This is a genomic window from Pseudidiomarina insulisalsae (genome assembly GCF_003987065.1).
Taxonomy (GTDB): domain Bacteria; phylum Pseudomonadota; class Gammaproteobacteria; order Enterobacterales; family Alteromonadaceae; genus Pseudidiomarina; species Pseudidiomarina insulisalsae.
Genome location: NZ_PIPY01000001.1, coordinates 115,344 through 230,686, shown reverse-complemented (window position 1 = coordinate 230,686; position 115,343 = coordinate 115,344). Strand labels below are relative to the sequence as shown.

Sequence of the window (115,343 nt, the reverse complement as noted above, 5' to 3'; positions counted from 1 at the left end):
CCAAGAGCTTGCGCGGCCGCGCGGTTGGCGCTTTGGAACTTCTCTTTCCACTCAGCTTCAGTTAACTTGCCGCTTTTATGTTCCCAGAACGGCTGGAACACATACTGGTTTTTCAGAAGTATGTGGACGTTTGAAGCGTATTCGCTCCATAGCATCTGATACAAACTGTTGTCGCTATCTAACTCAACAAGTTTGTTAATGAATTGTGAGAAATGGGCGGCCTCAGTCATGCGAATCGACTCATCCATGTCCTGGGCATAAGCTGCGTTGAAGGCTATCCACAAGAAGATGTACTTGCTATCAAGGTCATCCTCGCACTGCTCTGCTTTATTCAGCCAGCTCAGCGCGCGGTGCACCCGCAAGCCAAGATTATCAGAGAAGCCTTCTCTGATTGCGCGTTGCTTGGTTTTTAGGGTCTCATAATTCATGGCAGTTCCTTTGCTGATTATTTGGTTAACTCTCGTTAACTTTTCATAAACACACAATTTTTTCTAGCCTTTAACAGCAGCGTCGCAATAAAAAATTAGAGCGCCGCATTCGTATAGAACTAACCCATATCAAATGGATTTTTTGGCGTTCCATCCTGAAGTAACTCAGACGCAATGCCATTCACCTCACTCTGAACGTACGCCCAGTATTCAGGGCTATCCAGGGTTCTCTCTTTAATTTGCTTAGGGATAAAGCGGCTCATTTCCATATTGAAGTCATTCCGTACTTCCTCTTCCGACATTAGCTTGGCTAACGCAGTAGACAGCGCCTGTCGAAAGTCATCTGTATGCTTGTGTCTGGCGGTGAGTTTCTTTTCAATCAATATCTTGGACAAATCAATCCCGCGCTGCTTAATCCAAACAATATCCCAGATATCACGAGGCTTGATACGTCTGGAGCGATACGCTAACGCGATAAGCTTATCGGCCAGTGTTTCTTGTAATGATTGCACCGGAACCAAGATCCCTTCAGTCGGCACAACAATGTCGTAATGATTAATTAACGGACGCTTTTCGATATCGAATGAGGGTATTGCACAGACGTCAATATGCATTTTTTGTCTTGGTAAATCAGGACGATTAGGCTCTTTTACTATGCTAATTTTCCACGAAACAGTATCCCCACGCTGCTCGTCAGAGGGCTTGTTTACCCAAACTTCGGTTTCATACTTATTTTGAATATAGTTCTGGATTTCGGACTCCAGCCCCTCAAACTCTGACGGTTTGAAGTCATGGCCGCCGTTGAAATCAAGATCCTCTGACAACCTACTGCTGTTGTAACACATGCGTAATGAAGTGCCACCAATAAAGGTTAATCGCTGCATAACGCCTTGTTTGATCAGCACGTCCATAATGTCATGATGCAAGATCTCTTTTTCTATGACGGGCGTTACTGCTGCATAGTCAGGGTTTGACTGTACGATTTGGCGAATTTGTTGCTTCAGCATACTTAGCTCTCCAGCATATGTAGATTGCGTCGGCAGTGTTTTAGATCTGCAATCGCTTGTTCTTTATATGCGCGATACATTTTAATGTCGGGGTCGTAGTACAAATTAGGAGCGATTTGTTCGACTGGCTTCTTGGTGTGGGTAAATTCGATCACACCATAAGGCGTATCAAAACGACCACTTCGACCTTTAGTAACCACCGTGACTCTGCCCATCACAATTTGCGAAATATCGCCGGTATGACTGAGCTGACTTTCTAAGCTGATGTAGTTCAATACGCCGCTGCGCAGCTTTTTTATGATTTTATAAATAGCCGTCGCAGGCTCAGGTGGTGTAATCACACTTTCATAAAAGCCTTTCACCACTCGCCTTAGCAAGCCCTTTTTTACGTTATCTGCGAGGAACTTTCTAAAAGCTGAGTCACAAGGCACACCCAACATAAAAGCAAGCTCTGTTGCACTGTGAATGCCACCGCCAGCGTTCACCGCTTTCGCTAATGCGTTTAGTAGCTCATCAGATTTAGTCATAGGTCTACACTAAGTTACCGAATAAGTAATTTAGTGTAGACTCGTTGGTAAGCTTGCGCAAGACAATGGTCTACAGTTTGTTACCGTATAGGTAATCTAATGTATACCTGTTAAGCCAGTGGCTTTTGACCTCTATTAAAACTCACCTAGACTAACTATAGAGACAAAAAAGGAGAGCGTTATGGCAGGTCTGGTGAACGGAGAATGGGTAAAAGGCGATATTGCTGACAGCGAGACGAAAAGCGGTTCGTTTGAGCGCGAAGAGACGCAGTTTCGCAATTGGATCATGCCGCCCGCCGAATCGGGACGCTATCAGCTTTTCGTGTCGTACACCTGCCCGTGGGCCTCGCGCACGCTGATTTTCCGCAAGCTCAAAGGTTTGGAAGATCACATTCCGCTCTCGATTGCCAAGCCAGCGATGGGCGACGAGGGCTGGGAATACGACAAGCCACAAGATGCCGGAAAGCATTTACGCGAAGTGCACCATCACCATCAGCTTTATACCGCGACAGACTCCGACTACACCGGCAAGGTGTCGGTGCCGATATTGTGGGATCGCAGGCAAGGGCGCATCGTTAATAACGAGTCGGCCGATATTATCCGCATTCTCAACAGCGCCTTTGACGATCTTACCGGCAATGACCTCGATTTCTATCCTGAGTCACTGCGCGACAAAATTGATGCCTGGAACGATCTTATCTATCCGAAGCTGAACAACGGCGTTTATCGTGCGGGGTTCGCCAAAGAGCAGGCAGCTTACGACGAGGCGGTAAGCGAGGTGTTCGAAGCGCTGGATCGCGTTGAGTCGCATCTGGCCACCCGTCGCTATCTTGCCGGCGTTTACCTGACCGAGGCCGACTGGCGACTTTTCGTTACCTTGGTGCGCTTTGATGCTGCCTACCATGGGGTCTTTAAGTGCAACATCCGCCGCATCGAGGACTACCCGCACCTGTCGAATTATCTGCGCGAGCTGTACCAGTGGCCGGGCGTTAGCGAGACGGTCAACCTTGAACATATAAAGCAAGGTTACTACTCCATCAAAGCCGTCAACCCGACGTGCATTGTGCCCATGGGGCCGGAGCTGGACTTCGAGCGCGCGCATGACCGAGAACGTCTACCTGGAAAAGGTATTTATCAGCGCACAGGTGCTGCGCAATAAAAAAAGGAGGGAATTCATGCAGATTGACCTAAGCGGAAAACGTGCGATTGTGACCGGCTCGACCGCCGGAATTGGCCTTGCCATTGTCGAGGGGCTGGCACGGGCTGGTGCCGAAGTCGTCATTAACGGACGCAAGCAGGACACCGTTGACGCGGCCATTAAAGCCGTTAAAGAGAAAGTATCTGATGCGCGCCTGTCAGGTGTTGCTGCCGATCTCTCCAGCGCCGAGGGCACGCAGAAGCTGATTGACGCCGTCCCCGAGGTCGATATCCTCGTCAACAACCTTGGCATTTACGAAGAGACGCCATTCTTTGACATCGAAGACGATGCCTGGGAGGAAATGTTTCAGGTGAATGTGATGAGCGGCGTACGCCTGTCACGGCACTATGCCAAAGGCATGAAAGAGCGTGGTTGGGGTCGCATTCAGTTTATCTCAAGTGAGTCGGCGCTCAATATTCCCACCGCGATGATGCACTACGGCGTCAGCAAAGCGGCGTTACAAGGTCTTTCGCGCGGTCTGGCCAAGGTGCTGGCGGAGACCGGCGTTACCGTCAACAGTATTTTGCCCGGCCCGACGCGCACCGAGGGGGTACAGGAAATGCTGGAAGAACACGCGAAAGAGCGTGACGTCTCGGTCGACGAGATGGAGACCTTATTCCTGGAAGAGAATCGCGCCTCGAGCCTTATTATGCGCCTGGCGACGCCCGAAGAGGTCGCCAACCTCTGCGTTTATACCGCTTCGCCACAGGCCAGCGCCACCACCGGCGCCGCGCTGCGCGTCGAAGGCGGCATCGTCGAGAGCATCACCTGATTGGTTTGTCTGTGGCAGCCTGCGGCTTAAGTACCGGTCATTCTCCGACTTTCGTCCAGAAAGCACGCTTCCGGCCATGACGGTTTTTAAGCTTTTCAAGGTAATCTGCGTGGATTAGCGCACCTCGGTAATCAGTGATTTTATCGTCCAGTTTGATCAACTGTTTAAAATAACGGGCGGCGTAGTGATAAGCTTTGTAGCGTGCTTCGCTCAGAATGTCGTCGATCAGGGCGCGATAGCACAGCGCCGCGGCAAGGGGCATGTGATGCATAGCAAAGGTTTTTGCGTAGTTTTCTAAGTTGCCGTAGAAAAGCTGCGAGAGCTGGTCGGAGTGTTGGAGTACTTTTTCTTGTGCCAGCTCGTATTGCTCAAGGTGCATTAAAAATTCGAGCGCAGATCCAAGATTGTTGATTTCCTGCGCAACTGCCGGGGCATTATGACGGAATTTACTAGCCTCGTCAGTGGTAGTCAGTTCGATTAATTTTTGCAGGTGCTCGTAAGAAGGTGTCGACCGATAACGCTGCTTGCGCAGTTCATAAAGCGCTTGTGAATTACCAGTCTGCTGGTAAATACGATCTAAAAGGTCGCTCCCGTCATTGGATTGAGCAGGCCAGTCGCCCTTTGCATGCCAATTCAGCGCCGCTTGCGGGTCGCCCACTCGCAGGCAGAATTCGACCAGATCGCGTAGTTGCAGCGTATTGGGCTGTGGACTTACCAAAGTGGTGGCGCGTGCGTACAACGATGCATTCTGTAATGCCTCGGCAACACCTTTAAGCCCCGTTGCTGCGGTCAGATAAGCAAAGCGCGATGTTGTGTTTTCACGTTCATCTAAACAATTAATTAAATCGCTTTCGAAGCGGACGGCCAACCGATTGAGCTCATCTTCTGTAAGTAATTCACGACTATTTGCCAGCAGCGAGTCCCAAACCGCATAATCGTTTTGCAAGTGACGCTGATAGACTTCTTCGGGCCAATTCTTATCCAGAAACCCACTTTGCCGCGCGGTCATAGCGATTTTAAGCCACATAGCGGTTGCCTGCCGGTAACTGAAGCCAATCATGCCGCTGGAATCATCAGCACGAGCATACACAGCGCTGTGCGTATTAATCAGGGCATCAATCAGATCAAATCCACCGATAACGTCCTGTTCAGCCAGTTGTTCAATGTCGTCGACCAGAACATCAATGTCTCGACTGAAGGCGTCGCTGGCCCTCCAGTCAATAAAAGACCGCCCTTGTTTCACGCGGCGAATTCGCTCGCGGATATGTTCATTAAGCGCCTTCGGTCGCTTTTGAAGGAGATGAGCTTCTATCAGCGTGTCGGTCGCTTCATGCACACCATACAGTTTTTCAATCAGTGAGCGCAGCTGCTCACCATCAGCATTTGCTAATAGCTGCGCCAATGTCAGTCGAGATGTCGTCATAAATAAAAAAACGCCTGAATTGAGGTAACTTTTTACCGCTAAACACGAAACACAAATGTTTCCGTCAACAAACTCTGTATCTGAACTTGCCGCGGTACCCGCGCCTGCTCGAAAAAACGTCTCGGGTCGATGGTGACAAACCCCCAACACTGTAAAAACCGTTCAATGAAGCGAATTTCGATTAGGGTGCCAAGAGACTCAATGGGTGTGTAGTATTCGTCTGGTTCCAATTCGCGTAGTAAATCTGGAAAGGCTGTGGCCGTTTCAGCAACCAGTCGATCAAAGCTGGCATGGCTTTGCAGGCGCCATAACATGAATAACCAGAAGGTTCTCAAGTCAACATCATGAGGCCAGAGATCCAAGTAGCCCCAGTTATACCGGGTAATAGACGCTTCCAGCATAGGCTTGAAAAACGCCTGAATGCCTTGGTTCAGATACTGCTTCTGCGCAGTTTTCTTGACATGGTAACGGCCGCTACGGCGATAAATAATACCTGCAATTTCCGCTAAAATACGGGTGTAATGCAGTGCATTGAATTTGTCTTCGTTACTGCCTGCAAAGTCACTAATGCTGATATGTCCTTCAAATTCAGCTACGGCGAACTCTGGCAATAAGTCACTGGCCTGCTTGACTAACTTTGTCGGCAAGTTGCCTTTGCTGGTGGCCCTAAACGAGCCATCATTCTCCATGGCTTCATCGAGGATCAGGCTCAAATAGCGCATGACAGGGCTGGATGAAAGATCCTCAGGCGTGCGAATTTCCACGCTCTGTAACTGGTCAAAAGGCGCATAGAGCCAGTTGGCCATCTGCGTAGGAGACAAGCCGCAAAAATCCGGATTAGGGCGATTATTTCGCTCATTCATTTTATGTTGTAGTACAATGTTGAGCTCATCGAGTGTTAAGCTCGGATTCATTGCCATGAATTGTTCAACGTCATCAAGCACTTCAGCACGCTGCTTCGAAGTAGAATCCATACAACAGCGCTTATACTTTTTTCCGCTGCCGCAGGGACACGGATCATTTCTTCCTGGTTTCCTCTTCGAATACCTCTGTTATTTCTCAAATACGCCATTCCCTCTGACGGAATGATATCCAGCCAGTCACGATGCACCTCTTCAAAATCGAGACTGTCGTCCGAATATCGCTCACTATAATGGCTTTTTTGTACAAAAGCCTAACCCTACAATCAATTACCGTTATTACGGACCGCTCACGGTAGCCTGCAGACACGGCCTGTACTAAAAGCTTGTATCACCGCTCAAGCTGCAATGCCTAAAGATATTCCCCTAACCGCTATGACTATAAGCATATTGCCTAAAATTTAAACAGCGCCTATACGTTATTCCTGCCCCCCAGATAAAAGGTAAATCAAAATGACTACTAAAAAAGTGTTACTGCTAATTGCAGCAGGACTGTTCAGCTCATCCCTTTATGCTCAGGAATTATCAGGCGAATTCATTGGTGATATTTATAGCGCTAACGGAACTATCGGTAATTCGTCGGCAACCTCGGTCAAGGTGAATTTTACTTATGATACCTCAATACCTTTAACCGGCTCACCCACGACTGGTTTTACCTATGGGGGAAACCTGATCCGTGTGACCTATGAGTTTTTTGACGCACAGGGCAATCCAGTCAACTTTGGGCTGCCTACGCCGTACGAGCTGCCGCCACTGGCGCAACCGGATAACTTGCATGGATCATTTGAAACAGATAATGAAACCTATTCTTTCAATACGTTGAGTTACACTTTGAATGGCGAATATTTTCGCGCGTATTTTAATATCCAGGCGAACGTCCGTAGCTCTATTTTTTCACAACTCACAGCATTTCCTCTATTTCAGGAAATCCTCAATGAACCAGATGCTTATGAAAGCACTCTGATCATCAATAACGGCGCCGGGTTTACCGAGTCATGGGTATATGTAGGTGTTCATACGCTACGCTACATTGATTTAATTCAGGATGCGGACGGCGACGGTGTGGCTGATACGCTTGATGCCTGTGCTGATTCACTGTTGGATCCGAATGTAATGTTTGGCCCTATCGACTCGGGTGTGTCGAATTATGTCGATGTCACTGGTTGCTCCATTATGGATCACTATGCTGCTTGCGAAGCTGAAGAAGCCGAAGAGCCAACCTCGCCATGGGGCTGGATCCAACCGGTTTATAGCGGACCAACCTATTGTGAGAAGCAAGTCAGTTATAACTTAGTGGCTGATGGTGTGATTGATCACACGGAATCACGCATGCTTCGCAGAGCGTTGTATCAATCGCATCAATAAGTCGAGCCGTGTAACGGTATTTTAAAAGCGTTAAGAAAAGGAGCTATGGCAACATAGCTTTTTTTTGTGCGACGGCATCTTCAGGTGGCGTGCTCAGCGTGCCGTAAACTCCCGCAACCACACATCAACAGTCACGCTCAGCTCTTGCAAGGCCTCGGCACGCGCACGGCCCTCGCTGCTGGCGCGATACAGGTGCGGGGTCATGGTCAGCAGTTCGCAAATGGCCTGGTTCGAAGGCAACTGAACGGAAAATGTTACGCGCTGCTCGGAAGCCAGCTCCCAGGCATCGGCCGGCACCGGTAACTGGTAGGGTTTGGCTTTCACCTCGGTGTAAATAATTTGCTTTAGTTCGCTCAGATGCTCTGACGCAGGGTCGACCATGATCAGCCGGGCGCCTGGCTTTAACACGCGCTGAAACTCGCTACTGGCAGGAAAGCCAAACACACATAACAGCGCATCAATGCTTTGCGCTGCAATTGGCATCTGGCTGTTGGAAGCGGCCATCCAGGTCGCACGTTTCTCTTGTTTCGCTGCCGCCAGTACTGCCCATTTCGAGATATCTAATGCAGCGACCTCAAGCTCCTGACCAGCGCGCTCGGCGGCAGCCATCAGATGGCGCAGGTAATAGCCCTCACCACAGCCTGCATCTAACAGCGTTCGTGGCTTGCCGCGCAAAACAAGCTCAGCCAGTTGCACCGCCAACGGCTGGTAAAACCCGCTTGCCAGAAAGTCGGCGCGCGCCTGAACCATGGCTTTGCTGTCGCCGGGGTCTTTTGAGCGCTTATTTTGTACCGGGAGCAGGTTCACATAACCTTGCTTGGCCACATCAAAGCTATGGCCATTGCTGCAGCGCCAGGTTTTATCGGCCAATGTCAGTGGCTGGCCATCGAGCGGACAGCAGAGCTGTGTGAACGGACGTAGCAATGGAGTCTCGGGTGTCGGTGTCGTCATGAGGGTATTGTAAGGCAGTTTCAGGCAAAGGTCACAGCGGCCTCAAAATTTAAAGCGGTGCCAGCAACAGCGCCACGCCACCTAAATACAGCAGAATAATCAGCAAGCTTTCCATACCAATGCGCGCGGGCCCCTGGCGCTCGCGACGAATCAGTCCCATCATCAATACGGCGGCCATCAGTAAGGTCAGGCTGACCCAAAACACCGTTTCCTCGCTCATGGCGTGGTAAATCGAGCCGTCACGGTAGGCAAGATCAGCGCCCGCAGTGAACAAGGTATCAAACGCATTGCCGCCTATAATTCCGCCGACCGCCAGCGTCAGTGCCCCGCGCCGTACTGCGGCAACCGAGGTCACCAGCTCAGGAATTGAGGTACTGATAGCCGTAAGCAACACACCAACCATGGTTTGCGTGACGCCGGTGCGCGCTGCAATGACCGTGGCGGCCGTTTCTAAAAAGTAGCCCGCCAGACCTAAAACAATAAACAGCAGCAAAAACGCCAGCCAAAGCCGGCTCATCGAGGGCATCAGATTGACGTCATCGGGTTCGTCTTTGCGGGTCTCGCTGGTGTCGGTGGGAGTCCACATGGGCGCGTAGTGCGCACGTTGCACCAGATGGATGCCAATAATATAAGAGACAAATAGGACCGGCGTGACGGGGTGCACACCCCACAGTGTGACATTAGGTAGTAGGGGGGCCATTAAGATAAGTGCCAACAACGTCATCAACAAAGCGTTTTGCATCATGTTGGCTTCAGAGGCCGCAGCATGCTCAAGATTGGCGCGTCGGTAGGTGATATCGGCCACTGCCAGGAAAAAGGTCTGCACCGCAATGCCACCCAGAGCATTACTCATGGCGAGTTCAGCATGGCCGTTAGCCGCCGCTGTCACTGACAACACCGAACCACCAATGGAGGTGGTAAAACCCAGCAGCACCGCACCTGCAGTGGCCTCGCCAATGCCGGTACGGTCGGCAAGCTGATCCACCACCCGCGTAATGCGTGTGCCGGCCACGGCAATAATAAGAGCGAGACCCGCAAAAACCACAATGCCATGCAGTAACGTCCAGTTCTCCGGGGTCAGTAACAACCCTGTTCTCCCTTATTCATTGATGATGACTTGAGTATAGCTACTCGAATTACGGCAGCAAAACCCTGCATCCCACCTGATCCAACTGCGCATCGGTCGCGTGGTCATTGAATTTTGTCGGCGTAACAGGTAAGAAAGGGAGAACTATCTATAGGAGTACCCCCAATGTTTGAATACAAACGTATTGCGCTGGCGGTGTCGCTGGTGCTTATGACCAGCGCATGTTCAGAAGCGCCAACCACCAGTAACACGGTTGAAACGCAGACTACGCAGGCTGAGGTTACGCAGCAAAGCGAGTCAGCAAAAGCGAACCAGCTGTTTGAAGACATTTTCATGGAAAATGTGATGCGCAGCCCAATGTTCCAGTCGTACCTGGGTATTAAGAAAGACCAGGACAAGTGGGATGACATTTCAGAAGAAAATGCGCAGGAAGAGCTGGCGCTGCATAAGAACCAGCTTGAGCGCGTGATGGCGATTGACGAATCACAGCTTGATCAACAAACCCGCATCAGCTGGATGTTGATGAAGCAGCAATTGGAACAAGACATTGCTGACTTCAAATGGCGTCATCATAACTACCCGGTCAACCAGATGTTCGGTATGCACTCAAGCGTCGCCGCACTTTTGATCAATCAGCACAATATCGGTGAAGTGGTTGACGCTGAAGCTTATATCGCCCGTTTAAACGGCCTGCCGGCACTGTTTGAGCAGCTCGGTGAGAATCTGCGTCTGCGTGCCGAAAAAGGCATTCTTGCGCCGAAGTTTGTCTATCCATATGTGATTGCTGACAGCCAGAATATTATCTCTGGCGCGCCATTTGACGATGGTGAGCCAAGCACGCTGCTTGCCGACTTTGAGAAAAAGGTCGCAGCGCTCGACCTTGAAGAGAGTCAGTACAACGAGCTGATGGCACAGGCCGAGCAGGCCTTGCTGCAGTCGGTGAAGCCAGCTTACGAGAACCTGATTAGCGTGGTGAAAGAAATCGAAACGCAGGCAACCACCAAAGACGGTGCCTGGAAATTCCCTGAGGGTGAAGCGTTTTACAATAATGCGCTACAGCGTACCACCACCACTGATCTGACCGCTGAAGAGATTCATCAGATTGGCCTGGATGAGGTCGCCCGTATTCATGACGAAATGCGCGGCATTATGGAAGAAGTCGGCTTTGAAGGTACGTTGTCAGAGTTCTTCGTGCACATGCGCAATAACGAAGACTTCATCTACCCTGACACCGCTGAAGGTCGTAAGCGTTACATGGACGAAGCCACCGCCATTATCGATAACATGCGTGGTCGTCTGGACGAGCTGTTCCTGACCAAGCCCAAAGCGGATCTTATCGTGAAAGCGGTTGAGCCGTTCCGTGAAAAATCAGCCGGTAAGGCCTTCTATCAGCAGCCATCCATGGACGGTACGCGTCCAGGTACTTACTACGCCAACTTGTACGACATGGCCTCTATGCCGAGCTATCAGATGGAAGCCCTGGCGTACCACGAAGGTATTCCGGGTCACCATATGCAAATTGCCATTCAGCAGGAACTGGAAGGTATTCCGAAGTTCCGTCGCTTTGGCCGTTACACCGCCTACTCAGAAGGTTGGGGGCTGTACAGCGAAATGGTGCCAAAAGAGATTGGCCTGTATCAGGACCCGTACTCGGACTTTGGTCGCTTAGCCATGGAGCTGTGGCGCGCCTGCCGTCTGGTGGTCGACACCGGTATTCACGATAAGAAGTGGACCCGTGAAGAGGGCATCGAATACTACGTCTCGAACACGCCAAACGCCCGTGCCGACGCGGTGAAAATGGTCGAGCGTCACATCGTAATGCCAAGCCAGGCAACGGCTTACAAAATCGGCATGATCAAAATTGTCGAGTTGCGTGAAAAAGCCCGCGCTGAGTTAGGTGATGCGTTCGATATTCGTGAGTTCCACGATGTGGTACTCGCCAGCGGTCCGGTACCGTTGAACGTGCTTGAGCAGTTCGTTAACGATTATATCGCCGCGAATAAAGCGTAATCGACGACAACTACCAACCTATGAAGCCGCAGCCGTAAAAACGCTGCGGCTTTTTTTGTACTAATTGTACAAAGTGCTGTACAATGTTTTTGTTTAGGGCAGCCGCATGTGAGCATGCATTGAGGAACTCATGACCGTTAAAGTGATTACCTACAGTGAGGCGCGCGCGTCGCTGAAAGGCTATATGGAATCAGTCGCCGAAGATCATATTCCTACCGTGATCACCAGTCAGCGTGGCCGGCCTGTGGTCATGTTGTCATTGGAAGACTACACCAGCATGGAAGAGACCATCCACTTGCTTAGCTCACCGGCGAATGCCTCGCGTTTGGCCGAGTCAATTGAGCAGTTTAAGCAAGGTAAGGCCACGCAGAGGGGCCTTATCGATGAGTCAAAAGACTAACTGTGTACTCAGTTGGACGCCTCATGCATGGGATGATTACCTTTCATGGGACAAACAGCCGAAACAGCGCAAGGCGATTAATAAGCTCATCAGAGAGTGCATGCGAACACCATTCAGTGGCTTGGGCAAGCCAGAGCCGCTAAAAGGTAGCTTGTCTGGTTTCTGGTCCCGCCGCATCGATCGCGAACACCGGCTGGTGTATCACTATGAAGACGGGCACCTGACGATTCTTCAATGCCGTTATCATTACGAGAAGTAATTTCATCTAAACCTTTGCCGGGTTGCTTGCGTCCTAACTTAGGAAAAAAAGGAGAACAACTAATGAAAACGAGTTTATTTGCGGTTCTGGCCGTCACCTCAGCCAGCCTGCTAAGTGGCTGCGTTGTCTATGCCAATGGTAGTCCAAAAGGCAGCTTCTGGAATGATGACGACCTGAATTACGAGCAGCGCACACTTAGTTTAAGTGGCGCAGGTATCACTGAGTTGGAAGCGGACACCAGTGCCGGTAGCCTGGAAATTATCGGTGAGGCTGGACGTACCGACATTGAGGTGATCGCTGATATTTATTATCACGACGCCGAAGATATTGAGCTTTCCCTTGAACAACATGGTGACGAGGCGATGCTGCGGGCTGACTTCGCAAACTGGAATTACTCAGACAGTAGCCCCTATATCAACCTGACGGTACGAATGCCACAGAGCATGATGCTTGACGTGCACGATGGCTCAGGGTCAATGACTATTCGTGATATTCATGCTGACGTGGAAATTGAAGACGGTTCAGGCTCAATGAACGTTTTTGATATTGTCGGCAACCTGCAGATTGACGACGGTTCCGGTAGCCTGAGTGTGCGCGATGTACAGGGTAACGTGAACGTCGATGACGGTTCGGGCTCACTGACCATTGAGCAAGTCAGTGGCATGGTTACTATTGATGATGGTTCCGGCAGCGTGACCGTCGACACCGTGGGTGGCCTGAACATTATCGACGATGGCTCGGGTGGGGTGAGTACGCGGAATGTGGGTGACGCCCATTAACTGCGCGATAACACCTTAATCAGGTGCCAGCCGAATTTGGTTTTAACCGGCCCATGCACTTCCAGCGTGCGCTTGCCAAATACGACTTTGTCGAAGGCCGGCACCATTTGTCCTCGTCTAAACTCACCTAAGTCACCACCCTTCTTGCCAGACGGGCATAGTGAGTGCTTACGTGCCAGGTCACCAAACTTCTTGCCAGCGGCCAGCTGCTTTTTTAAATCTGCTGCTTCAGCCTCAGTTTTTACCAGAATATGTAAAGCGTGTGCGCGCGCCATAAAGTAGTTCTTACCTGTAATAAATCGTTATGAATTAAAAGGACTTGTCGGTTCTTCGCTAATCGGGTAAATCACTTCCCAGCCGCTACCGCCACAAAAGTTACCGTATTCGGCGATGAGTTTCGCGTCCTTAAGTAATGTTTTTGAAATGATCACCGTGCCAACACTTCCATTTCTTTGGCCGTCGGCTGTCAAATTAACAGATACAAAAAACTCGGGGTCGCTGAGTTCTCCAACAACAAGTGAAGCTGAGGAAAATGACAGACCGCCGAACTCATTATCGATTTCAAGAAGGTACTGATAACCCTCTTGCTGGTACTTATATGAATATGGCACTTGAACTTTTTTTGAGGTGACGCGCTTATCTTGGTCACTGAGACAAATTCCTGCATCTGCCAAACAAACCTGCGACACGAGCAAGCAAACCAAGCCAAGGCTAACGGTAGAACATCGCATTTTTATTTCTCACTAAGTTTTGTTATTCGTGCGTCACTACTGACACTATAATCGTTTTCGAAACCAATATCATTTACAGTTAGTTGAGTTAGCCATGAGATTTAATGATGTCAGCAAATAACCTTAAACCTGGTATTTATCGCCATTACAAAGGCCCGGAGTACGAAGTTATCGATACGGTGTTGCATTCGGAAACCGAAGAGCTGCTGGTGTTGTATCGCCCGCTATATGGTGAGCGTAAACTTTGGGTGCGGCCCTATCCGATGTTTGTCGAAAGCGTCGAAGTCGAGGGCGAACATGTGCCGCGTTTTGCTTTTGTCAGGTCAAATTAATAAACGGCAGCAGACGCGCGATATTTAGCGCATCGTCAATGCCGCGGTGATAGCTGCCCTGAAATTCTAAATCATGATACTGCAGGGCACTCATCAGGCCGGATTTGCGTGAGCCTACCCGGTCTTTGCGCCACTGCTTTTTCAGGTTCACGTGCGGTAATGCACAAAACTCGGGCGCGAGCTTGTGACGTTCTTGCTCTGCTTTAATCTGCCGACGGTCGTAATCACCCCAGGAGCCCCAGAGCTGTAGCTCGAAATTCTTGAGCCAAGAGTTGAGTTCGGTCACAGCTTGTGGGTAACGCGGCGCCTTATCCACATCGCTCTGGCGGATACTGGTGAGCTCTTGGCAAAAGTCACTCAGTTGCGGATGTACTTGCGGCTGCACGAACAGTGATTTTTCCGCCACAGCGGTACCGTCGAACGTTGCCACCACACAGCCAAACTCAATAATTTCCATGTCATCAACGGTCTGCTTGCGATCCAGCCCTTCGACATTGCCCTCCCAGCAGGTCGCCTCAAGATCGACCACCAAGATGAGTTGTTGGTTCATCGTTGACCTCCTTTGCGATCGGCAAAGCGCCGTTTGAGCATACGCACCAGCCAGTCGCCTTTTTGTGCTTTATTCAGTTCGGCAAGTTCGTAGGTGGCGCGCTCCATACTGATTACGTTATCCAGCATGGCCTGATAAATTTGGTTCGATTTTTTACGGCGTTTCACCGCGTTTCCAGAGTCGAGCAGGGCTTCGACGAAGCTAATCACTTTATACCGCCAACCTGAGTTTAATGAGCCTTGCTCCATGGCCTTACCTGCTTCTTCTAACTGGCGTTTCAACTGTTGTTCAATAATGGTCAGGTCAGCTTGCACACTTTCTTGCTGACAAACCTGCCGTGAACGCGCCAACGTGACAGTCTCGCTGACCATCTCGACATCAAGTACACCATATTCCTGCCAGGTCGCCAGCACCCGGGCGGCGGTCTGAATGTCGTTCAGGTTGCGCGACTCACGTAAGGTCATGGCATGGCTGTAAACCTTGTCCCAGGCCTGCCAGCGGTAAACAAAATCGAGCCCGGTGCCTTTAATATTCTGCACGCCAATAATGCGGGTCATCAGTCCCGCAGGGGTAGTGTCCACCAGTGTCTGCACGGTCTCGTTACCGGTGGAGTAGTAGTTCTCAACCACTACCCAGCGCTGTTTAAAACACTCGAACACCCATGCCAGCAACTGCTCTGTATGGTCATGCAGGTCGCCTCGCGCGCGCTCGACATGTTCCTGCCAATAGCTGTATTCCTGCTGCATCTGCAGCGCCATGCGCTCGATCGAATTCACTTGCTCGCTCGCGTAGCTCGCACTTTCTGACGATTGTTTAAGTTCGGCCAGAGCTTCTGTTATCTGTGCTTCGTTGGTTGCCGTAATGACCTTTTCTACGATGGCGTCGACTTGCTCACCGGGCACGGCAACACCTTGCAAGGCAGCGCCCAGGCGCTGCTTGATATGCGCCGCTTGGGTGGTAATGCGAAAGCGTTTGCATAAGTTCTGCAGCTTATCTTTCAGGTCACCCTCTTGCTGGCCTTCTTTGAATTGTTCGGCGAAATTCTGCCAGGCATCGGTAATGTAGGTCTGTAAGCCGTCGAGGTTATTACCGATAAAGAAGTAGCGGTCGGCTTGAATATCGCTGACCAGCATTTCAGCGAATACCTGCGAGCGCGCCACCCGATCGGCACGGTTATTCACCACAATACCGGTAAAGACTTCCGGGCTGGCTTCAAGGTTATGTTGATCAAAGCCGGTGCGTTGCCAGTTTCCCAGTGCGCCTAAGCGCTCATTGGCCGACATGCCATTTACGAACTCAATATGGCGCCCCTGCACCTGCGCCACCGGATAGATCTTCAATACGCCCAAATCAGCAATCACATTGTCGGCCATGGCTTTTACCGCAACGTCATTACGCACGCCCAAACGCTCGGACATAGTACGTACCAGCGCGATATTGTTCGGGTGTTCCGCGTAAGGGAAACGCGCGAGAACGTCCTGGGTGATTAAACCGGACTGCAGCCAGTTGACCGCGGTCAGTGAAGCCTGCTTGCGATGCGCTTCGTCCTGCAGCACCGGTAACATTGACTCCTCAGTGGTGTAAACGTCGCCTTTTTTGGCAATAAAGTTTTGCATGACGATCGGGATCTCAATACCCGCAGGGCCCTGAATATCTTCATGGTCCGGATAGCAGTTGGTAATGGTCGAGATATCATCGCGCATCCACTGGCTTTGCAGAATTTCGATGTAGCGCGGGGTCAGGCCCATGCACTCCCACAGGAACACGTCGACACCGAGCTTGGCGCCAAATTTCGTTAAAAACACCTGCTCCCAGATGGTAGCCTTGTCATAAGGGCGAAACAAAAACAGCTCTTTCATCGGCCGGTTGGCATTGCCAAGCAGGAACATTGCCTCACAACCGGTGGTTTTTGACAGCACGCTTAAGCCAAGCTCATTAAAAACCGCGGCTTTTAAGCGCTCGGTGCCTGACTTGCCACGTGTGCCCCAGCCGCCGATGACCAGCGGAAGCTTTTTGCGGCTGCGGCGTAGTTCCACCAACTGGCGCACGTGGTTGGCGAAAAAGCCAACAAATACCACTGAGGTAAACGCCAGCAACTGAGTGATAGTGTTTTGGTACACCGAATAAAAATAGTTATAAACGTCATTCAGTGACGGTACGCTAAACGGCAGTGCCACGGACGGGAAAAAGCGCTGAACGCGAGGCTCGATGGGATACGGGCGGCCCTTGTTATCGGCATAACCGCGAATGGACACCTTAAAGCCCAGTTGGTTGACTTTTTTCAGGTAGGCGTTGGGCGCGAAGTTGTCGCCTTCCTGCCAGTTGCGCAGGCGCGAAAGTCGGGCAAACTGCCACTGAATCTGCCAGCGCGCTCGCATTCGCTTCAGTAATGAGCGCGGAGGTGTGACTTCAGTGATGCCCTCACTACTATAAATGCGCAGTGGCTGCGTCGGCCAGCCCTGATCAAGACAGGAGATCAACTGATCAACCAAGGGCAGATAGTTGCGCTCGCCGGCTTCCTCATTAATGTAAATGGGCTCACCAGGTACTTTGGTAATACTTTGCTCAGCAACAATACGACTGTTGAACTGATGCAGCCCATAATACACCCGCCCCTTGATGTGGTTATGGTTCTGCCGTTTATCGGTGGCGGGTTTGCGCCATTCGTGAATAATGCGCCACAGGCGCGGACGAAACCGGAACCCTGCCCAGACTTTGGCCTTGCTACCATTCAAGCGCACATTAAAGCCAAACCGGCTTGAGGCCAGATAAGCCATTTGTCGGTACCAGGCTTCGGTGCGCTGTTGTTCCGACACTTTCAGCGTCAGACTCTTTTCCATAGGTAGCAGCGTCAGTTTTTGCTGGGTGTCGCTGGCAATGCGATCGGGGCTGCTATAAAAGAAAATTGCTTCACGGCACTCGGCTGCCCAACGTCGCACACGCGTATCGCTGTGCTGCTGGTGTAGTTGCGTCAGCTGGCTATCAATTTGCTCGCGCTCGCTTTCATTGACCGTCAATTGCGGTGTGAAACGCTGTAATAGTTGAGGCAACAGGTGCATCACGGTGCGCAATAAGAATACGTCTGCATTGCTTCTGAGAAGTTTAATCAGCCGCTCAATAAGGGTGTTGAAGTCGTCCTGCGACCACTGATGTTTCAGCAATGTCATTAAGAACTGGGCTTTGACTTTACTGGAAGGTTCGGTTCGTAAAATACGAATGCCCAGCCGCAGTGCGACCTCGCTGTCGAGGTGCTGAGTGCCTTCGGCAAAGCGCTGGCGTACATATTCTGAAGACTCGGCACGATACGCCGTCAGCAGGTAACGTAGCGCGACGCTGTCCAGTGGCACAAAACGCAGCATTGACTCGACCATACGACCTTTTAAGAACATGTCAGCGTGGTCTTCGGTATCAAACACATGCTTGAATACAGTCAGGTATTGTGCCGGCTGGGTTACCGCAATCAGGTTCATCATTTCGGCGCGCATCCAGATATGCATGTCACTGTCCAGACAGATGCGGAACACATACTGAATCGTTGTGCTCGGCACCTGATCACGCAGCATCACGGGCATGTCCTGCAATACACGACGTAATCCGCGACAGGCAGCGACGCGAATATTGGCCTGCGCCTGATAGCTGATACTTTGCTCCAGGCTTTCCGGTAGCGCCATTTCCTGCCACTGGCGTAAAAGTTGCGCTTCGTCATTAATTTGCATCAGGCTCAGGTGCGCCACCTCGCAGAGCCGGCCGATCAGAAACATAATAAACTTTTCGTGTTCGGCGGTTTGTTTTTCGAAGTATTCGCTAATGGCAGCGTCGTCAAACCATTCCAGTTTGTTCTTCGCAATTTTGCGAATAATACGCGTCGGGTAGCGCAGGTATTTCGCTGCCGATACCAGATGTTCAATACGCTCAGACTCGGAAGCGGACTGATGATAGTTGTAGTTAAAGTCGACCTGCCGCGCGCGCAGTTGCTCTATGGTTTTGAAGCGCTCTGCCAACTGATGCTGTAAAAACAGATACAAGCGCAGGGAGGTGACGTTTGCCGCTTCTTTGCCCTCAAGTCTTGCGGCGCTTGCCGACCAGGACTGATAGCCGCGTTCACATTCGCGTAACTGTTTGGCGTAAATGTTCTGCCAGATCGCGTCCATGCCGGACCGTAACATAGCTTTTGGCGATGCTAAATCAGTCGTCACCGGCAGCCTCCCATGGGTCGTTGATGGTAATGTCGTTGGTATCAATTTCGGTTAACGAGTGGCGCTGGCGTAAGGGCGCGAACAACAGGTTATTTGGCGCAAAATCGTCATAGCCCTGACCGTCGGTGGCATTCCAGCTGATTCCCAGGTAGGCGCCGGTACTATTGCGGTTCATATCGTGGCGCAGGTCAAAGCTAAACTGCCAGAGACTGCCGCGCGTTTGCCAGAGTTCATAATCGACAGAAAAGCCTAACTGCATGGCCGACAGACCGCGCACGCGATGGTCATCTTGCAGATAGCGCCGGTAACGGACGTCAACACCGAAGCGCCAGGGCTGGTAATACTGACGCCAGCCGGTTTCCACCGACCACTGGTCGAGCAACTGGCCATCGTCAAATTCGTTGAAGCGCAACTGCGCGCTCAGATGCACCCGCGTGTCGAGCCAGGGGTGGTAACTAAATTGATCGCGCACGCTTAGCCCATACCGGTGGTTCAGTTTGTAGCGCGTGACAATGTCATCATCAATAGGTGTGGCTGGCGTGGCTTGTTCAGAACTATCGCGGCCATAGACACTTAGCTCAAGCTCGTTGCGAGTGCGATGGTTCCAGTAATATTTCCAGCGCCCGGACAGCGAGGCATAGGCTGCCCAGGCACCTTCCACGTCGCTGGTCGGTGCGTCGGCCTGGTAATACAGATCCAGATTCGCCTCGGCGTCAAAGTATTTGTTCGGCATCCAGTAAAGCTCGTTCTGGCTCACCAGGGTTTGCAGCTGCGTGCTGTTATGATCACGCCACTGCAGGGAACTGTGCCAGTAACTGTCCCAGTCCGGCAGATGGCGGCGGTAATTCCAGCGCGCGTCAATAAACTCCTCACGCGCCGAGCGAATGTCCTCGTCAAAGTTATTGCGGGCGCGGGCGCCAAGCTCGAAGCCCCAGCTACCGTCTTCTTGTTCGCCCAGCTCATAGAGAGTATCGGCGCTTACCGTACGTTGCGGGTCTACCGGCCAGATGGTGGGCGCGGCGGAAGGGGGCGCGGAACTGACGCCGGTGAATTCTGCCGGAAGTGCAGGGGTCATGGTGCGCTGCGGCTGTTGCTGCCAGATGAAGAATCGATAGTAGCTGAACTCTCCGGGTTCGTCTTGCTCATGTCTGACGTTAAAAAAAGTGTCCTCGGCAAACCACTGGTAACGGTGACTTGCTTCGCCGCCGCGCTGTTGGTATTGGTCAATACGCAGCAGATTATTGCCGGGCACGAATAATTCTATAGGCTGCTCAGCACTGGCGCGAAAGGTTTTCACTGAAGTTGGCGGCAGCACCGAAACACCATCTTCATCAAGCAGGCGATACAACACCATCGCCTCTGAGGGGGCGGCATAGCTTAAGCTGACTAACTGGCGCCCGGCCTCAAGATAAAGTGTCTGGCGATAGCCTTGCTCCGGCACACGCACCTGGTGTTCGCCTGCTGGTGTGGCAATGCGTACCGGCACCGGACTTGCCGGTGCTGTTAGTTCTGCCACTTTACGCAACTCCAGAGTAAGTTGCTTGGGCGTGCTTAACTCAACGGCAATCTCGGCTGTCTCGTCGTTTGCCAGGCGGCGCTCGCCCGCGGCCACTTCAGAGAGCATGAGGGCCTGGCGCAGTTGCCACCAGGGGGCGGTCGGCTGCCAGCGGTCAGACTCTAAAAAGGCAATGCCGTTGCTGGCGCTTACGGTGTCGAGCCGTTGCCAACTGTAATCGGCGAGCAGGCGATCAATCAGGTACTGCTGCTCGTCACTGATACGCTGAGGCTGGATATCGGCTTTTAGTTTTTTAAGTTGTGCGTCGTTAAGCGTTGCGTACTGCTGTTGTAACGCCATTTCATGCAGACGCAGTGTCAGTTGCGAGGTAGCAGGGGCGACGCTTGTCGCGTTGGCCTCGGTTACGGTCTCAACCACCACCGCAGCGTCAAAGCCTTCCGTCTGAAGCTGTAGCTGGTGCGCAGTTGCTGGTTCCAGAGTAAAGATAAACGATTGTGGTAGCCCTACCAGCGCATCATCATCCTGCGCCCAGCTCAGGCTTTCGCTGGCACGATCAAGCCGGATGGCCATTGGATACTGTTGCTCGTTAACCGTTATCGTTGCTTGCTGTAATAATTTCTGTGCCGCTGTGACTGATGTCGTAGATTCGGTATCAGGCAGCTTAGGGTAGAGTGTCACTTTCACCCTAACAGGCTGCGCCTGCGCTGATTCTTGCTGCGTAGTGTTTAGGGGTATCGCGCTCAGCGACATAGAAACCGGCTCGTTGCCCGGCAGGTAAAAAGCGCTCAGGTACTGCTGCAAGTCCTGATTGTAAATAAGTGCTTCACGACTATTGCCGCTTAATTGCGGCGGTTGCTTGACCCATCCGGTGACGGGCCGCGTGCGCCAGTCGGTGGCGAGGGTTTCAGAGCCAAGCAAGTAGGCAAGCTGCGCGGCTTCGCGCTCGCGCCCCTGGTATTGCCAGCTCGTGGCAATGTGCGACAAAGCTTCAGTATCCCCGCGATGATACAACCGCCACGCCCAGTAGCCCTCAACGTCAAACCAACGCTCGTGCCCGGTAAAAAGCGCGAGCAACAGCGCTTCGGCCTGTTGTTGCAAGTCACCTTTGGCGCTGACGGCAAAATCGACCAGTAACTGCCGCGCGGTGAAGTTGTAACCCAGCGCCATAATATGCTCGTAGACATCGGCCAACGTCGTTAATCGCACGTTAAATGTTGTCATCAGATCGTCGCGAATGCTTGCGAAGTCAGCGGCGCTAAGCTGCGTGTCATTACCGAAGTATGCGCTGGCGTAGCGCTCGGCAAATTGCGCGGCGCGGGCCTGCAGGCGTGGTCGCCACTGCTGCGTAACTTCGTACTGCAAGGCACTCTGCCCGGCCAGCGCAGGCGCTTTGACATAGCTGGTGCTGCTAAGTGCCTGGCGTAGCGCCAACGCTTCACTGGTATCGCTCAGGTACAGCCACTGGTACTCACTTGGTGCCACGACTTGTGCATTGCGATAAGACAAGCGCACCCAGGTGGGATGCGTGCCCTCATTGGTAACGGTCAGGCGCCGATACGGCTGATGAAAAGGCAGCTCAAATTCAGTTACGGTTCGTTGCACCTGACCGCTGCCAGAGCGTAGTGCCAGCACAGAGCCATTATCGAGCTGCCAGCTAGTATTAAAGCGTTCGTCAAGGTTGTCATTTAGGGCGTCGTCAGGTTGCAGCCGTACGTGCTGCGTCTCACCGCTGTCCGAGCGCACGACGACTGCGCCGGTGGCTTTGGGATGCTGTAAGGCCAGGCGTACCGGCGCATTCTCGGTCTGCTGTGGCAACACGAAGGTGGCGCTTTGCCCCGCGCTTAACTGGTAATAGTACTCTGGCTCGCGGGTCGGTTGTGACGGTGTCGGTAAAAATGTTTCGCGTGCATCGTCGTGTTTAAGCTCGCCGGTCAGTGGCACGAACGCGGTAATCGGCAACGGCGCCTGCGGTGGCAGGGCACGATAGAAGGTGGTGGTTACCGGCGCGGACGGCTCATGAGCGGCTTGTCGTAACTGTGCTTGCGCAGTTTCACGCGGCGCGTTATGCGCAAACAAAAATTGCTCGGTGGTATCCACCGCCAACCAGCGCAGATACGCATAGCGGTCAACTTGTACGCGGATCTCCTGCTCGGCTTCGCGCACATAAAATGGCACAAAGAGCGCACGTGACAGCAGTTCCGGGGTAGCATCACTACTACCCTTATAGGTGCTTTCGGTGTCAAGCTGAGCAGCATAACGCAGCTCGCGTCCGCTACCAGCGCTAGCGCCGGTTGCGCGTAGCGCCACGACCTCGCGTAACTGATAATGAGCGTACCAGGGAATGCGCAGCTCCAGATGATACAAGCCAGGTTCAGCGAACGCCTTTACATAGTCCTGGCCTGCCTCAAGCACCTGATAATCATGGGCCTCAAAGCCCTCGTTCCGGCGCAGGGTCACGCTGTCGTAGTCCTCGTTAAATACTATTTGCGCATCATCAGTGTGGCTCGGTATTGCTTCGGTGGCGGAGTGGAACACGCGTACGTGCGCGTTGCTGGTCGCATCGCTGGTTAACCACAAGCGGCGCGGCTGAAAGGTGTTGGGCTGATAAAAATAATCAGTGTAGTCAGGGGAATGATGGGCATCAACGGGCTGGTGCCCAATCAGCACACCCTCGCCCGCTGATGACCAAAGTTCAGGGGCTGTAGCGGGGTGTGAGTCGCGTTCTTTATGCTGTACGCGTAGCCGCCACCACCGACTGGCCGGCACGGAAAAGACAGTTGCCGTGTCGCTGTCGAGGTCCTGCCTGCTCTCGCTTGTTACCTCATACCAGAGCATGCGGGTAAATGGCTGCGCCAGGCTTGCTGGCGCAATCAGCGTAACGAGCAACATTAACACACAACTGACAACGCGCATCATTCGTGTGACGCCCCCACCATGCATTGCAGGGCATTAAGCGTGGTTTGTTGATCTCCGGCAAGCGCGTCGCGTACGCCGCGGCTCATTTCAACATGCACGAACTGTTCGGACTTACCCCAACTCGCCAGGGCCTGCGCAACATTATTCTGGGTGCCGCCAAGCTCACCCACTTCAGCGGGGTAGCGCAGTACGGTAACGTTAAGCAATGCGGTCAGGCAGGTCTGAATTTCGTGCAGGCGCGTTTCGTGCATAAATTGCTCAGTGGTGCCGTGACTAAGAATAATGTCCGAGTTACGGCCTTCCACCGTTGAGCGTTTGCTTTTCGAGTAACCATGCAACTGTACAATTACGCCTTCGGGATTCTCGGCGATCCAGGCCTCAGAAGCCGCCAGTAAGGGGCTGCGGCGTGCATTCGAAATGTCGCTGTTGACCTTAGGCTTTTGGTTTTGCCCGGCATAGCGATGAATCGAGTTGGACATATAGAGCTGCACTAAATCGTTGGTCCAGCCCGTTTCAGCAATGACGGCGGTATGCAGATCAAAGTAGCGATGTGGCGTTTGCAAAAACACCGAAACCGGATGCGTCGGGCGGTAGCCAAACGCGCCCCAGCCTAATTCGGGGTGACTGGCGGCAACCACAACTTCATGCTCCTGCCAGGGCAGACGCTCAATCGTGTAGAACTCGCTCAGGCCGTCATTGCCGCCACGAAACAGCGCGACGAAGGACGCTTCAAGGGCCGCCTGGTTTGAGGTAGAGACGCGTTCGTAATAATCACTGCGGGGCACAGTGTCGAACCAGGGCACAGGCTCTGTCTGTGCCTGAGCGGGTAAGGCCTGTAATAAAAATACGATGACACAAGATAGGTTAAAATAACGCATTGCCATCCTCCGTATAAATCTCGATTTGATAGGTGGGTGCTTCCGCCAGATAACCGGCCTGAATGTAGCCGCCCTGTGAAGCTGAACTGCTAACGGTGATCCGATAGCGACCTGGTGCCAGATCCCGACCCAATAAAAATGTCAGACGTGTTGGTGCCCATATTGGGGCATGAGCTTGATTGAGTAACACGGTGGTGGGTGCCGTCTCTGGCGCAGGCAAGTTAAAGGTGCGCTTTGCCACGGTATAATCGGCATACACACCTACCTGTTCCTGCTTCTCTAAGGTTAGAGTGACTTGCTGTGAAGCGCCAATCGCCGGGAAATAATGAAATGTCAGCCACTCTTCGTCTGCGCGTTTTTCAACACTGAAGGTCACCTGCCGTTCCAGCTTGTAAGCGTTACGCACCCGATATGTTGGCTGTGCTGACGCTGGCTGATAGTTGCTGTACCAGCGCACAACGGCGGGAGTTTCAATCTTGAGTTGATAGTCGCCTTGCGGCAGCGCCGGTAGCAACAGACGGCCAGTGTCGGCATTGAGCCAGTCGTGACTGAGTAACTCACCATTTAAATAGATAGTCGCCGGCACCGGTTCCTGTGTGCCCTTTTGATATACCAACTGCGGTCGTACCTGCTGCGGATGCTCTGGCGTGGTCAGCTGATAACTGCCATCGCTGCTGTCGATCGGTGCGTAGATAAGCTGCGCCGGACCTTGCTCTGCGGCATCTTCTGACGCTTCAGGCTGTTCTTCTGGCTGCTCTGGCATAAAGAGCTCAAAATAAGGCGCGTTGTTCACGCTTTCCATGCTGTACCAGTGCTCCTGCGTTGCAGTTGCGGTGACTGCGGTGCTGGGTGGCAGGGTATGTTGCCAGGACAGTAGGCGGCTTGCCGGTGGTACGCTACCTTGTTGTTGTATCGGATAGGATAAAAACCATTTCGGGATACTTTGTTGTTGCGGCTCGTTTTCATCGGAGGCCTGCACCTGGTAAGGCAAGTCGACCGGTCGGGTGTAGACATTGACTAAGACCTGCCCGGAGGTCGGCGTGGGCGGTGTCGCATAGTCGATCTGCAATTGCGCTGCATTCGCCGGTGCGACAATGTAGCGCGACGTCTTTTCATGCACGTGGGTTTCGAGACTGGCGTCGACGCTCACTTGCAGTGGGTTCACGCTGGCCTGCGGTGTGAGCATACCGCTAAGTAACTGTTTTCCGTCCGCATCGACAATCCGCCAGCGTAGTGTCGGAGCCTCTAACTGCTGCAGCGTAGCGTTGGTGACCAGGCGGGTATCGAGACGCAGTGGCTGTACTTGTTGCGCTTCATCGACCAACGCAAATTCCAGGGTCTGTACTGGCTGAACCACGCTGGCACGCAGGTAATTATAGTCCGCACTGACAATGTCGCCCTGTGCGTCATAAAAACTTAGTTCGCAACGCTTGTTCGCGGCGATTTGGTAAAGGTTTGGCGTTGTGGGCAGCGTATAGGTTTCGGTGTTGCTGTTAAGTAGCACTTGCTCGACGTGTAATTGCCCGTCGCTGGTGACGCTACTTAGGGTTAACTGACGGGTTAACTGACGGCTCAATTGAACTGGGTCGGTAGCGGTTAAACTTGCGCAACTGATCGCTGTTATTGTGCGCTGGACTCGCGTATCGACGGTGAACCAGCGCTGCGGCCCAATCACGGCAAGTTCATCGATAGCTGCTTCGGTCTCTTCCAGGGCTTCTGCGTCTTCGCTCACAAACAAGGTGCGCGAGACGATCCGACCGTCGGACGCTGATGCCGGACCAATGGGCTGCCAGCGCTGCTGAAGTCGCGCCCTTCGCTCAGCTACCGGGATCAGTTCGACCGGATAAATATGATCTTCAAAGATCGCGGTTTTTTGTTCCGCGCTCATGCGCTGCCAGATACGCGCCACTGCTTGCTCGTTATACCGCTCCAGTACCGCTACGCGAATGGCCAGTGGTTGCGCGGATTGGCGTAAGGTCAGGGAAAACTCATTTAAGCGTTGGCGCTCGGCGAAACTCACGACATGCAGTTGCGTCAGGCCTGCCAGCGTGTCGGTGGGCGCATCAAAAAAGCGTGGTGGCAACTCACCGGCCGGCGGCGCTTCCTCAGGTCGCAGTGCTACGTTGTAGGTTTCTGACAGGGTCTCGTCCGGGTGCGCGCTAAAGTGAAGCGTGGCCTCACCTTCTGCTGCAGGCAACCCTACTGGTGTATGTAAAATACGTAGTTGCGTGGCATCGTTCGGCACGTCAAAGTTCAGTGTTTCACCGGGTTGCAGCATATAAACCGTCGACTGCTCGTAACTCTCCTCCCACGGTGGTACGTCGCGCACGTTGAGGCCGCTGATGACTTGCATCAGGCCGTAACCGGCACCACCAAGAACGGCGAGCGTAAGGATGAATAGTAGCAGGCGGCCGAGCAGTCTCATGGGTGTGCCTCCCGGTGCAACCATTGCACACGACCGCGCACGAACTCGCGTACTGCGCTGGTAATATCTTGCTGACGCTCATCAACCTCAATGGTTGATGACGAAAGCGGTGTCAGATTTTTCACGGCGAGGACGTCGGTATTTGCGCCTCGAAGTACCAGATAACTTTGCAGCGACTCGTTGTCACGCCACAGCTCAAGCGTCACCTCCGGGTAGCGCTGCTGCAATGTCGCCAGCACCTGAATATTTTGCGATTGCTCAAACTGGTTGAGCAGTCGTTTGACGTTCACGAGCATGCTGGGCGTCATGCTGACGAGCGGTAACGGGCTTAATTGCATGGCGACGTCGTATTCTTTTGTCGCAATACCTAACGCCAACATCTGCTGGAACAGTACCGATTCGGTCGCCACCGTGCGGAAGCTCTCGCGCAGTCCCCGCGGTAACCAGATCTCGGCGTATTGCGCGGCAGGAATATACTTCGTAAAGCGCGCCTGTGCAGTGTAGCTCGCTGGTGTAAGTTCAATCACCTCATCGGGGGCGGCAACGCCAGCGCGGGTCAGCAACAGCTCGAGGTAGCGCCGTAACTCTTTGAATTCGGGCTGTTGCGCGGCAAAGGGCTTATTGAGTTCGTAGTAACTCAGCTCGACCTTTTCGATACCTTGTGTGCTGTCACCGGCAAAACCGCGCACCTGTACCGCCGTGATGTCACGTTCGGCTTCATGGCGTAAGGCCGCCTGATGCACCAGATTAAACAGGGTGAGTGGGTTTGAGCGGGCTACCACGCGTGCCGAACCATCACTGTTCGCCATCGGATGCGCACCACTGACGAGCAATGCGTCGGCTTCCATCTGCTGGAACAACGAGCCGGCGAATTCAAAGCTACCGCTTTCGAAAATAGGGGACGGTGCTTCTATCACGTATGGACGGGAGCTACCGAGTTTAAAAACATAAGTGCCCCAGTGTCGCAATGAGTTACGTTGTTCACCCAGTTGTTCGCGCAGGATAAAGTACTCGGCGCCACTTGAAATGTGCCGGTACAGAATAATCTGGTAATCAAGTTGCGCTGCAGCCTGGGCAATCTGGTTGATGAGGGGCTGCGAGCGGCTGAACCAGTCAGGTTCACCATAGCGATCCATGACCATGAATAACGGTTCCAGCACGGCGCGGTCGAAGTAAAGTAGCTCGGACTGCTGTGGCGCGACATATTTTTCGGTGTTTTTAGCGGCTAACAGACGTTTATTTTCTTGGAGAAAAGACAGCAAATAACCGGCAATCTGCTGTTCATTGGCTACGGTTTCTACCTGCTCGCGTAACGCGGCGTTGGCCAGAATCGAGAGCATGGCGGGTTGCGTCAGAAAAAGTTCGGCAAAGCCATAGCGGGCGACGTCTCGCTGACGGTTTTGAAAGCCGGGAATATCCCAGACCACGTCGACACCTGAGGTCAACTGTTCAAGGGTGGCTAGCGACAATGCTGCCGGAGGACTGTCTTTCACCCACATGCGGGTCGCATCGGCGCTTAGTCCCAGCATTTCATTAGCGCTGCGCTCACCCAGCAGCTGCCGGGCCAGACTTGGTGAGTACTCACGTACCTGTAAGGCGCTATTCGCAGATAGCGTCTGGTGAAATACCTGGAATAATGTTTGTGAGTTCAGCAGTAACTGGTCGCTACCATCCCGGGCACGCTGGGCACGGGCCGAAGCGACCGCAAGATAGCGGGCATTGAGCTGTTCAAACAGTGGCAACATGACCAACGCCGTGATGTTTTCATCCATCACCGTCGGGAATTGCAGCGCCAGTTCGTTGCGGTGCGCAAGGTCAAACACAAAAAAGCCCCAGCCGCGTTCGGCACGGGTGTCGCGGAGTACCACGTAACGCGATTCCACCCACAGCACTTCGTAACCAAAGTTATTGGCCAGTCCGGCGACTTGGCGTAATTGCCGCTGTGAGGGCGTCGGGCCTAAATCATCAATGGCCAGAATGGTGTCTCGGAACTGCTCCAGCGTGAAAGGTGAAATCGTAATACCGCGGGTAACTGCGTCGGACGCATAGCTGGCCTGACGGGTGGCTTCGATCACCCGGGCCAATGGTTGCTTGCTGACTACCACTTCACTGGTTGGGACCAACTCAGGGTCGTCGGCAAGTGGTGCCGGCTGATACAGCGTGAGCGCAAAACCAATCAGACTGGCGCCTAAGGCGGCAACAAACGAGGTCTGCACCGTAGTACGGGTCAGTTTAATCGCAATGTCTTTCTGGTACATCTTAATGGCGAGCAAGGTGGCAAGTAAGTAACCAAAACCGTACAGATCGGTAATCTTCTGCGCCGGGAACCAGATGATAATGATGTAACCGAGAATCAGCTTGTAAACGAAACTGATATTAAAGAACAGCAGTAGTTGCCGCGCGCCTTCAATATTTTGATTGCGCACAAACGGCAGTTTGAGCAGGCCGATGGCGCAAAAAAGAATGACGAAGGCTTCGGCAAAGGTGGTGACGATTTTAATCGGATTGTACCACTGCAACGCCAGCAGGCTGGGAATGAGAATGCCGTTAAAGTCCCAGCCGTAGCGCAGGTTCATGCGTGACGCTAAAAAGGCGGCGGTAATAAGAATAATATAGGCTTTCGGGCTGGCCAGGATGTTACTGGCGATATCTTCATACATGTAGCCCAGGGTGCTGATATTAAAGTTCGTCAGCGGTATGAGTACATAGCTGATAATAGCGTAGGTCAACGCGAGATGAACCAGTAGGGTACCGAGTCCGCGTTTAATTCCGCTGTTCCAGAACTGATTGGCACTCAGGGCGATAATGACCAGACCAAAACTGTGGAGGCTACTGCGCAATTCAAAATCGACGCCGCGCTGCATCAGATAATCATCAAGCGCAACCAGCAGGTAAGCATCAAAAACGACCCGAACCAGCACGCTGACCAAGATCAGGATAAAAAAACGATCGCGCCCAAAAAACTCACCTAGGCCGGCCTTGACTAAGAAGCGATCGGCGATGCCTCGTGTCAGCAGGTAAGTGACAATGCTCTCAACAATAATAACGATGGCTGAGCCGGGTTTGACTAACAGCAGCGGAACGATGTAGCCGGGAACCACAAGGCCGGATAAGGTCGTGCCAAAGCGCAGATTCAAAAAGGCGACAATAGTGACGCCTATCCAGACCGTCGTAACTACCGAACTTGCCAATCCTCCTGTCGGGAAGATTTCCAGAGGCAACCAGTCCATCATTGCGCCGGCCTTTCGCTTTCGTGGATATCTGCCTCAAAGGTAGGCAGTCTGAGGGTCAGCTGAAAGCCCTCGCCGAGGTGTGTCTCTACTGTTAGCTCGGCGCCCCAGTCGGTGATCTGACGGCTTAGGTAGAGCACGGTGAAAAGCTCGTTACGTTCACTGAATAATTCCACATTCGAGAGTTGATGCAGGCTGTCTAATCGCTCTTGCGGTACCCCATAGCCCTTATTGCTGAACTGAATTTCGACGCGGCGGCACTGATCGTCGTAAGAACAGCTGTTCATGCTGATCGCGATTTCTCCATCAGTGCTTTCACAATCTTTCACCAGCAGCATCAGCATAGCGTCGACCAATTGCTTCAGCTGTTCTACTGCGACCATCGCCAGTGCGGGAATTTCCGGCCAGTTGAGGTTGAGCTCAATCGCTTTTTGTTCAATCGCGTTACTTTGCTTACGCAATGAGGTGCTGATTAGATGTACCGGGTTCACCGGGAAAACTTCATTACTATGCTCGTGCAAGTCAAGCATGCGCTCAACGGTGCCGCTTAGTTTTGCGGTTTTATCCAAAATTGAGTGGATGGTATCAATATGCTCAAGCTTGTTTTGATCTGGCGCTTCGCTTAGTTGTTTGGTCGCTTTGCGAATAGCTTTAAAGTCGGCCTCGAGCATGTCGAAATAATAGCGGTGCAACTCGCGTTTGCCTTCCACGATTTGCTGCACTGAATGCACGTCGACAAACTCAAATAAAATTCCTGCCAGCAGGAATGGTGACGTTTTATCGCCACGCTCGTGTTGGCGCTCAATCGGCAGCACCCGCAGAATGTAGTCAGACTCGAGCTTCGGGCTGGAGATGCGCCATTCGACGGTGCGGTGGTGCAAGGTAATCTGCAACATGAGCTTTTTGATTTTTGCGGACTTCTCGCCAGTAAGGTGCACTAACAGGTCGTGCGCGCTCATCGTGAAGAACTTCAAATCAAGTTGATTAGCAATGGCGTCCATCTTGCGATTTGAGGTCAGCACCTGGCCGAACAAGTTGTAAAGCACCAGCGCCGAGCTGTTTCGGCTAAAGACATTTTGTAAGAGCCCGAGGCGACGCTCCAGCAGCTCAATCGCGGAATCGAGCTGACGGTGTTCGTTCACCGCGTAATTCAGGTTCACGACCTTGCGCAAAAAGCGATTTTCACGGGTGTTCCACTCGATAAATTTACTGCGATGATAGAGCAGCTCAGAAAGCTCGCGTGAAAAGCTGATTAGGTTCTGCTCAAACACCGCTTCGTTCCAACTTTCCTCAGGCTCAACTGTGAGCGCCCAAAAGCCCAGCACATCGCCCGCGAACATCAGCGGAACAATGTACTCAATTTCATCGGCCGTGGTGTCTTTGAAATAGTGCTTGTTTTCGATACGCAGCGGACGTTGTTTGCGAATGGCCTCGCTGTAAGGGGTACGCTGGTAGTCGCGCCGGCGCTCCTCGATGTCATCGACGGTGCAGTTCAGCGAATGGATAGCGACCAGACGATGATCATCAGCGACCCTGTCGAGCAGTATCGAGCGGCGCATATGCAGGTGCTGATCAATGAACACGTGCAGGTTCTTCCAGGGGTCTTCAGTCTGTAAAAACGAGCCTGGCAACATGCGTTGATTCAACCGTGACTGCAGTTTGGCGGTGCGCGAAGACAGAATTTTTGCCTCGCGGCGGCGTTCACTCATTAGAAATTGCAGCAGCGCGGCCAATTGGGTCAGGAAAAATTCGCCAAACGGAAAGACCAACTGAAAGCCGACAAATAGCAGGTAAGACAGCAGCAGGCTAACAACCAGCAAGGAGCCTTCAAACAACAAAATACCGTTGGTGTTAAACAGTTGCAGCAAAAAGAAGGCGGCGAAATAAGCACAGAGCAAACCCGCAGCGGTTAGCGGCAGCGGAATCGTTTTTAGATCAAGATCGTGGACGACTGTTTCCAGCGCGAGCGCCTGCATTTCGACATACGTCAGATAGTCCTGATCAAGCGAGTCGGCCACGTAAAAGCGCTCATAGCGCTTACTGGGACTGACCTGAATAAACACGATTTTATCAGCGACCAGACTACGGATAATATCGCCATCTAGTGCTTGCTGTGCGGTAATATTTGGCAGCAGGTTTGGGCGGATAGCAAAGTTGAAATAACGCTCGTAAGGTCCTTGGTTTTCGGCGTTGCCGACGTTTTTAGGGAGCAAAGAAAGTACCGTCTGATCGCGCTGCTCCAGGCTGAAAGAACGATAGTTGCCGTTGCTCGATTCCAGCTCAAACAACCTTAGTGAGTCAGGGTACTCGCTCAGAAAGTCCTGACCGCGCGATGAGGTAATATGCACGTTATCAGGCCAATCGTAGGCCCGGGTCGTGCCTTTGAAATAGCTATCCAGAATTAAAATTTCGCGTGTACCAGCGGCATTGAGTTGCCTTACCAGGGCGTTGATCTCGCTGTCGGTGAGATCGGCAGTGCCGGTATTTTTAATAGTGAAAGTTTGCGGAGTAAAATCCGGTGCTCTTGAAACGTACAAAAAAGTGTCGGTTAGTTTTGCATTGAAGATACCCAGGGGCATTGATGTTGAGAGCCCGAGTATAGCCGCAATGGCAATGACACCTATCAAGAGGTCAATCAAAAATCCCTTTATTCTCACGTAAGAACTCCAGAATCAGCAACTAAGAAAGTTATAAGAATCTATAACTTAGTCTATAAGCAATTTCCCTTTTTGTACAAAAACATAGCCAGCAGGGGCAGCCCCCCCTGATCTTTTCGGCAATTGCTGGCATATCTGCCCTTACACGCTAGTATTTGGGGCAGAGGTAGGAGGTTGACATGTCATTGACCCACGAAGCAGAGTTCAGTTGCCCGTATTGTATGGCGCCCAACAGTATTGAAATTGATCCCATCAACGACGTCGCGCAGCAACAAATCGTTGACTGCCAGATTTGTTGTCAGCCAATTGAGATTATTATTAGCGAAGGAATGGACGGCGACTTTGAGATTATCGCCCGCACCGATGATGAATAATGACCTCTACCCCGAATGGGGGCAGAGGTCAGCTCTCTTATGATTTATGGATTCTGACGGCGTAGCCGGTTTGTCAGACTGTAAAGTGCCGGAAGCACTAGGAGTGTAAGCAAGGTCGAAGAAACAATGCCACCAATTACAACAGTGGCAAGCGGACGTTGTACTTCAGCACCGGTGCCGACGTTAAAGGCCATGGGAACAAAGCCCAGACTGGCGACCAGCGCCGTCATCAATACCGGTCTGAGTCGCGTTCGAGCGCCATCAAAAATAGCCTTACCTACTGTTAAACCACGCTGACGTAACTGCTCAATGAAGGACAGCATGACGACCCCGTTCAGCACGGCGATACCTGATAACGCAATAAATCCTACCGCTGCCGATATGGATAAAGGCATATCGCGCAGAAGCAGAGCAAAGATACCACCCGTTAATGCCAGGGGTACGCCGGTAAAAATGATCAGCGCATTTCGCAGCGAGTTGAAGGCGGTGTAAAGTAAGCCCAAGATCAACAATAGCGCAAGCGGCACTACCAGCGCTAAACGCTGCGATGCCGATTCCAGCTGTTCGAATGTGCCACCATATTCAACCCAGTAGCCAGCGGGAAGCTCCAGCTGTTGCTGTAACTGTGTGCGAACGTCATTAACGAATGATCCCAGATCACGCTCGGCGACATTAGCACTGACAATAATATTGCGCTTACCTGACTCGCGATTGATTTGGTTGGGTCCCAAATCTAATGACAATATGGCAATTTCGCCTAATGGCACGTATCGTAAGTCGAGATTATCAGTCGCTGAAACCGCCACCGGTAACTGTTCCAGTGCGCTTATGTCTTCACGCCATGCGTCATCAAGGCGCAACATCAAACGAAATCGCTTGTCACCCTCGTAAATGACACCAGTTTGAACGCCTCCGATCGCCGCTTGAACAGCTTGTTGCACATCACTGACTGTCAGACCTAGCAAGGCTAAATGATCACGCTGTGGCTCTACCGAGAGGGTTGGTAAGCCGGTCATTTGTTCAGCTCGTACATCGCTTGCACCAGTGATTTGCCGAATCACACCAACAGCTTCATCGCCAAGTGCCTTCAATTGCGCCAGGTCATCACCATAAATACGAACGGCCAGATCTGCACGAACGCCAGCTATGAGTTCATTGAAACGCATTTCGATAGGCTGAGTAAACTCGTAATTGTTTCCGGGAACCCCGGTCACCCGGTCTCGTATCTCTGCAACCAAGTGAACCTTGGGTTTCGCAGGATCGGGCCACTCATCACGAGGCTTCAGAATTATGATTGTATCTGCAACGCTTGGAGGCATGGGGTCAGTGGCGACGTCGGGCGTGCCTATTTTCGAATAGACCCGCTGGACTTCCGGAATGCGGTCAATGACTTTCTCTAATTGAATTTGCATTTCGACCGATTGCTGCAGGCCAGTACCAGGAATTCGTAGCGCATGCATGGCGATATCGCCTTCATCGAGTTGCGGCAGGAATTCGCTGCCCATGCGCGTCGCTTGAAACGTTGCAGTAGCAAATAAAGCCACGCCGATGACGATGATCAATAGCGGTTGACGTAATGAAAAGCGCAGAACAGGTTCATAAAGGCGTCGTGCGTTGCGCATCAGCCAATTTTCCTGATGGGTGACTTTACCCCGCACGAAAATAGCGATAGCGGCGGGTACGAACGTCACGGCAAAAATTAGCGCCCCTAACAAAGCAAAGACGACGGTAAATGCCATGGGATGGAACATTTTGCCTTCAACGCCGGTTAACGCAAAGATCGGCAAGTAAACAAGCATAATGATCAATACACCAAATGTGGCGGGTTTGAAAACTTCTCGCGTACTTGCAAAGACCTCCTCGAGTCGCTCCCGGGTTGTCAGTAAGCGCCCGTAATGCTGTTGCGCCAGCCCCAGGCGACGCAGTGCGTTTTCGACGACAATGACCGCGCCATCCACAATGATACCAAAGTCGATAGCCCCCAGGCTCATCAGGTTACCAGACACACGGTTTGCGGCCATACCGCTAATGGCGAACAACATACTAAGCGGAATAACCATTGCGGTAATTAGCGCAGCACGGAAATTGCCCAGTAGTAGAAACAGAATGACAATAACCAGTACCGCGCCCTCGAACAGATTTTTTTCGATGGTCGCGATGGTTTTATCAACAAGGTTCGTGCGGTCATATAGTGCTTCGATAACGACACCATCCGGTAAACTGCGTTGCACGTCTTCCAGGCGCTCGCCGACGCGCTTGGCAACTAGCCGACTGTTCTCACCAATGAGCATCATGGCAGTGCCAAGAACGACTTCTTCACCGTTAGAGGTTGCTGCCCCTGTGCGCAACTCTTTTCCGAATTGAACGTTGGCAACGTCGCTAACGCGCACTGGAGCGTCGTCTCGCTTGGCGACCACGACATCACCAATCTCTTCCAATGTCTGCAGTTGTCCGGGTGAGCGCACAAGCCACTGCTCACCATTACGTTCAATGTAACCGGCTCCGGCATTAGCGTTATTAAGTTCCAATGCCCGCAAAACATCCGCCATACTAAGTTTGTAAGCCAGCAGCTTGCCGGGCTGCGGGGCAACTTGATACTCGCGTTCAAAACCACCATGGGTATTGATTTCTGTTACACCAGGAACTTTGACCAATTGAGGACGAATCACCCAGTCTTGTAAGGTCCGCAAACTTTCGGCAGTGAATGGTTGGCCGTCAGCATCCCTGGCGCCAGGCTCAGCTCTCACAATGTAAGTGAAAACTTCGCCCAGTCCACTGGCGATAGGCCCGAGTGCTGGTTCTATTTCATCGGGAAGGCGGCCCCGGATGGCTTGTAAGCGCTCACTAATTTGTTGGCGCGCCCAATAGATATCCGTTCCCTCATTGAACACCACGGTCACCTGCGACAACGCATACCTTGAAATCGAGCGGGTATAATCCAGTTCGGGAATACCGGCCATCGCATTTTCGATGATGTAAGTGACACGCTGCTCCGTTTCGAGAGGGGAGTAGCCAGGCGTTTCAGTGTTTATCTGTACCTGTACGTTGGTAATGTCCGGAACTGCGTCAATCGGCAGTTTAGTGGCGCTGTAAAAGCCAAAGCCAGCGACCAGTAGGGTGGCGGCCAGCACGAGCCAACGGCGCTCGATCGCAAAGCGAATCAGTGCATCGATCATGCTTTTCTCCTAATGGTGGTGGCCGGCACCGGCTTTTAAAATATCCGCTTTTAGCAGAAAGCTATTGTGAGTGACATAGGGGGTATCAGCTTCAATGCCGCTTAGCACCTCAACAAACTCACCATCGTCACGACCAAGTTCTAACGGCCGTGCGGTAAAAGTATTCCCTTCCTGCACAAAGACGACAGTGTCGCCGCGGAATGTTTGCAACGCATCACGCGCAACTGCTAGCGCTACTTCTTTGGTGTCGGAAAAAACATCAGTTTTGACGTGCATCCCCGGCCGCCAGTGACCTTGCGGATTAGCAATTTGAACGCGGGCACGCGCAATATGACCACCGGTCATTTGCGGAGCGATATACGAGATCTGACCGGAAGCATGCTCATGTTTATGCAAGTCATAGACCCGTGCCTGCTGGCCTTTTTGCAGCGCTTCGATACCCTCTGGAAAAGCAGAAAGCTCTACCCAAACTTCACTGAAGTCGGTAATTTTGAGTAAGGTTTGATGTTGTGCAAACTCGCCCCTGTTCGCCTCTCTGAATGTCACTTCACCGCTTATCGGGCTGGTTAGAGAATACTCTCGTCCACTTGCAGCGTTGCGAATGGTTATCAAGGTTTCACCTTGTTGTACTTTGTCGCCAATATTGACGCGGACGTCGGTCACTTGCCCCGGATAGGTAGCAGAAATAGCGACTTGATATGAATTAACCGGCGCTATAACGCCAAACAGGGTTTGCGTGAACTGCAGTGATTTTGCGCCGACCGGTTCGATTTTAAAATTCGCATCAGCGATAGCTGCAGGCGTTAAGGTGGTGCTCGAACTCTCTTCATCATGATGTTCGTGATCGTCTTCGGAGACTGCGAACGCCGGACTGTTTAACGTGCCTAGCAGGCACAGGACAAGGACTAAATAGTATTTAAATTTCATAAGGATGCTTCCACAAATGTATGACCGGTCAGGCGCTCAAGCTCTAAGAGGCTTCGATAAATAGCGTACTGACGCTGCAGTTGTTCTTGTTCCAGGCTTGCAAGTTCATTCTGTGCGTCAAGAACTTGCAGCAGCGAATAGATGCCATCCTCATAGCCAGCGAGGGTAGTCTGCTCGAGTTCGCGTGCTGTCGGTATGAGTTGGCTTTGCAACTGCTTTAAAAAACGTTGGTCGGTTTCAGCACGTGCCTGTAAAACCCGAGCTCGGGCACGAAGCTCCTGACGTACCTTGCGTTGCTGAAGATGAAGTGAATCACGTTCAGCTTTATTGGCGGCCAGATGACCTGCTTGAGGGTTGCTTAATTGCCAGGGTATAGAAGCTTGCAGCACAAACCCAAGGTCATCTGCTGCTGCACTGTAACGAATACCACCGCCAAGAGTCAGGTCTGCGGTTGCAGCGGCTTCTAACGCATTTAACTTCGCTGCTAAAACGCGTTCGGAATCAAATAAACGTAATAGTTCAGGGGCCTCGTTTACGGCTTGGTCAAGCGCTGCTAAACCGGGAACTGCAGGCTGCTCAGCAAAATTACCTAGCAGGGTATTAAAGTCGGGCATAGCTGCCCACATAGCGCTGAGATGAATCCTGGCTTCAGCCAAACGCCCCTCGGCATTGCTCATTTCAGCGGCAATACGTTGCTGCTGCAAACGAACCCTGAGCATTTCTCCGGCTGGAGCAGCTCCAAGTTTCACGCGCTCCTGCGCAAGTGCAAAGGAATGTTCCAGCCGCTGTTGCTGTTGCGCATACCAATCCACAAGCTGTTGTAGCTTTAAAGCATGGTAATAACGCGCTGTGGTTTCTGCGAGAACTTCGACTTTACTGTAATTGAATTCAGCCGTAACGCGCTGCGTTTCAGCCTCGGCTAACGCTATGCGCTGCTCGCGTTTTGCTCCCAACTCAATCAGTTGACTGAAGGACAAGGTGGTTTGCAAATTTTCGAAGGCGCGATTTTTGCCTGTACCCAAGACATTTTCTACTTCGATACTCAGTTCCGGGTTCGGGCGTAAGCTAGCCTGTAATTTTGCTGCTTCAGCAATGCGTTGCTGAAACGGATATTGCGCTAATTCGGGATTGTCATGTAAGGCCCTGGTAAGGGCGTCACGCAACGTTAACGGTTCGGCTATCGCTGGAGCGCTGGCAGAAACCAGAAATAAACACACAGCAATAGCACAACGGAAAATCGTCATGCGGTTTTCTCCACAATGTTATAAATCGTAATGACAGTTATTGGTCAGGTGTGGAGCAACGTGTTCGGTGGCGGAACGGGGGGTTGGTAATAGGTCTGAACCAGGGAAAATGGTTCCGGCGTGTAGCGCATAGCAGTGTGCTGGCGGTGGGGAACCGTCGCAGCATAACCAGTTAAACAACTAACATGCGCATGGAATTCGCCCTGATGATCGTGTGGCGTTGTATCATCGGCAGACAGACTATGAAACTGAGTGTTATCGTAGGCGTAATCGAAGCTATGCATGGCATCTTGCATATGACCAGCAGCAACCGCACAGGTAAAAAGCCCGTGCAAAAGCATAATAATAATCAGAGCATTCGCGGTCTTGTACACGTACTTCAGAAGTTCTCTATGGATTTCAGTCTAGCTCTATCATATCAGCAGATGACGCATGGCCTCAATATCTGTGTCGCGACGCATGTGGTGCAAGATGGTGAATAGCGAAAGATGCAGTCGGCGGCGTCGGTATTTCTCGGCGGTGGTCGCTTAGCAGTTGATCAGTAGCTGGCGAGAAAGCTTGAAACTCTGCAGCTTAGCGGGAGATCCAGCGGTTGCTGGCACGCACCAGGCGCGCGGGTGAAAGCTTGCTGGCGAGGGCCATCAGCTTGGTTTGTGTGCCCACCGTCCAGTGCACGCGACCACCGCGATAATGCGCCATTTTAAAAATGCTGCGGGCAATTATTTCGGGAGTCAGGCGCACGCCCAGACGGCGAATACTGTCGCCCTGCATATCTTCAATCATTCCGGTTTTGACGAAAAGTGGCATGGCGTCCATGACTTTAATACCGTCATCTGCCCATTCCAGCTCCAGGGCCTCGGTGATGGCGCGTACCGCGAATTTACTGGCTGAATAACCTGCCAGCCAGGGTTGGCCATAGATAGCACTGGCGGAACTCATATTAATAACCCGAGGCATTTCGCCCGCGCCTGCAGCGGCCTGCAAATAAGGATAGGCCAGGTAACAGCCCGCCAGCACACCGTTAACATTGACACTGATCATACGCTGCAGGTCGGCCAGTGACGTAGCGTGTAGTGCACCCGAATAGAGAATGCCAGCATTGTTGAACAGTACCTGTAGCTTACCGTCGCTATGGCTGACGAAATCAGCTAGCGCAGCCTGCCAGGAAGCATTGTCGGTGACTTCAAGCGTGCCGGTGACCAATTGTCCCGGCAAGCCAGCACTCACCTCTTGCTCTAGCTTTGTTAGCCCGCCACTATCGCAGTCATAAGCGCCAACCCGCCAACCTGCGCTGAGAAATCGCAGCGCCGTCGCACGGCCAATGCCTGCCGCGGCGCCGGAAATAAAAATTGTCTTCATAGACTGTGTCCAATGTTGCTAATCACAGCTTGTCGCCGTGGCGTTGTTGGTGACGCGCATCGCCACGCTGCTGGGCTTCTGCTGAGCGAGTGAAGCGCGGGTTGGCTTTCTCTTCATGTTCCATTAATAACAGCGTGAGATAAATTTTCGTCGGTAGCGAGAGTACAATACCGATAGCGCTCATGGCGGCGCCAATAATAAAACCGTGGTGCCCGATGGTATCGCTGGCGAAAGTCACCGCAAGCACAATATGCCCGCAGATGAGCAGGGTGATACCTAGCGCCATCGATAGCTTTAATAGCCTTACCTGTGTTGTCTCATTCATGCCGGTGATTGCTTCGTTTTATTGATGAAAATCAATACTTTTTTGCTACCCTTAAGGAAAGCCTAAGAAACTTCATCTAATCTGTAAAAAACCACTCTCATAAGGAGCCTATGATGAAAGTTACGATGTTAGCAACACTTATTGCGGCAACAGGTTTACTTACCGCCTGTAGCACTGCCCATGAAACAACCCAGTGCACCACCGCACCACAGTCGGAATGGTTGGATCAGGCTGAGTTTCAGGCCCGTCTGGTAAATGAAGGTTACCAAATCAACGAGTTTAAGGTGACCGAAGGCAACTGCTACGAAATCTATGGTATGGATGCCGACGGTAACAAAGTCGAAATTTACTATAACCCCGTAGACGGATCGGTGGTTAAGAGTGAGTCGCACTAAGCAGGATACGGTGCGGATCTGGCACCCGCTGATCCGTGTTATTCACTGGTGGTTGGTGGCAGCTTTTGTCGCCAACTACTTTTTACTTGAAGCCGGCAGTCAAATCCATCAGTGGGTTGGCTATAGCGCAGTCACGGCTATTGTGATTCGCATTATCTGGGGCTTTTTCGGCAAAGGTTACGGCAGTTTCCGACAAGTTGATCTGACCCGCGAGGCCTTTGAAGAGCATCTCACACATCTCAAACAGCGCAATATACCTGCACAGAGTGGTCACAATCCCGTCGGCTGGTTGATGATCTTTGTTGTCATCGTGCTGTTTGTCGCGCTCGGGATAACGGGTTTCATGATGGAAGAGATTGACGCCTTTTTCGGCAATGCAACACTCGAACTGATTCACGAGTGGCTCGCGCATAGCCTCTATGTCGCGGCACTGATTCATATTTTCGCCGTGCTTACCGTCGGTTGGATCGGCCGCATCCAACTGATACGGCCAATGCTTACTGGCAAACGTCAGTCGAAAGGTTAGCCTTGTTGAATGCGTTTGAGTACGCGCTGCGCAAACCCCTGCTCAGGGTGGCGGATGATATGCATTTGGAGTAACTGCTCCGCAGCTTCCTGGTAACCCTCGCGAGCAGCAGACATGGCAAAGACAATAAATTGCAGGTCGCCAATAAACTGGCCTCGTTGTTGGTACCACAGGTCTGGTTCGCGCGTCACTTGTGAAACTTCATCTGCGGTCACCTTTTGCCACAGCCAGGCAAGCGGATGTTCGTTAGTTTCCGGGGCGACAAAATCACGGTCATTGGTCAGCTCGCGAGCAATGCCCGGGAATACAAAAAGCGGTGCGTTATATAAGTTCGACAACATCACCAGGCGGTACTGATGACCATCGATCTGCCAGTCGAAAATACCGGCACCGCTGCCGGCTGTGGTACCGCCTTTGGAGCGATATTCAACATTGTCATAAGAGCATAGTTCCCAAACAAGACCTATGTCACAACCGAGACTCTCGAAATGGCTGCGTTTTCGCGTGCTTTGTTGCAGCATTTGGGGCGACACAATGTCGCCATCTAACAGCCCTGCGTGAAAGCGGGCCAAGTCTCCAATGGTAATGTAAAAACCCCCATCGGGGCCGGGACGTGCGTCATTCTTTTCAGCTGAGATAGGAGATACGTCGCCAAACGGACTCACTGCGAGCGCTGCGGGACGTGAGTTGTAATCTTGATCTGGCTGAAAGCGGTGAAGGTTAATGTCCAGCGGCGTGGCTACGTAAGCATCAAACAGCTCGAGCCAACTACGCTGCTGTGGGTCAACTTTTTCAGCAATGCGCATCAATATCCAAAATGCGCTGTTGCTATAAGAAAAGCCTTGTTCAGGTGCAAACTCTACACCTTCCGATCGAATCAGCTGCAAAAAGTCGTCAATAGTGCGCTGCTCTAATGAATAGTTTCCCGCGCCAAAGTAATTGCCATAGCCGGACGTGTGCGACAATAACTGAGCGATAGTGATTTGTTCGGCGTTCTCCATGCCGCTGTTGGGCCAGTACTCTGCGATGGTGCCATCGAGCGCAAGCTGACCTTCTTCCACTTTATTGAGGATAACGGCCAGTGTTAGCAGCTTGCCGACCGAACCCATATTAAACGGGGTTGAAACATCAACTGGCGCGGCCTTATCATCTTGTCGCTTAACGACAACTGGTTCAAAACTATGACCATCCACGGTTAACATCATGGTTCCCGAGTAAAGGTTGGCCGCCGCGAGATAATCGGCGATCCGCTTTAATTCTGCATGCGCAGTTACGTCGTCATTTCGCGTTTGCGCCGCTGCTGCAGTTGCAAAAACTACTAATACGAGAAAAATAAAACATGATTTGATGTGAGCAGCCATGACCTGGATCCTGTCGTTAAAGCGTTGCTTTAAACATAACAACTACTGAGTAATAGTTGAAGGTTAGGGATGGCAGCTGCAAAGCGGGGGATGAACCCCGCTTTTGATGATAGGTATAAGATGCGTCTTAAGCGTTCAATTGCGCATCCATCGTGATTTCAGCGTTAAACAGTTTCGATACCGGGCAATTCTCTTTGGCTTTATTCGCAGCTTCTAAGAATTTGCTTTTATCAGCACCAGGTATGGATGCTTTTACATCGAGATGAATTTTGGTGATAGCAAAGCCACCGTCTTTCTCTTCTAGCGACACTTTCGCTTCGGTGTAAATGTCTTGTGGCACCATTTTCTCTTCGCCGAGAATCATCGACAGTGCCATTGAGAAGCAACCGGCATGGGCTGCACCAATTAACTCTTCAGGGTTGGTACCTTTGCCGTTTTCAAAGCGTGTGCCGTAAGAGTACTGCTGAGCGTCAAGCACTCCGCTCTGGGTTGAAACTGTGCCTTTACCATCCTTCAAACCACCTTTCCAATTTGCAGTTGCGGTACGTTTCATAAAGCACCTCCTTTTCTGTAAGTGTCCCTATAGTGTAGACGCAAATGCCCGGGAAAGATCAAGTTAGCGGGTACCAAAGATTTTATCGCCCGCATCACCCAGGCCTGGCACGATATACCCTTGTTTGTTTAGGTGGTCATCAAGGGCGGCGGCGTAAATAGGAATTTCAGGGTGGGCCGCCAGTACGCGCTCAACGCCCTCGGGGGCTGCGACCAGAACCAGCACGCGAATATCTTTGCAGCCTTTGTTTTTCAGCATATCGAGTGTTGCGATCATGGTGCCGCCGGTGGCGAGCATGGGATCGATAACAAGGGCGGTGCGACTGCTGATTTCGCCTGCCAGTTTTTCAAAGTAAGTCACCGGCTCGAGGGTTTCTTCGTTGCGATACAGACCCACCACGCTTACTTTCGCGCTAGGGAGTAAGCCAAGAACGCCATCAAGCATGCCAATGCCGGCCCGCAAAATAGGCACGACGGTGACTTTTTTGCCACGCAGACGCTGCACCTCGACTTCGTTGCCTTCCCAACCATCAATGGTATGGGTTTCGAGCGCAAAATCGCTGGTGGCTTCATAGGTGAGCAGGTTACCCAACTCATTAGCCAGCTCGCGGAAGCTTTTCGTGGAAATTCCAGCAGACCGCATGAGTCCCAGTTTATGTTGCACCAGGGGGTGCTTAATTACATGTAGTGCCATGGTTTCCTCTTTGACAAGACTATTTTGGCAAGAACATCGAATGTGATGACGCGTGCGCTCGAAAAGGTTAACCTTAACCGCAGGCCAGGTTAAGAGTATTTTATGACAAATTCGAGCACAGAGCGTCGCGACGAACCACGAAAAAAGTTAACCACGCGTTTATTATGGCACGTGGTGGGCGTTTCGCTTGTGCTTTTGCTGGTAACTATTGCGACGACTTTCTGGCAAGCGTATCCGCAGGCAAAACAGCGCGTGATAGCGCAGCTTCAGGAGGAAGTTGAGGACAAACTGCGCGCGAACCAGATGCACTTGTCCGAAATTGAAACGCAAGGTGAGTTACTGGCGCAGGAATTTCTGGCACGCTACAAGACCTTCGCTGATGACCCGCGCTTCGTCGCTTATTTCGATGCCTGGTTTGAGCAAACCTCTCCCGGGGTGCTGCGCCTGAAAGAAAGCTTTTTCACCGGCACACAGTACGACCAGCATTTTTTTCGCGGTATGAGTGTTTTTGTCGGACCGCGGCCAGCGCCGCTGACCGACGAATTAAAAGCACGCATTGTCATTAGTACCATGGTGCTCAATGATATGGGGCCGGCCTGGCGTTCTGAGGTAACTAACAGCCATTTCTCATTGCCGGAAAACGTTCTCGCGCTGTACTCGCTTGACCAGCCCTGGGGACGGCAAGCGGCAAAAGATCTGATAATCACCAATTTCTCGACCGTTAAATCTACCTTGCAGAAGGATAACCCTGCCCGCACACCTAACTGGACGGGGTTATATCACGATCATTCCGCTGACTTGTGGACCATTACCTATCAGCGCCCCCTTGACTACAACGGTCAGCATTTAGTGAACGCCAGCTTTGATGTCAGTCTGGAAGCGCTGACTGACGATCTGAGCAAAACAACAGTCGCAGGTGTTGAAAGCTACGTATTGAATGAGCGGGGCGCGCTGATTGCCAGCTCGACCCTGGGCAATGGACTCAGTGCTGAGGCCAATACGCTGACCCCGGAAAATTACGCAGATCCGCTGTATCAGAAGATTGCCGCACGTTTATTGCAAGCGCCCGAAAGTGTCACGCAGCAGGTCTGGGACGAAATTGACGATGACTATCTGGTGCTGGTGCAGAAGCTGCAGACCCCCGAGTGGTGGTACTTCTCTGTTTACCCGAAGGCGCTGATTGCCGATCAGGCCTTGTACTTACCGCTGGTGATCGCCGTGATGGGTTGTCTGTTAGTGGCCGTAGTGCTGTTCGTGGTGTTTTATTTCGTTAATCGTGAGGTTTCCCGGCCTCTGACTCAGCTGGCCAGTATGGCGGCGCTAATGAACGAGAAAAATTACGCGGCCATTGCCAAGCAAAGCGCAATTGAAATGCGCAGCTACGGTGAAGTGCGGCAGGTGCTCAACGCGTTTCGTATCATGGCCGCGCGCTTTACCCAAGCTAACGAAGAACTTGAACAGCGCATCGAAGAGCGCACCCGCGACTTGCAAGTGGCCAACCGTAAGCTTGATGAGCTTGCCCATCTGGACGGTCTGACCGGTCTGCTGAACCGGCGCGCGTTTCAGAAGGATGTTGAGAGCGCGCTGAAAGAAACCGATGAGCGCTGTTACTTTGTGCTGGCCGATATTGATGACTTTAAACTGTTTAATGACAACTATGGTCACGAAGCCGGTGATCAGGCGTTGATAGCGCTGAGTCAGCTCTTTAACCAGGTATCGCAGGCGCATGCGTATCGCTATGGTGGCGAAGAGTTTGTCATGTTAATTCGGGCGGAACAGCTAGCAGAGGTTGAGCAGCGGCTGCAAAAGCTACAACGCGCCATTACCGCATTGGCGATTGAGCATCGCTTTAGCTCGAAAGGCTCGCTTGAGGTGCTTACGGTCAGTTTTGGCTGCACCGGCATACGCGCCGACGATACTTTAAGCACACTGATTCAACGCGCCGATAAATCACTGTATCAAGCCAAACAGCAAGGTGGTAACCAGATCGTAATTGCCGATTAGGCTAATCTGTTTTTTCAATTAATTCACACCCTCTCAATCGAAGAGAAGTCGACTATAGTAGAAAAGTTGTATATCGACATCTGCTAAACAACGAGGGTGATAGTCATGTTCCAAAGTAAATTGCCGTTAATTTCGGCGCTGGCGTTAGCGGTTTCCATCGGTGCTGCAAGCACCACAGCCGGCGCACAGGAAGCTAAAAGTAACATGTTCTGGTGGCCAGAGCAGCTCGACCTTACACCGTTACGTGATCACGATGTAAGCTCGAATCCCTATGGTGACGACTTCGATTATGCCAAGGCCTTTCAGCAACTCGATATTGCCGCTGTCAAAGCCGATATCGAAGCACTCATGACCGATTCTCAGGACTGGTGGCCCGCCGACTACGGACACTACGGCCCATTTTTTATTCGTATGGCCTGGCACGGCGCCGGTACGTATCGTGTCAATGATGGCCGCGGTGGTGCAGGGGGCGGTCAACAACGCTTTGAACCACTGAACAGTTGGCCTGACAATGTCAGTCTGGACAAAGCGCGGCGACTGCTTTGGCCAATTAAGCAAAAATATGGACGCAGCATCTCGTGGGCCGATCTGATGGTACTGACCGGGAATGTGGCGCTGGAGTCGATGGGTTTTAAAACCTATGGCTTTGCTGGCGGCCGTGAGGATGACTGGGAGCCTGACATGGTTTATTGGGGTCCCGAAAAGCAATGGCTTGAGGATAAACGTTACAGCGGTGATCGCGAGCTTGAAAAACCCCTTGCCGCCGTGCAAATGGGCCTTATTTACGTGAATCCTGAAGGTCCCAATGGCAACCCTGATCCGCTATTAGCTGCCAAAGATATTCGTGAAACCTTCGGCCGCATGGCGATGAACGATGAAGAAACGGTGGCGCTGATTGCCGGCGGTCACACCTTCGGCAAGGCCCATGGCGCGCATAAGCCCGACGAGTGTCTGGAAGCTGAGCCGGCGGCAGCCCCCATTGAAGAACAGGGTATTGGCTGGAAAAACAGATGTGGTAAAGGCCACTCAGAAGACACCATTACTTCAGGCTTAGAAGGTGCCTGGTCAGTCAGTCCGACGCAGTGGACCATGCAGTACCTTGATAATTTGTTTGGTTTTGAGTGGGAGCAAACGCGTAGCCCGGCGGGCGCCATTCAGTGGATTCCGGTGGACGGTCAGGCGGCCAATCTGGTGCCTGATGCCCATGTTGAAGGCAAACGCCACGCGCCGATCATGTTCACGACTGACCTGTCGCTGAAGTTTGATCCTGAGTACCGCAAAATTGCCAAGCGTTTCCATGAGAATCCGGAAGAATTTGAACTGGCGTTTGCGAAGGCATGGTTCAAGTTGACGCACCGCGACATGGGACCACGCGCGCGCTACATTGTTGACACCTCACCTGCCGAACCGCTGCTGTGGCAGGACCCGTTGCCGGAAGTGGATTACACGCTGATTTCTGATCGCGACGCAGCAGATCTTAAAGCAGCGATTCTGGCCACCGACCTGACGATTCCTGAGCTAGTACGCACTGCCTGGGCTTCGGCTGCAAGCTTCCGCGGCACGGATATGCGCGGTGGCGCGAACGGCGCTCGCATTGCACTGGCCCCACAAAAGGACTGGCCCGTGAATGACCCGGCTGAAGTCGCTAAGGTATTAGCGGTACTGAAACAGGTACAGGCAGACTTTAACCAGCAGGCGCGCGGTAATAAGCAGGTATCTTTGGCGGACGTTATCGTTTTAGGTGGCGCGGCAGCCATTGAAAAAGCCGCCGCCGATGCGGGTCATGATATTCAGGTGCCATTCTATGCGGGCCGAGCCGATGCCACACAGGAAATGACCGAAGTTGCGTCATTCCAGTTCCTCGAGCCAACTGCTGACGGCTTCCGTAACTACTACAGTGCGAATAGCCGTATGTCGCCTGCAGAAATGCTGGTCGATCGTGCTGACTTGCTGACCCTGACTGTTCCGGAAATGACCGCTTTGATTGGTGGTATGCGCGCGCTTGGCGCCAACCACAAAAATGCGAAGCACGGCGTATTTACTGATCAGCCTGGCCAGCTTACCAATGACTTCTTCGTCAACTTGCTAAGCATGGAGACCAGATGGCAACCTTCATCTACTGCTGGTATTTACGAGGGTTATGACCGCAGCTCAGGTGAGCTGAAGTGGACTGCGACACCGGTCGACCTGGTGTTTGGTTCTAACTCAGAGCTGCGGGCGGTTGCTGAAGTTTACGCCATGAGTGATGGCGAAGAGGAATTCGTGAAAGACTTTGTTGCTGCATGGAGCAAAGTGATGACGCTGGATCGTTTCGATCTGCAACATTAAATTGGCAGCTAAGTGACAGTGAACAAGGCGCTCCAGGGCTCGGCCCATGGAGCGCCTTTTTAATACCATTAGAAGGTAAGGCTGAGGCCTATCCGGAACAGTTTATCGTCGGAATTTGCTTCGGCGCCGATAATACCGTGGAAGCGCTCAGTGAATAAGATACGACCTTCCGCTCCGTAGGTGTTATCGTTCACGTCGTCAACATTGACGTGGCTGAGGAAGCCTTTCAGATGAAACACCGAACTGAATGCATGGTTAAAGCCAATTTTGACACCGTAACCGGTATCGCTGGAGTCCATATCCTCTACATCAACATTGTAATGCACCAGCGTTGGCTCAAAAAACAAGTCGGTTTGTTTTGAGGCGCTGTACAGCAAGCCCACACCAGCGCGTAACTGTGCAACATCATAATCGGCACTCATGCCCGAGAAGCTGACGGTGTCACTCAGCTTGTTGTAGGAACCGATAAAATACAGGTAGTCGGACACACGTTTTGACACCTCAAACTCGAAGCCATCAGGGCTGATATCAAACCCCAGATCGCCCTCATCAATATCGGTTGAGAGATAGTTCAGGGTGACGTAATCATACACCGGACGCTCAGAGGCGAAGGCCGCCGGTGTCGTCAGAACGGCAGCAAGTGCAGCCGCAGAAATCAGCTTATTCATAAACACTCCTTTTTATGTGACCACGAAACAGAACCTTTAACTTACCAGGTGCTTGTTGCAGGCAGTTAAGTTCAGTTTTTCTAACAAGTCAATTTTTTACGCATGTCACTGATACGTCAGGGTGAGTACCAGCGTACGGCTACCAGCCTGATCGCGATGCTCACCCAGGTAAATGCCCTGCCAGGTACCCATGTTCAGTTGTCCATCGGTAACCGGAATCGTAAGGCTAGAGCCGAGAATACTGGCTTTAAGATGAGCTGGCATATCGTCAGGGCCTTCACAAGTATGACGGTAATATGCAGCGTTCTCAGGAACCATCTCGTTGAAATGGCTTTCAAAGTCCTGCCGCACCGTAGGGTCGGCGTCTTCGTTAATGGTCAGCGACGCCGAGGTATGTTTGATAAACACATGCAATAGCCCCTGTTGGGCTTGGGTAAGCTCCGGTAGTGCGCCCGTTACATCGCGACTTATTAAGTGAAAACCACGGGACTTGGCGGGAATAATGAGTTCGCGTTGTACCATCTGCATGGCGTTTTTGACCATCCTTTATTGAGATCTTGACACTTCTTTGGCTAATTCGGATTCTTTACTAAGGTCCTGCAATACGGTCACCCGATTACGGCCTTCATCTTTACTGATGTAGAGCGCATTGTCAGCGCGTTTTATCAGGCGGGTCAAGGTTTCGTTGGGCTTACTTTCACTTACTCCGATGCTAATGGTAACGCGTAAGTCGTGGCCGAGGTTGGTCTCCCAGGCATGGCTGGCGATCGCACTGCGCAAGCGTTCGGCAATGGATTCAGCCAAGCTAAGATCCGTTTCCGGTAACAATACCATAAATTCTTCGCCGCCCCATCTGCCTACCAGATCATGCTGGCGCAGCTCGCGCGTGATGATTTTAGCAAGATGCTGAAGCACTTGGTCGCCTTTTTCATGCCCATAAACATCATTGATCAATTTAAAGTGATCGACGTCAAGCAGCATGGCCGATGCTACTAACTGACTGCGCTCTGAACGCGCCAGCTCGGCCTCAGCGAGGGCCGTTACCTGCCGACGATTAAGCAATTGGGTAAGCTCATCTACACTGGCGAGGGTGTTGAGCTTGCGGTTGGCAACCTTAATGGTTCTCACATAATAAAAACCAAGAAAGCCGAATAGTGCCACGACGACCGTTAAATTGAAGAAGTTAAGACCTAACAGTGCTTCATCTGAAATTGGACGTAGTGGCCGATACCAATAACTCAAAAGATAAAGACCGATATAAAAGCACCACTGTACAATCATTGCGGCCAGCGCCATAGGACCGCGCAGGGTTACGGCCAATGCCGGGAAGAAAAGCAACAGATAATAATGAAACCCACTATCCCAACCAATTAATAGCGTTGCCAAGGCTGCATGTAATACTACTTCGGTCCAGATAAGGCCGGTTGCCAGCGTATTCTGACGTTTGCCAAACGCAGAAAACGCCCAGCTGTACATAAGCACGCTGATAACGTTCACCCAGGCCAGAATCCGTGCGTCAAGGTACAAAAAAACACCGAAAAAGATCGTGTTGACGCCGATACCAATCAGGCAGGCCTGACGTGCAAGTTGCCAAAACTGTGGCTGCAGTGCAATGCTGCGTTCCGTGCTCACCATGCAGATTTCCCCTCTGTCATTCGCTATTTAAGCGTAATTCACATCATGCTATTTTGCGAGAAACGTCTTGCACCGAAAATATATGCGGAATACCATATATATAATATTTAAGCCTGAGACGACAATGACAACTCGAGTTTTATTTGTGTGTACGGCGAATTCTGCCCGCTCAATAATGGCAGAAGCTATTCTGCGGCAACTCGGTGGCGCTGATTTCGTGGCGGAAAGTGCTGGTACCGAGCCCGCGCAACCGGACGAAAGAGCACTTGCAGCACTTGAAAAATTAGGGTTTACAACATCAGGGCTGCGCTCAAGCCGTTTAGCTGAGTTTGACGGCCAGCAGTTCGATTACATCATCAGCTTGTGTGATCGAACCCGTCACGAGTGCCAGTCCCGGTTCGCAAGCCAAAACTTTCTGGCATGGGATTTTGCTGATCCTGTGGCAGGTAATACTCTTGAGCTATTTGACAGGACGGCACTGCAGCTTAAAGAACGAATCGAGATGTTTTTACGCGTTCTGTCGCATGCGTCCGATCGGGGACATTTGTTCGACCGCCCGCAGAGTTTTTTTAAAATAATGGCCGATCCGCTACGGTTGCAGATGATTTCTTTGCTTGCGCAACATGGCGAGCTGTGCGTATGCGATCTGGTGGAGGCCACGGGTATGTCGCAACCTAAAGTATCGCGGCATCTGGCTCAGCTTCGTGATTACGGACTTCTGATCGATCGAAAAACCGCAAGATGGGTACATTACCGCATAAATCCTGCATTACCCGACTGGATGCGGCATGTCATCAACACTGTCAACGACTACAATTTAAATTATCAGACAGCAAGGTAAGGACAGGATATGAGCACAAAAATTGGTATTAACGGCTTAGGTCGTATCGGTCGCCTGGCATTGCGAGTTGCCAGTGAGCGCGACGACATTGAAGTAGTACGCGCCAATGATCCCGGCGGCACTGCCGAGACCTTTGCGCATTTGCTTAACTTCGACTCAGTCCATGGCCGCTGGCAGCGTGAAGCAAAAGCAGCGGACGCGGCGCTGATCATTGATGGGCGCAAAATTCCACTGACGAAATTTAAGACCATTGCCGAAAACGACTGGAGTGACTGCGATATCGTCCTCGAGGCATCCGGTAAGATGAAATCTGTTGAGGTACTCAATGCTTACCTGAAGCAAGGCGTAAAGCGGGTAGTGGTCTCGGCACCGGTGAAAGAGTCTGGTGCACTAAATCTGGTGGTTGGCGTCAATGATTATCTGTTCGACCCCGAGCAACATCGCATTATTACTGCGGCTTCATGCACAACCAATTGCCTGGCGCCGGTAGTGAAAGTACTGCACGAGAAAATTGGTATTCAACACGGTTCGCTGACCACCATTCATTCTGTCACCAATACCCAGACCATTCTCGACGCCCCTCACAAAGATCTGCGCCGCGCGCGTGCCTGCGGAGAGAGCTTGATTCCAACTTCAACAGGCTCTGCCACGGCAATCATTGAAATTTTCCCCGAGCTGGAAGGCCGTCTTGACGGTCATGCAGTGCGCGTACCCCTTGCGAACGCCTCCCTGACCGACTGCGTGTTTGAAATGAAACGTGCGACCAGTGTTGACGAGGTGAATACATTACTGCGTGAAGCCGCAGAAGGCGAGCTTGAAGGTATTCTGGGCTACGAGGAGCGTCCGCTGGTGTCGATCGACTATCGTACCGATCCACGTTCTAGCATTGTCGACGCTTTATCGACGCGCGTCATTAACGACACGCAGGTAAAAGTCTATGCCTGGTACGACAACGAATGGGGTTATGCGAATCGCGCCGTTGAGCTGGTGGCGAGAGTAGGTGCATGTTAGCGCAGCTTTCTGCTGAAGTACGCCAGTACATGATAGTGACTGGCAATTACTGGGCGTTTACGCTGACCGACGGTGCCTTGCGCATGTTGGTGGTGTTGCACTTCCACGAGCTGGGCTATAGCGCCCTGGAAGTAGCCATGTTGTTTTTATTCTACGAATTTTTCGGCATGGTCACGAATTTGTTCGGCGGCTGGCTGGGTGCTCGCTGGGGCCTGAACCATACTATGAATATGGGCTTGGGTTTGCAAGTAGTGGCGCTGGCGTTGCTGTTGGTACCAAGCTCCATGCTGACAGTGCTTTGGGTAATGGGTGCGCAGGCGTTATCGGGTATTGCCAAAGACCTGAACAAAATGAGCGCGAAAAGCACCATTAAATTATTGGTACCCGATGAACAGCAAAGTCGTTTGTACAAATGGGTAGCACTGCTCACAGGCTCGAAAAATACCCTCAAGGGCGTCGGCTTCTTTCTCGGCGGGCTGTTGCTGACCCTGTTGGAGTTCCGCGGCGCGCTATTGGCGATGATTGCAGGTCTGCTCATCGTGTGGGTAACTAGTCTTTGTATCCTGAATAAAGAGATGGGCGTTGCAAAGCATAAGCCCAAGTTCAAAGATATTTTCTCCAAAAGCCACGCAGTGAATATTCTCTCTGGCGCCCGTTTTCTATTATTTGGTTCCCGGGATGTTTGGTTTGTGGTGGCTTTACCCGTGTTTCTTGCCAGCCAACTGGACTGGGATCACTGGCAAGTGGGTAGCTTTTTGGCTGGCTGGGTGATTATTTATGGGTTAGTTCAAAGTATTGCACCACGGTTTACGCAAAAGGCCGACGTTGCACCTCGTAATCAAGCCGTATTTTGGGGCGCCATCTTAAGCTTGAGCCCGATTTTACTGGCGCTGGCGCTGTGGCAGTCGGCCCCGGTAGCGGCCAGTATGATTATTGGCCTGAGCCTTTTTGCCGTGCTGTTTGCGATTAATTCGAGCCTGCATAGCTATTTGATCGTTTCTTACTCGCAAGCCGATGGCGTTTCGCTGGATGTCGGCTTTTATTACATGGCCAATGCTGCTGGACGCTTATTAGGTACCGTGCTCTCAGGCTGGCTGTATCAAAGTTACGGGCTTATTACCTGTCTGCTGGTGTCGGCGGGCTTCGTGGTATTGTCCACAGTCGCTATTAATACCTTACCCGGACGGCCCGATGGTGCTAAAGGCAACGGCGATTAGTCAAAATCAGTGCGCGGTTTACTAAATAAAAAGCCCTGAAAAAATTCACACCCGAGATCTTGCAGGCGTTCAAACTGTTGCTCTGTTTCGACGCCCTCGGCAACAACGGCAAGATTCAGGCTGCGGCCGAGACTGATGATGGTTTCGGCCAGCATAGTGCTTTTGCCGTTGGTATTTAAGTCGTGTACAAAAGCGCGGTCGATTTTTAACTCGTCTAAGGGGAGTTGACTCAGGTATGCCAGTGACGCGTAACCGGTGCCAAAGTCATCTAATGAAATGGACACCCCAAGCTCCCGAATCCGCTTCATTTGCTGAATAATAAACTCAATTGAGCCGGCCATCAGGCTCTCGGTGAGCTCTAACCGCAGGTTGTATACTGGCGCGCCGGTCTCACGTAGCACCTGCTCGACCCGGGCCACAAAATCAGGCCGCAAAAATTGTACCGGGCTGACGTTTACCGAAATTCTTAAATGTTTGTAATCGGGCATGTTTTCCCAGCGCTTTAATCGCTCACAACAGCGGCGCAATACCCACTCGCCAATGGGGATAATCGCGCCGGTGGCTTCGGCAATTGGAATAAACTCACTGGGCGTAATTTCCCCGTACTCAGGATGATGCCAGCGCAGCAACGCCTCGGCGCCAATAGAGTGGCTGAATCTATTAACCTGTGTTTGAAATGCCAGTTTAAGCTGGCCTGCTTCGATGGCCGAGTTCAGTGCCTGGGAAAGTAGCAGGCGCTGTCGCAGCGCAGCTTCCATTTGCTGATCAAAAAAGGCGATGAAGCTATCGTTGTCAGCCTTTACTGATTTAAGCGCGATATCTGCCTGGCGCATAATGTGGTGGCAGTTTTCAACGTCGCAGCTGTCGAACACCGTAATGCCAATATTGACCCGTACACGGTGGTACTCACCGCGTAGCTCAATGGGCGTCGCCAGGGCATCGGAAATCTGATGAGCAAATTCTTCGGCATAGGTGGCCGCGGTGTTAGCCTGAGTTGCTAATTGCGGTAATACAAAGGCAAACTCGTCGGCCCCGAGTCGCGCGACCGAATCGTGTGCACGTAACAGCTTGCTGAAGACTTTTGCACTGTGTGTGAGTACCTGATCGCCTGCATCGTAACCCAAACTGTCATTAATGCTGTGAAACTTTTCGATATCTACCAACAATAATGCGCCATAACTGGACTCAAATTTCGCACTGGTACCGACAGCCGTTAGGTGTTCGAGGAATAAGCGCCGGTTCGGCAGGCCGGTCAGCGGATCAAAATAGGAAAGTTGTTGTACTTTTTCCTCAGCCGACTCAAGCGCGCGTAAATCGGCATCCATACAAAACATGATCGGCTCGTCACCCGGTAAGGCCACCACTGTATGACTGGAATAAACCGGGACGGTGCTGCCATTTTTGTGTTTCAGGCTCAGGCGCTCAGGGGGCAGTCCCTTATGATTGGCGAACATCCAGGCCACCGCCTGTTCCACGTCTTCACGCATTTCTTCGGGAATGATCAGATCAAAAAGACTTTGTCCGAGGGCTTCCTCGCAGGTATAACCATAGATTTTTTCAGAAGCCTTGTTCCAGTAGACTACGGTGCCATCGGCACGATAACCTTGAATAGACATTGCCTGAGTGTCGTCACAGAGTTTTTGAAAGCGTGATTCGATTCGTACTTGCGAAGAAGCTTTCGCCATAGACCGGAAACTACCTGTTACTTTTAAAAGTTTATACAAGTGTAGAATAGACCAAGGAAAAAAGTTAATTTAGGAGCAACTCTTTACATTTTTACGGATAGGTTAATGACGCTTGCGCAGCATCGATATGAAGTCATTATTATTGGTACCGGTTTTGGCGGCCAGTCGGCTGCGCTGCAGCTACTAAAACGGGGAATTGATGACTTCATCATGCTGGAGCGACGCAGCTTTATGGGCGGTACCTGGTGCCAGAATTCCTATCCCGGTGCGCAAGTGGACGTGCAATCACCGTTGTACTCGCTCGCGAGTGAACCCTACCCGTGGTCACAGATGTTTGCCGAGCAGCCCGAACTCGAGCAGTACACCAGACAGGTGATAGATAAGCACGGGTTGGCGGCCAGAACCCGATTGAATACCAATGTGACGGAACTGCGTTGGTTGCACGATGAACAATGTTGGCAGGTGCGTACCAGCCGGGAAACCTTCTACGCGCGTTCGGTCATCAGTGCGCAAGGGCCGTTAAGTAATCCGCTTATTCCAGATTTTGCCGGTTTTGAGAGGTTTCAGGGTAAGAGCTTTCATACCAATAACTGGGACCACAGTTATGACTATCAGCACAAGCGCGTCGCGGTTATTGGTAGCGGTGCAAGTGCCGCGCAGGTCATTCCCGCCATCGCTGACAAGGTGAAAGAGCTGCATGTATTTCAGCGTACACCCCATTGGGTGATGCCACGTCCCGATCGCAAATTTGCCCCCTGGTTTCGGAAATTGCTGGCGCGCAAACCGGTGTACAATCTTATTCGTAAGACCATTTATTGGGGGCTTGAATGGCGGGTTCTGGCGTTTAAGTATTCGCGTACGTTACTCAAAGTATTTGCTGAGCGAGAAGCGCGTGATCATTTACGCAAGCAGATTGATGACCCTCAGTTGCGAGATAAGCTGACGCCGGACTACACCATTGGTTGCAAACGAATTATTGTTTCGAATACCCTTTACCCCGCGCTGGCGCGGTCGAATGTGCAGTTGCATGACCGCCACGACGGTATTGGCCGTTTTACCGAATCCGGACTGGTGACCGTTCAGGGACAGCAACTGGATCTTGACTTAGTGGTTTTTTCAACCGGCTTTAAGGCAACCGATGGGGCGTTGGGGTTCAATGTTCTCGGTGATAAAGGACAGCGCCTTGATGATGCCTGGGAAGCATATCCCCGCGCCTATCTGGGAACCATGATGCCGGGTTTTCCGAACTTGTTTCTAGTAACCGGACCCAATACCGGTATTGGTCATACGTCGGCAATTTTTGTTATTGAGTCGCAAATGATTTATATCATGCGTGTGCTTGCAGAGCTGCGTCAACGTAAAGCGAGCAGTGTTGAAGTCACCGCCGCTGCCGAAGCGCGTTATACCGCGAAAATCCATCAACATATGGCACGTACGGTTTGGCAGACCGGCGGTTGTCACAGCTGGTACCAGAGCAAAAGCGGTAAAGTAACAGCCATGTTTCCGGGGTTTAGTTTCGTGTATCGCTTATTAGCGTGGCGTTTTCGTCCACAAGATCATCAGTTTCATAACGGAGCTTCATCATGAAGAAGTGGTTCGTTGCCATTGTGGTGTTGGTACTTTTAGGCTGGGGTGCGACCTTTCACCCGGCAACCGGGCAGTGGGTATACCAGACCGTAAGTCGGGTCGAAGCGACCCTATATGGCTTTCAGGCAGGACGCGTAGCATTAAGCGATCTGACATTCTCGCTCTACCGCCGGCAGAGTTCGCGCCCGGATGCTCCCACGCTATTGCTGTTGCACGGCTATACCGGCTCGAAGAACCTGTGGCTGCGCTTTGCCAATCAGTTAGGTGACGATTACCATCTGATTATTCCTGACTTAGCCGGACATGGTGACACCGGCTTTGATCCGCAATGGAGTTACAGCCCCAGCGCACAGGCGAATCGTTTGCAACGCTTGCTGGACGCGCTGAAGGTTGATAAAGCAGTGCTAATGGGTAACTCTATGGGCGGCTTAATTGCGGCTAATTTTGAATTAATGTATCCGCAGCGCACCCAGGCACTGGTACTGCTTGACCCTGCCGGTGTTGACGCACCGGTCCCAAGCCGCGCGGAGAAGCTGTTTCAGCAGGGGCAGTCTGCATTTGAAATTGATAACTGGCAGGACTTTCAGGAGTTTTACTCAATGACCATGGCCGAACCGCCCTATATTCCTGAGTTTGTACTGCGGGGCATCGCGCAACGTTATCAGGAACATAAAGCGGAATATGTGCAAATTGCCGAAGACTTTCGTAACCATGATCAACTTGACGGTCGTTTGAACAACATTCAGAGTCCGACGCTGATCATCTGGGGTAGCGCCGATCAAATACTGGATGCCAGCGTCGCCAACAAATGGGCTGAGGGCATCGACCGGTCTGAGCTGACAATCATGCAAGGTGTCGGTCATATGCCAATGGTCGAGCGGCCGCAGCAAACTGCCGAACGTGTGAAGCAATTCCTAAACAGCCTGCAGGGGCTTTAATTTATGTCAAAACGTCGTGCGCTGACCCCCACTGCGATCGTCCTGGTACTCCTGGTCATAGGCTATTTACTATTCTGGCCCGTCGCCATTGAGCCGCGCGCCTGGAATGCGCCACGCGATCAGGGATTCGTGGGTGCTTACGCGACCAATGCCGGGTTACAACAGATTGAAACCGTTGCTGTGCCCGACTCGCTCGGGCCAGAAGACATTGCGCTGGATGCCGACGGGCGCCCGGTTTTTGGGCTGGTCAGTGGCGACATTGTCAGGCAAGAGCACTCAGGCGAATTCACCGTGCTGACCACCACGGGGGGCCGGCCGCTAGGGCTTGAATTCGACCATCAGGGCAGCCTCTGGATAGCCGATGCCTACCAGGGACTGATGCGCTGGACCGAGAGCGACGGGCTTGAATTGTTGGTAACGCAAGTGGACGGCCGGGCCGTGCGTTATGCGGACGACGTCGACGTTGCCGCCGATGGTACGGTGTACTTTTCTGACGCTTCATCGCGCTTTGCTGCCGACACTTATGGCACCTATCAGGCCAGTTTGCTCGATATTATGGAGCATGCCGGTAATGGAAGATTGCTCGCGTATGTGCCTGAAACCGGCCAGACCTACACGGTATTGGGCGGGCTTCATTTTGCTAACGGCGTCGCGGTAAGCCATGACGAGCGCTGGGTGCTGGTGGCGGAAACGGGCAGCTATCGCATTTTGCGCGTGGGTATTGGCACAGATAACAACGGTCAGGTCGAAACTTTGTTCGAGAATCTACCCGGCTTCCCGGACAACATTAACGACGCACCGGACGGCAAATTCTGGGTCGGGCTGGTAAGCCCGCGTAGCGCCGCTTTAGATGCACTCTCAAACTATCCATTTGCTCGCAAAATCGTACAACGGTTGCCCGCGTTTATGCGGCCGCAAGCGCAGCGCTACAGCCACCTGATTGCCATCGATAGCAATGGTAATGTATTGCAAAGCCTGCAGGATCCAAATGGCGGCTTTGCGCATGTTACCGGGGCTGCTGAGGGCGGTGGACGCCTCTACATCAGCAGCCTGCATGAGCCCGCATTTGCCATATTAGAACCCTAGCTTGATTCCGCCGGCAGTTCCGAGGTGCAGTTCGGGCAGCGGGTCGCTTTTAATGGGATAGTGGAATAGCAATAACCGCATGATTTAGTGGTGACCTGCGCTGGCTCTTCTTTCGCGCGCAAGCTATTCATGCCTTTGACTAACCAGAATACCGAGAAAGCTACAATCAGAAAGCTAATGGTGTTGGTAATGAATACGCCATAATTCACTGTGACTGCACCGGCCGCCTGCGCATCTGCCAAAGCCACATACGGGCCAGGATTTTCCACGCCGGCACGCAATACAATAAACATGTCATTAAAGTCGACGCCGCCAAGTAACAGCCCGATAGGCGGCATGATGATGTCGGCCACGAAGCTTTTCACGATGGTGGTAAAGGCGCCGCCAATGATTATACCTACGGCCATATCCACCACATTGCCTTTCATCGCAAACTTTTTGAATTCTTTTAGCATCGTATCGCTCCTGTTAACTCGAATGGACGTAAATCTGATTGCGGCCACTATCTTTCGCGGCATACAACGACTGATCGGCGCGGTGCAGAATTGCTTCATAGTCTGTATCAGTCGGTAACACCTGGGCTACGCCAATACTTACTGTAAAGCGAATGCGCTGGTTTTTATGTTCAACGCTGTGCTCGGCAATGCGCTTACATAACCGCTCGGCGATTTCCTCAGCCTGTTGGTAATCGCTGCCATCAATAATGATACCAAACTCCTCGCCACCGATGCGGGCGGCAAGGTCATCGCGCCTTAACACCTCATGAAAATGCTCAGCCAGTTTCATTAGCACCGCATCGCCGGCGCTGTGCCCGAACTGGTCATTAATGGTTTTAAAATAGTCGATATCGAGCATCAGCACCGCAGCGGTCGCCTGGCCGGCCTGCACGGTTTGTTGCCAGACCTCTTCGAGCCTTGCAATGAATAAACGCCGGTTAGGAAGCTCAGTCAGCGGGTCGGTATTGGCAAGTTTTTGCATCTCGTCACGCAACTTTTTTTGACTCGCAACTTCAGCATCAGCGACTTTCATCCGTAACTCAGCCTCCTGACGTGCTTTGCCTTCGTTTTCCAGGCGCTGCATCAGATCAATCGTGCGGATACAAGTTGCGGTCTGAGCGGCAATAAGCTCAATAATGGGCATCTGGCGCTCGTCAAAGGTGAAGCTCTCACTGCGATTTTCCAGATACAAAACCCCGACAGTCTCGCCCAGATAAACCAACGGCAGAGCCAGCGCGACACCTTGCGCAAGATCGCGCCAGCCGCGGCCAGCACTGAAATTGAACTCATGAATATTACGCTGATTAAAGTGCAGGGGTTTCTGCGTGCGGGCGACGTACTGAATTGCCTGCAACGGTAGTTGCTGTCTCGGTTCCTCGTGATTGGGTTCGGGAAAGCAACAGACGTCATCACCGTCACGGCGAATGGCTAACTGCAGCTCGCCATCGCGCTCGAGCAAAATCGCCAGACGCTCTGAGCCGGTATGTTCGACAACCACATCAAGTACGACCGGCAGCAGGTGTTCCAGCTCGGTAAAAGATGCCAGCGACTGAACAATATGAATGACGCTCTCGGTACTGAGTACCTGGCTGCGTTGCGCGGGAGCGGTACGTTGCTGACGCCGCGCCTCAATAACCTGTTCACAATTAAAGCGCTCACAGCTGTAAAGGTGCTGCTGACGGTATAAGGTCGCAAAGGCATGATGGTTTTTTTGTTGCCAGAAGTCTTCTATATGCTTGGTAATAACCGCAGCGGCCAACCAGTTCTCCTGTTTACCAGCCGCTTTGAAGGCAAGATCGTACAGCTCAATGGCCTGCTCAAACTGACCGTCCAGGTGGGCCAGTTCCGCTTGCAAAAGTTGTCGCCAGTGACGGAAATTCTCTGGTGCGTCAGCCTCCCAGTTACGATAGCTTTCGAGTGCGCTGATCAGCTGTTCGCGCGCTACTGCCCCTTGCACACCCTGAATCAGCAGCTTAGCGACATGAAACTGTGAACTCGGCAGTAACCCCTGAACACTGATAGAGTCAAGACGCGACTCCGCTTGTTCAAGGCTCTCTAACGCCTGCGCCCGATCATTTTTAAGTAGTCCAACGAACATGCGCATAACGTGGTAAAGACAGAGGACTTGTAAATTCTGATGGCGCTCGCAGGCATCCAGGTAGTCGGCTTCGCTGAGCTCGCGCACGCGTTGGGGGATTTGTTTCTGTTCCTGCGCTCCGGCAAGTTGAGCAAATAAACGCAGCGCGCCGGTCATCAGGTCAATGCCCCAAAGATTGCCGCGCTGCTCGGCATAGTCCAGATAAAAACGTACGCGCGGAATGAGCTCGCTGATGGACTCGCCCTGAAAAAAGCGGGCATAGGTGTCGTGGCCAAAACCGTAAACTGCATACTGCAAATTGGCCGACTGTTGGCCAATTCGATAGGCCTCGAGATAATTGTCGCTGGCACGGCGGGCGGGCTGAAACCAATGGCTTAGCGAGCTGCCCATCATCAGTTCAGACATGCTGCGCTCGGCAGGGTTGCCCAGGCGAACGCTGAGCGTTTGCGTGGCCTGATAGAGCTGCTCGGCATGCTGACCCGTGCCTTTATTTAAGTGAATCAAAAGACCACCTAAGGCTGGAAAGGTATAACCGGCAGCGGCAATGACACCATGTTCGATACAGAGGCGGGCCTGCCGTGCGACTAACAATGACCATAGCGAGGGATGCGCCCGATAGCACGCCGGACCAAGTGTAATCAGTAAGCGCAGATGGGCGCGGTGATGGCGGTCACTCATTTCAGGAAGATCACCAAGTTCGGCTAATGAGCGTTGGCCGAGTAAGCGTTCAAAGCGCTCAATCTCATGATCGCGTTCTTGCCTGAACCGATCTTTTGGCAGGCCTTCGTGCAATTCCGCTAACGCATAGCGGGCGACTGAAATGGCCTCGTGGTAGCGCGCCTGCAGCGTGCATTGCACAATGCGCTTGGCATAAAGATTAATACGCTTAAAGGTGTCAGGCTCATTTTCAATGGCTAAATCAATAAAGTGCTCAGCCTGCGCAAACTCGCGGTTGAGGTACTCAAGCTCACCGCGCTCAAGATAGAGCTCGTAAGCAAATTCGGGATCGGTCGCCCAGAGGTTATCGGGCAGCTCAAGCATGCCGCCCCGCAAAATATCAAGTGCGGATTTAAATGCCGCAGACAGCTTTGCTTTGCGCGCGGCAACGAGGCTAAGCTCCATTAATTGCCGTACGGCAGCGCTGGAGTCGAGCAAAGGTTGCGCCAATTGCAGATGATGCGTTATTTCAATCACCCGCTCAGCTCGCTCGGCGGCGCTGAGTTTTGCTTGCAGATGACAGGCCAGTGCCGCATGAATCTGTTGACTACTTTCGGTGTCGAGTGCTTGATGAGCAGCTTCCTGCATACGGTCGTGACAGAAGCGAAAGGTGTCGTTGCCCGTTGCTTCGGTACGATGTATGAAGCCTTCAACGATCGCATCTTCGAGTTGTCCGGAAATTTCTGTAACGGCGCGGTCATTGATGGCGGCCAATAAAGCTGCGTCAAACTCGACACCAATACAGGCGGCTTGCGAGAGTAAATTTTGCGTGGCGGAAGCCAGCGACTGAAAGCGCTGGTGCATCAACTCAGCGATAGAACCGTTAACATCCGCAGCGCGGATGGAGTCAATGTGCCAGTGCCAGTGGCCGTTGGCGTCGGTATATAGCCAATTTTGTTCCTGAAGCATTCGCAGCAGTTGGAACAAAAACAGAGGATTGCCATGGCACTGTGCCATAAGAGTCTCACAAAGCTCGTGACACTCGGCAAAAGGTCTTGCTAGCAGATCTGCCAGGATTAACGCCACATCATCGCGGCTAAAAGGCGCAACTTCGATCGTGTGCGTGATCATACGCGACTGTTGCTCAAGTTGCTGCAAGGTTAAGGTCAGAGGGTGGCTTTCGCTCAGCGCGCTGTCACGATAGGTAACGATAAACAGCAGCGGCACGTTATCAAGTTGGGTCGGTAACCACTCAAGTAACTCAAGCGACGCGGTGTCCATCCATTGCGCGTCGTCGAGCACCATGACACATGTTTGCCCTTGCTTTTTAAACAGCCGTAGCAGGCGCAAAAAGGCTGCTTTTATCTGATGTTTGATTTCGGCCGGAGGAATATCATGGGCGGCGCTGGCGGACTTATGCTGTTGCGCCAGGAGTGTTCCCAGGGCCGGGGCCATTTCAGCAAGCAATGCGGCATGTTGTCCCAGCTCGTTGCGCACTGTCTCCTGCCAACGGTCACGTTGTTCTGCAGGTTGTGCGTGGACGAAGTTGGCAAGTTCGTCCAGCGCGTGCAACCAGCCACTATAGGGACGATATTGGCCGTATTGTTCAAATTTTCCGGTTAGTACTAAAAAATGATGGTCGCTGTTTTGTTCAATAGCTTGCCGTATGAGCGCTGTTTTACCCACCCCCGAGGAGCCGGAGACCCAGATAAGTTGCGGGGTACCCTGACGAGCGACGGCCGCGGCCGTATTCAACTGCCGCAACTCACGCTCGCGGCCATAAAAAGGAATTTGAGTTAACATTTTTGCTCGCAGCTAAACAAAAGAGCATAGTTTATGCCCCGGTTTTTTGAAATTCTCCACAAGTATAGTTACTTCGTTGTAAAGCAAAAGGATTAATTAGATATTTAGAGGTAGGTATTGCGAATCATTCTCATTTCAATTAACATGCCCCGCAATTCAAGCGTTTTTATTTTTACGGGGAATTCGTTTATGCGTTTATCAGTTATTACGCTCTCAATACTAGCTACTACTTACTCTCTGGCTTCCTACGCCAGCGGAGAACCGCAAACAACGGAAGCTGTCGAACGTTTAAAGATTTACGGACAACAGCAAAGCGGTTATTTAAACGAAGAGCAACAGTCCGGCTCAAAGCTGAAGCTAAGCATTCAGGAAACCCCGCAAAGCATCACGGTGATCAGTAACCAACAAATGCAGGATTTTGCTTTGGACGATCTGAACTCCGTGCTTGAAAACTCTTCAACGGTGAATGTTGAACAGGTTGAAACCGATCGTACCTATTACAGCTCGCGTGGTTTTGAGCTGAACAATTTTCAGATTGACGGTTTAGGCCTTCCGCTAATTAACAGCAATACCCATGGTCGTATGGACAGTGCTTTGTACGAGCGTATTGAGGTGGTGCACGGTGCTAACGGTATTATGACCGGTGTCGGTTCGCCAGCTGCGACCGTGAACCTGGTGCGTAAGCGCCCGACAAGTGATTTTCAGGGTTATGTCAAAGGCAGCCTGAGTTCATGGTCAGGCAAACGTATTGAAGGTGACGTCAGTGGCGCCATCAATGATTGGTTGCGCGCGCGCACCGTCGTAGTTGCTGATCAGGGGGAGTCTTATCTTGACCGCTATGAGAACCGCTCAGAAGTATTTTACGGCGTGGTTGATATCGCTCCGACAAACAACACATTGATCACCCTGGGTCATAGCGAAACCCGCAGCGAAACCGACGGCAATATGTGGGGCGCGCTCACATTATTTTATGGTGACGGCACGCCGACGAACTTCCCTGTTTCGACCAACATTGCCGCTGACTGGTCGACCTGGAATGTCGAAGAATCACGCAGCTTTGTTGACGTTGAGACAGCACTGAATGATTACTGGACACTGCGCGCCGCGTACAACCGTGTTCGTACCGATGAAGATAGCTACTTGTTCTATACCTATCTGCCTGATCCGGCCACCGGTCTAGACCCTGAAACGGGGCTCGGCCTGGTGGGTTATGCCAGTGAGTATGACCTGGATGATAAGCAAGATATGTTTGACATTTACCTGAGCGGCTCGTTTGCTGCCTTTGGTCAGCGTCATGAACTGGTGGTCGGTGCCAGCCACGCACGCCTTGATTACATTGATACCTCGCTTTATGACTTCCACACAGGAAATGGTTTCCCGGCCATGCCACCATTGGAAGAGTGGGACGGCGATACGCCATTCCCGGAATTCACTGACGGGTTGACCGGAAGTGAAATTGATAATACCCAAAAGGCAGTTTATGCGCAGGCGCGTTTTGGCCTGACTGACGCAACTAAACTTTTGGTGGGCGGACGTTACAACGACTTTACTACCGAGGGTGAAGGCTACGGCGTCGACCAGAGTCGCGATGATGCTCAGTTTATCCCTTATGTTGGCGTGACTCACAACCTGACCGATGAGACGACCCTCTACGCGTCGTATACCGAAACCTTTATGGCGCAGATTCAGGTTGACCGCAACTTCGAGCGTCTCGATCCGCTAACAGGTGAGAATACTGAAGTGGGCATCAAGATGAGCCTGTTTGGCGACCGTGCGTTGCTCTCAGCAGCTTACTTCCAGGTGCAGCAGAAGAATCTGGCGGTCGGTGATGGCACGATTGAAAACCCAAATACAGGTGCTCCGCAATTAGTATACCGTGCGGTCGATGGCATTGAGTCAAAAGGTTTTGAATTACAAATCGCGGGCGAACTGGCTCCGGGCTTGCAGGGTACTGTGGCGGCAACGTCGTTTAACGTCGATGGCGATGAAACTGTTGCAGATTATACGCCAGAAAATCTGTTCCGTGCCTCGTTAACTTATACCCCAGCGGCATTTGAGCGCTTGAAGTTAGGTGCCAGCTTCCAGTGGCAGGACAGCATTTCACGCTTCCAGCAACTGGTAGGTGATAGCTATGCTAATGCTGGTGAAGAAATCATCACGCGTCAGGACGCCTACGGACGTCTGAACCTGATGGCCAGCTACGCCTTTAATGAGCGCGTAATGTTAAGTTTAAATGCAAACAACGTGACTGATGAGAAATACATCAACAGCTTGTTGTGGCCAAACCAAGGCTATTATGGCGCACCGAGCAATTACTCGGCGAGCTTAACCTGGAAGTTTTAATCCATGCGCAAGACTCTCCACAAGTGGCATGGTTGGGCGGGGATCATCTTTTTGATCCCCTTCCTTTTTGTCTGTCTGACTGGCAGCATTCTGGTTTTTAAAAAAGAAATTGACCACTGGTTAATCCCTGAGGTGGCGAGTCTGGCACCTACCGATGCCCCACGCTTGTCGTTGAACGAACTGGAAGATAGCGTCACCGCGCAGCTACCTGATTATGAAATTGGTGCCTGGGAAATTTTTCCTGCCGGCCACGATGAGGCCGATCGGGTATTTGTCATTAAAGAGGGCACCGATGAGTGGCATAAAGTTCACCTGAACCCTTACACAGGTGAATTACAAAGTCAGCCCACCGAGCCTGGCCACTACCTGACGGACTGGTTGCTGGAGTTACATTACACCTTATTGCTGAACGATATTGACGGACTTGATGAGCACCTGGGGGTGATTATTACCTTCGTTCTGGCAATATTTTTAACCTTCATGGGCATTTCCGGGTTAATTATCTACCGGCGCTTCTGGGCGCGGGTGTTTACCCTGCGCTGGAACCAACGCCTGCTCGTTGTATTTAGCGATCTGCATAAAATGTTCGGTACCCTGGCCTCACCTGTTCTGCTGGTGCTGGGTATTACCGGTGGTTACTACAGCGCGATCATTTACCTTGAGGAATGGACCGAGCATGCTGATGGTGCCGAGCACCATATCATGACCGAGCGGCTGTACGCAGATAGTCTGAATATTGATGGATTGGTTGCCCGAAGCCAGGATTATATTGAAGGCTTTAAACCCACCTATTTGCTATTCCCCTATGAACCTGAGTACCCGCTAACGGTATTTGGCCGGGCCCCTACAGCAAATCCGTTATTGAGCAATTACGGATCGGTGGTGAACTTCGATCCCTGGACCGGAGCCTATCAAAGCACCTACAACCTGAATGAACAGGGCGTCGGAATGAAGACGCTTGATAGCTTCCGGCGGTTGCACTTTGGCACCTTCGGCGGACTGCCGGTGAAAATACTCTGGTGTATTGTGGGGCTGACGCCTCTGTTGTTAGGTATTACCGGTACTTATTTATGGTGGCAGCGGCGCAATAAAAGCGCCCGCAAACGCCGCCGCAACTAAGTTGTGCCTACTCCTGCGCGCATTATGAGGTCGCACTCGCGCGCAGGAGTACTTGTCGCTGTCGCAATGGTCTTTCATAATAAGAGCATCTTCACATTCCTGTCGACGGTGCTGCGATGACCCATCTGATTGAGCTTACCACGCCCTATTTGCTGTTAGATCCTGAGAAAATGCAACGCAATATTATGCGTTTGCAGGCTCATATGGATGAACTGGGGGTGGTGCTGCGCCCGCACGTGAAAACCGCCAAATCAATCGATGTGGTACGTCGTTTGTTTCCTTCCGGTGTGGGACCTATCACGGTTTCTACCTTAAAAGAAGCCGAATACTTCGCCGACTTTGGTTTTACTGATATGACCTATGCGGTCGGTATTAGCCCGGATAAGCTGCCACGGGTGGCGCGCCTGATCCATGCCGGCGTCAGACTGCGTGTGTTGTTAGATAGCGTAGAGCAGGCCCAGGCGGTGGTGGCATTTGCCCAACGTGATGGCATTCGTATTCCGGCACTGATCGAAATTGATTGTGACGGCGAACGCGCTGGCTTACGCGAAAGTGATGAGAAGATTATCGCTATCGCGCGAATTTTGCAGGAAAGTCATCAGTTCGAAGGCATTTTAATGCATGCCGGCGGCTCCTATCATTGTCCGGATAAAGCTGCCAAAGAAGCCGCAGCCGAACACGAGCGCGCTACTGCAGTGACGGTGAAACAGCGTCTGAATACTGCCGGTATCGATTGCCCGGTGGTCAGTGTCGGCTCGACGCCGACTGCGCATTTCGCTACCGACTTAACTGGCGTGACTGAAGTACGCGCTGGTGTCTACGTCTTTCATGATCTGGTGATGGCGGGTATTCATGTTTGTGAGCTCGACGATATCGCCATAAGTGTGGTGGCAACAGTGATTGGCCATCGCCCTGATAAAGGCTGGATTATGACCGACGCTGGCTGGATGGCCCTGTCGCGGGACCGTGGCACCGCGCAGCAAGAGCTGGATCAGGGTTACGGAGTGGTATGTGCGATGGACGGTACGCCCTATCGTGACCTAATCGTCACCAACACCAGCCAGGAACACGGCGTGGTTGCTTTGCGCAAAGGCAGCAAAGCAAAACTACCTAAGCTGGCGGTGGGCGACAAAGTACGCATACTTCCCAACCATGCTTGTGCCACCGCCAGTCAGTTTGATGGCTATGTAGTACCGAAAATTGACGAGCTGGTGTTCTGGCCGCGTATTAACGGTTGGTAGTAGCGCTGTCGGCGTGGCGGGTAGCATGCCAGTTGATTGCCTGCCAGTGGCCATCGCGCTGCACCAGTACGCCACTATTCAGAAAGGTCTCGCGCTCACCACTGGCAACATCGGTCGAGACCAGCGTGAAGTTTAGAATAACCGCCGGGCCTAACGCTTTGAGCTCAATAGCTTCAGCGGTATACCAGGCCGTTACTTCGTCTTCCGGCGTTGGCTGACTATTGCGCATGCCATTCATCAACTGTGGCTTGCCAAAGCGCGTGCCTGACGAACTGGTGTAAGTAAGTTCCGGTGCCCAGAACTTCTCATGGGCTTTGGCGTCGCTGATCGAAGCGCCATATAGAAACTCACTGAGAGCGGCCACAACAGACTGGCGTTGCTCAGCGGGCACCGCATGGGTTTCCTGCGCCGCCAGCGGCAAACTGCAAAGCAGCGCGAGTAGAAAGGTAAGCGTAACTAAGCGCATAACAGCTCCTTACAGAATTAGGTTTCGTCCGCGGTGATCCACTTAGGTTGCTGAGGTGGCTCGTAAGCGGCCATCAGCTCAATCAGGGTATGCGGGTCGTCATGGTTCAACAGTAAATGGCGGTGCTCGTCGCGAATGAAGCCCTGTGAAACAGCGCCTTCCAGGAAGCTGATAAGCCCGTCATAGTAGCCGTCAACATTGAGTACGGCACAGCACTTCTGGTGAAATCCGAGTTGAGCCCAGGTCAGCATCTCGAATAACTCTTCCAGGGTGCCCATGCCGCCTGGTAAGGCAATAAAGCCCTCGGCTAATTCGGCCATTTTCGCTTTACGGGCATGCATGGAGTCGACCACATGCAGTTGCGTCAGCCCGCCATGCGCGAGTTCTTTGTCGACCAGCGCCTGAGGAATGACGCCAATAACTTTACCGCCGTTGGCAAGCACCCGGTCGGCCAGCACCCCCATCAGGCCAACGCTGGAACCGCCGTACACCAGGGTAATGTTCTGCGCTGTCAACACATCGGCCAGTGCCAAAGCGGCATCTTTGTAGATTGGGCTAAATCCCGGATTCGCACCACAATAGACGCAGATACTGCGAAATGACTCAGTCATAAAAGTTCCTTATTAACGGATAACATGCCACTGCGTTTGGCGACCGGCCAGATAAATGATTTTTTCACCGTCAAACAATGCACTTTGTTCCAGCATAATCTGAATGTTTTGGCCGTCCCACATCGCCAGCGGCACTTTTGCATTGCCTTCAATTGCATACGCGGTGTTGGCATAAATCGGCCAGTCACCACGAATGGCGGTCGGTCCCTGATTATCCCACATACCAATGGTAGGCCCCGGCGCGTGCCCGAAGAAGCCCAGTGGATGCGTATACGTGCTGGTGATCATGCTTTCGGCGGTGGTTTTGGCAATGACAGCCTCGAGTACTTCATTACCGGTGCGACCGACCGCGAACGCATTTGTCAGATGATCCTGCCAGCTATTACCCACCGCTAGTGCAGTTTGCATTTCTGCCGGAACCTCCTCTTCACCAAAGCGCAGTACGTAAGCCATTTCCTGTGTATCTGTACACAGTTTGAGATAACAAATACCTACATCTGTGTGAATCACATCGCCACGCTGTATAACTTTGCCGCTTTGTCCACAGAAAGGCTGTTCATCGGTGCAGCCCTGGCCGTTGCGTTGCAAGGTAACATAAGGCATAAACCAGACCGGCAGTTGCAATTCAGCAAAACGCTCACGGATGTACCAGGCGACGTCTTCTGTGGTTGTCACACCAGGGGTAATGACTCGATTACTGAAGGCTTCGGCAATGACGCCACGGGCAAGCCCGACGACCTGTGGGTAGACCGCAATTTCCTCGGCGCTACGGGTCTCCACCCAACGTACGACCAGGTCTTCGGCTGATACCAGCCGCTGCTCCAGCTCGCTGGGTAAAGCCTCTTGCAGGCGCTGATGTAAGCCATGGGTCAGGCCGTCAGCCACGGGCCAGTCCCGCGAAACATTTATCCCAATGCGCTGTGGGTCTTTCTCGGCAATCAACTGCGCGAGCGCCTGCCATTGCGCATCGAGATCACCACCGGCCCATGCCGACTCATAAGGTTCGCCCAGCGGGTAACGGTTCACGGATAATTTTTCCACGCTGCCATCAGCTTGGCGGTAGAACACCAGCATGGTGGTGCGACGTGCGGCAAAGGTCGGTTGCGGTACTAAAGTGTAATAAATGGGGTCTTCCGCGTACTCGCGATTGATGATCAGCCACATATCGATATTGGTGGCGGCCATTAGTTGTGGCAGAAGTTCGTTGAGCCGCGGCGTTAGCATCTGGTTTTCAGCCGCAACGCGATCTTTGTAACTGAGCACCGAAAACTGCTCCGCCGATGCGATACTGCGCCCCTGGCTGAACATGCTGTCGGCCGCATAGAGTGCGCTACCACTGCTGATGAGCAGCATCGCAAGAAGACTTTTTGCAAACTTATTCATGAGTTTACCTTTTTATTTTTTAGCACTTGGTAAAAGCAAAACCGCTTTGATAGTAGCGGGGTTTAGGGGGGGGAGGCAATGGTCAATTTCTGCAAAGCGGATCGAGCACTGTCCGCAAGGAGCTAGGTAATAGGCCAGTCCGCTGCATCGATCCAGTCGGGTTGCGCCTCGACCTCACCTTGCCAGCGCGCGATGAATGCGCCATCTGGATCGTACTAACCGGTCTGCTTATCGAGATCAAAGCGGCGATGACCGCGCGGATCTGCGCCGACGCCTGCCAGGTACTGCCAGTTTCCCCAGTTTGACGCAACGTCATAGTCAATCAGTTGCTGTTCAAAAAAAGCGGCACCGTAGCGCCAGTCCAGTCCCAACTCATGGACAAAGCAACTGGCCACCAATTGCCGGCCACGATTGGACATATAGCCCGTAGCATTGAGTTGATTCATGCAGGCGTTCACAATGGGATAAGCAGTGGTGCCGCTGCACCACTGCTGCCAGCGCGCTGCATAAAAACTGGTGTTCGGCCGGCGTTGCGTAATGCCGCCGAAAGCAAAAAGCTTGGTGCCATGATGATGAGCGTACCACTGAAAATACTCGCGCCAGAGCAGCTCGAAGAAAATCCAGTAGCTGCTCTCGTTTGATCCATGCTGCTGCTCGTACTGAAGTAGCGCGTCGTGGAGTTGTCGAACGCCCAGGGAACCATTTGCCAACCAGGGCGAGAACTTGGTGGAGTCCGACCAGCGCTCAAGACTGTTGCGCGTTTCTTTGTAAGTATGTGGAGCTGAACCGGCAAAGTAACTTTGCAGATGCTTTAGCGCTGCCTGCGTACCGCCTTGAAACTGCTCATGGATCGCAGTTGTAATGGCGGGTAAGGCACCGTCATGGCCTTTCAGCAAGGCGCTTGCGCTTGGCGGCGGCGGGGGCAGCCGCGCTGGTGCGGGTGTGGCTGGTGGAATCTGCGCGCGCAAGTCATGCTGCTCAATAGTCCGGCGAAAGCGCGAAAATGTTTCCGGAAGCTTTGCCAGTGTAAAAGGCAACTGACTCGCCGCCCAAAGCGTCGCGGTTGGCTCATAATGATGCTTTATCAGTGGATAGCGGCGCTGTATGAGCTGTTGATAGGTGCGCTCATAAAAACCTGCGTTCTGACTACTATAGACCACATCCACCGGCACCTGACTCAATACCTCTGCGAATGCGTGCAGGGGAGTTTTATGACTTAAAAGCAGCTGCTGTCCACGCGCCGCAAGCTGATTTTTGAAGTCCGTCAGAGATTCGAACAGAAAGCGCCAGCGGTGAGCGCCAATACTGTACAAGGCATAGCGATTGTGGGTAAACCATTTCGGGTTGACGCAGTAAATGAAAAGTAAGTGCTCGCACTCTTTCGCAGCCTTATTGATTAATGAGTGGTCGTCAAGTCGTAAATCATTTTGCAGCCACACCAAGCCGGTTTTGTAATACGTCATATCGTTCCAAGAGCAGTAATCATGTTTTGTTCATCTATGATTACATGCATTTTGGTATTCTGGATCCTTCGGTCGTCAGTAAGCGTAAATGACAACCATTTGCTAGGCTTTATTCAGATAATAGCAAGACTAAGACTATTAAAATCCAAGAGGAATTTATGACTCACCCGCAATTAATGCGTTCGACCTTACTCTCCGGAGCGATCGTTCTTGGTTTAGGTTCAATTATCGGCACCGGCGCCTTTGTGAGTATTGGCTTTGGTTATGATCTGGCGGCTGACTGGCTGCTATATGCCATTGTGCTGGCGGCTTTTGTCGCTTTATGCAACGGCCTCTCGAGTGCTCAATTAGCGGCCGTGCATCCAGTGAGTGGTGGCACCTACGAATATGGTTATAAATTTCTGAGTCACGATGCCGGGTTTCTTGCCGGCTGGTTATTTATTGCGGCAAAAAGTGCTTCAGCCGCTGCAGCGGCGCTGGCCAGCGCGTGGCTTGTCAATCAGTATCTAAACTGGCCGGAGTGGGCGGTGATCAGCATGGCCATCGTTATGATAGCGTTTATTACAGCGCTGGTGCTGGCGGGGTTACGACGCTCAAACCAAGTGAATGCTTTACTGATCACCTTGACGTTTTTAAGTTTAGCGGTATTTGTGTTCTGGGCAGCGGAAGCGCCGCCACCTTCGGCGTCGGTTCAGTACACCCAGGTCAGCGTCAGTGATTTTCTTGCCGCCGCTGCGCTGCTTTTTGTGGCCTATACCGGTTATGGCCGTATTGCGACAATGGGAGAAGAGGTCAGTGAACCGCGACGCATCATTCCGCGGGCGATCATTGTCACTATGGTGATTGTCACCTTGCTCTACATTGCAGTGGCGTGGGGACTGATGCAGCGCCAGCCGCTCTTTATTGGTGAGGACTTTATCCTTACGCAATTAATGCCTGCCGGTTGGCAAAAAGATGTGGTTTTTATCGGTGCGATTCTGGCCATGTTAGGGGTTACCCTGAATCTGGTCCTGGGCGTCTCGCGGGTGGTACTGGCGATGGCACGGCGCGGAGATTTGCCACATAGCTGGGCACAATTGAATAGTTTACGCACGGCGGCACCACGGGCGACCCTGATTACCGCGCTGGTAATGATGATTATTGCCGGGTTCGGCGGCATTCGTCTGGCCTGGACTTTCAGCGCCTTTACGGTTTTGGTGTATTACGCCATTACCAATATCGCAGCCCTGAACGTCGCGCCGCAACAACGCTTTATTCATAAGCTCTGGTCAGTGCTGGGTTTAATCGGTTGTCTGGCTTTGGCGATCATGCTAAATACTGAAACGGTGTTCGTCGGCTTGTTGCTGATGGTCCTTGGGTTGGCCTGGCACCGCTATCGTTATCATCGCTCCGCTGCCTAGATGCGGATAAGGACAGGCTTTGTTATTCGAACAGCTGGAGTGGCAGTATCAGTTTTTGATCTACGGATTACTACTGTCCGTTGCTTGTATTGCCATTGGCTGGTGGGTCGGATGGCGTGAGCGGCAGCGCTTGGCGCGCCTGGTCTCGGCAAAATTCCGTACCCTTGCCTCACTGGCGCAAAATAAATCACTGGAAGACAAGCTCACCGATATTTGCGCGCTGATTGAGGATCAAATTGACGGGGCGCTTTGCGCAGTCATGCTGGTTGACGACCGCAAGCGTGAACTTAACGCCACCGCTGCGCTGAGCCTGCCGCAGGCGTTTGTCGACGAATTACAGGACGTGCCTGTTGCTGATGGGGTGGGGGCCTGTGGCACTGCCGCCTACCGAAAAATTCCTGTGATTGTAGCGGATATGGCGCTGGATCAACGCTTCGAGCGCTTTGCCGAACTCAACGAACGCTTCGGATTAAAAGCCTGTTGGTCCTATCCGGTATTGTCGCCAGCACATAAAAATGTGATTGGTACCCTTGCCGTCTATTTTAAGCGTCGCCGCGAACCCTGCCTGCGTGAGCTTGATTTGTTGCAGCGCAGCCGTGATCTCGTTGCCCTGGTCATCGATCAACATAATGACCGCCTGCAGCGCGAACGCAGTGAGCAACATAATCGCTCATTATTTAGCTATAACCCAGAAGCTGTTTTTACCCTCGATTTCGAAGGCAACTTTATGAGCCTCAACCGTGCTGGCGCAGCTTTGATTGGCCACGATGAGATGGAGGTCATTGGCCAGCATTACGAACTCGTGGTCCCCGAATTTGACCGCAAGCGCACGCGCGCTCACTTTGAAGCTGCCAGGTCGGGCAAGCCGCAACGCTATGAAATAAAAATCTTTAACGCTGAAGGCGAATTACGCCATCTGGATGTCACCAATATGCCGATTATTATTAATGGCGAGATAACCGGGGTGCATGGTATTGCAAAAGATATGACGGTGCAGCGTCGCAATGAGTCGCAACTGAAATTACTTGAGCGTAGCGTGGAGTCGAGTACTAACGGCGTACTCATATTTGAGGCGAATCTACCAGATCAACCGATTATTTATACTAACCCTGCATTTAAAGAAATAACCGGCTATTACGACGACAGCGAGATTCTTGGGCGCAGCTGTAATTTTCTGCAGGGACCCGGCACGGATCAGCGCGATGCGGAAAAAATTCATCAGGCGCTGCAACAGCGTAATGAAGTACGTGTAACCATTCGCAACTACCGTAAAGACGGTACGCCATTTTGGAGCGATCTACTTATTTCGCCGGTGCGCGATGGTGGACGGGTCACCCATTTCGTCGGCTTACTGAGCGACATCACCGACAGGGTGGAGCGTGAAGAGGCGCTGGAGTTCCTGGCGAAGCACGATGTTCTGACTCGGCTTCCTAACCGCAGCGCGCTCGAAACTCGCCTGTCTCAGTGTCTGACTGCTCGGGCAGATGGCGAGGCCGCACTGGTGTTTGTGCTGTTTATTGACCTTGATGGCTTTAAGCCAATTAATGATAGCCTTGGGCATGCGGTTGGCGATCGAATATTGAAAGAAACCGCTGCACGCTTGCAAGAGCAGATGTGCGACGGCGATATGCTGGCGCGCTTTGGTGGCGACGAATTCGTTGCGGTGATTACCAGCGTTCAGCAGCGCGAACAGGTCAGTCTGCTGGTCGGCCGGTTAATCGCTCAGTTTCATACCCCTTATCGGCTTGATGAGCTGGAGGTCTCGCTATCGGCTACAGTCGGCATTGCCGATTCCAGCGTGCCGTTTCAGCGGCCGGTCGAACTGATTCAACGCGCCGATGTAGCCATGTACGAAGCCAAGCGTCGTGGCGGCAGCTCTTGGTACTGGTACAGCTCGGACCTGGATGCTGACATGCAGCAACAGGTGGAACTGCGTACACAGTTGCAGGAGGCGATTCAGAAAGAGCAATTTGAACTGTTCTATCAGCCTATTGTTGATGCCAGTGGGAGACCGCGTGAGGTCGAAGCTTTAGTCCGCTGGCGGCACCCTGAACAAGGTTATATCGCGCCGGGTCATTTCATCCCTCTGGCAGAGTCGACCGGGCAGATTATTGCGATTGCTGACTGGGTCTTTGATCGGGCATGTCAGGACGCTGCGACATTGGTCGCTGCTGGCATTGAAAGTGTTAATGTAAATTTCTCGCCATTGCAGTTTTATCGCGACGATTTCATCGAGGATGTGCAACAGACGCTTCGCCGACATCAGATTTCGCCGGGGCAGCTTGTGATTGAAATTACCGAAAATGTTTTCATGCGCGACAGTAAGCACATCATACGTTTAATTGAGCAGATGCGAGAGTTGGGCCTGAAAGTCAACATTGATGACTTTGGTACCGGGTTTGCAAGCTTGAGTTACCTGAATCAGTTGCCTGTTGATGGGATTAAAATTGATCGGACGTTTATTTCAGGTATTTACCGTACTGAGCGTAATTCTTCGATTACCCGGGGTATTCTGATGATTGCCAGAGAACTGGGAGTGCGCACGATTGCTGAGGGCGTTGAGACTGAAGCCGAGGCTCAGTTCGTTACTGAGCATGGCAGCGACCTGATGCAGGGCTACTTATTTTGTCGGCCGCAGCCGTTGGCAGAATTACTGGAGTGGATTGCTGACCAGAGCCCGCGTTAGCGGGCCTCTCAGATGACAAAAAGATTCCGGTACATGCGGTGCGCGTATTCATCAGTCATGCCTGCAATGTAGTCGCATAACACACGATCAGCTCCTATCTGGCCCTGATCGTCGAAAGCCACCTGCCAGCGAGTGCGGGTATTATGGGGAAGCAGTCGCAGCGGCTCATTGTGGAAGGCACTGAACAGATTCAGCAGCATGGTCTGGCTGCGATAGCGTAGTTGCTGAATCGACGGCTGGTTAATGACATGCTCAAAAACGACCGCTTTTAAACTGTCCAGTAAGAAGCGCTCGGCCTCGGGCAGCACCGCATTAAAGCGAATCAGTGGCTCGCTGGCATCGGGTAGCGTCTGTTTGACCTGCACGGCGGTCACAAAAATATTGACTAAAGCGCCGATAGCGTCTTTGCGGACGCTGTGCTGGGGCGAGAACAATTGCCGACCGAGACGTTGCATAAGTTCGCTCAGTGCGCCGTCAAGCTGACTGACGACGCGATCCAAATGACGATGCCATTGTTGTTCTGACAAAGTACCGGTGACCACTGCGTCCTCAAGATCATGCACGCCGTAGGCGATATCATCTGCTAACTCCATTAACGACGCATCGAAACTCTTGTGCTTTGAGCGCTGCCAGGGCGATGCCCGCAACTGGTCGACCTGCTGAAATAAGGTACGGTCCTGTTCAGATAACGGCTCTAATACCCAATCGAGAAGGTCGGCGTCACAGGCGAACAGCGCTTTGGCGGGCTTCCATTTGGCCAGACTGCCGGGATTTTGCAGGCTGTCGGGTGCCGTTAACGGTGGCATCAGTACCGGATACTTGAGTAACCCCAGCAGCGCGCGCCGGGTTAAGTCCATGCCATGGTTCTCGTGGTACGCCTCGAGCTTGCCGACAATACGAAACGTCTGACCGTTGCCTTCAAAGCCACCGGAAGCGAGCATCTTAAAATTAAGTGCGGTTTCGCCGCCGTGGCCAAAGGGTGGGTGACCGATATCGTGTGCCAGACACAGGGTTTCCATCAGATTGAGATCGGGTAGCAGGCTACGCTCATCTGCGCTACCGACATGCTCAAGTTGATTGATCAGTGAGGTACCAATTTGCGCTGCTTCCAACGAGTGGGTCAGGCGCGTACGGTAAAAGTCATTTTCGCCAACATTCATAATTTGTGTTTTTGACTGTAGGCGGCGAAAAGCAGCTGAGTGAAGCACCCGGGCGCGATCCCGTTGCCACGGCGTACGGCGGTCGCCAGGTCGTTGTGGGGAAGGTCCTGAACGTCGTGCTTGCCAATGTTCACTCATAAATCACCTCTGTCGTTGCGCTATTGCTCGCTGAAATCAATGTTCATAGTATGCTATGTTAATCCGAGATACCAATTAGCAGTAAAGACAATACCTTAGAGAAATCACGCAAAAGGATACCCGAGATGCATGACTTTCTGGCAAATTGGCAAGCAGCGGCAACGACCAGTCTGGGCTTCTTCTGGATGGCGCTTTGGGCATTCGTGCTGGGCTATTTTATCAGTAGCCTGATTCAGGTGCTGGTGACGCGGCGGCAAATGCGCTCAGTGATGGGCGATGACGATTTTAAGTCAGTAGCACTTGGCTCCTTTTTTGGTTTTATCTCCAGTTCCTGCAGTTTCGCTGCGTTAGCAACTACCCGCGCGTTGTTTAACAAAGGTGCGGCGTTCACCGCCTCGATGGCATTTATGCTGGCGTCGACCAACCTGGTCATTGAGCTGGGTTTTGTGATTGCAGTGTTCTTAAGCTGGCAGTTCGTACTCGGTGAGTACCTGGGTGGCGTTTTGCTGATTGCCTTTGCCTGGTTGTTTGTCAAACTGACGCGGCCCACGCAGCTAATCAAACAAGCGCGTGACGAGGAAAAAGGTGACGAGGACGAAGAGGGATACCCACTCCGCCACTGGGGCGATTTCACCGACCCTGAGTTATGGCAGATGGTTGCCCGGCGCTATGTGATGGAGTGGCAGATGGTATGGAAAGACGTACTTATCGGCTTCACCGTTGCTGGCCTTATCTCGGCTTTTGTCCCCTCGGCATTTTTCGCCTGGCTATTTCAGGGCGCTGGCACTGCCGGTGGTGATTTAGGCTTTTTAGAAGTCTTACAGCAAACGGTGGTGGGCCCTATCGCGGCTTTCTTTACGTTTATTGGTTCGATGGGGAATATACCTTTGGCCGCAGTCCTTTTTGGTGAAGGCGTCGCTTTTGCTGGTGTGATGGCCTTCATATTCTCCGATCTCGTGGTACTGCCGGTATTGCGCATTAACGCCCGCTATTATGGCTGGAAAATGGCGCTTTATATCACCGCGATGCTATTTACTTGTCTGGTCGCCGCTTCGTTGCTGATGCATTACGGCTTACTGGCTTTCGACTTACTCCCGGACCATCAGGCATTGGAAAAAATTGCCGAACGCGATCATTTTCAGCTTAACTATGGCTTTTTCCTGAATATTATCGGCTTGCTGGTAACTTGTGCGTTGCTCTATGTGCTCTGGCGTAAGCAACAGGCACAGGATGAGGGCCATCACCATGATCATGGTGGTCCGTCATGGAGTGAATTATTAATGCGTACCTTATCGGTACTGGCGGTGATCTGGCTGGTCGTAGGGGTTGCTTTAACGCTTGTCTGAATTGAGGACTTCAGGGTCGCTGATCAACACCCGGTTACGGCCCTTGAGTTTTGCAGCGTACATGGCCTGGTCGGCGCGGCGCAATAAATCACTGGCGCTATCGGCATGCTCAGGGAATATAGCAATGCCGATACTGGCTGAAATAGTCAATTGTAGTTGCTCAACAGAAAAGGGCTGCGCCAACTCCTGGCGAATGCGCTCTGCAATACAAGCGGCAATCTGCCGGGCCATGCTGCTATCGGCAAAATTATTGGTAAGCACCACAAATTCGTCGCCGCCGGCACGGCAAGCCACATCCGCATCACGCAGACAGGATTTAATGCGCCGTGCAGCATGAATCAGCAGTTGATCACCAATGCTATGGCCATGGGTATCATTCACTGCCTTGAAATGGTCCAGGTCAATAAACAGCACGGCTAATGCTTTTTGCTGTTGCGCGCTTAGCGCCAGTGTCTGCTCGAAGAGCTCCTCGAAATAGGCGCGGTTAGGCAAACTGGTGAGCATGTCCTCGCGCGCCATGCGGGCCAGCTTTTCGCGTTGCTGGCGCTGCTCGGTAATTTCCCGGGCAATGCCCAGTAGATAATCCGGCTGTATATTGTGCCCGGCAATTTTTGAGGCGCGGCAGGTATACCAGTGCCACTTTTCATCGCTGTGACGCACGCGAAACTCAATGTCGCGGGCCGCCGGACTGCCCGATAAAATGGACTGAATATAAGCGTTACAGCTGGCCGCGTCGTTGGGATGAACGACCGCCACAAATGACTGATGAATGGTGTCTTCAGGAGCGTCACCGACCAACCACTCGTAATTAGGCGACAAGTACCCAATGATGCCATTGCCATCAATGGTGAAAATGATATCACTGGCGTTTTTGACTAAGGTTTCAAACCTTTGCTCGCTGGCTGCTAATGCGTCTTCCAGGGTGTGGCGGTAATTGCCTTCGACGAGGTAGCCGGTCCATTGCCACCTGCCTTCGCCGAGCTCCTCAGCACTGTGGTGAGCATCAAGCCGTAACACGCGTCCATCGGGGCGGGTATAACGAAAAGGGTGATACCCGTCGCGACCTTGCCGGGCATCCAGAATCGCATCTTGCAGTAGGGTTTCACGATCAGAAGCAGGAATCGCGGCGAAAAAAGCGGTAGCATTCTCTTTGAGCGCTTCCGCTTCGAGCCCCAGCAGCGACTGCACCGGTCCGCAGAGAAAAGTAAAGCGTGCCTTACCCTGCGCATCGTATTGTAGCTGATAGGTTATCCCCGGTAGTTTTTTCAGTAATGCCGCTTCATCCATGTGCCCGATCCCGTAGTCTTAAGCAGTGAATACGCCGTTAGTCGCGGAAGTTTTCAAATTGTAAGGGTAGTTCAATGTCTGACTCACGCAACAACGCCATAGCTTGCTGCAAGTCATCGCGCTTTTTGCCTGTGACCCGAACTTTGTCGCCCTGAATCGCTGCCTGAACTTTTAACTTACTGTCTTTAATGAGCTTGACGATTTTCTTCGCCAGGGGTTGGTCGATACCTTGTTTAAAGGTTATGGTAGTGCTGTAGGTTTTACCACTATGCTCAAGTTCTTTTGGTGTCTCAGTACCAGCAAGACTCAGATTTCGTTTGGCACAGTGATTGGCAAAAATATCGTACAGCTGTTGCACCTGAAAGTCTGACTCGGACGCCAGCGTCACGGTCAGATCGTTCAGCTCAATGCGGGCATCGACGCCACGAAAATCAAAACGTGAGTCAAGTTCACGTTTGGCGTTATCGACGGCATTCTTTAATTCAACACGATCGACTTCAGAAACAATGTCAAAGGATGGCATTAGCAGGCCCTTTCTGGCATTTAAAAGTGTTTTGATTATCGAAAAAAAAGCGGCGTTTAACAAGTAAATGTGCTCGATAGCCTATCTTAGTAAGTTAGATGTATAGACGTCCATATTGACTTTGTTCGACGGTGTCATTACATTCGGTTCAACCACTTAGTTAAAACATATCGTTATGTCGTTTGCGTATAAGGATCATCAGATCAAACTGGAGCAGGGCAGCTTAGCCTTGCGTCGGCAGGGCTGCGCCGATGGCCCGGCGGTATTGTTGCTGGGCGGCATCTCCGGCGGCCGGCGGGTCTACGAAGGAAAAGGTGAGGGCTGGTGGCACGGCCTGGTCGAGCATGCCGGATTGCTCGATTACCAGCTCTGGACGCTGGATTATTTCGGCGGCATGGGCGAAAGTTCCTGTGCACAGGTACCGAGCACGGTTGAGGAACACGCAGATGCGATTGCGCGGGCGTTTGAACGTCTGGGACTGACACAATTTCACGCGGTGATTGGTGGCTCTTTTGGTGGCTGCGTGGCGATGGCGCTGGCCACCAGTGCGGCCTTAGCAGTGCAGCGCCTGGCAGTGATTGCCGCAAGCCACCGGCCGAGTGCCCAGGCAGTCATGTTACGCAGCCTGCAACGCGACTTTATCCGGCTTGCCGATAACGCGGGTGAGGCGCAGCAGGGCGTGGCCCTGGCCCGCGCGCTGGCGATGTTCAGTTACCGCGGCGCGGTAGGACTTGATACACGCTTTCCGGACGGTGCTCGGGCGGTAGATTACATGCACGAGCGTGCGCAACAGCTGGTTGCCCGTAATCCTGCGCAGGCGCGACAGCTGTTTACCCACTTCGGCCCGGCGTTAGATCGGTTTCGTATAGCGCCGCAGCGTCTGCGGCAACCAACATTGGTGGTCGGGTTTGACGGCGACATTCTGATCCCATCGCATCTGCTTACCGAATTATGTTCTTTATTACCACATTGTTATGGCCATGAAACGGTTGCCACAGCCCATGGCCACGACGGTTTTATCCTGAATACCGCTGCCTACGGGCCGCAACTAAAACATTTTCTGGAGGCTGCATGAGTCAGGCGGAGATCGCAATCGGCGTGGTCGGGGTTGGCACCATTGGCAGTTATTGGCTTGAGCACTTTGCCCCGCAGTTATCGCTGGATTCACAGGCATGCGTCACCGCGCTTTTTCGCAGTACCCGCAGGCTCGAGGTACCCCGTGGTATTGCCTTAGCTGACTGGCGTGCGCAATTGCAGGCACAAGGCGAGGACTATCATGCTGATTCGGTCGAAACCTGGGTGCGGGCAAGTTGCCAACGGGGCCAGCGGCCCATGGTGCTGGACCTTACCGCGGCAAAATCGATCAGTCGGAGTTACCCGTCGTGGCTGGCCGCTGGCGCCCACTTGATCTCGGCCAACAAATACGCCGGCTCAAGTGCACTCGACGCATACCAGGAGCTGCACCGCGTGCGGCAGCAGTACCAGCGGCACTGGCTGTACAACACGACGGTAGGCGCAGGTCTACCTATTTTATCGGCGGTGAACGAACGTTGTAGGTGTGGCGACGAAATTATCCGAATTGAGGGCAATCTGTCTGGCTCGCTGTCATGGATTTTTCAAAATTACCGCAGTGGCGATAGTCTTGCCGAGTGGATTGCCAAGGCGCAGCAGCAGGGGCTGACCGAGCCGGATCCACGCCTTGATCTGGGCGGTATGGACGTGGCGCGAAAATTAGTGATTCTTGCGCGCGAGGCAGGCTGGCCACTGCAGCTTGCTGACTTGGAAATACAAAATCGGGTGCCCGAGACATTGCGCGAGATTGAAACGGACGCATTTATGGACCAGGGTGATGCGCTTGATGCGGCATTTGATGCATGGCGTGAGCGCACCGCCCCGCAGGCACAGCAATGGGTCTATCTGGGGTTTATTGAACGCGGCAAAAACGGAGAGTTGCGCGGCGGGACTGAATTAAAAGCCATTGATGAAAGTTCGCTGTATGCCCGGCTACCGGCAGGAAACGCTAACTTTACCTTACGCAGTCGTCAATACGATGAAAATCCGTTAGTGATTCAGGGCCCGGGTGCCGGTCCGGAAGTGACTGCAGCTGGGGTCCACAGTGATGTGCTGCAACTGATCGCCAGACTTAATCATCACGTCTGAAAAAAGAGGTTGCAGCTAACAGTTTTTTAGCTAGTATGGACGTCTAAACGTTTAAAAGTCCAACAGCGGTTAAAACTACTGGAGCCTGCTATGTCAGATCACTATCGCCCTGCAACCCTTGCCATTCACCATGGTTATGAAACCGACCCCACCACCAAGGCGGTCGCTACCCCGATTTACCAGACGGCGGCTTATGCCTTTGACGACGCCCAGCACGGCGCCGATTTGTTTGACCTTGCCGTACCGGGCAATATTTACTCGCGGATTATGAATCCGACCAATGATGTGCTTGAACAGCGCGTCGCGGCGCTTGAAGGAGGCGTTGCCGGACTGGCTGTGGCTTCGGGTATGGCAGCCATTCAGTACGCCCTGATTACGCTGGCCAGCCAGGGTGATAATATTGTCACCACGCCGCAGCTCTATGGCGGCACCTATACTTTGTTTGCGCATATGCTGCCGGCCTTTGGCATTGAGGTGCGATTCGCGGCCTCAGAAGCCACCGAGGATCTGGCCGCGTTGGTGGACGAGCGCACCAAAGCACTCTATTGCGAGACCATCGGTAACCCGGCAGGCACCATCGCTGACCTTGAGGCGTACAGTCAGTTGGCCGAACAACATGGTATTCCGTTGGTGGTCGATAATACCGTGGCTTCACCTGCCCTGTGTCGCCCGCTTGAATGGGGCGCGCACATTATTGTGCATTCATTAACGAAATATATTGGCGGGCATGGCACTACGATTGGCGGTCTGATTGTCGATGGTGGGCGCTTTGACTGGGTCAAGCACAAAGACAAATTTCCGCAGTTTAACGAACCCGAACCGGCCTATCATGGGGTGGTTTACACTGAGGCCTTTGAGGCAGCTGCCTTTATTGCGCGGGTGCGTACCGTCGCGCTGCGTAATACTGGCGCGGCATTATCGCCGTTCAATGCCTTTTTAATTTTGCAGGGGCTCGAAACGCTCGAGTTACGCATGGAGCGTCATTGCCAGAATACTGAGCGCGTGCTGAACTTCTTGCAGCACCACCCGGAAGTCGCCTGGGTAAACTACGCAGGCCTCGAGAATCACAGCGACTATGAGCTGGCGCAAAAATATATCCGTGGCGGCCTGCCTGCGTCACTTCTAACCTTCGGATTAAAAGGCGGCTACGACGCCGGCGTAAAATTCTATGATCGGCTGAAATTATTTAAACGCCTGGTGAATATCGGCGACGCCAAGTCGCTGGCATGCCACCCGGCTTCCACCACCCATCGTCAGTTAAGCGAAGAAGAGCAGTTACAGGTGGGTGTGAAACCTGAAGCCATTCGTTTATGCGTGGGTATTGAGCATCCTGATGACATCATTGCCGACCTTGAGCAAGCACTGGTGCAAAACCCGCAACCAGTAGTTGCGAGCGAATAGATTCGCTATATAGTAGATCTCATCCAGGTTCCATGAGATCGAACAATGTTAAGAGGCTTTCAAATGCTGGTGCTCGCCTTGGCGAGCACCGTGCTTTTAGGATGTGCTGCGATTGTAGAAGAACGCTTGTCGATGCGGCCAAGTGCGGCCTCGATGCCTGAAAATACGGCGGATATGTTGCGCGAACTGCAACTCGCTACCCGCGAATTTTGTTTACCTTTTCTTGGCGGCTGCACCGGCTATTTGTATGGCAAGCCTTATCACCTGACGTTAACTGAAGCACCTGAAGACCCGGCGACGCTGAACTTTGATGTTGAGTTTGAGACCGCTAACGGTATTGAAATTTACCAGCTAAATCTTACCCGCGAAGAGGTTCTACCGCATCAGGGCACGATGGTTTTGCTTCACGGTTATAGTGTCGATAAGTCGGCAATGGGCATGTTAGCGGCCTACTTTATGTTCCTTGGTTACCATGTGATTGTGCCTGACTTGCTGGGGCATGGACAATCGACGGTGGAGCAGACGGGATTTGGCGTACGTGACGCTGACATGATCAGCGCTCTGCTCGATAGTTTGCCGCAGCGTGAAAAACCAGGTCCGCTGTACATTGCGGGTCAGTCGATGGGGAGTGTCGCCGCTGCGAATGTCGCCCGGCAACGCAAAGATGTTGCCGGGCTTATGTTGTTTGCGCCCATGTTACCCATGGATCAAGCCACAGAAGCAGTACTGGCTGAGATCTATCCGCGGTTGAGCAAGCTGATGAGTAGCGATACGGTTAGGCAGGGAGTCATCGGCGCCATGCGTCGGCAAGATCTTGAGCTTGCTGACACTGACTTACTGCGACTATTGCCGCAACTCGAGGTTCCGGCACTCTTAATCGCCAGCGACAAAGATACGATTGCTCCCTATGAAGCCTATTTACCTCTCGAGTCTGAAACTCGCACGCTCATCATGGCGCCGGGGCGGCACCATATGACCGTGGGTTTCATCGATAACGAATTGCATCAGCATATCAGCAGCTGGTTAGCTATCCATTAACGGTCATTGCAGCATGTCATCGGGAATCGGCACCTCAATACAGGCACAGAGGATGGCAACCAGCTGGCGCTCTGCGGGTGAGACGACGCCGTCCTCGCGCACGGTCTCCAGCCATTTGTCGATTAAGGTCTGCTTGGCCTTCGGTGCCCAGTCGCGACAGGTGTTCAACGCTTTGCATAAGGTAGTGCGGTCGACGGCTTTACCGGCATCCGTGCGTTGCAGCGCCGTAACGGTGGCATCAAGTGCGGCCTGATTGTCGAGGCGCTCTTTAAATTTGCCTTTCGGCAGTAACTGGCGGGCCAGTAATTGGTACAGGCCCCAGTGAAATAAGTCCTGACTGTCGGCCATTGCTTCAAGGTCTTTTAACAGGCTCAGGCGCCGGGCTTCGGGCGCCTGGCGCAGCGCCGGCACTGCCAGTTCAACCAGCGCCAGTTGTTGTGCAGCATTCAGCCCTTGCAACGCATGATTAGGCTCTTTTAGCAGCTCAGCAATAATAAGATCGTGTACCAGCTTAGGAGCCTGCTTCGAATCGTGCGCCTGTTCCAGCAGTACCGCCGGTAGCGCCAACAATGCCAGTTTGTTCAGCGCGGAAGGTTTTGGCTGCGCCGCTTCATGCTCTTTTTCGGCACGGCTGCGCGCTTTGCGGGGCTCGGGGAAACGTCCGTTCCAGTGCGGTTCAATGCGCTTAATGCGCTTTTCCAGTGGCGGGTGGGTGGCCATCATGCCAAACCAATGATTAAGCGCCTCGCCAAAAAACAAATGTGCCGCTTCGTCGGCGTTTTTATGGCGCACACGGCTGCCCTCTTCACGGGCGCCAATTTGTTTCAGAGCACCCGATAAGGCTTCCGGATTACGGGTAAACTGCACGGCAGCGGCATCGGCCAGGTACTCGCGCTGACGGCTCACTGCCGACTTGATCAGATTGCCAAACAGCACGCCAATAAACCCGACAATCATCAGGCCAATGCCAAATAACGGCAGGGCATTCTTATTATTGCGGCTGCGCCCACCGCCAGAATAAAGCAGCAGCCGGCCTAAATGCGCGACGGCGAGAATGCCGGCCAAGGCTGCGATAAGCCGAATATTGAGCCGCATGTCGCCATTTAAAATGTGACTAAACTCATGGGCGACCACGCCTTGCAGTTGCTCGCGCGAAAATGTTTCGACAGAGCCGCGGGTGAGGCCAATCACCGCATCGCGGGTATCGTACCCGGCCGCAAAGGCATTGATATTGGTTTCATGAGGCAAAATATAGACCGCGGGCACCGCCATATTGGCGGCGATGGCCATTTCTTCAACGACGTTGAGCACGCGTCGCTCGACCGGGTCCTGCGTGTCAGGACGAATGAGCTCACCGCCGAGGTATTCAGCGATGACTTTACCGCCAGCGCGTAACTGCAACCACTTGATCAGCATGACAATCAGAATACCGCCACCGACGATCAGGCTGACCCAGATAAAGGGTTCCCAACTGAGTTGATAACCGCCCTGGCCGTCGGTTCGCACGGCACCGATAACAAAGGCACTGACCAGAGTTACGGCGCTGATAATTAACACAAAAGCCAGCAGAAATAACAACACCAGCAGCCCGGTATTGCGTCGCGCCTGCTGCTGGTGTTCGAAGAAATTAACCATAATCAGTGCACGTCTTAAAAGTTAACTTTCGGGGCGGCCTGAATTTCGGCGCTATCAGCAAACTCCAGCAAGGTAGCGTCTTTACTGTGACCAAAGAAGCTGGCAAACATGACCGGCGGGAATGACTGACGGTAGGTGTTGTAGCTCATGACGGCATCGTTAAAGGCCTGACGGGCAAACGCTACGCGGTTTTCAGTGCTGGTCAGCTCTTCCGAGACCTGCATCATATTCTCGTTAGCTTTTAGTTCCGGATAGGCTTCCATGACCACATTAAGACGACCTAAGGCACTGCCCAGGGCATTTTCTGCGCCACTTAGCTCGTGCATCGCCTGGGTATTGCGTGGATCCTGCGCTGCCTTGGGGAGTGCTGCAGCGGCCTGATTACGGGCTTCGGTCACGGCCTCCAGGGTTTCCCGTTCATGCTTTAAATAAGCTTTGGCAGTTTCAACCAGATTCGGGATCAGATCGTAACGGCGTTTCAGTTGCACTTCGATTTGGGCAAAAGCATTCTCGAACTGATTTCTAAGTCGCACCAGCTTGTTGTAAATACTGATTAAATAAATAAACAGTACCACCGCAATAATGATAATAATCCAACCGATACTCATGGAACTCTTCCTCGTTGTTAAGATGTCGCACGCGCATAAGCAACATGCTATGCTTTGCCGTCATTCGCAAGTGATTTTTAAAAGCCATGACGACATCCACCGCTGACGGAAATTTATTTATTGTGGCTGCACCAAGCGGTGCAGGTAAATCCAGTTTAATTCGTGCGCTGCTCGATCGCCACAACGATGGCAGCATGCAGGTCTCAGTGTCATGTACCACCCGGGCACCCCGACCCGGTGAAGAAGACGGCGTGCATTACCACTTTTTAGATGTTGCGACCTTTCAGCAAAAAATTGAAGACAATGCCTTTTATGAATGGGCCAAAGTCTTTGATAATTACTATGGCACCTCACGCCAGGTCATTGAAGAAACCCTGCGCCAGGGCATCGATGTGTTCCTCGATATTGACTGGCAGGGCGCGCGGCAGGTACGCGAAGCCTATCCACAGGCGCAATCGGTCTTTATTATGCCGCCGAGCCTCGCGACATTAGAGCAACGCTTGCGCAGTCGTGGTCAGGATGGCGATGACATCATTGCCAGCCGCATGGCAAAAGCCCAGTCAGAAATGTCGCATTATCACGAGTTTGACTATTTATTGATCAATGATGATTTTGATCAGGCGCTGGCAAATTTTGAGCATATTGTGCTCGCCCGACGTCAGCGAATGGCGTTGCAGCAAGTGCGACATGCGGCTAAACTCAAAGATCTCTTGGCGAATGACGGGTAAATCCGTATAATTCGTGACCCATTTTGCAATCGCAATCTATTTTTTAGTCAGAGTTAAGTTGGAGTAAGTATGGCGCGCGTAACTGTAGAAGAAGCTGTTGATCGTATTGGTAATCGATTTGACCTGGTGTTGGTCGCCTCGCGTCGTGCTCGTCAGTTGGCGACTCAGGGCAAAGACCCGATGGTGCCATGGAAAAACGAAAAGGCCACTGTTGTCGCCTTGCGCGAAATTGAAGAAGGCCTGATCGATGCTGACAAGCTTGACGTAGAAGAACGTTCTCAAATGGCACAGCAAGAAGCTGATGAACTTGCTGCTGTAGATGCGATTCGTGGTCTTGAGTAACGCGGGTGTATTTATTTGAAGGTCTTCGGCAGCAATTAGCCGAGTACTTACCTGCTGAACAGGTACAGCGTGCGGCTGCGGCCTTCAAATTGGCCGCAGAAGCCCATAAAACGCAAAAACGCCGTAGCGGCGAACCTTATATTACCCACCCTGTTGCAGTCGCCGGCATTCTCGCCGATATGCGTCTTGATCATGAAACGATCATGGCCGCGCTGTTGCACGACGTTATTGAAGACACCGAATTTACTCAGGAAGACCTTGCTGAACAGTTTGGCGCGACGGTCGCTGAGTTGGTCGAAGGCGTGTCAAAGCTCGATAAATTAAAGTTCGACTCAAAAGAGGAACTGCAGACCGAAAACTATCGCAAAATGATTATGGCGATGGTGCATGACATCCGCGTCATTCTGATCAAGCTTGCCGATCGCACTCATAACATGCGCACCATCGGTCATCTGCGTCCCGACAAACGCCGCCGGATTGCCCGTGAAACCCTGGAAATTTACGCGCCGCTGGCCCATCGTCTCGGTATCCATGACATCAAAAATGAACTTGAGCACCTTGGCTTCTTTGCGTTGTACCCTTGGCGCGCGCGGCTGTTAGAGTCGCAGGTCAAGCAAGCGCGCGGCAACCGCCGCGAGCTGGTAGAGCGGGTGCAGAAAGAAATTGAAACGCGCCTCGACGACAATCGTATCGGTGCCAGAGTGCTGGGTCGCGAAAAGCACCTCTACAGTATTTACAAAAAGATGCTGAATAAAGAACTGCATTTTGAGCAGGTCATGGATATTTACGCGTTTCGTGTGATTGTGGACGAAGTAGACACCTGCTATCGCGCGCTGGGTGCACTCCACAATCTGTATAAACCGATTGAGACACGTTTTAAAGACTACATTGCGATTCCGAAGTCAAACGGCTATCAGTCACTGCATACCTCGTTAAAAGGTCCGCATGGTATTCCGGTTGAGATCCAAATCCGCACCGAAGAAATGAACCTGATGGCCGATCGTGGTGTTGCTGCGCACTGGCTTTATAAAACTGATGAAAGTACCGGAACCACGGCGCAAGTACGCGCACGCCGCTGGATGCAAAGCTTATTGGAGCTACAGCAAAGTACCGGTAATGCCTTCGAGTTCATTGAAAACGTCAAATCAGAGCTGTTCCCGGAAGAAATTTATGTGTTTACCCCTGAGGGGCGCATTATCGAGTTGCCGCAGGGCGCTACCGCAGTCGACTTTGCCTACGCGGTGCATACCGATATCGGTAATACTTGTATTGGCGCGCGGGTAAACCATAAGGTTTATTCGCTGAGTAAGCCGCTGGAAACGGGGCAGACCGTCGAGATTAAAACAGCTCCTGGGTCGCGACCGAATATTGCCTGGCTGAACTTTGCGGTGACTGGCAAGGCACGGGCAAAAATCCGGCAGTACCTGAAAGGGCAGGAGACCCGCGAAGCCGAGCAGCTTGGTGAGCGTTTATTACGTGCCGCCTTAGGGCCGGTGAACTACAATGATATTCCGGCCGCCGAGTTTGAGCGCGTTTGCCAGGAAGTCAAAGTCGACTCGAAAACGACATTATTACGTGAGATAGGTCTTGGCAATATGATGTCCGTTGCGATTGCCAAGCGCTTGCTGGGCGAGCTGCAGCAGCTTAAAGACGAGCAAAGTCCGAGCAGCCGCGGGCTGGCAATTAAAGGCGCCGAAGGGCTACTGCTAAGCTTTGCCAAGTGTTGTCGCCCCATTCCCGGCGATGACATTATTGCGCACGTCAGCCCGGGTAAAGGCCTGGTCATCCATCGCCGCGAATGTAAGAACGTGCGTGGTTATGAAGATGAGCCGGGACGTTATTTCCCGGTACAGTGGGACAACAAACCTGAAGCGGAATTTATTACCGAAGTGCGGGTAGAAGTGGTCAACCATCAGGGGGCGTTAGCCAAGCTAACCTCGACCATTTCGGCAACCGGCTGTAATATTCATGGTCTGAAGACCGAGGAGGTCGACGCCAACATTTACTACATTGATGTGGCGTTGACAGTTCATGATCGTAAACAGCTTGCGGATGTGCTGCGTCACATACGTAAGATGCCAGATGTACAGCGCGTAGCGCGATTAAGGAAGTAGTATGTCAAAAGTGATTATTAGCACGGACAAGGCGCCGGCCGCCATTGGTACTTATTCACAGGCGGTAAAAATTGGTACGACCGTCTATTTGTCGGGTCAGATTCCACTGGATCCAGAGACCATGGAATTTGTCAGCGAAGATTTTCGCGCCCAGGCAGTGCAGGTATTTAAAAACTTATCGGCAGTTTGCGTAGCTGCTGGTGGCGAACTGCAGGACATGGTCAAAGTACAAATTTACCTGACTGATCTTGGCCAGTTCGCCATTGTGAACGAGGTGATGGCAGAATTTTTCCGCACCCCTTACCCGGCACGTGCCGCCATCGGTGTCAAAGCCCTGCCAAAGGGCGCACAGATTGAAATTGACGGCGTGATGGAACTACCGAGCACCAACTAAGGGGTGCTCGGCGTCATCGCTTCTCTGCCTTCTAAAGGCTTGCGCCAGATAATCATCGCAATCGCAACGCCGGCCAGAATAAAGCAATAGCCAGTATGCAGGCTGACCTCCAGCGGGTTCAGGCCAAAGCTCGCGCCCATGAGCAGGGCTTGCGCACCATAAGGCAGCGCACCCTGCACCACACAGGCAAAAATATCTAATAAGCTCGCGCTCTGACGCGGCGCCAGATTGCCTTCCTCGGCCAGCTTTTTACTCACTTCACCGGATAACAAGATGGTGACGGTATTATTTGCCACGGCAAAGTTGGTCAGTCCGGTCAGGCCTGCGACGCCAAAGGCCGCGCGTTGTTGCTGATGCTTGAACAGGCGTTTGGTGACCGCGCCGACACTATTGGCAAGAAACTTTAGCCCACCTTGCTGACGGATCAGAGCTGAAAGACCACCAATGAGCAGACTCAGTAGGAAAATTTCCTGCATACTCAGAAAGCCAGCGTAAATATCCTGACTGAAAGCTATCCATTCATAGTCAACGGTTACCATGCCAAAAACCGCGGCAAGAATAATCCCCAATGCCAGCACAGCGAACACATTCAGCCCCATAACGGCCAATACGATAATGAAAAAATAAGGCAGACTTAACCACAAATTCGCTTCGGGAATTTTCGGCGGTACGGCGCCGGTGTCGTAGCTGATCAGCCATAGAATCGTAATGGCAGCGGCTGGCAGCGCAATTTTCAGGTTGGCTTTGAACTTGTCGCTCATGTTACAGCCCTGCGTGCGAGTGGCGGCAATGGTGGTATCGGAAATAATGGACAGGTTATCACCAAACATTGCGCCGCTGACCAGCACCCCGGCCAGCAATGGCAGGTCAATACCGGCCGCCTGGCCAAGCCCCAGGGCAACGGGCGCAAGCGCCGCAAGGGTACCCATTGAGGTACCCATGGCGGTGGAAACCACAGCAGCAATAATAAACAAACCCGGAAGCAGGAAGCTGGCCGGAATAATATGTAACCCCAGCGCCACCATTGCATCGACACCGCCGGTTGCGGCGGCGACGGTGGAGAAGGCACCTGCCAGCAGGTAGATCATACACATGGTAACGATGTTGCGATCACCCACGCCACCGACAAAGGTATTAATGCGCTCTTCGAAGGGCTGTTTGCTGAGTAATACGCCCAGCACAATGGCGGGCAGAATCGCCACCGGACTGGCTAACTGATAAAACGCCATTTCCACACCGGCGGCCTGAAAATAAATGCCGGCACCAAGGAAAAGGGCAAGAAAGAGTCCCAGCGGGAGTAGCGCACGTGCGCTGGCAGCTTCTGTCATGGAAAAAAACCTTGTAATTATATTTAGACGTCCAGAAGTTTATATGGCTTAAGCTTTGGGCGCAATAGTCAAGAATCGATTAGCGGTTGCCAATTACCGCCACTTCGTCATACTTAGTTGTATGTTGTACTAAGGAATTCAAAGGATGTCTATGAGCCCAGATGAACTGCATTTGCAAATGCGCAATTTGCGTAAAGACGATTACCTGCAACTCAAAGAGTTAATGGATAAGGTGTATCCGGATATTGGCGGAGCCTGGGGCGAGCACACCATTTTAAAATTGGTGAAAGAGTTTCCTGAGGGCCAGATCTGCCTGGAAGACAATGGCCAGCTGGTCGGCGTGGCGCTTACCGTGCGCGTAAAATACGCCCGTTTCAGTAACCCGCACACGTATGAAGACCTGATGGATGCGCGTGAGAATATTCTTAACGATCGCAAAGGCGACGCGCTGTACGGCCTCGACGTACTGATCCACCCTGATTACCGCGGCTTCCGCTTAGGACGTCGCTTGTATGACGCCCGCAAAGAGCTCTGCCGGCAGCTGAATCTGAAAGCGATTTTAGCGGGCGGACGTATTGTGAACTTTCACAAGTATGCTGAGCAACTGACGCCTGGTCAGTACATTGAAGGGGTTCATCGCCGTGAAATTTATGATCCTATTCTGACGTTCCAGTTGGCCAATGACTTTACCGTGAAGCGCCTGCTGGGCCGCTATTTACCGGAAGACAAACGCTCAGTGGGCTTTGCCACGCTGCTTGAGTGGAATAACTTTTTGTATGAGCCCTCGGACAATATTCTTGGCAGTCGCATTCGTAATGTTCGGGTCGGCGCGGTGCAGTGGCAGATGCGAGAAATTGACTCGGTGGAAGAAATGCTCAAGCAAGTGGAGTATTTTATCGATGCAATTTCCAGTTATCAGAGTGACTTCGCCGTTTTACCAGAATTTTTTAATGCGCCGCTGATGGGCTTAACTGACCAGAGTCAGCAAAAAGATGCGATACGTTTTCTGGCCGGTTACACCGAACGCTTCAAGCGGGAAATGTCACAAATGGCAGTCAGCTATAACGTCAACATTATTACCGGCTCGATGCCGCTGAATGAAGATGACGTTATTTACAACGTTTCTTATCTGTGTCGACGCGACGGTACCGTTGAAGAGCAGCGCAAAATACATGCCACCCCGCACGAAACTCGTGACTGGGTGATTGAAGGCGGTAACCACGTGCAGGTATTTGATACTGATGCCGGCAAGATTGGCATTCTTATCTGTTACGACGTGGAATTCCCCGAGCTGGGCCGGCTGATGGCAGCCGAAGGTCTGGAAATTTTATTCGTACCTTTCTGGACCGATACCCGCAACGCGTACTTGCGGGTACGCCATTGCGCGCAGGCCCGGGCGATTGAGAACGAATGTTATGTGGTGACCTGTGGTAGCGTCGGTAACCTGCCTCAGGTGGAGAGCCTTGATGTGCAGTACGCGCAGTCAGCGGTGTTCTCACCGTCCGACTTTGCATTCCCCTACGATGCGATACTGGCCGAAACGACGCCCAATACTGAGCAGCTGATTTTCTCTGATCTGAATCTGGATGAGCTAAGGTATTTACATCACGAAGGGTCGGTGACGAATTTGAAAGATCGGCGCACCGACATCTACGAAGTCACCCGAAAATGGTAGGAAAAGACAAGAGCGTTATTGGTTATTGGATACCGGATATTTCAAACCAGTAACCACTATCCAGTAACGAGTAACGCAGTTGTTTTTAAGGAGAGATTATGGCGGTTAAACTGATTCCACCGGCGGACGAAGCTTACAATTATCCGCTACTCATCAAACAGCTGTTACTGTCCGCCGAGCGCTATGCCGGTGATAATGAAATTGTCGGCGGTAACAATGGCCAGCGTTTTAGCTATAGCGAGTTTATTGAGCGCGTGCATCGGCTGGCGAATGTGCTGACCGAGGCGGGCGTGAAAGAAGGCGACACGGTTGCCGTATTAGACTGGGATACGCCGCGTTATCTGGAATGTTTTTTTGCCGTGCCGATGATTGGTGCGGTGCTGCACACGGTGAATGTGCGTCTGGCTCCTGAGCAGGTGGTGTACACCATGAACCATGCCGCAGATGATCTGGTGCTGGTGCATGATGACTTCCTGCCGCTTATCGCCAAGGTCAAAGATCAGCTGGACACGGTTAAGGGCTATATTCAGTTGACCGATGCGGCGCAAACGCCGGAACCGCCGCTGGAGGTGATCGGCGAGTACGAGAGCTTGCTTGCTGGCGCACTTACTGAATTCGATTTTCCCGATTTCGACGAAAACGCGATTGCCACGACTTTCTATACCACGGGCACCACAGGTAATCCCAAGGGCGTGTTTTTCTCTCATCGTCAGCTAGTGTTGCATACGCTGGCGCTGGCGGCGACGACCAGCATGAATGACAACATGCAACTGTTACAGGCCTCAAGCGTCTACATGCCGATTACGCCAATGTTCCATGTGCATGCCTGGGGCGTGCCTTATGTCGCGACCATGATGGGTTTGAAGCAGGTGTATCCGGGTCGCTATGAACCAGCTACCCTGCTGAAGCTGTTTGTTACCGAAAAAGTGACTTTTTCGCACTGCGTACCGACGATTTTGCAGATGGTATTGAGCAGTGAGAAAGCCAAAGCCATCGACTTTAGTGGCTGGCAGGTGTTAATTGGCGGTAGCGCATTGACCGAAGGTCTGGCCCAGGCAGCGCTGGAGCGCGGTATTGATATTTATACCGGTTATGGCATGTCAGAGACCTGTCCGCTGCTCAGCACCACCTGGTTACCGCTTGATGCGGATCAACTGAGTCAGGCTGAGCAGGTACGGCTGCGGGTGAAAACCGGTAAGCCGGTGCCGCTGGTCAATATGCGCATTATTGATGAGAAAGGTCGTTTCTTACCGCATGACGGTACGGCGATGGGCGAGGTTGTCGTACGCACGCCATGGCTGACGCAGGGCTATTTGCACGAGCCGGAAAAAAGTGAAGAGCTGTGGGCGAATGGCTGGATGCACACCGGTGACGTCGGCAGTATTGATAGTGGTTATACCTTGCAGATCCGTGACCGTATTAAGGACGTCATTAAAACTGGGGGCGAATGGGTTTCATCGCTTGATATTGAAAACCTGATTAGCCAGCACCCGGACATTGAGCTGTCGGCGGTTGTCGGGCTACCTGACGAGGAATGGGGCGAGCGTCCGCATGCGGTCGTGACGGTGCGTCCCGGCGCGCAAGTGGACCGTGACGCAGTGGTCAGCTTTATGCAAAAATTTGTCGACGAGGGCGCCATTGAAAAATGGGCTATTCCGGACACCGTCAAAGTGGTCGATGAGATACCGCGGACCAGTGTTGGTAAAGTCGATAAGAAACTGATCCGCAGTCAGCTGCAAGACGGTTAAATTAAACCTTTAATAAATGCGACCACGCTCCGGCCCAGGGAGCTGTGGTCGTAACCGCCTTCGAGCATGGCCACCACCCGGCCATGACAGTGCTTATCGGCAAGCTCGCTTAACCGCTGCGCAATCCAGCGGTAGTCATCTTCACGCAAATGAAAGTTAGCCATATCATCTTCGGCATGGCCGTCAAATCCAGCTGAGACCAGCACGAGTTGCGGTTTAAACTTCTCAAGAGCCGGTAGCCAGTGTTGCTCGACTTCTGCGCGCCAGGAGTTCCCGTCAGTGCCTGCCGGCATTGGGCTGTTGATTATGTGCGGCCTTTGCGTATCGGCACCCGTGTCAGGGTAAAAAGGATGTTGGAACGACGAGCAAAGCAAGACGCGCTCATCGTCCAGAAAAATTGCCTCAGTGCCGTTGCCGTGATGTACATCAAAATCAATAATCGCCACACGTTCAAGCGCGTAGTCTTGCATCGCATGCCTGGCGGCGACAGCAATATTATTGAAAATACAAAAGCCCATCGCAGTGTCGTAAGTGGCATGATGGCCCGGTGGACGAACCACACAAAAAGCGCGCTGATTGTCACCCTGCATTACTTCATCGACAGCATTGATACCACAGCCGGCGGCATATAAAGCAGCGTCTAAAGAGCCGGGAGTCATCAGGGTATCAGGATCAAGCCAGATATGGCCTTCTTGTGGTGCTTTGGCAAAAATAGCGTCGACGTAGGCGGGGTCATGCGCGCGGTATAATTGTGCTTTTGTTGCCGGCGTCCCGTCCTTTTGCGTAATTGCCAGCTCCAGGCCGGAGCGGATGATCTGATCATTTATAGCGCTCAGCCGCGCCGGCTCTTCCGGGTGGAACTCGTTGACCTGATGCTGCATACATTGCGGGTGGCTAAAAACGGTAACAGACATATTACGACTCTTGTTGTAGGGGAAGGGTCAGGTGTACTTCGCCGGGCTCGTCACTGGCGCCGCGGCGAAAGCCCGCGCGCTCGAAGACCGCCAGCATTTTACTGTTCTCTGCGCGAACATAGGCAACCATATGGTGCAGTCCGCGTTGCCGGGCGATACGGATCATCTCGTCAAGTAGCCGGCTTGCCATTCCTTTGCCCTGGAATTTCTCCCGCGTCACGAAAGCGACTTCAGCGCTATTGTCGGCGGCAATGTAGTAATAGCGACCGACGGCTTGTATTTCTGCCGCCGAGCCCTTCTGTCTGACGATACAGAGCGCCAGGTCGACCGACTGATCGACGCTGACCAGGGTGCAGGACTTCTCTCTGCTCATCTGAGTGGGTACCGTGTTGTAGCGCATTTGCAGCGTTTCTTTGGTGTGCGAATAGAAAAACTCCTGCAGACGCCGCTCATCACTTGGGTTCAGTGGCCGTAGATCAAAATAGTCGCCATCGATACACAGCTCTTTAAAGCCAACGTCACCAAGCTCAGGTACTTCCACTGATTTCAATGTCTGATAATTGGGCACGTAATAATACTTGCGCACCTCTTCGAGTAACTGCTGGCGAAACTTCGGATGGGCAACCCGGATAAGCTCCAGCGCCCGTTCGCGAATACTCTTGCCGCGCAAGGAAGCAACGCCGAATTCAGTCACTACGTAATAAACATGGGCGCGCGAGGTTGCAACACCGACGCCCTCGGTCAGGTGCGGAACAATTCGCGAAATAGTGCCGTTTTGTGCGGTGGAGGGGAGCGCGATAACAGGCTTACCGCCCTTGCTCATTGACGCCCCGCGGCTAAAGTCGACATGGCCGCCGATACCGCTGTAAAAGTGATGGCCAATAGAGTCGGAAACAACCTGACCGGTTAAATCAACTTCAATGGCGCTGTTGATCGAGATCATATTGTCGTTGCGGGCAATATTTGCTGGTGAATTCACATACTCACTCGGATAAAAGCCGATGTGCGGGTTGCCGTCGACAAAGTCATACAAAGCTTTGCTGCCAATGCAAAAGCTGGTCACCGATTTATGCTGATGATAGGTTTTCTTACGGTTATTAATCACTCCGCTTTGCATCAGTTCCATAATGCCGTCGGTGATCATTTCGCTGTGTACGCCGAGATCTTTATGGTTACCCAGGTAGCGCAGCACCGCGTCACAGATGTTGCCAAAGCCAATCTGAATGGTGGCACCGTCTTCAACCAGTAAGGATACGTACTGCCCGATGCGCTCGGTCACTGCGTCAAGTTCGGTCGCGGCTATTTCCGGTAGCTCTGCCTCAGCCTCGAAAAATGCGTCAATCTGACCTTTGTGGATAAAGGCCTGACCAAAGGTAACGGGCATTTTCGGATTGACCTGCGCAATTACTTTTTTAGCTGAGCGCAACGCCGCCGAGACAATATCGACGGAAACCCCTAGGGAGTGATAGCCGTATTTATCCGCAGGGCTAACCATAATTAACGCGGCGTCGAGCGGTAGAATCCCTTCCTGAAATAACGATGGGATGTCCGACATAAAGCAAGGCGTGTAGTCCGCACGCCCCTCGGCGACCGCCCGACGAACCTGAGGGCCACCAATAAACAGTGTATTGACCTTAAACAGCTGACTGTACTTAGGCTCAGCCCACTGATTATCACCCAGTGCGTAAACCTGCACGATCTCGACATCATGCAGGTGTTGACTGTGTTGAATCAGGTCATCCAGCAAGGCGTGAGGCACGGCAGCGTGAGAGCCGATAAAAATGCGACTCCCCGACTTTATCAGCTGATGCCAGGGCAGCGAATTGCTCATTTAACCTCCCGCACGCATTGGCCTGTTATTGCTCGGCGTAGTCGATGACCCAGTTTACGTAGAGCTCGGTGCCTACTTTCAGCGCGTCTTCATCGGCATAGAAGTAAGGGGAATGATTACTTGGCGCCGTTGCCGGGTCCTGGCCTTCCGGGGTTACCCCGAGAAATACAAAAAGTCCCGGTACTTCCAGCGCATAAAAAGAAAAGTCTTCAGCTCCGGTGACCAATGAGTTAATTTTGACGTTCTCACTACCTGCGACGCTTTTCATGGTCGGCAACATTTGTTCGGTAAGCTTGGGGTCATTTATGGTGACCGGATAGCCTTCGTCAATATGCACGTGTGCTTCGGCACCAGAGCTCTGCGCGGTATGCTCAGCAGTGATTTTCAACTGCTCGAAGATCTGCGCGCGGTTGTCCATGTCAAAGTTGCGAATTGTGCCTTCCAGGTAAACTTCATCCGGAATAATGTTGTTACGCACCCCGCCCTCAACAATACCGAAGCTCACCACGGCTGGCGCTTTGGTAATATCGATCTGACGGCTGATGATAGTTTGCGTGGAATTAATGATTTGCGCTGCGGCAACAATAGGGTCGACCCCGCCCCATGGGCGCGAGCCATGAGTCTGAACGCCTTTTACGTTAATCTCGAAACGATCCGACGAAGCCATCAGCGGACCGGCGCGATAACCGATTTGACCAGTATTACCTGCGGACCAGACATGAATACCGAATACCGCGTCCGGTGTGAGATCAGCAAATAACCCTTGCTCGAGCATCAGTTCTGCACCACCTTCTTCACCCTTTGGCGCGCCTTCTTCAGCGGGTTGGAAAATAAACATCACAGTGCCTGCAAGTTCGTCTCGCATAGCCGCAAGTTGCTCAGCGGCGCCCATTAACATTGCCACATGCATGTCGTGACCACAGGCGTGCATCACGCCAACTTCTTCGCCGCGATACTCAGTAGTTACTGTCGATTTAAATGGCACATCGGTTTTCTCGGTGACCGGCAATGCATCCATGTCAGCACGCAGCGCCACCACGGGGCCAGGTTTACCGCCTTTTAGAATGCCTACTACGCCGGTGTGGGCGATATCTGTCTGGACCTCAAGACCAAGCTCACGCAAATGTTCCGCCACCACGCGGGCGGTGCGAAATTCGCGGTTGCTTAATTCCGGATGCTGATGAATATCACGGCGCCAGTCGATAATTTTTGCTTCAAGTTCAGCAGAAATTCGCACCGGCTCGCCGGCGATGGCGGTGCTTGTCACGACGCCAAAGGTTGCACAGCAGGCAAGCGCGAGAACAGAGGTCTTCAACATGTCAAATCACCTTATTGGGTTATGCGGGATGCAGGAGATTTGAGTATGCCTTGTTGTGTTTTAGTTTGCCAATGCTGCTTTGGTCGCAGCATGGTTGAAAAGCGGGTAGTCCGGGAGCGGCGCGCTGATTTGAAAGGTCTCACCAGCATAAGTAAAAGCCAGCTGCCAGGCGTGTAAGTGCAAATTCGGATGGGCCTCACCGCCATAGCGGCTATCGCCGACAATGGGCACCCCAAGACTTTTCAGTGCCACCCGCAACTGATGGGTGCGGCCGGTATGCGGCTGCAACTGATACAAGCGATAACCGGTGGCAATGGCGGTGCTGGTAAAATAGGTACGGGCCGGATTGTTTTTGCTGTGCAATAAACGCCAGTTGCCGCGCCGGACTTTGTCCATGTCGCCCACCACCCAACCCTGCTTCTTTTTCGGCTTTCCGGCAGCAAGCGCCAGGTAGCTTTTGCGCATTGCCCGCTCGGCAAACAGTTGACTCAAAGCAGCGGCAGCTTGCGCATTACGGGCTACCAGCAACACGCCGGAGGTAGGAGTATCGAGGCGGTGCACCGGCCACAGTGTTTCGTCGAGTTGCGCGGCGAGCTGATGGATTACGCTGGGCTCGTGTTCATTGGCATGCATGGGGGCCCCGGCAGGTTTATTGAGGGCATAAAAATCAGCATGTTGAAAGACTAGGGTTAACTCACGCATACCGTTATACTCTTAAAAAAACAAAGGCGTTATTGGATATTGGTTATTGGTTATTGGTTATTGGTTGGGTGTTCACTATCTAATATCCAGTAACTAATAACGCTGTTGCTTGGATTTATTATGTCACCGGAACGATTTGCCCGAATAAATGAACTACTCGATCGGCGTCAGCCCGATCTTACGCTGTGCCTCGAAAGTGTCCATAAGAATCATAACTTATCGGCATTAATTCGCACTGCTGACGCTGTGGGACTGCACGAAGTGCATGCCATCTGGTTCGATCGCAAAGGGCGGGTGAAAGGTGGCACGGCGATGGGCTCGCAGCAATGGGTCAGGGTCAATCATCATGATAGTACTGAGGCTGCGGTAGCACAGTTAAAAGCTGAAAATAAGCAGGTGCTGGTAACGAACCTATCGGCGCAGGCAGTGGACTTTCGCTCCATTGATTACACCCGGCCAACGGCGATTATTTTTGGTCAGGAAAAGCATGGTGTTTCGGAACAGGCGCTGCAGCTGGCTGATCAGCATGTGGTAATTCCGATGGTGGGCATGGCGCAGTCGCTGAATGTGTCGGTGGCGGCGGCAGCGATTCTGTATGAAGCGCAGCGACAACGTGAAAACGCGGGTATGTACCAGTCACCACAACTGTCAGCAGAAGAACGGCACCGGGTTTTGTTTGAAGGCGGGCACCCGATATTTGCCAAAATCTGCCGGCGCAAGAAACTCCCTTATCCGGTACTCGATGCGCAAGGACAGATCGTTGCTGATGCGTCCTGGTGGCAGGCGGTAAGGTCGGCTTAGCATGGCGCAGTCAGGGTTACATCGCATTCCGGTTACGGTGCTGAAAGGTGTCGGGCCTAAACTGCAAGAGAGGCTGGCAAAGCTTGGTCTCGTTACCCTGCAGGATGTCTTGCTGCACCTGCCACTGCGCTACGAGGATCGTTCACGGATTTATCCCGTTGCAGCGCTGCAGCCGGGCACCACCGCCACGGTGATTGCCCGCGTAGCCAAAGCCGATGTGGTCTATGGCCGGCGACGGATGTTGAAAGTAAAGGTGCAGGACGCCAGCGGCGGCCTCAACCTGGTGTTCTTCCAGTTTAGCGCAGCGCAACTCAAGCAGTTTGCCCAGGGTACGCAACTGCAGCTGTTTGGTGAGGTGCGTCGTGGGCCGCAAGGGCCGGATATGATCCATCCGGAATACAAAATCATTGAGGGCGTGACACCACAGTTAGCTGAAACCTCGTTAACGCCCGTTTACCCGACTACCGAAGGGGTGCAGCAGGCTACGCTACGGAAGCTAAGTGAGCAAGCACTTACCTACCTGAATGAAGGTGCTTTACCTGAGCTTTTTCCGCCACAGTTACAGCCTGAGGGAATGGCCTTAACGGCTGCGCTGCACCTACTGCATCGTCCGCCGCTCGATGTAAGCCAGGCGCAGTTGCTTGAAGGTAATCATCCGGCCCAATTACGGCTGGCAATGGAAGAGCTGGTCGCCCATCAGCTGAGTTTATTGAAGCTGCGGGCGATCAAGCAGGAGCATCAGGCCCGTGCCTTGCCCGCCCATTCACAGTTGCAGGATGCCTTTCTGGCAGCGCTACCTTTTCAGCCGACGGCAGCGCAGCAGCGCGTGGTTGCAGAAATTCAGCATGACCTGGCGCAGCCAGTGCCGATGATGCGTCTGGTGCAGGGCGATGTGGGTTCAGGAAAAACGCTGGTGGCAGCGCTGGCCGCCCTTACGGCCCTCGGGCAGGGTTATCAGGTGGCGCTGATGGCGCCGACCGAAATTCTTGCTGAACAACACGCGCTGACGTTCAAGCAATGGTTTGCTGGCCTGGGAATTGAAGTTGGCTGGCTGGCCGGCAAGCAGAGCGCGAAGCAACGTAAAGAAGTCTTAGCCGGTTTGGAATCTGGCGCGATACAAATGTTAGTGGGCACCCACGCGCTGTTTCAGGCTGACGTGAAGTATCACAATCTGGCCCTGGTTATTATTGACGAGCAGCACCGCTTTGGCGTGCACCAGCGGCTGGAGCTACGCGAAAAAGGTGTCCGGCAGGGCTATCAGCCGCATCAGCTGATCATGACCGCGACGCCGATTCCCCGTACCCTGGCAATGACCGCCTATGCCGATCTGGCCACCTCAATAATTGACGAATTACCGCCCGGGCGTACGCCGGTCACAACGGTCGCCATTCCGGATACGCGTCGCGATCAGGTGATCGCCCGGGTTCATGAAGTCTGCACGCAGGAGCAGCGGCAGGCCTACTGGGTGTGCACTTTAATCGAGGAGTCTGAAGCCTTGCAGTGCCAGGCGGCGGAGGATAGCGCGAATCAACTGGCCGCAGCATTACCCGATCTGCGCATTGGCCTGGTGCATGGGCGCTTAAAAAGTGCCGAGAAAGAGGCGGTCATGCAGGCGTTTAAGGCCCATGAGCTTGATCTTTTGGTGGCCACTACCGTTATAGAAGTAGGCGTAGATGTGCCCAATGCCAGTCTGATGATTATTGAAAATCCTGAACGACTGGGGCTGGCGCAGTTGCACCAGTTGCGCGGTCGGGTGGGGCGCGGTGCGGTGGCCAGCCATTGCGTGTTGCTCTACCACGCACCGCTGTCAAAAACTGCAACACAGCGCCTGGCCGTGCTACGTGACAGCAATGACGGCTTCGTTATCGCCCAGCGCGATCTCGAACTGCGTGGTCCGGGCGAGCTGTTGGGCCAGCGACAGACCGGACTGACCGAAATGAAGGTTGCTGATGTGGTCAAGCATGCAGAGCTGCTGGAAGGGGCACAGATGCTTGCGCATGAACTATGGCAGAACTATGGTGAAACGTCAGAAGCATTGATCCAACGCTGGTTGCCGCGTCGAGACCACTACGCCCAGGCATGAATTCGTAGTACACTAGGTGTCCATTTGAAAAAAGGCAGCATGATGAAAGATCCGAAATCTGAAACCATTGATTTTGGCTACAAGCAGGTCGCAAAAAACGACAAGCAGGGCTTGGTAGCGAATGTTTTTAATTCAGTGGCAAAAAAATACGACATCATGAACGACGTTATGTCGTTAGGCATTCACCGTTTGTGGAAACGCTATACCATTGATTGCAGTGGTGTTCGCAAAGGTATGAAAGTACTTGATATTGCCGGCGGCACCGGTGATTTAACTGCGCAGTTTTCACGTCGTGTGGGCCCGACCGGTGAAGTAGTGCTGGCTGATATTAACCAGGCGATGCTGGATGTCGGTCGGGACAAGCTGCGTAACATGGGGCTGGTGGATAATATTGATTATGTGCAGGCCAACGCTGAAGAACTGCCTTTTGCTGATGACAGCTTCGATATCATCACCATAGCGTTTGGTTTGCGTAACGTCACCGACAAGCAAAAAGCACTGGAGTCGATGTTCCGCGTGCTCAAGCCGGGCGGTCGCCTGCTGGTGCTGGAATTTTCCAAGCCGGTGCCACCCATGCTGTCGCAGATGTATGATTTTTACTCTTTCAACGTATTGCCGAAAATGGGACAAGTGATTGCCGGCGACGCTGAGAGCTATCAGTATCTGGCCGAGTCAATTCGCATGCACCCGGACCAGGACACGCTGAAAGATATGATGGAGCAGGCCGGCTACGAACAGGTGACCTACACCAACCTTACCGGTGGCATTGTCGCCCTGCACCGGGGGTTCAAGTTTTGATGTTATGGACGGTGCTTCCCAGCCAGCTACTTGAGTTTGCCGCGCAGCAGCTATTTGCGATGGACCCGGCCAGCGCTGAACGATTGCAGAAGCTGACCGGTAAGCGCGTACGTGTAACCTTGCGTGAGCTCGGTAAACCGCTGACCGTTACGGTCACTGACACCTCATTGCAGTTCAGCTGGGTCGATGACGACGCAGTTGACTGTCATATCAGCACTGAGCTGGCGGTGTTACCTGAATTGCGCGACAGCGCCAACATCACCCGCTTGATCAAAGCCGATAAGCTGGATATTGAAGGTGACCCTTTGCTCGCACAACAGCTGAGCAAGTTGGTGACTGCACTCGATATTGACTGGCCTGAGCAACTTTCCCAGCGCATCGGTGATGTGCCGGCGCAGCTATTGGTGACCGCTTTTCAGCGCAGCCGTAAGCGCTTTGGCAGCTGGCAGCAGGACAATCAACAATGGCTGCGCGATGCCTTAGTGGAAGAGAAAAAAATCTTACCAGCGCGTCCTCAGTTTACCCAGTTTCAGCAGGACATTCAGGCGTTGCGCGCCCGTATTGATAAACTTGAGCGGCAATTACGCAAACCAAGAGACTGAGCATGCGAATTAAGCGACTGTATCAAATCACGCGAACGTTTTTGCACTACGGACTGAATGAACTGATTCCGGCCAAGTGGATGCCCTGGTCGGTGCGCTTTGCCCGTTGCACGTTGTTCTGGATCAGGAACAAACATACAGATTTGCCCCCTGGCGTTCGCTTGCGCCTGGCTCTGGAAAGCTTAGGCCCGGTCTGGATTAAATTTGGCCAGATGCTGTCGACCCGGCGCGACCTGTTGCCACCTGATATTGCGCTAGAGCTGGCGAAACTGCAGGACAAAGTAAAACCTTTTTCCGGTGAGCGCGCACAGCAACTGATAGAAGCCTCGCTGGGGCTGACGTCCATACATGACGCATTTGACGAGTTTTCAGTGACGCCGTTGGCCTCTGCTTCCATTGCTCAGGTGCATACGGCGCGCCTGAAGAGCGACGATAACGACGGTGCTGATGTGGTCATTAAGGTCATTCGGCCAGACATCCGCAAAGCGATTGACGCTGATCTGCGTTTGATGGAGACGCTGGCGGCGGTGCTCGCCAAGCATCTGCCCGACGGTCGTCGGCTCAAACCACGCGAAGTAGTCAGAGAATACCAGAAGACCTTGCTCGACGAGCTTGATTTGGCGCGCGAGGCGGCCAATGCGATTCAGTTGCGGCGCAACTTTGAAGACTCGCCGTTACTGTATATCCCTGAAGTGTATAGCGACTATAGCCGCCACAATGTCATGGTGATGGAGCGCATTGATGGTATTCCGGTGAGCGACATTGACACCCTGATGGCTATGGGCGTTGATATGAAAAAGCTCGCCGAACGAGGTGTTGAGGTGTTCTTCACCCAGGTGTTCCGCGATAGCTTCTTTCACGCCGATATGCACCCGGGTAATATTTTTGTGTCACGGAAGAATCCCAAAGAGCCGCAATACCTGGGCATCGACTTTGGCATTGTCGGCACGCTGAATCGTGAAGATAAGCGTTATCTGGCGGAAAACTTCCTGGCGTTTTTTAATCGTGACTACCGCAAAGTAGCAGAGTTGCATGTCGACTCGGGCTGGGTGCCGGCACATATTAACGTCGAAGACTTTGAATCGGCAATACGTACCGTTTGCGAGCCTATTTTTAATAAGCCGTTGGCCGATATTTCGTTTGGCCATGTGCTGGTGAACCTGTTTAATACCGCGCGGCGTTTTGAAATGGAAGTGCAGCCACAACTGGTATTATTGCAAAAAACATTGCTGTACGTGGAAGGCCTCGGCCGCACGCTGTATCCGCAACTCGACTTGTGGCAGACGGCGAAACCATTTTTAGAGCGCTGGATGAAAGAGCAGCTGGGGTGGCGGGCAGTGGTTCGCTCGGTAAGAGAGCAGGCCCCTTATTGGGCCGAGAAGATGCCCGAAATGCCAAGCCTGCTTTACGACTACCTGCAAACCCACAAACATCAGGTGACACGCCAGGAGTTGGCAGCGCAGGCGATGCTGCAGGTGCAAAGCACCCTGGCATGGCGGCTCTGGTGGGGGCTGGCAAGTGCCGGCGGTCTGATCTCGACCACGTTGCTGTGGGTCACCGATCAAAACCACTGGCTGACACTGACTGGTGCGATCGTCACCGTGACGAGTATAATGATGAGCTGGCGCAAACCAGCGCAGACGAGGTGAGGAAGTTATGGGAATTAGTATCTGGCAATTATTGATTGTACTTGTCATTATCGTTTTATTGTTCGGTACCAAGCGCTTGCGTTCAATGGGCAGCGACCTGGGGTCGGCAGTGAAGGGCTTTAAAAAGTCAGTAAGTGACGATGAAAGTACTACATCGCAGGAACAAAAAAAGGTCGATAGCAAGTCCGATAACGACAAGGACGCGTAAGCGCAATGTTTGATATTGGCTTCTGGGAGCTGCTGATAGTGGCTCTGATCGGTCTGTTAGTGTTGGGACCTGAGCGCTTACCCGGCGCGCTGCGGGCGTTGCAGCGTGGACTGCAAAAAGCCAAGTCGTTTGGTACTTCAGTGCAGGCCGAACTGAACCATGAATTACGCATCAAGGAACTGCATGAACACTTGCGTAAGGCGGAACAGTTAGAAGCAGATAAGCTCTCCCCTGAACTGCAGCGCTCAATGGCTGAGTTACGCCAGGCAGCCGCCGCGGTTCAACGGCCTTATGCGAAAAAACCGGCCGCGGAAAGTGATGAAAAAACACAGGATAATTCCACTTCGTCCGATGAACGCAAGTCCGAGCCACCGAACTCTTCATCATGAGTCAGTCGCCCTTACTTGATCATTTGCTGGAACTACGGCGTCGCGTGCTTCGCGGCGTACTGGTGGTGCTGGCGATTTTTTCCGTGGCCGCGTTCTTTGCCGACGATCTTTATCAGTTGCTGGCGGCACCCATGCTGGCAAGTTTACCGCAGGGCAGCACACTGATAGCGACTGATGTCGCTACGCCGTTCTTTACGCCGTTCAAATTGGCACTGGTCGTCTCCATTGCATTAGCGATTCCGGTATTGCTATGGCAAGTGTGGGCCTTTATCGCACCAGGTCTTTATAAGCGTGAAAAGCGCCTGGTAGTGCCACTCATGATTTCCAGCACCTTACTGTTTTATGTGGGCGTGGCGTTTGCCTACTGGGTCGTGTTGCCACTCGCGCTTAACTTTTTAGCTAACGCAGCGCCCGAAGGTGTGACTGTCGCCACCGATATCGCCCGCTATCTGGACTTTGTACTGGCCATTTTCATGGCCTTTGGCATCGCTTTCGAAACGCCGGTAGCGATTATTTTACTGTGCTGGACAGGGGTGACCAGCGTCAAGTCCTTGCGTGCGAAGCGCCCCTATGTCATTGTCGTGGCTTTCATTGTCGGAATGGTATTAACACCGCCGGATATTATTTCGCAAACGTTGTTAGCGATACCCATGTGGCTGCTATTTGAACTTGGCTTAGTGATTGCTGGTCTATACCAACGGACACCGCGTTCAGCTGAGCCGGAACGAGACTGAATTATCTAGAAGTAGGAAGCAAAAAAATGCTGAAATTGTTAGGTTTGGGGAGTGTTGTCAGTTGTGTAACCGTGGCGCTTCTTTGGACTCCAAACGCTAGTGCACAAGCGCCCGCCGCAGATCAGTTAAAAGCATGTGCGAGTATTGAAAATCCATTGCAGCGGTTGGTTTGTTATGACAAGTTAGCAGCCGGCCAGAGCGTTGAGGCACCAGCGGCCCAGCGTAGCAATACACAACCAGCCGCGGTAAGTGAGCGGCCGCAGCGAAACCCCGAAGATCAGTTTGGTCTGCCCGAGACCAATGATGCTGACGACACTATTTACGTGTCGTTGCAAAAAGTTGAAAAAGACCCTTACGGCAAGTGGATTATCTATCTGACCAATGGCCAGGTCTGGAAGCAAACCGATTCACAAACTTATCAGTTGCCCCTTGATGCCGACTATCACATTGAACGTGGCGTCCTGAATGGCTTTTTCTTAGGCCGCGAGGGCCTGAATAAGCGTATTAAAGTGCGCCGTATCAAATAATCTTATGACACTGTCCCCACAGTGGTTTGACGCGGGTGTAAATCTTACTCACCCGCGTTTATACGATGACGTCGAGGCGGTGCTGCAGCGCGCTGCGGATGCTGGCGTTACCGGGCAACTGGTTATTGCCACGAACCTGAGCGAAGCCCGCACTGCCTGTGAGCTGGCGGAACGCTATCCTCAGCTCATGGTCACCGCGGGAGTTCACCCTCACGATGCCAGCGCAGCGCCGGCAGATTTACAGCAACAACTGATTGAAATCGCGCAGCACCCGGCGGTGGTCGCAATCGGCGAGTGCGGCCTCGATTTTAACCGTGACTTTTCACCGCGCGATGTTCAGCTGAAGATATTTGAGCAGCAATTGGAGGTCGCCGCGGAATTAGATCTACCCGTTTATTTGCACGAGCGCGACGCTTTTACTCAACAAAAAGAATTGTTACAAAAATATTCAGAAAAAATTCAAAGAAAATTAGCTCATTGTTTCACAAGCGGTTGCGCCGAGGTGAAAGAGTATCTAAAGTTAGGATGTTATATCGGAATTACCGGCTGGGTCTGCGATGAGCGACGTGGGGAAGCTCTGCGCAAAGCGGTGCCGGAGATTCCACTTGAGCGCCTAATTCTGGAAACAGATGCACCTTTTCTGGTGCCGCGCACATTACGTCCCCGCCCGAGTGTGAATGAGCCTTGCTGGCTCCCCGAGATTGCCCGTGTTGTCGCTGATTTGCGCGGTATTTCCAGCGCCGAACTCGCGACAGCCACACGGCGTAACAGTTATTCGTTTTTTGGACGCTAAGGAAGACAAAGCAAGTGAAGCGATGGTCGATCTTAATCTCGATTCTGCTGGCAGCAGTGTTGGCCTATGGAACGCCTGTACACGCGCAGGAAGATATGCCGCCTGTCTATTACCACGTGGACGAGTCGGGCTCTGCTTCGATCGAAAGCCTCATCGATAAGCCGCCCAGCTACTGGCAAGTGGTTCCCGGTGACGGCGCGTCCTTTGGCTATACCTCGGCCGTTTATTGGTTTTATTTTGAATTGAAAGCCAGTGATCATGACCGTCAACTGCGTGTCGGTTATCCCCTGCTCGACAAAATCGACGCGTATTTTGTGCAAAATGGTGAGGTAATTGATCGCATTCGGACCGGCGATAGCTATGAATTTTCACAGCGCGAAGTACACAGCCGTAACTTTATTCTGCCGGTCGAATCCCATGCCGCTACCAGTGTTTATCTGCGTGTCGAAACTACCAGTTCCATGCGCGTTCCGCTTAGCATCTGGAAGCCCGCCGACCTGATCGCTGATGAACAGTTGTTAAATACCGCTACCGGCATGTATTTCGGACTGTTGCTGTGTATGGCAATTTATAACTTCTTCAGTTACGTGGTAACGCGCGATCGGCGCTTTGCTTATTACAGTGGCTATATCGTTGCTATCGGTTTGTTGCTGGCCGCCCTTGACGGCACTGGCTACCAGTACCTGTGGCCGTGGTTTGAGTGGCTGCAGTACAAGGCAATTCCTTTATTTGGCAGTATCGTTTTTATTCTTGCGAGTCTGGTTGCCAGCCAGATACTCCAGACTGAAACCCGCAGTCCGAAACTCCATCGGGGCTTGCAGGGGATTATGATCGCGGGCGGACTTTCATTTATCGCGTCGCTGGTACTGCCCTATGAAATGATGATTTCAGTGATTCTGGTAGTGGCAATTCTGGCCAGCAGCTTCCTTATCGTGACGGGCTTTACCTTGTGGCAACAAGGGCTTGCTTACGCGCGCATTTACACCCTGGCACTGAGTGTGCTGTTGCTGGCAATTATTATTAATGCGATTGGCTATCTTGGCTTTCTTGACTCGTTCTTTATCCAGCGTTACCTGATTATGATTGGCTCTGCCATTGAAATCATGCTACTTAGCCTGGTTCTGGCAATCCGGTTCAATGAAGATCGCAAAGAACGGCTTATGGTCGAACAACGCCTCAACTCCCGGCTTGAAGTCAAAGTGAAGCAACGTACCGCCGAACTTGAAGCGCTGATGCGTAAGCTCAAAGATATGAATCAGCGACTTGAGTTGAAAAGTAATGAAGATCGTCTGACCCGGCTTTACAATCGTGGCGTATTGGATGAAGATTTACCGCTCGAAGTGCGTCGTGCGCGCCGCACCGGTTATGACATTGCCGTGGTCATGATCGATATTGATCACTTTAAGAAAATTAATGACACCCTGGGCCACCAGGCCGGCGACGAAGTTCTGGTTGAGTTGGCGCGCCTGCTGAAAGTGAACTTCCGTAGGGCAGGTGATCGTATTTACCGTTATGGTGGTGAAGAGTTCGTAGTCCTGATGCCGGGCGCTCAGGAGCTTGGCTGCCATGATAAAGTACTTACCGTGACTGAAGTCATTCGTGCTCACTCTTTTAAAACTGAGCGCGGAGAGGTTAAACTGACGGTCAGCGTAGGCATGGCATTGCTCAACAGTCTGCCTGGTCACGCGTCAAGCAAGCAGTTGCTAGAGGCGGCGGACAATGCGCTGTATCAGGCTAAACACGCTGGCCGCAATCAAATCCGCATTGCCCGTTCATTAAAAGATGTGAGTGAAAAACCATAGATGTACAGCTCAAGTGAATTTCCTTTTCGCCGCATGCGTCGCTTGCGGCGACACGATTTCAGTCGCCGCTTAGTGGCCGAAAACAACCTCACCGCAGCAGACTTTATTTACCCGGTCTTCGTTATTCCCGGTGAGCAGCAACGTGAGAAAGTGGCCTCAATGCCGGGCGTCGAGCGCCTGTCCATCGACTTACTGGTAGATGAGTGTAAGCACATTTTTCAGCTTGGTATTCCTGCCGTGGCACTGTTCCCCGTAACCCCTGCGGCAGATAAGTCACTGACAGCCGAAGCGGCGTGGGACGAGCAAGGCCTGGCACAGCGTGCCGTGTGCGCAATTAAAGCAGCAGTGCCTGAGTTAGGCGTAATTACTGATGTTGCGCTCGATCCTTTTACCACACATGGACAGGACGGTATTATTGATGAGCACGGTTATGTGCAAAACGATATTACGACCGAAGCGCTCGTACGCCAGGCCCTGTCGCACGCCGCTGCCGGCGCCGATGTGGTTGCCCCATCAGATATGATGGATGGCCGTATTGGTGCGATTCGTGCGGCGTTAGAAGAAAATGGCTACATTAACGTGCAGATCATGGCCTATTCGGCGAAGTACGCCTCAGCTTTTTACGGACCTTTCCGTGACGCTGTCGGCTCTGCTGGAAACCTGAAAGGCGGCAATAAGAAAACCTATCAGATGGACCCTGCGAACAGCGATGAAGCGCTGCATGAAGTGGCGCTCGACATCGATGAAGGCGCTGATATGGTGATGGTCAAACCGGGAATGCCTTATCTTGATATCGTGCGGCGGGTGAAAGATACGTTCAAGGTACCAACCTTTGCGTATCAGGTCAGTGGTGAGTATGCCATGCTACAAGCTGCAGTTGCCAACGGCTGGTTAACCGAAGAGGCGATCTTTGAGGCGTTGCTAAGCTTCAAGCGTGCCGGGGCAGACGGTATTCTTACTTATTATGCGAAATTCGCCGCTGAGCGACTGCGCCAGAACCAGAGCTAAATCAGCGCGCTCCCGCGCGCTGCGCTAACATGGTGTGGACGAGGCCCTCGCGCAGGGCCCCTTTCGCTAAATCGATGCGCTCTATGCCAAGTTCTTCAACCACCGCTACAAGAATAGCTAAACCGCCGCAAAAAACCGCGATGCGATCGTCTCTTATGCCTAAGTTTTGCAGGCGGCTCACCTCGCCCTCGGCAATTGCCGCAGCAGCGGCATCGCGAATAAACTGCTGGTCCATTTGCCGCTGACCCGGCTGTTGCTGACACTGGTGCTGCAGCCGGTCCTGCAAGGCGCGGAAGGTACCTGAAGCGCCACATACCGTTTGCCAGCCGTGCGCCTTATAGGTTCTCGCCAGTGGTCGTATTAACGCACTCGCCGCGGCTGTCGCTTGCTGAAAACGCCCGGTATTAATGCGTCCATCTTTAAAAAAGCGGTTCTGCCAGACCACGCACCCCATGTCTAAACTTTTCAGCACATGCGGCTCGGTGCCGACACCGGCGATCACTTCAGTGCTGGCGCCGCCAATATCGAGCACCAGCATGGGCTGATCCGGCGCGTCGAGTTCCGCCGTTGCCCCCTGATAGATCAGGCTCGCCTCGGTGGTTCCGGAAATGACATCAATAGGGAAGCCCAGCGCTTTCTCAAAAGCCCTCAGAAGCTGCTTGCGGTTCTTTGCCAGGCGCAGGGTGGCGGTGGCGACACAGCGCACCTGTAACGGCTGATAGCGGGCAATGAGTTCGGCAAAGCTCTGTAAACAAGAAACGCCGCGTTTTATCGCGGCGTCCTCAACAGTATGATCGGCTTGCAGGCCGTCAGCTAAACGTACTTTTTGGCGTTGTCGGGTCAAAATTCGGTAACCGCGCGAGGTCGCTTTTGCAATCAGCATATGGAAGCTGTTGGAGCCTAAGTCAATGGCCGCGATTCGCACGTTACCGGAAGACATCAGTTCGAACGCTTCCCTGACGACTGTTTGCTGCCACCGCCGCGCTGATTGTTGCCACGGCGTTGCTGACCACCGCGTCGACCGCCACGGGTCCGTCTACGGCCGCTGGGGCGCGGACTACGAATATCAGTCAACAGCGCATCAGGATCGTACTTGGTCACCGGTATCGCGTGGCCAATATACTCTTCAATGGCTGGCAGATTGTAGACGTACTCTTCACAGGCTAGATTAATTGCTTTACCACTGGCGCCGGCACGACCAGTACGGCCAATACGATGTACGTAGTCCTCAAAGTCATCAGGCAGGTCAAAATTATAGACATGACTGACTTCCGGAATATGCAAACCACGCGCAGCCACGTCCGTTGCCACCAGAAAGTCCAGTGAACCTTCGGTAAATTGCTCCAGTATTTTCAGGCGCTTGCGTTGCGGCACATCGCCGGTCAGCAGGCCCACACGATGGCCATCCGCCTCGAGCCACTGATAGAGCTTTTCGCAGGTGTGTTTGGTGTTCGCAAAAATAATGGCTTTATCGGGCCAGTCTTCTTCAATCAGCGTCAGTAACAGCTTAATTTTGTCTTGCTTGGAAGGATAAAACAGCTCTTCGGTAATGCGGATACCGGTTTTTTGTGCGGGTTCTACTTCCACTTTTGTCGGCGAGTTCATATGCTCGTAGGCAAGTTCTTGTACCCGTTGCGACAAGGTGGCCGAGAACAGCATGCTCTGTCGTTCTTTGGCGCCTGGCATGCGGTTAAACATGTAGCGGATATCTTTAATGAATCCCAGATCGAACATCCGGTCGGCTTCGTCCAGCACGACTACGTCAATTTTATCGAGCTGGTAAATACCCTGCTTGAAGTAATCGATCAGACGCCCGGTGGTGCCGATCAAAATATCGACCCCTTCTTCAAGCTTCTGCCGTTGACTTTCGTAACCTTCGCCCCCATAGATTATACCGAGACGCATATCACAGTGATCAGCCAGCAGTTCAGCATCGTTTGCGATCTGAATGGCAAGTTCACGCGTAGGAGCCATGATAATAGCGCGCGGATAACGTTTTTCGCCCTCTCGCGGCTTGTTCAGCAAGGTTGTAAAGGTGGCAATCAGGAACGCCAGGGTTTTACCTGTTCCGGTTTGGGCCTGGCCTGCCACGTCTTGACCTTTCAGGGCAACAGGTAGGCTCAAAGCCTGAATGGGCGTGCAATATTCAAAGCCAGCCTTGTTCAAAGCAGTTAATACCTGCGGATGCAGGTCGAGATCGGCGAAGCGTGTCTCTGTAAGGTGTGTTTTACTCATAGCGTAAGCATACCAGTTTGCGCTAACATTCAAAAACAGAAATAATAGTGTTTTATTATTTCACGCGAATTCAGCAGCGGAGATTACCATGAGTGATAAAATTGTTCAGCTAAGTGATGATACTTTTGAGGCAGATGTACTCAATTCAGATAAGCCAGTACTTGTCGATTTTTGGGCCGAGTGGTGTGGACCATGCAAAATGATTGCCCCGATTCTTGACGACATTGCCAATGAGTACGGCGATCGCATCACTATTGGTAAACTGAACGTTGACCACAACAGCCAGACCCCACCGAAGTACGGCATTCGCGGCATCCCAACGTTATTGCTGTTCAAAAACGGTGAAGTTGCCGGAACCAAAGTAGGTGCGTTGTCAAAAGCTCAATTAGCCGAGTTTATTGAACAGAACCTGTAATGGTGAGTTGCGAAAAACGTTGCCAGACCGCAAGGTTTGGTGACGTTTTCGTGAACTTTAGCTTAAATATACGGCAAAAAACTGGACGAAGCGCCGTTTAGGTGTTACTTTTCAAACATATTTCTTCAGGTTGCCAGCCTTACGGCAGCCAGATAGCAAACCCCTAAAGCTATAAACTGAATCTAACCCTTTGTTTCTCAGGACACTAAAGTCATACCCTTCTTATGAATCTGACAGAATTAAAAAATAAACCAGTAAATGAGCTTGTACAGCTCGCAGAATCCATGGGCCTTGAGGCCATGGCTCGTACCCGCAAGCAAGATATTATCTTTGCCATCCTCAAAGCCCACGCAAAAAGCGGTGAAGATATTTATGGCGATGGGGTACTGGAAATCTTGCAGGACGGTTTCGGCTTCTTACGCTCGGCAGACTCTTCATACCTTGCCGGCCCTGACGACATCTACGTCTCACCCAGCCAAATCCGTCGGTTCAACCTGCGTACCGGTGACACCGTAGCCGGCAAAATACGACCGCCAAAAGAAGGCGAACGCTATTTCGCTCTGCTAAAGATTCGTGAAGTCAACTTCGACAAGCCTGAAAACTCCCGCAACAAGATTCTCTTCGAAAACCTTACACCACTGCATGCCGACGAACGTCTGCGCATGGAGCGCGGTAATGGTTCTACCGAAGACATCACCGCTCGCGTTCTGGATCTGGCATCACCGATTGGTAAAGGCCAGCGTGGCCTGATTGTCGCGCCACCGAAAGCAGGTAAAACCCTGTTGCTGCAGAATATTGCCCAGTCGATTGCAGCCAACCACCCGGAATGTGTGTTGATGGTGCTGTTAATTGACGAGCGCCCGGAAGAAGTGACTGAAATGCACCGCCTGGTAAAAGGCGAAGTCGTAGCGTCAACGTTCGATGAGCCAGCAAGCCGTCACGTGCAGGTTGCTGAAATGGTTATTGAAAAGGCCAAGCGTCTGGTTGAACACAAAAAAGATGTGGTTATTTTGCTCGACTCAATTACCCGTCTGGCACGCGCTTACAACACAGTGATTCCAAGCTCAGGCAAAGTTCTGACCGGTGGTGTTGACGCAAACGCGTTACATAAGCCGAAGCGCTTCTTCGGTGCCGCGCGTAATGTCGAGGAAGG

The 115,343-nt window shown here is 52.4% G+C and carries 94 protein-coding genes and 2 pseudogenes (2 of these 96 cut by a window edge); 50 read left to right on the top strand and 46 right to left on the bottom strand.

Annotated features, from left to right (window positions below):
• The 3 genes from CWI71_RS00990 to abiEi all read right to left on the bottom strand — a co-directional run.
• Window positions 1-428: the 5' portion of a HEPN domain-containing protein gene (locus CWI71_RS00990; protein ID WP_126753380.1), read on the bottom strand. Its footprint begins 220 nt before the window's first position; 428 of the gene's 648 nt are visible here — the first part of the coding sequence; it begins with the start codon at window positions 426-428; the stop codon falls past the left edge of the window.
• A gap of 119 nt (window positions 429-547) precedes the next feature.
• Window positions 548-1,435 carry a nucleotidyl transferase AbiEii/AbiGii toxin family protein gene (locus tag CWI71_RS00985; protein WP_126753379.1) on the bottom strand — a complete coding sequence of 296 codons (888 nt, stop codon included), beginning with the start codon at window positions 1,433-1,435 and terminating at the stop codon, window positions 548-550.
• 2 nt (window positions 1,436-1,437) lie between these two features.
• Window positions 1,438-1,962, bottom strand: coding sequence for a type IV toxin-antitoxin system AbiEi family antitoxin (abiEi, locus tag CWI71_RS00980; RefSeq protein ID WP_126753378.1), 525 nt, complete (start codon window positions 1,960-1,962; stop codon window positions 1,438-1,440).
• Between the two features lie 181 nt (window positions 1,963-2,143).
• Between abiEi and CWI71_RS00975 the strand changes: the two genes are divergently transcribed.
• A complete protein-coding gene (locus tag CWI71_RS00975; protein WP_126753377.1) occupies window positions 2,144-3,121 on the top strand; it encodes a glutathione S-transferase family protein in 978 nt (325 codons plus the stop codon).
• Window positions 3,122-3,137: 16 nt separating this feature from the next.
• Complete coding sequence (locus CWI71_RS00970) at window positions 3,138-3,932, top strand: SDR family NAD(P)-dependent oxidoreductase (protein ID WP_126753376.1); 795 nt, start codon at window positions 3,138-3,140, stop codon at window positions 3,930-3,932.
• Between the two features lie 37 nt (window positions 3,933-3,969).
• Here the strand turns inward: CWI71_RS00970 and CWI71_RS00965 are convergent, their stop codons facing one another.
• Together CWI71_RS00965 and CWI71_RS00960 are read right to left on the bottom strand one after the other, a co-directional pair.
• Entirely contained in the window at window positions 3,970-5,355 is a 1,386-nt protein-coding gene (locus tag CWI71_RS00965) for a DUF6880 family protein (protein WP_126753375.1), read from the bottom strand.
• A 38-nt stretch (window positions 5,356-5,393) separates the two neighbouring features.
• Window positions 5,394-6,389, bottom strand: a pseudogene (locus tag CWI71_RS00960) (YecA family protein); the annotation flags it as partial.
• 339 nt (window positions 6,390-6,728) lie between these two features.
• On the opposite strand from CWI71_RS00960, the gene CWI71_RS00955 reads away from it, so the two are divergent.
• Window positions 6,729-7,640 carry a hypothetical protein gene (locus CWI71_RS00955; protein ID WP_126753374.1) on the top strand — a complete coding sequence of 304 codons (912 nt, stop codon included), beginning with the start codon at window positions 6,729-6,731 and terminating at the stop codon, window positions 7,638-7,640.
• 93 nt (window positions 7,641-7,733) lie between these two features.
• On the opposite strand, the gene CWI71_RS00950 is transcribed toward CWI71_RS00955, so the two are convergent.
• Together CWI71_RS00950 and CWI71_RS00945 are read right to left on the bottom strand one after the other, a co-directional pair.
• Window positions 7,734-8,591 (bottom strand): putative RNA methyltransferase, encoded by an 858-nt coding sequence (locus CWI71_RS00950; RefSeq protein ID WP_126753373.1) that lies wholly within the window; start codon window positions 8,589-8,591, stop codon window positions 7,734-7,736.
• A gap of 49 nt (window positions 8,592-8,640) precedes the next feature.
• A complete protein-coding gene (locus CWI71_RS00945; RefSeq protein ID WP_126753372.1) occupies window positions 8,641-9,678 on the bottom strand; it encodes a sodium:calcium antiporter in 1,038 nt (345 codons plus the stop codon).
• Window positions 9,679-9,843: 165 nt separating this feature from the next.
• On the opposite strand from CWI71_RS00945, the gene CWI71_RS00940 reads away from it, so the two are divergent.
• The 4 genes from CWI71_RS00940 to CWI71_RS00925 all read left to right on the top strand — a co-directional run bounded on the left by CWI71_RS00940 (window position 9,844) and on the right by CWI71_RS00925 (window position 13,126).
• Window positions 9,844-11,688 carry a DUF885 domain-containing protein gene (locus CWI71_RS00940; RefSeq protein ID WP_126753371.1) on the top strand — a complete coding sequence of 615 codons (1,845 nt, stop codon included), beginning with the start codon at window positions 9,844-9,846 and terminating at the stop codon, window positions 11,686-11,688.
• Between the two features lie 130 nt (window positions 11,689-11,818).
• Window positions 11,819-12,088 carry a type II toxin-antitoxin system Phd/YefM family antitoxin gene (locus CWI71_RS00935; protein WP_126753370.1) on the top strand — a complete coding sequence of 90 codons (270 nt, stop codon included), beginning with the start codon at window positions 11,819-11,821 and terminating at the stop codon, window positions 12,086-12,088.
• Window positions 12,072-12,347 (top strand): Txe/YoeB family addiction module toxin, encoded by a 276-nt coding sequence (locus tag CWI71_RS00930; RefSeq protein ID WP_126753369.1) that lies wholly within the window; start codon window positions 12,072-12,074, stop codon window positions 12,345-12,347. The genes CWI71_RS00935 and CWI71_RS00930 overlap by 17 nt, the downstream gene beginning before the upstream one ends.
• A 62-nt stretch (window positions 12,348-12,409) precedes the next feature.
• On the top strand, window positions 12,410-13,126 hold the full coding sequence (locus CWI71_RS00925) for a DUF4097 family beta strand repeat-containing protein (RefSeq protein WP_126753368.1): 717 nt from the start codon (window positions 12,410-12,412) through the stop codon (window positions 13,124-13,126).
• On the opposite strand, the gene ppiC is transcribed toward CWI71_RS00925, so the two are convergent.
• Window positions 13,123-13,401 carry a peptidylprolyl isomerase PpiC gene (gene ppiC, locus CWI71_RS00920; RefSeq protein ID WP_126753367.1) on the bottom strand — a complete coding sequence of 93 codons (279 nt, stop codon included), beginning with the start codon at window positions 13,399-13,401 and terminating at the stop codon, window positions 13,123-13,125. The two genes, CWI71_RS00925 and ppiC, sit on opposite strands and share 4 nt — an antisense overlap.
• 27 nt (window positions 13,402-13,428) lie before the next feature.
• Window positions 13,429-13,800, bottom strand: coding sequence for a hypothetical protein (locus CWI71_RS00915; RefSeq protein ID WP_126753366.1), 372 nt, complete (start codon window positions 13,798-13,800; stop codon window positions 13,429-13,431).
• A 164-nt stretch (window positions 13,801-13,964) separates the two neighbouring features.
• Between CWI71_RS00915 and CWI71_RS00910 the strand changes: the two genes are divergently transcribed.
• Window positions 13,965-14,189, top strand: a complete 225-nt coding sequence (locus CWI71_RS00910) for a DUF1653 domain-containing protein (RefSeq protein ID WP_126753507.1) — start codon at window positions 13,965-13,967, stop codon at window positions 14,187-14,189.
• Here CWI71_RS00910 and CWI71_RS00905 read toward each other — a convergent pair.
• Genes CWI71_RS00905 through CWI71_RS00875 form a run of 7 tightly spaced genes read right to left on the bottom strand, consistent with a single transcriptional unit; the run spans window position 14,176 to window position 32,557 of the window.
• Window positions 14,176-14,739: a 3'-5' exonuclease gene (locus CWI71_RS00905; RefSeq protein WP_126753365.1), complete on the bottom strand. Its 564-nt coding sequence runs from the start codon at window positions 14,737-14,739 to the stop codon at window positions 14,176-14,178. The two genes, CWI71_RS00910 and CWI71_RS00905, sit on opposite strands and share 14 nt — an antisense overlap.
• Complete coding sequence (locus tag CWI71_RS00900; RefSeq protein WP_126753364.1) at window positions 14,736-18,935, bottom strand: hypothetical protein; 4,200 nt, start codon at window positions 18,933-18,935, stop codon at window positions 14,736-14,738. Before CWI71_RS00900 ends, CWI71_RS00905 begins: the two co-directional genes overlap by 4 nt.
• A complete protein-coding gene (locus CWI71_RS00895) occupies window positions 18,925-23,367 on the bottom strand; it encodes a TonB-dependent receptor (protein WP_126753363.1) in 4,443 nt (1,480 codons plus the stop codon). The genes CWI71_RS00900 and CWI71_RS00895 overlap by 11 nt, the downstream gene beginning before the upstream one ends.
• Window positions 23,364-24,245 carry a hypothetical protein gene (locus CWI71_RS00890; protein ID WP_126753362.1) on the bottom strand — a complete coding sequence of 294 codons (882 nt, stop codon included), beginning with the start codon at window positions 24,243-24,245 and terminating at the stop codon, window positions 23,364-23,366. Before CWI71_RS00890 ends, CWI71_RS00895 begins: the two co-directional genes overlap by 4 nt.
• On the bottom strand, window positions 24,232-26,670 hold the full coding sequence (locus CWI71_RS00885; protein WP_126753361.1) for a hypothetical protein: 2,439 nt from the start codon (window positions 26,668-26,670) through the stop codon (window positions 24,232-24,234). The genes CWI71_RS00890 and CWI71_RS00885 overlap by 14 nt, the downstream gene beginning before the upstream one ends.
• Window positions 26,667-29,903 (bottom strand): poly-gamma-glutamate biosynthesis protein PgsC/CapC, encoded by a 3,237-nt coding sequence (locus tag CWI71_RS00880; RefSeq protein WP_126753360.1) that lies wholly within the window; start codon window positions 29,901-29,903, stop codon window positions 26,667-26,669. The genes CWI71_RS00885 and CWI71_RS00880 overlap by 4 nt, the downstream gene beginning before the upstream one ends.
• Window positions 29,900-32,557 carry an ATP-binding protein gene (locus tag CWI71_RS00875; RefSeq protein WP_126753359.1) on the bottom strand — a complete coding sequence of 886 codons (2,658 nt, stop codon included), beginning with the start codon at window positions 32,555-32,557 and terminating at the stop codon, window positions 29,900-29,902. Before CWI71_RS00875 ends, CWI71_RS00880 begins: the two co-directional genes overlap by 4 nt.
• A gap of 179 nt (window positions 32,558-32,736) precedes the next feature.
• On the opposite strand from CWI71_RS00875, the gene CWI71_RS00870 reads away from it, so the two are divergent.
• Window positions 32,737-32,931, top strand: coding sequence for a zinc ribbon domain-containing protein (locus CWI71_RS00870; protein WP_126753358.1), 195 nt, complete (start codon window positions 32,737-32,739; stop codon window positions 32,929-32,931).
• A gap of 44 nt (window positions 32,932-32,975) precedes the next feature.
• On the opposite strand, the gene CWI71_RS00865 is transcribed toward CWI71_RS00870, so the two are convergent.
• The 3 genes from CWI71_RS00865 to CWI71_RS00855 are packed head-to-tail and all read right to left on the bottom strand — an operon-like array spanning window position 32,976 to window position 38,278.
• Window positions 32,976-36,107: an efflux RND transporter permease subunit gene (locus CWI71_RS00865; protein ID WP_126753357.1), complete on the bottom strand. Its 3,132-nt coding sequence runs from the start codon at window positions 36,105-36,107 to the stop codon at window positions 32,976-32,978.
• Between the two features lie 9 nt (window positions 36,108-36,116).
• Window positions 36,117-37,034 (bottom strand): efflux RND transporter periplasmic adaptor subunit, encoded by a 918-nt coding sequence (locus CWI71_RS00860; RefSeq protein ID WP_126753356.1) that lies wholly within the window; start codon window positions 37,032-37,034, stop codon window positions 36,117-36,119.
• Window positions 37,031-38,278 carry a TolC family protein gene (locus CWI71_RS00855; protein ID WP_126753355.1) on the bottom strand — a complete coding sequence of 416 codons (1,248 nt, stop codon included), beginning with the start codon at window positions 38,276-38,278 and terminating at the stop codon, window positions 37,031-37,033. The genes CWI71_RS00860 and CWI71_RS00855 overlap by 4 nt, the downstream gene beginning before the upstream one ends.
• A gap of 242 nt (window positions 38,279-38,520) precedes the next feature.
• Here CWI71_RS00855 and CWI71_RS12035 point away from each other — a divergent pair, with 242 nt between their 5' ends.
• A complete protein-coding gene (locus CWI71_RS12035) occupies window positions 38,521-38,760 on the top strand; it encodes a hypothetical protein (protein WP_198678699.1) in 240 nt (79 codons plus the stop codon).
• 91 nt (window positions 38,761-38,851) lie between these two features.
• Here CWI71_RS12035 and CWI71_RS00845 read toward each other — a convergent pair whose 3' ends face one another.
• Window positions 38,852-39,637 carry an SDR family oxidoreductase gene (locus CWI71_RS00845; protein ID WP_126753353.1) on the bottom strand — a complete coding sequence of 262 codons (786 nt, stop codon included), beginning with the start codon at window positions 39,635-39,637 and terminating at the stop codon, window positions 38,852-38,854.
• A 22-nt stretch (window positions 39,638-39,659) separates the two neighbouring features.
• Window positions 39,660-39,962, bottom strand: coding sequence for a hypothetical protein (locus CWI71_RS00840; RefSeq protein WP_126753352.1), 303 nt, complete (start codon window positions 39,960-39,962; stop codon window positions 39,660-39,662).
• 113 nt (window positions 39,963-40,075) lie between these two features.
• Here CWI71_RS00840 and CWI71_RS00835 point away from each other — a divergent pair, with 113 nt between their 5' ends.
• Window positions 40,076-40,357 (top strand): PepSY domain-containing protein, encoded by a 282-nt coding sequence (locus tag CWI71_RS00835; protein ID WP_126753351.1) that lies wholly within the window; start codon window positions 40,076-40,078, stop codon window positions 40,355-40,357.
• Window positions 40,344-40,883, top strand: coding sequence for a cytochrome b/b6 domain-containing protein (locus CWI71_RS00830; RefSeq protein WP_126753350.1), 540 nt, complete (start codon window positions 40,344-40,346; stop codon window positions 40,881-40,883). The genes CWI71_RS00835 and CWI71_RS00830 overlap by 14 nt, the downstream gene beginning before the upstream one ends.
• Here the strand turns inward: CWI71_RS00830 and CWI71_RS00825 are convergent.
• The 3 genes from CWI71_RS00825 to upp form a co-directional block, all read right to left on the bottom strand.
• On the bottom strand, window positions 40,880-42,244 hold the full coding sequence (locus tag CWI71_RS00825) for a serine hydrolase domain-containing protein (RefSeq protein ID WP_126753349.1): 1,365 nt from the start codon (window positions 42,242-42,244) through the stop codon (window positions 40,880-40,882). The genes CWI71_RS00830 and CWI71_RS00825 overlap by 4 nt on opposite strands.
• A 127-nt stretch (window positions 42,245-42,371) precedes the next feature.
• On the bottom strand, window positions 42,372-42,797 hold the full coding sequence (locus CWI71_RS00820) for an OsmC family protein (protein WP_126753348.1): 426 nt from the start codon (window positions 42,795-42,797) through the stop codon (window positions 42,372-42,374).
• A gap of 63 nt (window positions 42,798-42,860) precedes the next feature.
• A complete protein-coding gene (gene upp / locus CWI71_RS00815; protein WP_126753347.1) occupies window positions 42,861-43,490 on the bottom strand; it encodes a uracil phosphoribosyltransferase in 630 nt (209 codons plus the stop codon).
• Window positions 43,491-43,592: 102 nt separating this feature from the next.
• Between upp and CWI71_RS00810 the strand changes: the two genes are divergently transcribed.
• Both CWI71_RS00810 and katG read left to right on the top strand, forming a co-directional pair.
• Entirely contained in the window at window positions 43,593-45,494 is a 1,902-nt protein-coding gene (locus tag CWI71_RS00810) for a GGDEF domain-containing protein (protein ID WP_126753346.1), read from the top strand.
• 105 nt (window positions 45,495-45,599) lie between these two features.
• Window positions 45,600-47,822 carry a catalase/peroxidase HPI gene (gene katG / locus CWI71_RS00805; RefSeq protein ID WP_126753345.1) on the top strand — a complete coding sequence of 741 codons (2,223 nt, stop codon included), beginning with the start codon at window positions 45,600-45,602 and terminating at the stop codon, window positions 47,820-47,822.
• Between the two features lie 68 nt (window positions 47,823-47,890).
• Here the strand turns inward: katG and CWI71_RS00800 are convergent, their stop codons facing one another.
• The 3 genes from CWI71_RS00800 to CWI71_RS00790 form a co-directional block, all read right to left on the bottom strand.
• Window positions 47,891-48,490 carry an outer membrane beta-barrel protein gene (locus CWI71_RS00800; RefSeq protein ID WP_126753344.1) on the bottom strand — a complete coding sequence of 200 codons (600 nt, stop codon included), beginning with the start codon at window positions 48,488-48,490 and terminating at the stop codon, window positions 47,891-47,893.
• A gap of 105 nt (window positions 48,491-48,595) precedes the next feature.
• Window positions 48,596-49,018 (bottom strand): secondary thiamine-phosphate synthase enzyme YjbQ, encoded by a 423-nt coding sequence (locus CWI71_RS00795; protein ID WP_126753506.1) that lies wholly within the window; start codon window positions 49,016-49,018, stop codon window positions 48,596-48,598.
• An 18-nt stretch (window positions 49,019-49,036) separates the two neighbouring features.
• Window positions 49,037-50,125: a GGDEF domain-containing protein gene (locus tag CWI71_RS00790; protein ID WP_126753343.1), complete on the bottom strand. Its 1,089-nt coding sequence runs from the start codon at window positions 50,123-50,125 to the stop codon at window positions 49,037-49,039.
• A 124-nt stretch (window positions 50,126-50,249) separates the two neighbouring features.
• Between CWI71_RS00790 and CWI71_RS00785 the strand changes: the two genes are divergently transcribed.
• Genes CWI71_RS00785 through arsJ form a run of 3 tightly spaced genes read left to right on the top strand, consistent with a single transcriptional unit; the run spans window position 50,250 to window position 53,194 of the window.
• Window positions 50,250-50,966, top strand: a complete 717-nt coding sequence (locus CWI71_RS00785) for a metalloregulator ArsR/SmtB family transcription factor (RefSeq protein WP_126753342.1) — start codon at window positions 50,250-50,252, stop codon at window positions 50,964-50,966.
• Window positions 50,967-50,975: 9 nt separating this feature from the next.
• Entirely contained in the window at window positions 50,976-51,977 is a 1,002-nt protein-coding gene (locus CWI71_RS00780; RefSeq protein ID WP_126753341.1) for an ArsJ-associated glyceraldehyde-3-phosphate dehydrogenase, read from the top strand.
• Window positions 51,971-53,194 carry an organoarsenical effux MFS transporter ArsJ gene (gene arsJ / locus CWI71_RS00775; protein ID WP_126753340.1) on the top strand — a complete coding sequence of 408 codons (1,224 nt, stop codon included), beginning with the start codon at window positions 51,971-51,973 and terminating at the stop codon, window positions 53,192-53,194. The genes CWI71_RS00780 and arsJ overlap by 7 nt, the downstream gene beginning before the upstream one ends.
• Here the strand turns inward: arsJ and CWI71_RS00770 are convergent.
• The gene (locus CWI71_RS00770; protein ID WP_126753339.1) at window positions 53,191-54,879 is read right to left on the bottom strand and encodes a GGDEF domain-containing phosphodiesterase; all 1,689 of its coding nucleotides are present in this window, start codon (window positions 54,877-54,879) and stop codon (window positions 53,191-53,193) included. The genes arsJ and CWI71_RS00770 overlap by 4 nt on opposite strands.
• Window positions 54,880-54,984: 105 nt before the next feature.
• On the opposite strand from CWI71_RS00770, the gene CWI71_RS00765 reads away from it, so the two are divergent.
• The 3 genes from CWI71_RS00765 to CWI71_RS00755 are packed head-to-tail and all read left to right on the top strand — an operon-like array spanning window position 54,985 to window position 58,490.
• The gene (locus CWI71_RS00765) at window positions 54,985-56,466 is read left to right on the top strand and encodes a flavin-containing monooxygenase (protein WP_126753338.1); all 1,482 of its coding nucleotides are present in this window, start codon (window positions 54,985-54,987) and stop codon (window positions 56,464-56,466) included.
• Window positions 56,463-57,404 (top strand): alpha/beta fold hydrolase, encoded by a 942-nt coding sequence (locus CWI71_RS00760; RefSeq protein WP_126753337.1) that lies wholly within the window; start codon window positions 56,463-56,465, stop codon window positions 57,402-57,404. The genes CWI71_RS00765 and CWI71_RS00760 overlap by 4 nt, the downstream gene beginning before the upstream one ends.
• A gap of 3 nt (window positions 57,405-57,407) precedes the next feature.
• Window positions 57,408-58,490, top strand: a complete 1,083-nt coding sequence (locus CWI71_RS00755; RefSeq protein WP_126753336.1) for an SMP-30/gluconolactonase/LRE family protein — start codon at window positions 57,408-57,410, stop codon at window positions 58,488-58,490.
• Here the strand turns inward: CWI71_RS00755 and mscL are convergent.
• Together mscL and CWI71_RS00745 are read right to left on the bottom strand one after the other, a co-directional pair.
• A complete protein-coding gene (gene mscL / locus CWI71_RS00750; RefSeq protein WP_126753335.1) occupies window positions 58,487-58,945 on the bottom strand; it encodes a large-conductance mechanosensitive channel protein MscL in 459 nt (152 codons plus the stop codon). The two genes, CWI71_RS00755 and mscL, sit on opposite strands and share 4 nt — an antisense overlap.
• Window positions 58,946-58,958: 13 nt before the next feature.
• Window positions 58,959-63,044: a diguanylate cyclase domain-containing protein gene (locus CWI71_RS00745; protein WP_126753334.1), complete on the bottom strand. Its 4,086-nt coding sequence runs from the start codon at window positions 63,042-63,044 to the stop codon at window positions 58,959-58,961.
• A gap of 189 nt (window positions 63,045-63,233) precedes the next feature.
• On the opposite strand from CWI71_RS00745, the gene CWI71_RS00740 reads away from it, so the two are divergent.
• The 3 genes from CWI71_RS00740 to CWI71_RS00730 all read left to right on the top strand — a co-directional run bounded on the left by CWI71_RS00740 (window position 63,234) and on the right by CWI71_RS00730 (window position 67,747).
• On the top strand, window positions 63,234-65,387 hold the full coding sequence (locus CWI71_RS00740) for a TonB-dependent siderophore receptor (RefSeq protein ID WP_126753333.1): 2,154 nt from the start codon (window positions 63,234-63,236) through the stop codon (window positions 65,385-65,387).
• A 3-nt stretch (window positions 65,388-65,390) separates the two neighbouring features.
• Window positions 65,391-66,506: a PepSY-associated TM helix domain-containing protein gene (locus CWI71_RS00735; RefSeq protein WP_126753332.1), complete on the top strand. Its 1,116-nt coding sequence runs from the start codon at window positions 65,391-65,393 to the stop codon at window positions 66,504-66,506.
• Between the two features lie 116 nt (window positions 66,507-66,622).
• Window positions 66,623-67,747, top strand: coding sequence for an alanine racemase (locus tag CWI71_RS00730; RefSeq protein ID WP_126753331.1), 1,125 nt, complete (start codon window positions 66,623-66,625; stop codon window positions 67,745-67,747).
• Here CWI71_RS00730 and CWI71_RS00725 read toward each other — a convergent pair.
• The 4 genes and pseudogenes from CWI71_RS00725 to CWI71_RS00710 form a co-directional block, all read right to left on the bottom strand.
• Entirely contained in the window at window positions 67,734-68,213 is a 480-nt protein-coding gene (locus CWI71_RS00725; RefSeq protein WP_126753330.1) for a nuclear transport factor 2 family protein, read from the bottom strand. The genes CWI71_RS00730 and CWI71_RS00725 overlap by 14 nt on opposite strands.
• 17 nt (window positions 68,214-68,230) lie before the next feature.
• Window positions 68,231-68,824, bottom strand: coding sequence for an LOG family protein (locus CWI71_RS00720; protein WP_126753329.1), 594 nt, complete (start codon window positions 68,822-68,824; stop codon window positions 68,231-68,233).
• 12 nt (window positions 68,825-68,836) lie between these two features.
• Window positions 68,837-70,207, bottom strand: coding sequence for a M24 family metallopeptidase (locus tag CWI71_RS00715; RefSeq protein ID WP_126753328.1), 1,371 nt, complete (start codon window positions 70,205-70,207; stop codon window positions 68,837-68,839).
• A 122-nt stretch (window positions 70,208-70,329) separates the two neighbouring features.
• Window positions 70,330-71,670: pseudogene (locus CWI71_RS00710) on the bottom strand (DASH family cryptochrome).
• A gap of 158 nt (window positions 71,671-71,828) precedes the next feature.
• On the opposite strand from CWI71_RS00710, the gene CWI71_RS00705 reads away from it, so the two are divergent.
• Entirely contained in the window at window positions 71,829-73,070 is a 1,242-nt protein-coding gene (locus tag CWI71_RS00705; RefSeq protein WP_126753327.1) for an APC family permease, read from the top strand.
• A gap of 19 nt (window positions 73,071-73,089) precedes the next feature.
• Window positions 73,090-75,756 (top strand): EAL domain-containing protein, encoded by a 2,667-nt coding sequence (locus tag CWI71_RS00700; RefSeq protein ID WP_126753326.1) that lies wholly within the window; start codon window positions 73,090-73,092, stop codon window positions 75,754-75,756.
• An 8-nt stretch (window positions 75,757-75,764) separates the two neighbouring features.
• On the opposite strand, the gene CWI71_RS00695 is transcribed toward CWI71_RS00700, so the two are convergent.
• A complete protein-coding gene (locus tag CWI71_RS00695; RefSeq protein WP_126753325.1) occupies window positions 75,765-77,054 on the bottom strand; it encodes an anti-phage deoxyguanosine triphosphatase in 1,290 nt (429 codons plus the stop codon).
• Between the two features lie 125 nt (window positions 77,055-77,179).
• Here CWI71_RS00695 and CWI71_RS00690 point away from each other — a divergent pair, with 125 nt between their 5' ends.
• Window positions 77,180-78,400, top strand: coding sequence for a permease (locus CWI71_RS00690; protein ID WP_126753324.1), 1,221 nt, complete (start codon window positions 77,180-77,182; stop codon window positions 78,398-78,400).
• On the opposite strand, the gene CWI71_RS00685 is transcribed toward CWI71_RS00690, so the two are convergent.
• Together CWI71_RS00685 and CWI71_RS00680 are read right to left on the bottom strand one after the other, a co-directional pair.
• Window positions 78,386-79,687 (bottom strand): sensor domain-containing diguanylate cyclase, encoded by a 1,302-nt coding sequence (locus tag CWI71_RS00685; protein ID WP_126753323.1) that lies wholly within the window; start codon window positions 79,685-79,687, stop codon window positions 78,386-78,388. The two genes, CWI71_RS00690 and CWI71_RS00685, sit on opposite strands and share 15 nt — an antisense overlap.
• A 37-nt stretch (window positions 79,688-79,724) precedes the next feature.
• Window positions 79,725-80,210 (bottom strand): YajQ family cyclic di-GMP-binding protein, encoded by a 486-nt coding sequence (locus CWI71_RS00680; protein ID WP_126753322.1) that lies wholly within the window; start codon window positions 80,208-80,210, stop codon window positions 79,725-79,727.
• 175 nt (window positions 80,211-80,385) lie between these two features.
• On the opposite strand from CWI71_RS00680, the gene CWI71_RS00675 reads away from it, so the two are divergent.
• The 4 genes from CWI71_RS00675 to CWI71_RS00660 all read left to right on the top strand — a co-directional run bounded on the left by CWI71_RS00675 (window position 80,386) and on the right by CWI71_RS00660 (window position 84,809).
• On the top strand, window positions 80,386-81,285 hold the full coding sequence (locus tag CWI71_RS00675) for an alpha/beta fold hydrolase (RefSeq protein ID WP_126753321.1): 900 nt from the start codon (window positions 80,386-80,388) through the stop codon (window positions 81,283-81,285).
• Window positions 81,282-82,370 (top strand): hypothetical protein, encoded by a 1,089-nt coding sequence (locus tag CWI71_RS00670; protein ID WP_126753320.1) that lies wholly within the window; start codon window positions 81,282-81,284, stop codon window positions 82,368-82,370. The genes CWI71_RS00675 and CWI71_RS00670 overlap by 4 nt, the downstream gene beginning before the upstream one ends.
• Before the next feature lie 90 nt (window positions 82,371-82,460).
• Window positions 82,461-83,771 carry an O-acetylhomoserine aminocarboxypropyltransferase/cysteine synthase family protein gene (locus CWI71_RS00665; protein ID WP_126753319.1) on the top strand — a complete coding sequence of 437 codons (1,311 nt, stop codon included), beginning with the start codon at window positions 82,461-82,463 and terminating at the stop codon, window positions 83,769-83,771.
• A gap of 45 nt (window positions 83,772-83,816) precedes the next feature.
• Window positions 83,817-84,809, top strand: coding sequence for an alpha/beta hydrolase (locus CWI71_RS00660; RefSeq protein WP_126753318.1), 993 nt, complete (start codon window positions 83,817-83,819; stop codon window positions 84,807-84,809).
• A 3-nt stretch (window positions 84,810-84,812) separates the two neighbouring features.
• Here the strand turns inward: CWI71_RS00660 and CWI71_RS00655 are convergent, their stop codons facing one another.
• A complete protein-coding gene (locus CWI71_RS00655; RefSeq protein ID WP_126753317.1) occupies window positions 84,813-86,444 on the bottom strand; it encodes a M48 family metallopeptidase in 1,632 nt (543 codons plus the stop codon).
• A gap of 14 nt (window positions 86,445-86,458) precedes the next feature.
• Window positions 86,459-87,052, bottom strand: a complete 594-nt coding sequence (locus tag CWI71_RS00650) for a LemA family protein (RefSeq protein WP_126753316.1) — start codon at window positions 87,050-87,052, stop codon at window positions 86,459-86,461.
• Between the two features lie 86 nt (window positions 87,053-87,138).
• Between CWI71_RS00650 and gmk the strand changes: the two genes are divergently transcribed.
• From gmk to CWI71_RS00630, 4 genes are all read left to right on the top strand, one after another.
• Entirely contained in the window at window positions 87,139-87,780 is a 642-nt protein-coding gene (gmk, locus tag CWI71_RS00645; protein ID WP_126753315.1) for a guanylate kinase, read from the top strand.
• Window positions 87,781-87,849: 69 nt separating this feature from the next.
• Window positions 87,850-88,122, top strand: a complete 273-nt coding sequence (rpoZ, locus tag CWI71_RS00640) for a DNA-directed RNA polymerase subunit omega (protein WP_126753314.1) — start codon at window positions 87,850-87,852, stop codon at window positions 88,120-88,122.
• 5 nt (window positions 88,123-88,127) lie between these two features.
• Window positions 88,128-90,236 (top strand): bifunctional GTP diphosphokinase/guanosine-3',5'-bis pyrophosphate 3'-pyrophosphohydrolase, encoded by a 2,109-nt coding sequence (gene spoT / locus CWI71_RS00635; protein WP_126753313.1) that lies wholly within the window; start codon window positions 88,128-88,130, stop codon window positions 90,234-90,236.
• Window position 90,237: 1 nt separating this feature from the next.
• Entirely contained in the window at window positions 90,238-90,630 is a 393-nt protein-coding gene (locus CWI71_RS00630; protein WP_126753312.1) for a RidA family protein, read from the top strand.
• Here the strand turns inward: CWI71_RS00630 and CWI71_RS00625 are convergent.
• Window positions 90,627-91,958 carry a Na+/H+ antiporter NhaC family protein gene (locus tag CWI71_RS00625; protein WP_126753311.1) on the bottom strand — a complete coding sequence of 444 codons (1,332 nt, stop codon included), beginning with the start codon at window positions 91,956-91,958 and terminating at the stop codon, window positions 90,627-90,629. The genes CWI71_RS00630 and CWI71_RS00625 overlap by 4 nt on opposite strands.
• Window positions 91,959-92,109: 151 nt before the next feature.
• Between CWI71_RS00625 and CWI71_RS00620 the strand changes: the two genes are divergently transcribed.
• Both CWI71_RS00620 and CWI71_RS00615 read left to right on the top strand, forming a co-directional pair.
• Window positions 92,110-93,633 carry a bifunctional GNAT family N-acetyltransferase/carbon-nitrogen hydrolase family protein gene (locus CWI71_RS00620; protein WP_126753310.1) on the top strand — a complete coding sequence of 508 codons (1,524 nt, stop codon included), beginning with the start codon at window positions 92,110-92,112 and terminating at the stop codon, window positions 93,631-93,633.
• A gap of 98 nt (window positions 93,634-93,731) precedes the next feature.
• Window positions 93,732-95,381, top strand: coding sequence for a fatty acid--CoA ligase (locus tag CWI71_RS00615; RefSeq protein ID WP_241967569.1), 1,650 nt, complete (start codon window positions 93,732-93,734; stop codon window positions 95,379-95,381).
• Here CWI71_RS00615 and CWI71_RS00610 read toward each other — a convergent pair.
• The 4 genes from CWI71_RS00610 to CWI71_RS00595 form a co-directional block, all read right to left on the bottom strand.
• Window positions 95,378-96,295, bottom strand: coding sequence for a histone deacetylase family protein (locus CWI71_RS00610; RefSeq protein ID WP_126753308.1), 918 nt, complete (start codon window positions 96,293-96,295; stop codon window positions 95,378-95,380). The genes CWI71_RS00615 and CWI71_RS00610 overlap by 4 nt on opposite strands.
• Window position 96,296: 1 nt before the next feature.
• Window positions 96,297-98,126, bottom strand: a complete 1,830-nt coding sequence (locus CWI71_RS00605; RefSeq protein ID WP_126753307.1) for a GNAT family N-acetyltransferase — start codon at window positions 98,124-98,126, stop codon at window positions 96,297-96,299.
• A gap of 25 nt (window positions 98,127-98,151) precedes the next feature.
• Window positions 98,152-99,441, bottom strand: a complete 1,290-nt coding sequence (locus tag CWI71_RS00600; RefSeq protein ID WP_241967575.1) for a M20 family metallopeptidase — start codon at window positions 99,439-99,441, stop codon at window positions 98,152-98,154.
• A 63-nt stretch (window positions 99,442-99,504) separates the two neighbouring features.
• Window positions 99,505-100,146: a TIGR01621 family pseudouridine synthase gene (locus CWI71_RS00595; protein ID WP_126753305.1), complete on the bottom strand. Its 642-nt coding sequence runs from the start codon at window positions 100,144-100,146 to the stop codon at window positions 99,505-99,507.
• Between the two features lie 120 nt (window positions 100,147-100,266).
• Here CWI71_RS00595 and trmH point away from each other — a divergent pair, with 120 nt between their 5' ends.
• The 12 genes from trmH to hemB are packed head-to-tail and all read left to right on the top strand — an operon-like array spanning window position 100,267 to window position 111,540.
• The gene (gene trmH, locus CWI71_RS00590) at window positions 100,267-100,947 is read left to right on the top strand and encodes a tRNA (guanosine(18)-2'-O)-methyltransferase TrmH (RefSeq protein WP_126753304.1); all 681 of its coding nucleotides are present in this window, start codon (window positions 100,267-100,269) and stop codon (window positions 100,945-100,947) included.
• A 1-nt stretch (window position 100,948) separates the two neighbouring features.
• Window positions 100,949-103,030 carry an ATP-dependent DNA helicase RecG gene (gene recG / locus CWI71_RS00585; protein WP_126753303.1) on the top strand — a complete coding sequence of 694 codons (2,082 nt, stop codon included), beginning with the start codon at window positions 100,949-100,951 and terminating at the stop codon, window positions 103,028-103,030.
• A gap of 42 nt (window positions 103,031-103,072) precedes the next feature.
• On the top strand, window positions 103,073-103,828 hold the full coding sequence (gene ubiE / locus CWI71_RS00580; RefSeq protein ID WP_126753505.1) for a bifunctional demethylmenaquinone methyltransferase/2-methoxy-6-polyprenyl-1,4-benzoquinol methylase UbiE: 756 nt from the start codon (window positions 103,073-103,075) through the stop codon (window positions 103,826-103,828).
• Window positions 103,828-104,430, top strand: a complete 603-nt coding sequence (locus CWI71_RS00575; protein WP_241967574.1) for a ubiquinone biosynthesis accessory factor UbiJ — start codon at window positions 103,828-103,830, stop codon at window positions 104,428-104,430. The genes ubiE and CWI71_RS00575 overlap by 1 nt, the downstream gene beginning before the upstream one ends.
• 2 nt (window positions 104,431-104,432) lie before the next feature.
• Window positions 104,433-106,079, top strand: coding sequence for a ubiquinone biosynthesis regulatory protein kinase UbiB (gene ubiB / locus CWI71_RS00570; protein WP_126753301.1), 1,647 nt, complete (start codon window positions 104,433-104,435; stop codon window positions 106,077-106,079).
• 7 nt (window positions 106,080-106,086) lie between these two features.
• Complete coding sequence (gene tatA, locus CWI71_RS00565) at window positions 106,087-106,287, top strand: Sec-independent protein translocase subunit TatA (RefSeq protein ID WP_126753300.1); 201 nt, start codon at window positions 106,087-106,089, stop codon at window positions 106,285-106,287.
• A 5-nt stretch (window positions 106,288-106,292) separates the two neighbouring features.
• Window positions 106,293-106,676: a Sec-independent protein translocase protein TatB gene (gene tatB, locus CWI71_RS00560; protein ID WP_126753299.1), complete on the top strand. Its 384-nt coding sequence runs from the start codon at window positions 106,293-106,295 to the stop codon at window positions 106,674-106,676.
• Window positions 106,670-107,410, top strand: coding sequence for a twin-arginine translocase subunit TatC (gene tatC, locus CWI71_RS00555; protein WP_338050036.1), 741 nt, complete (start codon window positions 106,670-106,672; stop codon window positions 107,408-107,410). The genes tatB and tatC overlap by 7 nt, the downstream gene beginning before the upstream one ends.
• A 26-nt stretch (window positions 107,411-107,436) precedes the next feature.
• On the top strand, window positions 107,437-107,937 hold the full coding sequence (locus CWI71_RS00550) for a type VI secretion system-associated protein TagO (protein WP_126753297.1): 501 nt from the start codon (window positions 107,437-107,439) through the stop codon (window positions 107,935-107,937).
• A 4-nt stretch (window positions 107,938-107,941) separates the two neighbouring features.
• A complete protein-coding gene (locus tag CWI71_RS00545) occupies window positions 107,942-108,730 on the top strand; it encodes a TatD family hydrolase (protein WP_126753296.1) in 789 nt (262 codons plus the stop codon).
• 14 nt (window positions 108,731-108,744) lie between these two features.
• On the top strand, window positions 108,745-110,532 hold the full coding sequence (locus CWI71_RS00540) for a sensor domain-containing diguanylate cyclase (protein ID WP_126753295.1): 1,788 nt from the start codon (window positions 108,745-108,747) through the stop codon (window positions 110,530-110,532).
• Entirely contained in the window at window positions 110,533-111,540 is a 1,008-nt protein-coding gene (gene hemB, locus CWI71_RS00535) for a porphobilinogen synthase (protein WP_126753294.1), read from the top strand.
• Between the two features lies 1 nt (window position 111,541).
• On the opposite strand, the gene CWI71_RS00530 is transcribed toward hemB, so the two are convergent.
• Window positions 111,542-112,480, bottom strand: a complete 939-nt coding sequence (locus CWI71_RS00530; RefSeq protein ID WP_126753293.1) for a Ppx/GppA phosphatase family protein — start codon at window positions 112,478-112,480, stop codon at window positions 111,542-111,544.
• Window positions 112,480-113,775: an ATP-dependent RNA helicase RhlB gene (rhlB, locus tag CWI71_RS00525; protein WP_126753292.1), complete on the bottom strand. Its 1,296-nt coding sequence runs from the start codon at window positions 113,773-113,775 to the stop codon at window positions 112,480-112,482. Before rhlB ends, CWI71_RS00530 begins: the two co-directional genes overlap by 1 nt.
• A gap of 88 nt (window positions 113,776-113,863) precedes the next feature.
• On the opposite strand from rhlB, the gene trxA reads away from it, so the two are divergent.
• Window positions 113,864-114,190 (top strand): thioredoxin TrxA, encoded by a 327-nt coding sequence (gene trxA / locus CWI71_RS00520; protein WP_126753291.1) that lies wholly within the window; start codon window positions 113,864-113,866, stop codon window positions 114,188-114,190.
• A gap of 224 nt (window positions 114,191-114,414) precedes the next feature.
• Window positions 114,415-115,343, top strand: partial view of a transcription termination factor Rho gene (rho, locus tag CWI71_RS00515; RefSeq protein WP_126753290.1) — the 5' portion only. 337 nt of this gene lie beyond the right edge of the window; the window shows 929 of its 1,266 coding nt (coding positions 1-929); its start codon is at window positions 114,415-114,417; its stop codon lies off the right edge, out of view.

What these genes read in the sequence shown, in the direction of transcription:
- CWI71_RS00660 (WP_126753318.1), top strand. Translation starts at nt 83,817, where the DNA reads ATGTTAAGAGGCTTTCAAATGCTGGTGCTCGCCTTGGCGAGCACCGTG.
- katG (WP_126753345.1), top strand. Translation starts at nt 45,600, where the DNA reads ATGTTCCAAAGTAAATTGCCGTTAATTTCGGCGCTGGCGTTAGCGGTT.
- CWI71_RS00940 (WP_126753371.1), top strand. Translation starts at nt 9,844, where the DNA reads ATGTTTGAATACAAACGTATTGCGCTGGCGGTGTCGCTGGTGCTTATG.
- CWI71_RS12035 (WP_198678699.1), top strand. Translation starts at nt 38,521, where the DNA reads ATGAAACTGAGTGTTATCGTAGGCGTAATCGAAGCTATGCATGGCATC.
- CWI71_RS00770 (WP_126753339.1), bottom strand. Translation starts at nt 54,879, where the DNA reads ATGGCGAAAGCTTCTTCGCAAGTACGAATCGAATCACGCTTTCAAAAA.
- CWI71_RS00720 (WP_126753329.1), bottom strand. Translation starts at nt 68,824, where the DNA reads ATGACTGAGTCATTTCGCAGTATCTGCGTCTATTGTGGTGCGAATCCG.
- tatB (WP_126753299.1), top strand. Translation starts at nt 106,293, where the DNA reads ATGTTTGATATTGGCTTCTGGGAGCTGCTGATAGTGGCTCTGATCGGT.
- CWI71_RS00755 (WP_126753336.1), top strand. Translation starts at nt 57,408, where the DNA reads ATGTCAAAACGTCGTGCGCTGACCCCCACTGCGATCGTCCTGGTACTC.
- CWI71_RS00730 (WP_126753331.1), top strand. Translation starts at nt 66,623, where the DNA reads ATGACCCATCTGATTGAGCTTACCACGCCCTATTTGCTGTTAGATCCT.
- CWI71_RS00825 (WP_126753349.1), bottom strand. Translation starts at nt 42,244, where the DNA reads ATGGCTGCTCACATCAAATCATGTTTTATTTTTCTCGTATTAGTAGTT.
- recG (WP_126753303.1), top strand. Translation starts at nt 100,949, where the DNA reads ATGGCGCAGTCAGGGTTACATCGCATTCCGGTTACGGTGCTGAAAGGT.
- gmk (WP_126753315.1), top strand. Translation starts at nt 87,139, where the DNA reads ATGACGACATCCACCGCTGACGGAAATTTATTTATTGTGGCTGCACCA.
- CWI71_RS00725 (WP_126753330.1), bottom strand. Translation starts at nt 68,213, where the DNA reads ATGCGCTTAGTTACGCTTACCTTTCTACTCGCGCTGCTTTGCAGTTTG.
- CWI71_RS00950 (WP_126753373.1), bottom strand. Translation starts at nt 8,591, where the DNA reads ATGACGACACCGACACCCGAGACTCCATTGCTACGTCCGTTCACACAG.
- CWI71_RS00835 (WP_126753351.1), top strand. Translation starts at nt 40,076, where the DNA reads ATGAAAGTTACGATGTTAGCAACACTTATTGCGGCAACAGGTTTACTT.
- CWI71_RS00845 (WP_126753353.1), bottom strand. Translation starts at nt 39,637, where the DNA reads ATGAAGACAATTTTTATTTCCGGCGCCGCGGCAGGCATTGGCCGTGCG.
- CWI71_RS00715 (WP_126753328.1), bottom strand. Translation starts at nt 70,207, where the DNA reads ATGAATAAGTTTGCAAAAAGTCTTCTTGCGATGCTGCTCATCAGCAGT.
- CWI71_RS00675 (WP_126753321.1), top strand. Translation starts at nt 80,386, where the DNA reads ATGTCGTTTGCGTATAAGGATCATCAGATCAAACTGGAGCAGGGCAGC.
- CWI71_RS00910 (WP_126753507.1), top strand. Translation starts at nt 13,965, where the DNA reads ATGTCAGCAAATAACCTTAAACCTGGTATTTATCGCCATTACAAAGGC.
- CWI71_RS00625 (WP_126753311.1), bottom strand. Translation starts at nt 91,958, where the DNA reads ATGACAGAAGCTGCCAGCGCACGTGCGCTACTCCCGCTGGGACTCTTT.
- CWI71_RS00975 (WP_126753377.1), top strand. Translation starts at nt 2,144, where the DNA reads ATGGCAGGTCTGGTGAACGGAGAATGGGTAAAAGGCGATATTGCTGAC.
- CWI71_RS00620 (WP_126753310.1), top strand. Translation starts at nt 92,110, where the DNA reads ATGAGCCCAGATGAACTGCATTTGCAAATGCGCAATTTGCGTAAAGAC.
- CWI71_RS00885 (WP_126753361.1), bottom strand. Translation starts at nt 26,670, where the DNA reads ATGAGACTGCTCGGCCGCCTGCTACTATTCATCCTTACGCTCGCCGTT.
- rpoZ (WP_126753314.1), top strand. Translation starts at nt 87,850, where the DNA reads ATGGCGCGCGTAACTGTAGAAGAAGCTGTTGATCGTATTGGTAATCGA.
- CWI71_RS00860 (WP_126753356.1), bottom strand. Translation starts at nt 37,034, where the DNA reads ATGAAATTTAAATACTATTTAGTCCTTGTCCTGTGCCTGCTAGGCACG.
- CWI71_RS00810 (WP_126753346.1), top strand. Translation starts at nt 43,593, where the DNA reads ATGACAAATTCGAGCACAGAGCGTCGCGACGAACCACGAAAAAAGTTA.
- CWI71_RS00865 (WP_126753357.1), bottom strand. Translation starts at nt 36,107, where the DNA reads ATGATCGATGCACTGATTCGCTTTGCGATCGAGCGCCGTTGGCTCGTG.
- CWI71_RS00735 (WP_126753332.1), top strand. Translation starts at nt 65,391, where the DNA reads ATGCGCAAGACTCTCCACAAGTGGCATGGTTGGGCGGGGATCATCTTT.
- CWI71_RS00550 (WP_126753297.1), top strand. Translation starts at nt 107,437, where the DNA reads ATGCTGAAATTGTTAGGTTTGGGGAGTGTTGTCAGTTGTGTAACCGTG.
- CWI71_RS00530 (WP_126753293.1), bottom strand. Translation starts at nt 112,480, where the DNA reads ATGTCTTCCGGTAACGTGCGAATCGCGGCCATTGACTTAGGCTCCAAC.
- CWI71_RS00970 (WP_126753376.1), top strand. Translation starts at nt 3,138, where the DNA reads ATGCAGATTGACCTAAGCGGAAAACGTGCGATTGTGACCGGCTCGACC.
- abiEi (WP_126753378.1), bottom strand. Translation starts at nt 1,962, where the DNA reads ATGACTAAATCTGATGAGCTACTAAACGCATTAGCGAAAGCGGTGAAC.
- trmH (WP_126753304.1), top strand. Translation starts at nt 100,267, where the DNA reads ATGTCACCGGAACGATTTGCCCGAATAAATGAACTACTCGATCGGCGT.
- rhlB (WP_126753292.1), bottom strand. Translation starts at nt 113,775, where the DNA reads ATGAGTAAAACACACCTTACAGAGACACGCTTCGCCGATCTCGACCTG.
- CWI71_RS00545 (WP_126753296.1), top strand. Translation starts at nt 107,942, where the DNA reads ATGACACTGTCCCCACAGTGGTTTGACGCGGGTGTAAATCTTACTCAC.
- upp (WP_126753347.1), bottom strand. Translation starts at nt 43,490, where the DNA reads ATGGCACTACATGTAATTAAGCACCCCCTGGTGCAACATAAACTGGGA.
- CWI71_RS00790 (WP_126753343.1), bottom strand. Translation starts at nt 50,125, where the DNA reads ATGGTGAGCACGGAACGCAGCATTGCACTGCAGCCACAGTTTTGGCAA.
- CWI71_RS00595 (WP_126753305.1), bottom strand. Translation starts at nt 100,146, where the DNA reads ATGCGTGAGTTAACCCTAGTCTTTCAACATGCTGATTTTTATGCCCTC.
- CWI71_RS00630 (WP_126753312.1), top strand. Translation starts at nt 90,238, where the DNA reads ATGTCAAAAGTGATTATTAGCACGGACAAGGCGCCGGCCGCCATTGGT.
- CWI71_RS00930 (WP_126753369.1), top strand. Translation starts at nt 12,072, where the DNA reads ATGAGTCAAAAGACTAACTGTGTACTCAGTTGGACGCCTCATGCATGG.
- mscL (WP_126753335.1), bottom strand. Translation starts at nt 58,945, where the DNA reads ATGCTAAAAGAATTCAAAAAGTTTGCGATGAAAGGCAATGTGGTGGAT.
- CWI71_RS00895 (WP_126753363.1), bottom strand. Translation starts at nt 23,367, where the DNA reads ATGATGCGCGTTGTCAGTTGTGTGTTAATGTTGCTCGTTACGCTGATT.
- CWI71_RS00925 (WP_126753368.1), top strand. Translation starts at nt 12,410, where the DNA reads ATGAAAACGAGTTTATTTGCGGTTCTGGCCGTCACCTCAGCCAGCCTG.
- hemB (WP_126753294.1), top strand. Translation starts at nt 110,533, where the DNA reads ATGTACAGCTCAAGTGAATTTCCTTTTCGCCGCATGCGTCGCTTGCGG.
- CWI71_RS00795 (WP_126753506.1), bottom strand. Translation starts at nt 49,018, where the DNA reads ATGCAGATGGTACAACGCGAACTCATTATTCCCGCCAAGTCCCGTGGT.
- CWI71_RS00955 (WP_126753374.1), top strand. Translation starts at nt 6,729, where the DNA reads ATGACTACTAAAAAAGTGTTACTGCTAATTGCAGCAGGACTGTTCAGC.
- CWI71_RS00680 (WP_126753322.1), bottom strand. Translation starts at nt 80,210, where the DNA reads ATGCCATCCTTTGACATTGTTTCTGAAGTCGATCGTGTTGAATTAAAG.
- CWI71_RS00855 (WP_126753355.1), bottom strand. Translation starts at nt 38,278, where the DNA reads ATGACGATTTTCCGTTGTGCTATTGCTGTGTGTTTATTTCTGGTTTCT.
- CWI71_RS00765 (WP_126753338.1), top strand. Translation starts at nt 54,985, where the DNA reads ATGACGCTTGCGCAGCATCGATATGAAGTCATTATTATTGGTACCGGT.
- CWI71_RS00985 (WP_126753379.1), bottom strand. Translation starts at nt 1,435, where the DNA reads ATGCTGAAGCAACAAATTCGCCAAATCGTACAGTCAAACCCTGACTAT.
- CWI71_RS00780 (WP_126753341.1), top strand. Translation starts at nt 50,976, where the DNA reads ATGAGCACAAAAATTGGTATTAACGGCTTAGGTCGTATCGGTCGCCTG.
- CWI71_RS00785 (WP_126753342.1), top strand. Translation starts at nt 50,250, where the DNA reads ATGACAACTCGAGTTTTATTTGTGTGTACGGCGAATTCTGCCCGCTCA.
- CWI71_RS00610 (WP_126753308.1), bottom strand. Translation starts at nt 96,295, where the DNA reads ATGTCTGTTACCGTTTTTAGCCACCCGCAATGTATGCAGCATCAGGTC.
- CWI71_RS00890 (WP_126753362.1), bottom strand. Translation starts at nt 24,245, where the DNA reads ATGCGTTATTTTAACCTATCTTGTGTCATCGTATTTTTATTACAGGCC.
- CWI71_RS00695 (WP_126753325.1), bottom strand. Translation starts at nt 77,054, where the DNA reads ATGAGTGAACATTGGCAAGCACGACGTTCAGGACCTTCCCCACAACGA.
- CWI71_RS00615 (WP_241967569.1), top strand. Translation starts at nt 93,732, where the DNA reads ATGGCGGTTAAACTGATTCCACCGGCGGACGAAGCTTACAATTATCCG.
- CWI71_RS00870 (WP_126753358.1), top strand. Translation starts at nt 32,737, where the DNA reads ATGTCATTGACCCACGAAGCAGAGTTCAGTTGCCCGTATTGTATGGCG.
- CWI71_RS00575 (WP_241967574.1), top strand. Translation starts at nt 103,828, where the DNA reads ATGTTATGGACGGTGCTTCCCAGCCAGCTACTTGAGTTTGCCGCGCAG.
- CWI71_RS00705 (WP_126753327.1), top strand. Translation starts at nt 71,829, where the DNA reads ATGACTCACCCGCAATTAATGCGTTCGACCTTACTCTCCGGAGCGATC.
- CWI71_RS00965 (WP_126753375.1), bottom strand. Translation starts at nt 5,355, where the DNA reads ATGACGACATCTCGACTGACATTGGCGCAGCTATTAGCAAATGCTGAT.
- CWI71_RS00745 (WP_126753334.1), bottom strand. Translation starts at nt 63,044, where the DNA reads ATGTTAACTCAAATTCCTTTTTATGGCCGCGAGCGTGAGTTGCGGCAG.
- tatA (WP_126753300.1), top strand. Translation starts at nt 106,087, where the DNA reads ATGGGAATTAGTATCTGGCAATTATTGATTGTACTTGTCATTATCGTT.
- arsJ (WP_126753340.1), top strand. Translation starts at nt 51,971, where the DNA reads ATGTTAGCGCAGCTTTCTGCTGAAGTACGCCAGTACATGATAGTGACT.
- CWI71_RS00685 (WP_126753323.1), bottom strand. Translation starts at nt 79,687, where the DNA reads ATGGATGAAGCGGCATTACTGAAAAAACTACCGGGGATAACCTATCAG.
- CWI71_RS00905 (WP_126753365.1), bottom strand. Translation starts at nt 14,739, where the DNA reads ATGAACCAACAACTCATCTTGGTGGTCGATCTTGAGGCGACCTGCTGG.
- CWI71_RS00935 (WP_126753370.1), top strand. Translation starts at nt 11,819, where the DNA reads ATGACCGTTAAAGTGATTACCTACAGTGAGGCGCGCGCGTCGCTGAAA.
- ubiE (WP_126753505.1), top strand. Translation starts at nt 103,073, where the DNA reads ATGAAAGATCCGAAATCTGAAACCATTGATTTTGGCTACAAGCAGGTC.
- CWI71_RS00800 (WP_126753344.1), bottom strand. Translation starts at nt 48,490, where the DNA reads ATGAATAAGCTGATTTCTGCGGCTGCACTTGCTGCCGTTCTGACGACA.
- CWI71_RS00840 (WP_126753352.1), bottom strand. Translation starts at nt 39,962, where the DNA reads ATGAATGAGACAACACAGGTAAGGCTATTAAAGCTATCGATGGCGCTA.
- ubiB (WP_126753301.1), top strand. Translation starts at nt 104,433, where the DNA reads ATGCGAATTAAGCGACTGTATCAAATCACGCGAACGTTTTTGCACTAC.
- CWI71_RS00655 (WP_126753317.1), bottom strand. Translation starts at nt 86,444, where the DNA reads ATGGTTAATTTCTTCGAACACCAGCAGCAGGCGCGACGCAATACCGGG.
- CWI71_RS00665 (WP_126753319.1), top strand. Translation starts at nt 82,461, where the DNA reads ATGTCAGATCACTATCGCCCTGCAACCCTTGCCATTCACCATGGTTAT.
- CWI71_RS00740 (WP_126753333.1), top strand. Translation starts at nt 63,234, where the DNA reads ATGCGTTTATCAGTTATTACGCTCTCAATACTAGCTACTACTTACTCT.
- CWI71_RS00650 (WP_126753316.1), bottom strand. Translation starts at nt 87,052, where the DNA reads ATGAGTATCGGTTGGATTATTATCATTATTGCGGTGGTACTGTTTATT.
- CWI71_RS00605 (WP_126753307.1), bottom strand. Translation starts at nt 98,126, where the DNA reads ATGAGCAATTCGCTGCCCTGGCATCAGCTGATAAAGTCGGGGAGTCGC.
- CWI71_RS00820 (WP_126753348.1), bottom strand. Translation starts at nt 42,797, where the DNA reads ATGAAACGTACCGCAACTGCAAATTGGAAAGGTGGTTTGAAGGATGGT.
- CWI71_RS00880 (WP_126753360.1), bottom strand. Translation starts at nt 29,903, where the DNA reads ATGATGGACTGGTTGCCTCTGGAAATCTTCCCGACAGGAGGATTGGCA.
- ppiC (WP_126753367.1), bottom strand. Translation starts at nt 13,401, where the DNA reads ATGGCGCGCGCACACGCTTTACATATTCTGGTAAAAACTGAGGCTGAA.
- CWI71_RS00670 (WP_126753320.1), top strand. Translation starts at nt 81,282, where the DNA reads ATGAGTCAGGCGGAGATCGCAATCGGCGTGGTCGGGGTTGGCACCATT.
- CWI71_RS00760 (WP_126753337.1), top strand. Translation starts at nt 56,463, where the DNA reads ATGAAGAAGTGGTTCGTTGCCATTGTGGTGTTGGTACTTTTAGGCTGG.
- CWI71_RS00690 (WP_126753324.1), top strand. Translation starts at nt 77,180, where the DNA reads ATGCATGACTTTCTGGCAAATTGGCAAGCAGCGGCAACGACCAGTCTG.
- trxA (WP_126753291.1), top strand. Translation starts at nt 113,864, where the DNA reads ATGAGTGATAAAATTGTTCAGCTAAGTGATGATACTTTTGAGGCAGAT.